Consider the following 112,672-nt stretch of genomic DNA (forward strand, 5'->3'; position numbering starts at 1 on the left):
AAGACCAGATCCAGAACCCCACACCCATAGGGTCTGAGCGCAGCTCGATCGCTCGACACACGAGGTCGCCCCGGGTCATCGACCCGGGGCGACCTTCGTGCGCGGAGTCGCGTGCGCGCGAGCCCATCGAGCATGATCGTCTCCATGCGAATGACGCCCCGCCGACTCGCGATCGGCATGACCCTCTGGATCCCGAACCTCTTCAGCGGCATCCGCGTGAAGCGGTTCTCCCCCGACTGGACGAGCGCGACCGTCGAGCTGCACGTCAACGCCTTCACGCGCAACTACGTGAAGACCGCGTTCGGCGGCTCGATGTCGGCGATGACCGATCCGTACTTCTTCATGCTCGTGCGGCACCAGCTCGGCCGTGATCACATCGTGTGGGACACCCGCGGCGAGATCGCCGGGAGGTGTACGAGCGCGAGAAGCGCCGCGAGGCACCCGCGAACTGACCGTCACGCGGCACGACTCGCGGCATCCGTTCAGCGAACCACGTCGTAGACCTGCTTCGCGACCCCGTTCGAGTAGGTCTCGTGCTCGGCGAGCTGCAGCTTGCCGGCTTCGCGCCCGTTGAAGAGGCGCTTGCCCTCGCCGAGTGCGACGGGGAAGACGAGCAGGTGATACCGGTCGACGAGACCGGCCTCGGCCAGCCCCTGCGCCAGCGTGGCGCTGCCGTGCACGAGGATGGTGCCGTCGCCGTCACGATGCTTGAGCTCCGCGACCTCGTCGAGCGACCGCAGCACCGACGTGTTGTTCCACTCGGGATCGCTCAGGGTGCTCGAGACGACGTACTTCGGCATGGCGTTGTACTCGGCGAACTCCTCCATCTTCGGCCACACCGGCGCGAACTCGTCGTAGCTGACGCGACCCATGAGCATCGCGCCGGCCTCGGACTGCTCGGTGCCCTTGATCTCGTAGGCCTCCTCCACGAAGGGGACCTCCTTGAAGGTCCAACCCGCGCGCGGGTGGTCGCCGCCGCCGGGCGAGTCGATGATGCCGTCGAGTGTGATGAACTCGGTGACGATGAGGGTGCGCATGACGTTCCTTTCGTGCTCGTGCGAGGCGGGGTATCCGTCTCATTCTGACGTCGAACGGCGGCGACGCGAGATCGACATCGCGCCGGAAGCTCATTCGAGGAAGGCGCGGATCGCCGCGATCACCGCTGCGGGCCGCTCCTCCAGCAGGGCATGGCCGGAGTCCGCGACCTCCGTCGCCCGCGAGCGCGGCAGCTCCCGTGCGTACTCGTCGGCGATGCCCGCATCGAGGTAGTCGCACTCCGGGCGCAGGATGAGCACCGGATGCCCCGCCAGCCGTTCGAGGCTCGATTCCGTCACGCCCGTGGGGTGTCCGGGTTCGACGCCCGGGCCGTGGTTCGCGTAGTGGCCGAGCCGCTCCGGGGCATCCGGAACCTCGTGACCGTCGCAGACGAGGCCCGCGGCGGAGGCGAGGTAGAGCTCGCGGTAGCGGGCGTCGGCCTCGGCGTCGGGCATGAATCGGTGCGCGACTCCGGGGTCGATGACCGTGAGCGCGTAGGCGAAGAGATTGCGCGGCTCGAGGGCGCGCGCGTACAGGGCGGCCAGCGCGCCCGGCGAGAGGCGGCGCTGCGGGGCACCCGGCGGCTGGGCGACCCCGTCCCACGGCACCGCGCCCGGTGTCAGGAACACGAGCCGCTCGACGCGGTCGGGGTGCCGCACCGCGAAGCCCAAGGCCACCGGCGCACCCCAGGAATGCCCGAGCAGGGTGACCCGGTCGGCGCCCGTGGCGTCGACGACGGCCTCGAGGTCGCGCACCGCGCGCTCGAAGGTGTAGTCGGCGGGGTCGTCGAGCCGGGCCGAGGCGCCCGCGCCGATCTGGTCGTAGACGACGAGGTCGCGGTCGGTCGCGAGCCGCGCGAGCACCTCCTCCTCTCGCACGGTCCACGGCACGCCGGGGCCGCCGTGCACGGCCACGATGGGAGCGGCGTCGGATGGGGCATCCGCCTCGACCGTGCGCACGGCGAGGAATGTGCCGTCGGCCAGCCGCAGCGCGCCGGGCGGCGCGGCCGAGGGGGCGGGCGCCGACGGCAGCACCACCAGCAGCGTCATGAGCGAGGCGACCGTGAGCGCGGCGCCGGCGAGCGCGGAGCGGTGCCGGAGGTCGCGGCGCCTGCACGCGCGCAGCCAGGTCCAGGCCGCCGCGACGACGACGGAGGTCGCGAGCGCGATGGCGATGGCGGCCGCGGGCGGCACGACGAGCACGGCCGCGACGAGCACGAGCGCGATCTGCACCGCGGTGATGAGCAGCACGACGAGGATGCGCCGGACCCACCGCCATGCCACGGCGGCCGGCCGGGCGCCGGATCCGACGACCATGTGGTCCATGCTGCCCTGCACCGGTGACCTGCACATCATCCCGTCGGGTGACGCAGCCGGCCTCGGGCCTGTCAACCCCGTGCGGTCGGCCGCCGCGATCGGGGAGGGTGGAACGGAAACGCACGGGAGCCATGAGAGGAGCGGCCATGGGCAGGGCGGACGACCGCCGACCCTCCGGCGACGGCGGGACGATCCCGACCGACACCGGTGCCGGGGCAGGCATCGGCAGCGTCGACGGCGTCTCGGGCGTCGGTCCGGAGGCGCGCCCGCCGAGTTGAGACGGCGGATGTCGCGCCGCCGGGTCGGCCGTCTACCGACGTTGCTCGGCCGACGCCTCCTCCGGCCCCGCCGGTGCGATCGCCTCGACCTGCTCGGGCGCCCGCCGCCGGGTGACGAGGAAGGAGCCGAGGAGCACCAGCACGAATCCGACGACGGTCCAGATGGTGAGCCGCTCGCCGAGCACGACGACGCCCGCGATCACCGCGACGGCGGGATTGACGTAGGTGATCGTGGTGGCCTTCACGGGGCCGATCTCGGCGATGAGGCCCACCATGAACAGGAACGCGAGCGCGCTGCAGACCACGGCGAGCACGATGATCGACCAGATGACCGCCGCCGACGGCATCGTGGTGGGCCATGCGCCCGTCAGCAGCACGAACGGCACGTAGATGACGGCGGTGGCCGCCAGGGACACCGCGACGACGCCGACGCCCGGGAGGTCGGACATCCAGCGGGAGAGGATCGCCGGACCGAGCGCGTACCCCACCACCACGATCGCGATCTCGCCGACCGCCACGAGATCGGACCCCGCGACATCCAGTCCCACGAGCGCGGCGACGCCGAGCATGCCGGCCGCGATGCCGATCCAGTTGACGCGGGAGAGCCGCTCGGGCCGGCCCATCGCGAACGCGATGGCCACGCCCGCGAGCGGCACGGTGGCCAGCAGCAGGCCCGCGGTCGAGCTGGGCAGGCGTTGCTCCGCCGAGCTCAGGAAGTACCACGGGATCACGATCTCGACGAGCGTGTAGGCCAGCATCGGCCGCCACCGGCGCACGACCTGCACCACCTCGCGTCGGAAGAACGCCAGCGGCAGCAGCAGGATCGCCGCGAGTGCCGAGCGGCCGAGCACCACCATGGCGGGCTCCAGCTCGCTCACGGCCACCTTGATGAACAGGTACGGGATGCCCCACGAGATGCCCAGCGCGATGAAGAGGAACAGCCCACGACGAGTCACCGACCCATTCTCGTCGGTCCCGCCGACATCGGCGCGACACGGGCCTGCCGACGCCCGGCGAATTCCTGCCGACGGACCGACCCGGGACCACGTCCGCGACCCACGGGACCCCGGGCGATCAGCGGCGGCGACTCAGCCCTTCGCGAGGAGCTCGAGCGTGTCGATGACGCGGTTCGAGAAGCCCCACTCGTTGTCGTACCAGGCGACGACCTTGACGTGCTTGCCGTCGACCCGGGTGAGCGCGGCGTCGAAGATCGACGAGTGCGGGTTGCCCGTGATGTCGCTCGAGACGAGCGGGTCCTCGGAGTACTCGAGCACGCCGGCGAGCGGGCCGGCGGCGGCCGCGCGATAGGCGGCGAGCACCTCGTCGCGCGTCACCTCGCGCGAGACGGTGGTGTTGAGCTCGACGATCGAGCCGACGGGCACGGGCACGCGGATCGAGTCGCCCGAGAGCCTGCCGTCGAGCTGCGGCAGCACCAGGCCGATCGCCTTGGCGGCGCCGGTCGTGGTCGGCACGATGTTCACGGCGGCGGCGCGGGCGCGACGCGGGTCGCGGTGCGGGCCGTCCTGCAGGTTCTGCTCCTGCGTGTACGCGTGCACCGTGGTCATGAAGCCGTGCTCGATGCCGGCGAGGTCGTCGAGCACCTTGGCGAGCGGTGCGAGCGCGTTCGTCGTGCACGACGCGTTCGAGATGATCGTGTGGTTCGCGGCATCGTACGCGTCGGTGTTCACGCCGTAGGCGAGGGTCACGTCGGCGCCGTCGGAGGGTGCGCTCACGAGCACCTTCCTCGCGCCGGCGGCGAGGTGGGCCTTCGCGGCCTCCGCGGAGGTGAAGCGACCCGTCGACTCGAGCACGACGTCGACGCCGAGCTCCTTCCACGGGAGGTTGGCGGGGTCGCGCTCGGCGAGCACCCTGATGCGGCGTCCGTCGACGACGAGCACGTCGCCGTCGACCTCGACCGGGCGGCCGAGTCGGCCGAGCGAGCTGTCGTAGCGGAGGAGCTGGGCGAGCGCCTTCGGCTCGGTGAGGTCGTTGACCGCGACGACCTCGAGGTCGGAGTCGCGCTCGAGGAGGGCGCGGAGCGTGTTGCGGCCGATACGTCCGAAGCCGTTCACGGCGATGCGGGTCATGCGAGCAGGTTCCTTTCGTTCCCGAATACCCGCCCACTCTGGTCGCGAGCTTCGGTACGTGGAAGTGGCCGGACAGACATGTGTCGAAAGGATCGCGCCAGTCTCGCGGCATCCATCGCCTCGCCCTCGGCGGCGGGCCGGCTGCCGTCAGCGGGACACCGGCACGAGCTCCACGTCGCGCAGCGACCCGGCATCCGCGACCGCCGTCATCATCGTGCACACGGGCTGACGGCGGCGATCGGTGGGCGAGCCGGGGTTCAGCAGCCGGATGCCGCGGGGTGTCACGGTGTCCCACGGAATGTGGCTGTGCCCGAACACGAGCACGTCGACGCCCTCGTGCACGGCGTCCATCCGGGCCTCGCGGCCCGCCTTCGGTCCGGTCTCATGCACGACGCCGAACCGGACGCCGTCGAGTTCGACGCGGGCGACCTCGGGCAGGCGCGCCCGCAACGCCGCGCCGTCGTTGTTGCCCCACACGCCGACGAGCCGGGCGGCGCGCGCCTCGAGGGCGTCGAGGGTCGCCACGTCGATCCAGTCCCCCGCGTGGACGACGACGTCGGCGCCGTCGACGGCGCGCCACACCTGATCGGGCAGGCGCTTCGCCCGCGCGGGGATGTGCGTGTCGGAGAGGAGGAGGAGGCGGGTGGCCATGTTCCATCCTGTCGCGACACGGCAGAATCGGTGGATGATCCCGTTCGAGCACACCCGCGGCGTCGGCTGGGCGCGGTTCTTCGCGTGGACGTCGGTGGGCCTCGGACTCACGGCCCTCGTCGTGTCGGTGACCGTGCCGCTCGCCCTGCAGTTGGGCCGCGTCGTGTGGATCGTGCTCTTCGCGACGTTCTCGATCTGGGCGGCGTTCATGGCGGCGCCGCGGTATCGCGAAGCCCGCGGTCGGGTGTCGTGGGTGGTCGTCGTCGGCGCGGCGCTCGGCATCGCGACGTTCGGGCTCATGGTGTACGCGGCGGTCGCGTTCATCCTCGCGGGGTACTACGACACGGTGATCCCCATGCTGCCGAACTGGACCGCGGGCGGCGGCACCCGGATCGTGCCCGGCGTCGTCGCCGCACCCGCTGGCTGAGGTGCTCAGCCCGCGGCCGCGGCGGGTGCGAACGTGTGCCGGTACTCGGTCGGGGACGTGCCGAGGATGCGGTGGAAGTGCAGCCGCAGGTTCGCCCCCGTGCCGAGTCCGACCCGATCGGCGACCTGCTCGACGCCGAGATCGGTGCGCTCGAGCAGTTCGCGGGCGAGGTCGATGCGCGCCCGCAGGATCCACTGCATGGGCGTGTAGCCCGTGTCCTCGACGAAGCGGCGCGAGAAGGTGCGCGGCGAGACGTTCGCGTGCCGCGCCAGGTCGGCCAGCGTCAGCGGCTCCTCGAGCCGGCCGAGCGCCCACTGCCTGGTCGCCGCGAAGACCTCGCCGAGCGGCTCGGGCACGCTCCGCGGCACGTACTGCGCCTGTCCGCCGCTCCGGTACGGCGCCGCCACGAGTCGCCGGGCGACGTGGTTCGACAGTCCGACGCCGTGGTCGCGGCGCACGAGGTGCAGGCACAGGTCGATGCCCGATGCCGCCCCCGCCGAGGTGAGCACGCTGCCCTCGTCGACGAACAGCACGTTCTCGTCGACCCTGACGAGCGGATGCTTCCGCGCGAGCGCGTGCGAGTAGTGCCAGTGCGTGGTGGCCCGCCGGCCGTCGAGCAGACCCGTCGCGGCGAGCGCGAACGCCCCCGTCGAGATCGCCGCGAGGCGCGCCCCGCGCGCGTGCGCCGCGAGCAGCGCCTCGACCACCGCGGACGGCGCCTCCTCGGTGTCGGGGTGGCGGTAGCCGGGGACGAACACGGTGTCGGCCCACGCGAGCGCCTCGAGCCCATCGGCCACGTGGTACGAGAGTCCGTCGCCGCCCGTGACCAGACCGGGCGCGGCGCCGCACACCCGCACCTCGTAGGGCATGCTCCGGCGGTTCGTGAACACCTGCGCCGGGATCCCGACATCGAGGGGCTTCGCTCCCTCGAGCACGAGCACGGCGATGCGGTGGTTGCGCTGGCGGGACATCCGAAGCTCCTTCGAGGCGCCTGACGGGGTTGGCTCGATGCCCACGATACGCAATGATCCGGCCATCCCATCTCGTCAACCCCATGGGGACGCCGAGCACCGCCGAGTAGCATCCGTCACGGGAGGCACTCGTGAGCGCTGAACTGGTCGTCGTCACCGGCGGCACGGGCTTCGTGGGGTCGCACTGCATCGTGCGGCTGCTCGATGCCGGGTACCGGGTGCGCACGACGCTGCGCTCGCTCGCGCGGGCCGACGAGGTGCGCGCCCTCGTGCGAGCCGGCGGCGCCGACCCGGCCGGTCTCGAGTACGCCCAGACCGACCTGCTGCACGACGACGGTTGGCGCGACGCCGTCGCGGGCGCGACCTTCGTGCTGCACGTGGCCTCCCCGTTCCCGGTACGCCAGCCGAAGGACCCCGACGAGCTCATCGCGCCCGCCCGCGACGGCTCGCTGCGGGTCCTGCGCGCGGCGCGCGACGCCCACGTGCGACGCGTCGTGCTGACCTCGTCGTTCGCGGCCGTCGGCTACTCCAGCCGACCGGATCGGCCCTTCACGGAGGATGACTGGACCGACCCCGACGACCCGGGCCTCTCGCCGTACGTGCGGTCGAAGGCGGTCGCCGAGCGTGCCGCCTGGGACTTCGTCGACCGAGAGGGAGGGGACCTCGAGCTCTCGGTCGTGAACCCGGTCGGCATCTTCGGCCCCGCCCTGGGCACCGACCTCTCGAGTTCGGTCGAACTGCTGCTCGCCCTGCTCAAGGGGAGCGTGCCGGCCGTTCCGCGCGGCCAGACCTCGGGCGTCGACGTGCGCGACGTCGCCGACCTGCACGTGCGCGCGATGACGCATCCGGATGCCGCCGGCGAGCGCTTCCTCGCGGTGTCGGGTGAGCCCATCACCTATCCCGACCTCGCGAGGCTCCTGCGGGACCGACTCGGCGAGGACGCCAGACGGGTGCCGAGGCTCGTGATCCCCGACTGGCTCGTGCGCGTCGGAGCGAGCGTCAACGCCGAGCTCCGCGCGGTGCTTCCCGAGCTGAGTCGATCGCGGCGCGCGTCGAGCGAGAAGGCCCGGCGAATGCTCGGCTGGCAGCCTCGGTCGCGCGACGAGGCCATCATCGCCTCGGCCGAGAGCCTCGTCCGGCTCGGACTCGTGTAGAGTAGGGGTACCCCATGGGGGTATCAACAGGATTCACTCGCCACACGAAGGGACGGCCATGACCGGCTTCCAGCGCATCGACCTCGGACTCACCGACGCGAACGCAGCCTGCAGCTGTTGCGCGACGGGCGACTCGCACGGCGCCGACTCCCACGGCTCCTCCTCGAGCATCGCCACGACGCCCACCCGCGCCGAAGGTGCGCTCAGCGCCGAGTTCCTCGTCGAGGGCATGACCTGCTCGCACTGCGTGTCGAGCGTCACCGAGGAGCTCTCCGAGGTCGATGGCGTGCAGCAGGTCGCCGTCGACCTGCGGCCGGGCGCGGCATCCGTCGTCACGGTGACGAGCTCCGGCCCGATCAGCGACGATGCCGTGCGCGCCGCCGTCGAGGAGGCCGGCTACACGCTGGCCGCGCAGGGCGCGTGAGCGCCGAGGCCCCGGCCGGCGGCGGGAGCGTGAGCACCGCCGCGCCCATCGAGCTCGAGATCGAGGGCATGACGTGCGCGTCGTGCGCCACCCGCATCGAGCGCAAGCTCAACAAGCTCCCGGGCGTCGAGGCATCCGTCAACTACGCGACCGAGAAGGCGCACGTGCGCGCGGCGGGGTCCGAGGCCCTCGACCCCGCCGAGCTCATCGCCGCCGTCGAGGCCGCGGGCTACCGCGCGACGCTCCCCCCGCCGCCCGTGCCGGCCGGGGGCCGCGCGCCCGCTCCCGCGCCCGAACGCGACGAGGTTCGGGAGCTCCGTCGCCGCGTGCTCGTCTCGACGGCGCTCACGGTGCCCGTGCTCCTCATGTCGATGATCCCGGCGCTGCAGTTCACGAACTGGCAGTGGCTCGCGCTCACGCTCGCCGCGCCCGTCGCCGTGTGGGGCGCGTACCCGTTCCACCGGGCCGCCGCGATCAACGCCCGGCACGGCGCCGCGACCATGGACACGCTCATCAGCGTGGGCGTCGCCGCGGCATTCGGCTGGTCGCTCTACGCGCTGTTCTTCGGCGACGCCGGCATGCCCGGCATGCGCATGACGCTCACCCTCTTCGGGTCCCCCGAGGCCGGTGCGAGCGAGATCTACCTCGAGGTCGCCGCCGCGGTCACGGTCTTCGTGCTCGCGGGTCGTTACGCCGAGGCGCGCGCCAAGCAGGAGTCGGGCGCCGCGCTGCGCGCCCTCCTGGAGCTCGGAGCGAAGGATGCCTCGCTCCTCCGCGACGGCCGGGAGACGCGCGTGCCCGTCGACTCGCTCGTTCCGGGCGACCACGTGGTCGTGCGGCCGGGCGAGACGATCCCCTCCGACGGGCTCGTCGTCGACGGGGCATCCGCGGTCGATGCGAGCATGCTGACGGGCGAGTCGGTGCCCGTCGAGGTCGCCGCCGGCTCCCGGGTGGTCGGCGCGACCGTGAACGTCGGCGGCCGGCTCGTGGTCGAGATCACCCGTGTCGGCGCCGACACCGAGCTCGCCCGGCTCGGCCGGCTCGTCGAGGAGGCGCAGACCGGAAAGGCCCCCGTGCAGCGGCTCGCCGACCGCGTCTCGGCGGTGTTCGTGCCGGTCGTGATCGGACTGTCGATCGTCGCGTTCGCCGGATGGCTGCTCACGGGCGCCTCGCTCGAGGTCGCGTTCACCGCCGCGGTCGCGACGCTCATCATCGCGTGCCCGTGCGCGCTCGGGCTCGCCACGCCCACGGCGCTGCTCGTCGGCACGGGCCGCGGCTCGCAGCTCGGCATCCTCATCCGTGGGCCGCAGGTGCTCGAGCAGACCCGTCGCATCGACACGGTCGTGCTCGACAAGACCGGCACCGTCACGACGGGCCGCATGCGCGTGGCGCTGGTGCAGGCGGTCGAGGGATGTCCCGAGCCCGAGCTGCTCCGCTACGCCGCCGCCGTCGAGGACGGCTCGGAGCACCCCGTGGCACGGGCGATCGTGGCCGCAGCCACGGAGGGCGGCGCGGGACATCCGGCCGCCGAGCAGTTCGCCGCGCACGCCGGACTCGGCGTGCAGGCCGTCGTCGACGGACGCCTGGTGGTCGCGGGCAAGCCCGGGTGGCTCGCCGCCGAGTGGTCGCTCGAGCTGCCGGCGTCGCTGGTCGCCGCGAGCGACGAGGCCGAGGCGCGCGGCATCACCACCGTCGTGGTCGCGTGGGACGGCGAAGTGCGGGGGCTCATCGGCGTCGCCGACACGGTGAAGCCCACGAGCGCCGAGGCCGTGGCCCGGCTGCGGCGGCTGGGCCTGCGGCCCGTGCTGCTCACGGGCGACCACGAGGGCGCCGCGCGGGCGGTCGCCGCGGACGTCGGCATCGACGACGTCCGGGCCGGCGTCACTCCCGCGGGCAAGCTCGAGGCGATCCGGGAGCTGCAGGCCGGCGGTCACGTCGTCGCGATGGTCGGCGACGGCGTCAACGACTCGGCGGCGCTCGCGGCATCCGATCTCGGCATCGCCATGGGCGGCGGCACCGACGCGGCCATCGCGGCGAGCGACCTGACGGTCGTCTCGGGCGACCTGCGGCTCGTGCCCGACGCGATCCGACTGGCGCGGCGCACCCTCGGCACGATCAAGGGCAACCTGTTCTGGGCATTCGCCTACAACGTGGCGGCGATCCCCGTCGCGATGCTGGGCCTGCTGAACCCGCTCGTCGCGGGCGCGGCCATGGCGTTCTCGTCGGTGTTCGTGGTGACGAACAGCCTGCGGCTGCGGGGGTTCCGGCCCGAGGCCTGACCCCCTCCGGTCGAGTGTGCACTCCCCGCCCCGCGGCGGGCGGGGAGTGCACGCTCGGCGTCTGGAGGCCCGAAACAGGTCTCCCGAGCCTCGGCGCGCACTCCGCATCCTCGGACGGCAGCACGTGCGCGAACCGTTCGGCCCGGCTGTCGACAACGAGTTTGAGACGCTGCCACACTGTCGGGACATCCCTCTGTACGGCGCGACTGCGCGCGCCGATCCGCGACCCGACGACTGGAGCACCGTGCCTTCCCGACCATCCGCTCGAACCCTCGCCCTCACGCTCGCGATCACCGCGACCGTCACCCTCGCCGCATGCAGCGACGGCGGCACGGGCGGCGGTGAGCTCACCTACGAGGACAGTCCGCTCTCGAAGTACCTCGATGCCGTGAACGGCGGGGCGTGGGACGAAGAGCGCTTCGCGAAGCAGCAGCAGGAGATCGAGGAGCTGGTCGCCGCCTGCATGGCGGACGAGGGCTTCGAGTACACGCCGGTCGACTCGTCGCAGACCATGTCGTTCGGCGCCGACCCGGAGGAACGCAACACCGAGGCCTGGATCGCGGCGAACGGCTGGGGCATGGTGCAGACCGAGGAGGAGATGGAGGCGCAGCAGGCGGAGGCCGAGGCGTACGTCGACCCCAACCAGCCCTATGTCGAATCCCTCTCGCCGAGCGAGCAGGAGGCGTACTACGCCACGCTCTACGGCACCCCGCCGACCGAGGAGGAACTGAACGACGACGGTTCCTACGAGTACAGCTGGGAGAACGGCGGCTGCAACGGCTTCGCCAGCCATGAGGTGCAGGGCGAGTCGTTCTGGGAGGACGAGCGGTTCGCGGGACTCATGGAGGAGATGGGCACGCTCTGGGAGGAACTGCCGAAGCAGCCCGAGATCGTCGAGCTCAATCGGAACTGGTCGGAGTGCATGGCCGACGCCGGGTATCCCGACCTCGAGCTCCGCTGGGACGCCCAGACGGTGATCTCCGATCAGATGAACGCATTCTGGGAGGGGCAGGAGAACCCCGAGGGTCCGAGCGCCGAGGAGCTCAGGGAACTGAAGGAGCAGGAGATCGAGATGGCGCTCGCGGATTTCCGCTGCGCGAAGAAGCTCGACTACGACACCACGCAGTTCACGGCGCAGTTCGCGCTCGAGCAGCAGTTCATCGACGACCACAAGGCCGAGCTCGACGAGCTCGTCGCCGCCTACGCCACGGGCGAATAGCGGTGGGGGCCGAATCGCCCGCTGAGCGGGCCGACCCCGCCGTCGCGGGCTGGCGGCGCGTGCTGCACGGCAACCGAGTGCTGTGGGTGCTCGCCGGCGTCGCCGTGCTGTCGCTTGTCGCGGGCGTCGGGCTCAGCTTCTTCGTGATCTCGCCGAGCCAGGCGGCGGCGAACGCCGCACCGCCGGAACCCGGGCTCATCACCGTGCCCGTCGAGCGACGCGTGCTCTCGAACGACGTCACGATCCGCGGCGACGCGGCGTTCGCCGACTCCGTCGAGGTGAAGCTCGAAACGGGCGACCTCGGCGGGCCGGCGGTCGTGACGGGTCGGGTTCCCGAGGTCGGCACGACGCTCGACGCGGCATCCGTCGCCCTCGAGATCGTCGGCCGACCGGTCATCGTGCTTCCCGGAGAGCTGCCCGCGTACCGAACCCTGCGCGTGGGGCTCGCCGGACCCGACGTGACCCAACTGAAGCAGTCGCTCGCGGCGATCGGCATCGACCCCGGCGACCGCTCGTCCGACGTGTTCGACGCGGCGACCGCCGATGCGGTCGCCGCGCTCTACGACCGCATCGGCTACCCGCTGCCCGACTCGCCCGACGGCACCGAGGAGGCCGTGCGTTCGGCGCGTGACGGCGTGCGCGCCGCCGAGGATGCGGTCGCCGCGGCCGAGCGCGACGTGAGCGCCGCCGCGACCGGACCGTCGTCGGTGGAACGGATCCAGGCCGACAACGCCGTCCGTGCCGCCGAGCGGGCCCTCGCCGACCTTCGGAACGGCGGCGGCTCCCCCTCGGAGATCGCGGCCGCCGAGGACGCGCTCGCCCTGGCGCGAGCCGAGCGCGATGCGCTGCTCGCGCCCCGCGACACGAGCGCCCAGCAGGTGGCGCTCGAGCAGGCCCGCCGGCAGCTCGCCGACGCCCAGGAGATCCTCGCCGACGCGCTCGACGGCACCGAGGCCTTCCTGCCCGTGAGCGAGGTGCTCTACCTCGAGGACCTCCCGCGGCGCGTCGACGAGGTCATGGTGCAGCGCGGCACGATCGTCACATCGGCGGCGATGCTGGTCTCGGGGGCGACGCTCGCCATCAACGCGTCGGCCGTCGAGAGCGACGCGAAGCTCCTGAAGCCCGGCGATGCGGCGACCCTCGCGATGCCCGACGGCAGCGAGCTCGCGGCCGAGATCACCTCGGTCGCGCCGCGCAAGGCCGAGGGCGGTGCATCCGCCGAGGGAGGTCCGCGCTACGACGTCGTGCTCGCCCCGGTGTCGCCCACCGACGAGCAGGTGCAGGCTCTCCGCGGGCAGAACGTGCGCGTGCAGATCTCGATCGGGGCCACCGAGGGCGAGGTGCTCGCGGTGCCGCTCGCGGCTCTCACCGCCGGCCCCGGCGGCGAGTCGCGCGTCGAGGTCGTCGACGGCGACGGCGACTCGACCCGCCTCGTCGAGGTCGAGACCGGTCTCGCGGCCGAGGGGTTCGTCGAGATCACCGGCGACGTCGAGGAGGGCGACCGCGTCGTGGTGGGCCGATGAGCCAGGCCTCCCCGGTCGTGGAACTCGTCGACGTGACCCGTTCGTTCCCAGGCCCCCCCGAGGTCCGGGCGCTCAAGAGCGTGAACCTCGCCATCGCCCGCGGCGACTACCTCTCGATCGTCGGCCCGAGCGGGTCGGGCAAGTCGACGCTGCTCAACGTGCTCGGCCTGCTCGATCGCCCGACCGTCGGCGAGTACCGCCTCGACGGCGTGTCGACCGGCGAGCTGAGCGAGGAGCAGCGGGCCGGACTGCGAGCGCGCACCATCGGCTTCGTCTTCCAGGCCTTCCACCTGCTGCCGCGGCGCACCGTGCTCGACAACGTGCTGCTCGCCACGCTGTACAGCGGTGTGCCCAGGGTCGAGCGGATGTCGCGGGCGACGGCAGCACTCGAACGCGTCGGCCTCGGGCACCGCATGGGGTTCCTGCCGACGACGCTCTCGGGCGGTGAACGCCAGCGGGTCGCCGTGGCACGGGCGGTCATCGCCGCTCCGCAGCTCATCCTCGCCGACGAGCCGACGGGCAACCTCGACCAGCGCACCTCCGGCGAGGTGATGGACCTCTTCGAGGAGCTCAACCACGACGGGCTCACGCTCGTGGTGATCACGCACGACCAGGCCACCGCCGACCGGGCGGCCCGCAGCATCCGCATCGCCGACGGCCGGGTGAGCGAGCTGTGAGGCGACCCCGCCTCCCCCGCCTCCGCGGGCGCACCGCCGCCCCCGAGGAGCCGACCGGCCCGCGCACGCCGCGCGCCGACCGATTCACGGTGCAGGACCTCCTCGTCGAGGTGAGTCACGGCATCGGCGGGCACACCGGCCGGCTCGTCATGACGACGCTCGGCACCGTGCTCGGCATCGGCTCGCTCGTCGTCACGATCGGCTTCGCGCAGACCGCGGCCGGGCAGCTCAGTCGTCAGTTCGACGCCGTCGCCGCCACCCAGGCCGTGATCTCACCCGCGTCGACGCGGTCGATGAACGGCACCGAGACGCCCAACACGCGGCTCCCGTGGGACGCGCCCGACCGGGTCGAACGGCTCGCCGGCGTGGAACGGGCGGGTCTCATCGGCGAGGTGCCGATCGGGGAACTCCAGATCACCGCCGTCCCGATCAACGACCCCTCGGCGCCCGAGGTCCTGAGCCCGACGCTGCTCGCGACATCCGACGGCCTGCTCGATGCCGTGCGCGGCACCGTCGTCACCGGTCGCTACTTCGACGCCGGGCACGAGCTGCGGGCCGACCGGGTCGCGGTGCTCGGCGCGCGGGCCGCCGAGAAGCTCGGGCTCAACCGCGTCGACAGCCAACCGTCGATCTTCGTCGGCGAACGCCCCTACACCGTGATCGGCATCGTCGGCGAGGTGCAGCGGCGCCCCGACCTGCTCGACGCGGTCATCGTGCCGCTCGGCACGGCACGCGCCGATTTCGGGCTCGTCGCGGCCGAGGAGCTGCAACTGCACATCGCGCCGGGCGCCGGGGCCCTCGTCGCCGAGCAGGCGCCGATCGCGCTCGACCCGAACCAGCCCGAGAACTTCGAGGTGCAGGCGCCGCGCTCGGGCTCCGAGCTGCAGGAGAACGTGCAGGCCGACATCAACGTCGTCTTCCTGGTGCTCGGGGTCATCGCACTGCTGGCAGGCGGCCTCGGCATCGCGAACGTGACGCTGCTGTCGGTCTCGGAACGCACCGGCGAGATCGGGCTGCGCCGCGCGCTCGGTGCGACCCGTCGCGACATCGCCGCGCAGTTCATGGTCGAATCGCTCGTGATCGGCCTGCTCGGCGGCCTGATCGGGGCCGCGGTCGGCGTCTTCGCGGTCGTGGCCGTCGCGCTCGTGCAGCAGTGGACGCCGATCATCGACCTGCCGATGGTCTTCGGCGCCGCCCTGCTCGGCGCGCTCGTCGGGCTCGGCGCCGGGGCCTACCCGGCACGCAGGGCCGCGCGGATCGAGCCGATCGCAGCCCTGCGCGGCGGGGTGTGACGAGCGGATGCCCCGCCGGCGTCACTCGTAGCGCAGCGACTCCACCGGGTCGGCCCGGGCCGCCCGCACCGCGGGCAGCGTGCCCGCGAGGAACGCGACGCCCATCACCAGCACGATGATCACGACGATCGACACCGGGTCGAACGCGATGAGCGTCAGCCCCGGCAGGTCGGCGAGGAGCCGTCCGCCGAGCACCGAGCTGATCGCGCTGCCGACGACCATGCCGAGGCCGGCACCGATCGCGCTACCGAGGAATCCGATGAAGACGGCCTCCAGGCTGAACAGGCCGAACACCTTGCCGCTGCCCATGCCCATCGCCTTCATGAGCCCGATCTCGCGGGTGCGCTCCTGCACCGACATGAGCAGCGTGTTCACGATGCCGAAGCTCGCGGCGAGCAGGGCGATGATCGCGAACGCGTTGAGCACGAGCACGATGCCGTCGATGACGCTCTTGAACGCCCCGAGCCGCTCGGCGACGGTCGTCGAGTCGTAGCCGGCATCGTCGAGACGGTCCTGCAGGGCGGTGATCTCATCGGCAGTCGATGCCGGATCGAACCACACGGTCGCCTGGCTGTAGATGTCGCGCTGGCTCGCGTCGAGTCCCGTCGACTGCGCCGCGAAGAGCGCGTCGTTGAGCGCCTCGTTCGGCACCGCGGAGCTCGTCGTGCCGAGACTCGCCTCGGCGACGCCGACGACCGTGGCCTCGAGCTCGTGCCGCGTGCGCTCCGCATCGGTCACGGCGAGCGTGACCGGTTCGTCGATCGCGGCATCCGCATCGTCGAAGCCGAGCACGTCGAGGTAGGCGTCGGGGATGACGACCTCGTAGCCGGATGCCGCGGCGTCGGGTTGCTCGCCGGCGGCGAGCTGCAGCCGCATCCCGCTCACGAAGCCGCCGATGCCGATCTCGTACTCGGTGCCGCCCTCATGGGCGATGGAGTCGACGTCGACGCTCTTCACGGGCTGCACCCGCACGACCCCGTCGATCCCCGCGAGGTCGTCGAGTTCGGCCGGGCCGATCGGCGCGACGACGTTCGTCGTGCCGGGAGGGCCCTCGCGTTCGCTGACGATCGCGTCGGGGTCGTACTCGCGCGGGCCGTCGGAGTCATCCGTCGCGTTCTCGGCGACCTTGGTCACGGTCATGACGTCGTCGGCGCCCATCGCGGCGACCGTGTCGTCGATGTAGCGGTTGATGCCCGTGCCGAGGCCGTTCGTGATCGTCAGGGTGAACGCGCCGACGAAGATCGCGAGGATCGTCAGGATCGTGCGCGTCTTGGAGCGGAACGTGTTGCCGGCCGCGGCGCCGACGAGGTCGGCGGGCCTCATGCCGCACGCTCCGCTGCGGTCGCCGCCGCCTCTGGCTCTGAGGCCGACTCTGCGTCTGCGCTCTTCGTGGCCGTCGGGTTCTCGATGACGTCGACGATGAGTCCGTCGCGGATGTGGACGCGGCGATCGCACCGCTCGGCGAGCTCCTCGTCGTGAGTGACGATGATGAGCGTGATGCCGTGCTCGCGGTTCAGGTCGAAGAGGATGTCCTCGACCACCGCGCCCGTGGCGGTGTCGAGGTTGCCGGTGGGCTCGTCGGCGAAGATCACGCGCGGCCGGTTCACGAGGGCGCGGGCGATGACCGTGCGCTGCTTCTGCCCGCCCGAGAGGTTCACCGCCTTGTTCTTCGCCTTGTCGCCGAGTTCGAGCTGCTCGAGCGACTCGAGGGCGCGACGCCGGCGCTCGGCCCGGCCGACCCCGGCGATCTTCAGCGGCAGCATGACGTTCTCGAGCACGGAGGCGTTCGGCGTGAGGAAGAACTGCTGGAAGACGAACCCGAAGGTCTGGTTGCGAGCGCGGTTCAGCGCCGCACCGCTGAGCGCGCGAGTGTCGGTGCCGGCGAGTTCGACCGTGCCGTCGGTGGGCTGGTCGAGCAGGGCAAGGACGTGCATGAGCGTCGACTTGCCCGAGCCGCTCTTGCCGACGATCGCGATGCTCTCGCCCTCGCGGATGTCGAGGCTCACCGCCTTCAGCGCGTCGAATCGGTTGGCGCCGCGGCCGTACGACTTGCGTACGTCTCGAGCAGAGAGGATCGGGGCGGTCATCGTGTGGTGTGCTCCTGTCGTGGCGAGGTCTGGTTCCAGCCTCGTCGGGAGGCGCGCCCGGCACATCCATCCAACGGATACACCTCGACTACTGCGAGCGGGGTACGGGCGAGCGGGTGGGGCGCCCGGCGCCCCACCCGCATCGCGCCGTGGCTACGCGGCGACCTCCTCGCGAGCCGCGGCGCCGGCGTCCGGAGCCGGGGCCGCCGGACGTCGGAGGAACGCGGCCGTCACGAGCGCACCGACGGCGGCGATCGCGCCGGCACCGAGGAACGCGGCGGGGTAGCCGGATGTCGCGGCCGCGACATCCGTGCCGCCCTGCGAGACTGCGGCGGCGACCGCCGTCATCGCGGCCAGGCCCACGGCCGAGCCGATCTGGTAGCTCGTGTTCACGAGGCCGGATGCCACGCCGGTCTCCTCGGGGCGGGCGGCGCCGATCGCGGTGCCGAGCGAGGGGACGAAGGCGACCGCCATGCCGAGCGCCGCCACGAGCGAGGCGGGCAGCACATCGACGAGGTAGGTGCCGTCGGGACGTGCGACGCCGAGCCAGGTGAGGCCCACCGTGAGCAGCACGAAGCCCGTGACGATGAGCGGCTTCGCGCCGAATCGTGCAAGGAGGCGTGGTGCCGCGAGCGTCATGCCGACCACGATGAGCGCGGTCATCGGCAGCAGCGCCGCGCCCGAGGCGAACGCGCCGGCGCCGAGGACGTTCTGGAGGTAGAGGTTCAGGAAGAACCACATGGGCACCCACGCGGCGCCGAGGAGGAGTTGCGCGAGATTCGCGGCCCCGAGCTGCGATGCGCGGAAGATGCCGAGCCGAAGGAGCGGCTGGCGGCTGCGCGCCTGGATCGCGAAGAACCCGATGAGCAACGCCGCACCGGCGGCGAGGGCGACGAGCGTCTCGACCGAGGCCCAACCGGCTTCGGGGGCGCGCACGACCCCGTAGACGACGGCGGCGAGGCCGAGCGTCGCGGTGACGGCGCCACCGAGGTCCACCCGGCCCCGGCCGGCCCGGACTCGCGGCAGGGCGAGCGGGGTGAGCGCGATGACGACGAGGGCGATCGGCACGGTGACGTAGAACACCCAGGGCCAGCTCGCGTACTCGGTGAGCACGCCGCCGAGGAAGACGCCCGCGGTGCCGCCGATGGGGGCGGCCGCGCCGTACACGGCGAACGCCTTCGGGAGTTCGGGTGTGCCGCCGAACAGGGTCATCAGCAGCGTGAGCGCAGCCGGGGCGATGAGCGCCGCGCCCGCGCCCTGCACGGCCCGGCCGGCGATCTCGACGGCCGCATTGCCGGCCGCGCCCGCGAGGACGGAGCCGAGGAGCAGTGTCACCCAGCCGACGATGAACACGCGCCGGGCGCCGAACACGTCGGACAGGCGGCCGCCCAGGAGCAGGAGCCCGCCGAACGCGACGACGTACGCGTTGAAGACCCACGACAACGACTCGGGGGTGAAGCCGAGGGCCGCCTGAATGTCGGGGAGGGCCACGCCGATGATCGAGGTGTCCATGATCACGACGAACTGGGCGGCGGCGATCAGGGCGAGCCCGAGCCACCGGCGGCGCGCCGGCGGACTGACGGATGAGGTGGACATGTGCAGTGCTCCTTGTCTCGAGTTGTGTGACTCGAGGAGAGCAACCTAATACCCCATAGGGGTATTTCAGCCTGCGTGCGTTCGGCAGGCATTCGTGCTTCGCTGGCAGGAATCCGTCGGTCGGCGCCCGCCGACGAGCCTTCTCATTTCATGAGCCGCTCCACCTCGGCACTCCGGCACCGCGGCATCTCGGCACTCCGGTACTCCGGCACTTCGGTACTCCGGCATCTCGGCACTCCGGTACTCCGGCACCGCGGCACTCCGGCACTTCGGTACTCCGGCACCGCGGCGCCGCGGCACTCCGGCACCTCGGCACTCCGGCACCGCGGCGCCGCGGCACTTCGGCACTCCGACACCGCGGCACTCCGGCACCTCGGCACTCCGGCACCGGGTTCGAGAAGGGGAACATGCTTCGGCGGGGTTGATGGGTCACCGCGTCGCCAGGGCGAGCACGCTGTCAAGCCCATGTCGGCCGCCGACCCCCCGTGTGATCGTGGTCACGATCGAAGAGACGGCAGGAGACGACGATGACCGACGCATCCGACCGCGACAGCGACGACGTCACGAACGGCACCCCGCGAAGCGAGGGCGTCACGGAGGACAGGGGCGGCCTCGGAAACCAGGGCACCATCCCAAGCGAGCCCGGTAGCGTGGGCGTCGGCGCGGGCGAACCGACGACGTTCGAACCGGAGGAGGACCCCGAAGCCGCGGCGAACCGCGATCCCGACGCGCCCGACGCCGACGACGCCTGACCGCAACGCGGCAGCCGACCCGCAACGCGGCCGCCCAGCGCCGGTCGAGCGCGGGCACCGGCCGAGCGCCGATCCCGCCGGACCCCGATGCGACGTCAGGTCCGGGGCGGCGCCGCCCACCACGGGCCCGCCGCGTCGAGCGCGTCGACGTCGGCACGGTCGCCGAGGAGCTCCCAGCGCTGCAGCGAGATCGGCACGTTGCCGTTCCGCCACACGAAGTCGTGGAAGTCGCGCAGCGAGAACTCGGCACCGTCGAGCTGCGCGGCGAGCGCGGCATCCGTCAGCATGCGCTGCACCTCGAGCTTGCCCACGTGGTAGGCCATCGCGAGGCCGGGGGTCGCCACGTAGTATGCCGTCTCCTCGGTGGCGGTCTCGACGTCCATCGGCACCATCCGCACGAAGAAGTCGACGGCGTCGTGCAACGAGAACTCGCCGGTGGCGAGGCTCACGTCCACCACGACGCGCAGCGCCCGCAGCCGAACGAAGTTGTACACGATCGTCTGCGAGTGCGGCGCATCGTCGAAGAGCCCGGCCGTGAGCATGAGCTCCTCGTTGTAGTGGGCGATGCCCTCGTTGGCCACCGAGTCGATGAAGTGGCGGCGCATCGGGTTCGGGTGCGCCCACGACAACGCGAGTTGCTGGGCGTGCGCGCCCTCGTGGATGATGCCGAGCCGCGGGTCGCGCGCGGCGGCCGCGTCGAAGTAGGGCAGGTCGGGCGAGGGATCTGGCAGGTACGACGTCGCGTCCTCGCCGACGCGGCGGATGCTCGTGAGGTCGTCGGTGACGCCGAGGAATTCCACGGGCTCGAGGTACGCCGGCGTCGCGGCGAACCGGTAGCGACGCAGCGAGGCCGGCTGACTCAGCAGACCCGCGCGCTCGTAGAGCGCACGCACCTGCGTCTCGCCGGCCTCCTCGGCGGCGATCTCGGCCTCGACGTCGACCGCGAGCGGCGCCTCGGGCAGGGCGCGGTGGCGGGCGCGCGAGACGGTCTCGGCGACGACGCTGCGCCGGTGGTCCTGCAGCGCGGCGCGCACGAGTTCCTCGGGTTCGGCCGTGACCAGCGCGACGTGCCGCAGGTACCAGACGAAGGCGTCGCGTCCGACGATCACGTCGGGCCCGAGCCGGTCGGCGGATGCCTCGAGCCAGCCGCGATAGCGCTCGAGCGCGTCGCTCGCCGCGGGCCTGGCCTCGGCGAGCGAACGGGCGGTCACCCCGTGCAGCACCGGGGCGAGCGCGGCCACCGATGTGGCCAGCCGGGCGCCGATGTCGCCGAGCTCGGCGGCCGCCACGCGGGCGAGCGTCGCGACGCCCGCGCGTTCGAGGTTCGCGATCGCCTGGTCGACTGCCGCCGGGATCGCCTCGAGCACGCGCACGAGGTCGGACTGCCGCGACGCCGCGAACGGCGGCGGCGCGAGCAGCAGGTCGAACCACGGCCCGAGGATCTGCGACGTGAGGAACACGGCGTCGCGCTCCCAGTTGCGCAGCACGTCGAGCTCCCAGTGCACGCGCGCGAGTGCCGCCCCGAGCAGCCGGTGGTCCACCTGCGCGGCGACGGGCAGGGCATCGAGCCCGGCCCCCTCGAGGGCGCGCCAGCGCTCGGCGAACCCCGAAAGCCCGAGGCGGAACTCGTCGACCGCCGCCGGATCGAAGCGCGGCACCCAGCCTGCGGGGCGCTCGACGCGTGGGATGTCGTCGGACGTGCGGAACGAGGTGGCGTCACGCCACTCCCAGAACTCCGTGCCGAGCCGGGCGAGGTCAGTGGCGAGCGACGTCATGCCCGCAACGCTAGCCCCGCCCACCGTCGACGCGGCCCGGCACACGGAAGATGCCGCGGGCCCCCCAGCCCGCGGCATCCGTTCGCTGCGCCCGGCGTCAGCTCGACGCGGTCGAGCCGGCCGACGCGGTGTCGCCGGCCGTCACCTCCTTCTCGACGTGCGGCGCGCTCTGCACGGCGACCTTGCGCGGCTTGGCCTTCTCGCTCACCGGGATGACCACGCTCAGCACGCCGTTGTCGTAGTGCGCGCTGATCGCCGAGGTGTCGAGGCCGTCGCCCAGGGTGAGCTGGCGCAGGAACGACCCGCTCGGGCGCTCGTGCGCGAGCCACTGCACGTCGGAGTCGGAGCGCAGCGTGCGCTCCGCCCGGATCGTGAGCAGCTGCCCGTCGACATCGACGTCGATCGAACCCGGGTCGACACCCGGCAGGTCGGCCGAGAGCACGTAGTGGTCGCCGTCACGATGCAGGTCGATCGGCATCATGCGCGGTGCCTGACGAGTGTCGAGCAGACCCTGCGCGAGGCGGTCGAGATCGCGGAACGGGTCCCAGTACATGGCCATGGCTTCTCCTCCTTCATGCTGCCGCATTTCGCGGCGTGTCCCAGAGTTGAGTCCATCCGACTCAAGTAACTTCAGATTAGCACTCTCGCACGGAGAGTGCCAAGTCCCTCGAGCGAGATTCCACCCGTCCCCGAGCGAGATTCCACGCGACCCTTGCGCCGACCTTCCGGGCCGCGTTGACTGGAGCGATGCGCGTCGTCATCGCCGGAGGCCACGGCAAGATCGCCCTCATGCTCGAGCGCCTGCTCGCCGAGTCCGGGCACGAGCCCATCGCCATCATCCGCAATCCCGAACACCGCGACGATGTCGACGCCACGGGCGCCGCAGCGGTCGTGCTCGACCTCGAGGGGGCTTCCGTCGACGAGGTCGGCCAGGTACTGAAGAACGCGGATGCCGCGGTGTTCGCGGCCGGGGCCGGCCCCGGGAGCACCCGCGAACGCAAGTTCACGGTCGACCGCGACGCGGCGATCCTCCTCGCCGACGCGGCCGAGGCCGCCGGGGTCCCCCGCCTCGTGGTGATCTCGTCCACGGGCGCCGACCAGTTCGATCCGGCATCCGACGACATCTTCCAGCTCTACCTGCGCGCCAAGAGCGAAGCGGATGCCTCGGTGCGCTCGCGCGACCTCGACTGGACCATCATTCGTCCCGGTCGGCTCACCGACGACCCCGGCACCGGCCTCGTGCGAGCGGGCTCCGCCCTCGAGAGCGGCACGATCCCCCGCGCGGATGTCGCGGCGACGATCGCCTCCGTGCTCGAGACCGGCGCGGCATCCCGCACCCAGTTCGAACTCGTCTCGGGCGACGACCCGATCGCCGAGGCGCTCGCCGCCCTCCGCTGATCGCGGACCCGAGCCCACACCGCACGCGGCGCCCGCACGCGACATCCGCGCGCGGCACGCCGCACGCGTGCACGCGGCTAGCCTGAGCACATGCGCATCACGGCCACGTTCCGCGCGACCAGGCGAGTGCCGCTCCTGCAGGTGCTGAAGTCGGCCGTCGCGACCATCGCCGCGTGGCTCGTGGCGGGCTGGCTCGTGCAGGGCCAGCTGCCGGTGTTCGCCGCGATCGCGGCGCTCCTCGTGGTGCAGCCGAGCGTGAACCAGTCGTTCGGCAAGGCCGTCGAGCGCTCGGTCGGCGTGATCCTCGGCGTGCTCGTGGCCACCGGGCTCTCGCTCGCGTTCGGCCAGAGCACGTGGATCATCCTCATCGCCATCGTCGTCGCGATGCTCGTGGCGTGGGCCCTGAAGATGACGCCGCCCACGTCGAACCAGGTCGCGATCAGCGCCATGCTCGTCCTCGCGCTCGGCGCGTCCTCGCCGGAGTACGCGCTCGACCGGGTGATCGAGACGCTCATCGGCGCGGCGATCGGCATCATCGTGAACGCGCTCATCGTGCCGCCCGTGGCGGTGGCGCCGGCACGGGAGCAGCTCGCCCGGCTCGGCGGCGAGCTCGCGGCATCCGTCGACCGTCTCGCCGACGCGCTCGAGGAGGCGCGATCCCGGGCCGACCTCGAGGCGCTCATGATCGAGGCGCGGTTGCTGCGGCCGATGCGGGATGCCGCGGACGCCGCCATCGTCGCGGGCGAGGAGTCGCTCACGCTGAATCCCCGCCGGTCGGCGCACCGTGACGAGCTGGGGCAGCTGCGCGAGCTCCTCACCAAGCTCAGCCCGATCGTGACGCAGGTCATCGGCATGACGCGCGCGTTCGCCGACCACTACGACGAGACCCTGCACGATGAGATGACCGTGCGCGCCATCGCCGAGCAGCTGCACCGGGTGGCGCACGACGTGCGGCTCGCGGCCCGCGTCGCCGAACCCGAACCCGAACCGCTCACCTCCGAGACGCCGGCGCTCACGTCGGCGCTCGTCATCGCGCCGCCGAAGTCGGGGCACTGGATCCTCGTGGGGTCGCTCATGGAGGACCTGCGGCGCATCCGAGAGGAACTCGGCGCGGAGTGACCGGCGCGGGGCATCCGTTGCCTAGGCTGGCAGCGCGACACGACCGGGAACCACGAGTCGACGGCAGGTGCGATGATGACGACGCAGGCGACAGAGCCCACGGCGAGCGGTGACCTCGCCCGACAGATCACGGTGGCGGTGAGCGCCGTGGCAGCGGTGGTGGGAGCCTTCATCGGTTCGGGTGCGGCGGGCGGCACGCCGATCCAGGATGCCGCGGGCGGCGCGCTCGCGGCCGATGCGACCCTCATCGCGCCCGGCGGGCCGGCGTTCGCCATCTGGTCGGTCATCTACCTCGGGTTGCTCGCCTACGCGGTGTGGCAGTTCCTTCCCGGGCAGCGCGCGGACGAGCGGCACCGGCGGGTCGGATACCCGATCGCCGCGTCGCTCGTGCTCAACGCGGCGTGGATCCTCAGCATCCAGTTCGACCTGCTGTGGTTGAGCGTTCCCGTCATCGTCGTGCTGCTCCTCGTGCTCGTGTACGCCTTCGGGCAGTGCCTCGCGTACCCGCCGAAGAACGTCGTCGACGCGATCGTGACCGACGGCACCGTGGGCCTCTACCTCGGCTGGGTGATCGTCGCGACGGCGGCGAACGTGACGGCCGCGCTCGTCGCGGCGGGATTCGACGGCTGGGGGATCCCACCGGCGACGTGGGCCGTCGGCGTGGTGGCCGTGGCGGGGCTCGTCGGCGGGGCCCTCGCGGTGTGGGACCACGGCCGCATCGCGCCGACGCTGTCGCTCTGCTGGGGTCTCGCGTGGATCGCGATCGCACGGCTGACGGATGCCCCGTCGTCGGCCGTCACGGGCATCGCGGCGATCGTCGCCGTGGTCGCCGTGCTCGTGGCGACGGTCACGGCGCGGGTGGCGGCGGAACTGCGGCGACGACGCACGACGCACCGCCCGCCCGCTGCGCCGGCGGCCTAGTCGACGAGCCTGACCTCCTTCCAGAACGCGACGTTTCGTCGCAGTGCACCCCGGCCCAGGCCATGCCTTCCAGTGTGCGCTGGCACCCGAGTCGAGGTCTGTGTGCTGGATCGCAGACGACTCGCCCGGGCGCGACGTACCTTCGGTGCTCCGGTTCTCTCACCGGTCTCGGCCACCCGGCGGGCACACCGACCGGCCTGGCAAACCAACTGAAAGGTCTCTCCAATGAACGAGTCGAACAAGGTTGCCGTCGTCATCTACGAGCCGCTGCCCGGGAACACCTCCAAGGTGTACCGCGGTCTCAAGACCGCTCTCGAGTTCACGGCTGCGGGCGATGACGTCGTCGTGGTGTTCGACGGTTCGGGCGTCGAGACGCTCGCCGCGATCAGCGACCCCGCCAGCCCGATGCACCCGCTCGCCACCGCTCTCCGTGACAACGTGCACGGCGCATGCTCGTTCTGCGCGTCGAGCCACAAGGTGAAAGACCAACTCGTCGCCGCCGGATGGCCGCTGCTCGCCGAGACGAACGGTGAGGCCAGCATTCGCAACCTGGTCGCAGCCGGCCGCCAGATCCTGTCGTTCTAGGTGTACGCGGGGATCCTGCCGAGGCAGGGTCCCCACTCCTCCGCCACCTCCGCTGCTGCGCCGAGCGACCGTTTCCCCCGCCGACACGGTCGATTCCGCCACCCCGCCACCCCGGCACTTCGGCACTTCGGCACTTCGGCACCGCGGCACTTCGGCACTTCGGCACTTCGGCACTTCGGCACCGCGGCACTTCGGCACTTCGGCACTTCGGCACTTCGGCACCTCGGCACCCCGGCACCCCGGCACTTCGGCACTTCGGCACCTCGGCACCTCGGCACCTCGGCACCTCGGCACCGCGCCATCGCAGCACTTCGGCACTTCGGCACTTCGGCACTGTTGCACCCCGGCACCCCGGCACCGCGGCACGGCGGCACCGACTCCTCGAACGAAACAGTGCCTTCGGCGTGAGGCGTCCTCGGCACGGGCGACGCCGGCGTGACGTGTCCTCGACAGGGCACAGTGGTCGGGACCCCTCCACAGCCGTGATCACCCCGCACCGCCAAACGTCCCGACCGAATACCGTGAGCGCGTCGCCGCACGGCGCGGCCACGTCGGGAACAGGAGTCGCCATGCGCGAGCGCAGCGTGAAGATCGATCCGTCGACCGGCCGACTGATCGCCGACCTCGCGCATTTCCTCGGTCGCACGAAGAAGTCGGTGCTGCACGACGCGGTCCTCGCCTTCACCGAAGTGCACGAGAACACCATCACCCGGGGCGCCGCCGAATCGACCGAGCGCGCGGCGGGGACATCCGGTTCGCTGGAGGGGGCGCGGCTGCTGGCCGCCGCCGCGGGCGACGTCATGACGCTGCCCCTGCGCGATCGCGTCACGGTTCTCCGCCGCCGGCTTCTCGAGGTGCTCCGCCGGCACGACGCACGCAACCCGCGCATGGTCGGCGACCTCGCCAAGGGCATCGACACCGACATCCTCGAACTCCTCGTGGAGCGCGACCTGTTCTCCGACCGATGGAACCTCCTGGAGTGCATCCATGAGGCCCAACTCCTGCTCGGTGCCACCGTGCACCTGCACGATTCGACGGCGTTGGGCCTCATCGCATCCGACCGGCTCGAACGACTCGAGCGCGAAGCCGTTCCCCTCTGACGCGCCGGCGAACCGCCGGTCGATCGTTCGACACGGCGAACGTATCGGCGCCCGCGCCCGGATGGCTATCGTCGAAGCGGAAGGGGGCGCGGATGTCGCACACGAGCGCTCGCAGCGGTGCCGGAGCACACCCAGCGGGATTCGACTTCTTCGGAGCCGGTGAACTGCCCGCGCCGAACCTCTCCGCCGCAGAGGTCGCCGAGATCGTGCGAGAGCGCTGGGGGATCGACGTCGCGCTTCAACCGCTCGGCAGCCAGCAGGACCAGAACTTCCTGGCCCACGACGGCGGCTCACCCGTCGGCGTCGTCAAGATCACCAACCCGGCCTTCACCGCGACCGAGCTGGCGGCACAGGAACAGGCCGCGGACCGCATCGCCGCGAGCGCGCCCGACCTGCGCATCGCCACCACGACGACGGATGCCGCGGGCAGCCCACGCCACATCGTCGCCGACACCAGCGACGGGCCGCGAAGCATCCGCCTCATCCGGTACCTGCCGGGCGGCACCCTCAGCGGCAGCGCCCACCTCGCCCCGCGCGCCGTCGCACGCATGGGAGTACTCGCCGCGCGGACGAGCCTGGCCCTCGCCGGGTTCGAGCACGACGGCCTCGAGCGCGTGCTCCAGTGGGATCCTCGTCACGCCGACCGGGTCGTCGCGTTGCTCGCGCCGCACCATCCCGATCCCGCCAGGCGCAGGCAGGTGACGGATGCCGCAGCCGCCGCTTGGGCACGGCTCGCTGTCGTCGCCCCCGACCTGCCGCTGCAGGCCGTGCACCTCGACCTCACCGACGACAACATCGTCTGCACGACCGACCGCGGGATCCGCACGCCAGACGGCATCATCGACTTCGGCGACGTGACGCGCAGTTGGGCCGTCGCCGAGCTCGCGATCACGATCTCCTCGATACTGCACCACGCGGGCGCCGAGCCCGCCTCGGTGCTGCCCGCCGTGCGCGCCTTCCACGATCGCCGGCCACTGGCGCCGGCCGAGATCGCCGCGATCTGGCCCCTCGTGGTGCTGCGCGGCGCGGTGCTCGTCGTCAGCGGCGAGCACCAGGTTCAGCTCGACGGCGGCGCGAACGCGTACGCGGCGAGCGGCATCGAACGCGAGTGGCGCATCTTCGAGCAGGCCGTCTCGGTGCCGGTCGACGTCATGACGACGCTCATCGCAGCCGAGTTGGGCGGGGATGCCGCGGGGCCGACAGCCGCGTCTCGAAACGCGTCCCTCAGGCAGCTCGCGCCAGACCTCGACCCCGCCGGCGTCGCTCGACTCGACGTGTCGATCACCTCCGACGCGGTCGACGCCGGCGCCTGGCTCGACCCTCGTCTCGACGACGACCTCGCCCGGGCCGCCATCGACGGATGGGCCGACGCCGCCCTGCTGCCCTGGGGCACACCGCGACTCACGGCGAGCCTCCCGCACGCGCCGACGTCGACGGCGACCGTCCCGACCGGCGTCGACGTCTGGTTCACCGACTCGCAGGTGCTTGCGAGCCCCGGCGACGGAGAGATCCTCCACATCGGCGGAGATCGGCTCATGCTCGCCCTCGACGCCGGCCTCCGGCTCGAGCTCGACGGCGAGCTCGGCGACCCGGGCGACCCCGGCGACCCCGGCGACCCGGCCACCCTCGGCGACCCCGGCGACCCCGGCGACCCCGGCGACCCCGGCGACCCGGCCACCCTCGCGCCCGGGGCGCGGGTCGCCGCGGGCGACGTGCTCGGCGTCGCGGCATCCGGTTCCCGCATCCGGATCCGCCTCGTCAACGCGGACGCCCCGCCCGTGCCCCACCTGGTGCGCCCCGAGTACGCCGCCGGCTGGCTGGCGCTCACCGTCGACCCCGCCCCGATGCTCGGCCTCGAGGCCGACGTGCAGCCCGAGGCATCCGGCATCCTCGCCGACCCCGCGCGCGACGCCGCCGCGCTCCTCGCGCGCCGCGAACGCGCGTTCGCCGAGGTGCAGGAGCACTACTACGACGCTCCGCCGCGCATCGAGCGCGGCTGGCGCGAACACCTCATCGGCACCGACGGGCGCGTCTACCTCGACATGGTGAACAACGTCACCCCGCTGGGGCACGGCCACCCGAAGCTCGCCGCCGCCGTGGCGAAGCAGTTGCGCACGCTCAACACCAACTCGCGCTTCAACTACGGCGCCGTCGTCGAGTTCTCCGAGCGGCTCGCCGCGCTCCTTCCCGATCCGCTCGACACGGTGTTCCTCGTCAACTCGGGGTCCGAGGCCACCGATCTCGCGATCCGCATCGCGCTCGCCGCGACCGGCCGCCGCGACGTCGTGTCACTCCTCGAGGCGTACCACGGCTGGACCTACGCGTCCGACGCGGTCAGCACCTCGACCGCCGACAACCCGAACGCGCTCGCCACCCGTCCCGACTGGGTGCACGCGCTCGATGCGCCGAACCCCTTCCGCGGCATCCATCGGGGGTCGGATGCCACGCGCTACGCGCCCGAGGCCGCCGAGCGCATCCGCCGCCTCGCCGCCGACGGCCGGCCTGCCGCGGCCTTCATCGCCGAGACCTTCTTCGGCAACGCCGGCGGCATCCCGCTGCCCGACGGGTACCTCGCCGAGGTCTACGCGGCCGTGCGCGAGGTGGGCGGCCTCGCGATCGCCGACGAGGTGCAGGCCGGATACGGGCGCCTCGGCCACTGGTTCTGGGGCTTCGAGCAGCAGGGCGTCGTGCCCGACATCGTCGCCGTGGCGAAGGCGGTCGGCAACGGGTACCCGCTCGGCGCCGTCATCACGACCCGGGAGATCGCCGCCCGGTACCGCACGCAGGGCTACTTCTTCTCATCGACGGGCGGCAGCCCCGCCTCCAGCGTCGCCGGACTCGCGGTGCTCGACGCCTTCCGAGAGGAGCGGCTGCAGGAGAACGCCGCCGAGACCGGCGCGTACCTCGCGCACCGTCTCGAGGAGCTGGCCACGCGGCATCCGCTCATCGGCGCCGTGCACGGCCTCGGGCTCTACCTCGGCGTCGAGTTCGTGCGCGATCGCGCGACCCTCGAACCCGCCACGGAGGAGACCGCCGCGATCTGCGACCGGTTACTGGAGCTCGGCGTCGTCATGCAGCCGACGGGCGACCACCAGAACGTGCTGAAGACCAAGCCGCCGCTGTGCCTCGCGCGCGAATCGGCCGATTTCTTCGTCGACATGCTCGACCGGGTGCTCGACGAGGGCTGGTAGCCCGTCGCGTCCGGATCGAACCAGATCAAACGAACGATGGAGGCGGGATCGGCATCGGCAGCCTAAGCTGGCGCAACGATCCTGATGGATCCTCGAGGTCTGCGGGTCCGTGAAGGGTGGCCCACAGCCTTCGCGGACCCGCTCCGAACACCCGTCGCACCGGGGGGCGCGATGGGAACCCGTCGCCGGTTCCTCGGTGGCGGATTGCCGCGTGGGGGCGCGGCAATGGGGGCCGGTGCATCTCGGGTGCCCGGCCCCCCTTCTCCCACCGGGCGTCGGCCCCCGTACGCGGAGCGCCGCCCGAACGCCGGCGCTCCTAGACTGGGCCCGTGCTCACCGCCGTCATCCCGGTCGCGATCGTCCCGGCGTTCCTCATCCTCGGACTCGGGATCGTGGCGCGCGCCGTCGCCGCGCAGCACGTGACCGGGCGCATCGCGCAGTACGCACCCGAGCGGGGGTCCACGGTGCTGCGCGACGCGCTGCTCGCGAACGCCGACCGGCGGGCGGCATCCGCGGCCCTCATCGACCTCGCGGTGAAGCGCAAGGTGCGCCTCCTCGCGGGCGGCCGCTCGAAGCGCGAGCCCATCGGCGTCGAGCTCGTGAGCGGCGCCACGCTCAGCCCCGAGGAGATCGACCTGCTCGACGCCCTCTTCGGCCCCGAGCACACGCACGGCCGGGTGCGGCGGTTCTCGGCCGACCGCCGCGCACTCGCGGGGCGACTTCGCAGCGTGGTCTCCGACACCGAGCACGCACTCGCCCGCGACGGCCTCATCGCCGAACGCCGCACGACGTGGCCGGGCATGACCCTCACGGTGCTCGCCTACCTCGGCATGCTCGTCGAGGCGCTCCTCATCGTCATGGCGCTGGTCAACGCCGATGTGCCCGCCCTGAGCGCCACGATCCTCGCCGTCGCCGCGACCATCGCGACGATCATCGTCACGCCGCCGTCGTGGCGCCGATTCCTTCCCGCCGCCCGCCCGCGGCGGGAGCACCTCGACGGACTCCGCCAGTACCTCACGTCGGCCGAGGCCGACCGCCTGCGCGTGCTCCAGTCGCCGAGCGGCGCCGACCTGCACGAGTCGGATGTCGCGGCCGACGGCTCGGGGCCCGAGTTCGCATCGGGGCCGCTCGCCCGGTTCCACCTGCACGAGCGGCTGCTGCCGTACGCGGTGCTGTTCGGGCTCGAACGCGAGTGGATGGCGCGTCTCGAGCTCGAGCACGACGCGCTCGAACGCAGCAACCTCGACACGCTCGCCGACGCCATCGACGTCACGGCCGAGGTCGCGCGGGCCCTCGAGGCCGCGGGCGGCGCGGTCGAACTCGTCGCCGCGGTCGGGGACCTGGTCGACGCGGGCGGTACCGTGCTCGAGGGCGTCGGCAACCTCTTCGAGGCGCTCAACGCATGAACGACGCGGAGCGGGAGGCGCACGGGCGGGCGCGTGCCGACGAGCAGCGCATCGCGATCGACGTCGACGGCGCCCCGGTCTCGGGGGTCTACGCCCGCCCGGCGGATGCCTCGGCCACGATCGTCGTCGCACACGGAGCCGGCGCGGGCATGGAGCATCCGTTCATGTCGGGCTTCACCCGGGCGATGGACGCGCTCGGCTTCGCGACCCTCCGCTTCGACTTCCCGTACCGGGAGGCGGGGCGCCGCTTCCCCGACCGCCCGCCCGTCGCCATCGCGGCCTGGCGTGCGGCGATGGATGCCGCGACCGCGCGTGCGGCGGCGGCGGGCTCGCCCGACGAGCCGATCTGGGCCTCGGGCAAGTCGTTCGGCGGACGCATGGCGTCGATGGCGGTCGCCGAGGGGATGCCGGCGGCGGGTCTCGTATTCCTGGGATACCCCTTGCACCCGCCGGGCAAGCCCGAGAAGGCCCGCGACGAACACCTCGCGGGGATCACGGTGCCGATGCTCTTCCTGCAGGGGCGCAACGATCCGTTCGCGATCCCGAACGAGCAGCTCGACGAGGTCGTGGCGCGCATCGGATCGACGGCGACGCTGCACTGGGTCGAGAACGCGAACCACTCGTTCGAGGTGAAGGGCGCGAAGCGTCCGGCCGCCGAGGTCGGGGCGGGGCTCGCGGAGCCGGTGGCGGCGTTCCTCGCGGCGCACCCGCCCGCCGCGGGTTGAGGGGGCCGCGGCGCCCGAACATTACGGTCCGAGGAACTCCCCGCCGTCGGCCCGGAGACCCGTGAACCCGGCGCGTAGCCTGAGGAGATGACCGCAGCGACCGACCGCGCTCGACGATGGATGCTGCCCGCGACGGCGGGCGTGGCATCCGTCGCCTTCGGGGCCGGTGTCGGCGAACTCGCCGCCGCCATGTTCGCACCCGAGTCGAGCCCGTTCGTCGTCGTCGGGTCGCTGCTCATCGACCTCGCGCCGCCGTGGGCGAAGGATGCCGCGATCGCCCTCTTCGGCACCGCCGACAAGGCCGCGTTGCTCGTGGGCATCGGCATCGTGCTGCTCGCGGTCGCGGGCGCCGCAGGCGTGCTCGAGGCGCGCCGCCCGCCGTTCGGACGGCTGCTCTTCGGGGTCCTCGGCCTCGTCGGAGCGCTCGCCGCCGCCACCCGCGCGAACGCGCCGATGCTCGCCATCGCACCTTCGGCGGTGGCGGCGATCGCCGCCGTGCTGGCCCTGCAGTTCCTGGTGCGTCGATTGCCCGTGACGCCCGCGATGCCCGTGACGCCCGTGACGCGTCGCAGGACGGATGCCGCGACACGCGGGGCGGGCACCGGCGCGTCACCCGAATCGCCCTTCGATTCGGGGAATGCACCCGCGGACGCGGGCGCCGACGCGCCCCACGCCGTCGACCGCCGCCGCTTCCTCGGCTGGGCGGGCGGAGCGGTCGCGGTCGGCGCCGTCGCCGCCCTGGGCGGATACGTGCTGCAGGCGGGATCGCGCGCCGTCACCGCGATTCGCGACACGATCGCCCTTCCCCGGCCGACGGCCACCGCCCCCGTGCCCGCCGCGGCCGAGCTCGGCATCGACGGCCTCGCACCGGTGATCACGCCGAACGCGCAGTTCTACCGCATCGACACGGCGCTGGCCGTGCCCGCGGTCGAACCGTCCGACTGGAGTCTCCGCATCCACGGCATGGTCGAGCGCGACGTCACGATCACCTGGGACGAGCTCCTCGCCCTCCCCCTCGAGGAGAGCGTGACCACCCTCGCGTGCGTGTCGAACGAGGTCGGGGGCGGCCTCATCGGCAACGCGGTCTGGCTCGGATACCCGATCCGCGAGCTGCTGGCCCGCGCGGTGCCGAGCGCCGACGCCGACATGGTGCTGTCGCGGAGCGTCGACGGCTTCACGGCGTCGACGCCGCTCGCCGTGCTCGAGGACGATCGGAACGCCATCCTCGCGGTCGGCATGAACGGCGAGCCGCTGCCCGCCGAGCACGGCTTCCCGGTGCGGATGGTGGTGCCCGGACTGTTCGGGTACGTGTCGGCCACGAAGTGGGTGGTCGACCTCGAGGTCTCCCGCTTCGACCGGGCGACCGCCTTCTGGACCGATCGCGGGTGGAGCGAGCGCGGGCCGATCAAGCTGTCGTCGCGCATCGACGTACCGCGCAGCGGACAGTCGCTCACGGCCGGTCCGGTCACGGTCGCGGGCGTGGCGTGGCACCAGCACGTCGGCATCGAGCGCGTCGAGGTGCAGGTCGACGACGGTCCGTGGCAGCCCGCCACCCTCGCCACGGCGATCTCGATCGACACCTGGGTGCAGTGGCGCTACGAGTGGGACGCGACCTCCGGCACCCACACGCTACGGGTGCGAGCGGTGAACGCCGACGGCGAGGTGCAGACGGCCGAGGTGCAGGGGGTCGTGCCCGACGGCGCCACGGGCCTGCACGAGCGGTCCGTCGAGGTGCGCTGAGGGGATGCCGCGGCGGGACCTTCGACCCACGCCACGCGCTCAGCCGACGGGCACACTGGGCGGGTCGAGGAGGTAACCGTCATGACCGCGTACCCGCCCGCAGACCCAAACCGGCCGCCCGCCGCTCCGGCACCGGCCCAGCAGACCGCTCCGTCGCCGCGATCCTTCATCGCGACGTGGATGTTCGCGTGGCTCCTCGGATGGCTCGGCGTCGACCGCTTCTACCTTGGCAAGATCGGCACCGGCATCCTGAAGCTCATCACGATCGGCGGCTTCGGAATCTGGTGGCTGATCGACCTCATCCTCACGCTCGCCGGCGTGCAGCGCGACAAGGAGGGGCGGCTGCTGCCCGACTACGAGCAGCACAAGATGATCGCCTGGATCATCACCGCGGCCGGCTTCGGACTCTGGCTCATCACCAGCGCGATCTCGAGCGCCTTCACCGGGTTCTGGGAGGGTGTCGGCCCGATGATGCCGTGGTGGCAGTGGCAGGACTGGCAGAACTGGCGGGTCGACTGAGCCGACCGGCAGGCGTCACCGGAGCCGCGGCGTGCGCGGCGGCTCCGAGCGTCGCGCACCGGTCGCCTCGAACGCGGCGGCGAGCGTGAGCAGGGCCGTGTCGTCGTAGGCACGTCCGGCGAACGTGAGGCCCACGGGCATCCCGATGTCCCGCATGGTGCCCATCGGCACCGTCACGGTCGGGATGCCGAGGTGCCGAGGCACGAGGTTGCCGTTCGCGACCCACACGCCGTTGCGCCAGCCGAGGTCGGCGGAGGCGGGGTTCACGTCCATGTCGGCCGGCCCGACGTCGGCGACCGCGGGGAAGACGACCGCGTCGAGGCCGAGCCCGTCCATCCACTCCTCGAGGTCGAGGCGGCGCGTCTCCTCGAGCCCGCGCAGTCCGTCCTCGAGCTCGGGCATGTCGTCCCACGTGGCATCCGGATTGCGCCTCACCCAGGCCGGATACTCCGCGATGTCGTCGTCGAAGCCCGTGTACCGGTCGGGCAGCGCGCCGGCGGGCTGCGGGAAGATGCGCGACCCGTCGACGTCGGCGAGCGTCGACAACGCCGGGTCGCCGTTGGCCTGCAGGAAGTCCTCCCACGCCCAGGCCGAGAGGTCGATGATCTCGCGCCGCAGGTACTCGGGGCTCACGAGTCCGCGTGTCGCGATGGTCGGAGCGCCGGGCCGGTCGCCCTCGTAGTTCGTCACGGCCGGGAAGTCGACCTCGATCACCTCGGCGCCCGCCGCCTCCAGGTCGCGCCGCGCGGCCTCCCAGAGTTCGATGACGGATGCTCGGGTGTCGATGCGCTGCCCGGTGGCTCCCCCGATGCCGGGGGTGCGTCCGGGCTCGGCGGTGCCCGCGTCGGGATCGGCGTTGACGTACATGCGCGGGATGCCAAACCGCCTCCCCGCGAGGGCGGCTCGGGCTGCCCGGGCCGCATCCCCCGGATCCGCGGTACCCCCGGGTTCGCCGCCGCCGGGCAGCAGCGCGACGTACGACGCCGGCCGCACGGCCGATGCGGCCGGGATCTCGACCCATGGCTGCACGCGCCAGAAGTCGCCGCGGGGATCGGGATCGTCGGCGACGATGACGTCGAGCACCTCGAGGAGGTCGCCCACGGTGCGGGTCTGCGGCACGACGACGTCCATCGTCGGCACGAGCGGCCAGTTGCCGCGCACCGAGATGACACCCCTCGAGGGGGTGTACGCACAGAGGGCGTTGTTCGACGCGGGCGCCCGGCCGCTCGACCAGGTCTCCTCGCCGAGGCCGAACGCCGCGAACGACGCCGCGGTCGCCGTGCCCGAGCCGTTCGACGAGCCCGAGCCGAAGGCGGCCGTGAGGTAGTCGGCGTTGTACGGGCTCTCGGCGCGGCCGTAGACGCCGCGCTGCATGCCGCCGTTCGCCATGGGCGGCATGTTCGTGAGGCCGATGAGCACGGCGCCGGCCGCGCGCAGGCGTTCGATCGTGAACGCGTCGCGCTGGGCGACGAGGTGCTCGAACGCGGGGGAGCCGGCCGCCGCGGTGAGGCCCCGGGCGAGGTAACTGTCCTTGGCGGTGTACGGGATCCCGTCGAGCGGGCCGAGGGTCTCGCCCCGCGCGCGGCGCTCGTCGGAGGCCCGCGCGTCGGCGATCGCGTCGGGATTGCGCACGACCACGGCGTTGAGGGCGGTCGGCGTGCCCGGCGCGTCGTACGCGTCGATCCGCGCGAGGTACGCCTCGACGAGCCCGACCGCCGTGGCACGGCCCTCTTCGAGCGCCCGTCGCAGGTCGGCGACGGATGCCTCGACCACGTCGAACGGCCCGCCCCCGCTCATCGCGCCACCTCCGGCTGCTGCTGCGTGATGCAGTGGATGCCGCCGCCGCGCGCCAGGATCGGCCGGGCGTCGACGGTCACGACCTCTCGCCCGGGGTAGGCGGCCGCGAGCAGGTCGCGCGCCGCGGCATCCGCTCGCTCGTCGCCGTAGCCGCACGCGATGACGCCGCCGTTCACGACCATGTGGTTCACGTAGTTCCAGTCGACGAAGCCCTCGTCGTCGCGCAGCTGCGCGGGGGCGGGCAGGTCGATGATCTCGAAGCGGCGGCCCGCGGCATCCGTCGCCTCCGACAGGAACGCGCGCAGTTCGCGCATCACGACGTGATCGGGGTGCTCGGGGTTCGGCTGCTCGTGCAGGAGCAGCGTGCCGGGCGAGGCGATCGTCGCGACCATGTCGACGTGGCCGCGCGTGCCGAGGTCCTCGTAGTCGCGGGTGAGGCCGCGCGGCAGCCAGACCACGTGCGTCGCCCCGATCGTGCGGGCGAGCTCGGCCTCGACGCGGGGTCGGTCGGCGTACGGGTTGCGTCCTGGGTCGAGCTGCACGGTCTCGGTGACCAGCACGGTGCCCTCGCCGTCGACGTGGATCGCTCCGCCCTCGTTCACGAGCATCGACGAGACGAGCTCGGCGCCCGCGGCCTCCGTCACGAACCGGCCGATCTCGCGGTCGTTCGCCCAGGTCGCCCACTTCGGCGCGCCCCAGCCGTTGAAGATCCAGTCGACGCCGCCGAGCGCGCCGGGCCGTGCGTCGTCGAGCACGAACGTCGGCCCCATGTCGCGCATCCAGTAGTCGTCGAGCGGCGCCTCGAGCTGCGCGATGTCGGCCGAGAGCATGCGCCGGGCCCGGTCGCGCTCGATCGGGTCGACGACCATCGTGACGGGCTCGAAGCGGGCGACGGCGTGGGCGACCGCGGCCCAGGCGGCGTACGCCTCCTCGGCCGACGCGGCGTCGTCGCCGAGCGTGAGGCCGGGGCGCGGGAACGCCATCCAGGTGCGCTCGTGCGGCGCGGTCTCTGCGGGCATGCGCCACGACATGCGGCCACCTCCTGTGGGGGTCACGGATGCCGCGGCATCCGCTCGACTAGTATTGATCATACGATCAACAAGAGGTGTCGATGTCAAGAGCCCCCCGCCGATCGTCGGCACGCAAGTCGCCCGCCGAGCGCACCGCCGAGATCGCGGCTGCCGCGCGAGGTCTCGCCCTCGAGCACGGGCTCACCGCCGTGACCCTGCGCGGCGTCGCCGCCCGGGTCGACGTGACGCCGGCGCTCGTCGCGCACTACGAGCCGAGCATGGACGCGCTCGTCGCCGCCGCCTTCACGTCGATCGTCGCCGACGAGATCGACGAGGTCGAGCGGCTCGTGGCCGGGTTGCCGACGCCGACGGCCCGCCTCGGCGCGCTCCTCGACACGCTCCTCGACGGCACCCGCGACGACGTCACCGTCGTGTGGGTCGAGGCGTGGGCGCTCGGCCGGCGCAACGAGCAGCTCGCGGCATCCGTCCGCTCCCAGATGGACGCCTGGCAGGCGGTCGTGCAGGGCATCGTCGAGGCGGGCATCGCGAGCGGAGAGTTCCGGGCGACGGATGCCGCGGGCATCGCGTGGCAGGTCCTCGGCATGATCGACGGGCTCAACGCGCAGGCGCTCGTGCGCTGGGGCGACGCGGGAGCGCGCGGCTCGCTCCTCGGGCACGCGATCGAGGGGATGCTCGGGCTCGCGCGCGGCGCGCTCGGCGCAGCGGGCTGAGCCGCGGCATCCGACGGGGCCTCCCGATGTCGGACGCTCGGGCTACGGTGAAGAACTGAGGCGACGGGAGGAAGCCGAATGTACCTGGTCGACGGCACCGTCGTCACGAGCGCGAGCGACCTGAAGAAGGCCAGCGACTGCGAGTTCGCGTTCCTGCGCGAGCTCGACGTGAAGCTCGGCCGCGACACGCTCTTCGAGCCCGTCGCCGACCCCATGCTCGAGCGGGCGGGGCGCCTCGGCGACGAGCACGAGCTGCGCGTGCTGGCGGCGTACCGCGAGCGCTTCGGCGCGGGCGTGGTCGAGATCGACCGGCCCGACCTGCGCGACGCCGACCAGGTCGCCGCGGCCGTCGCCGCGACGCTCGAGGCGTTCGAGTCGGGCGCGCCGGTCGTGTTCCAGGCGACGTTCGTCGACGACGGCTTCGTGGGCTTCGCCGACTTCATCGTGCGCCAACCCGACGGCCGCTACCTCGTGCAGGACTCGAAGCTCGCCCGCCGGGCCCGCGTCACGGCGCTGCTGCAGCTCGCCGCCTACGCGACGCAGCTCGACCGGCTCGGCATCCCCCGCGCCGACACCGTCGAACTGCTCCTCGGCGACGGCACCACGAGCTCGCACCGGCTCGACGACATCGAGCCCGTCTACCTGCTGCGCCGTGCCCGGCTCGAGCAGATCGTGGCCGACCGCGTCGCCGACGACGGCCCCGTGGCGTGGGGCGACCCGCGCTACACGCTCGACGGCCGATGCCCCACCTGCGACCTCGAGGTGCAGGCGCACCGCGACCCGTTGCTCGTCGCCGGCCTCCGAACCACGCAGCGAGCGCACCTCTTCGAGGCGGGCATCACCACGATCGACGCGTTCGCCGCGTCGCAGGGGCCGATCGACGGCATCCTCGAGGCCACGCTCGACGGGCTGCGGCTGCAGGCCAAGCTCCAGCTCGCGGCCGAGGCGGCCGAGACGGCCGCCGAAGCGGCCGGCCGGCGCACACCCGACGACCCCCCGCTGCCGCCGCCCGTCGTGGTGCGCGAGCCGGGCGCACTCGCGGCCATCCCCGCACCCGACCCCGGTGACCTCTTCTTCGACTTCGAGGGCGACCCCCTGTACACCGAGGGGCCGGCCACCGACTGGGGCCTCGACTACCTGTTCGGCATGATCGACAACGACGAGCAGTTCACCCCCCTCTGGGCGCACAGCTTCGCCGAGGAGCGCGAGGCGCTCGTGCGGTTCCTCGAGTTGGTGAAGCTGCGCCGTGCGGCGCACCCCGACCTGCACATCTACCACTACGCGAGCTACGAGCGCACGCACCTCACGTCCATCGCCGCACGGCACGGTGTGGGCGAGGCCGATGTCGACCAGTTGCTCGCCGATGGCGTGCTCGTCGATCTCTACCCCATCGTGAAGCGCGCGGTGCGGGTGGGCAGCCGCTCCTACTCCATCAAGAAGCTCGAGCCCCTCTACATGGGCGACGAGTTGCGCGAGGCCGACGTGAAGTCGGGCGGCGACTCGATCCTCGAGTACGTGCGCGCCCGCGAGCTCCTCGCGACCGGCGGCGACGACCCCGCCACGGGCCTGTCGGGCGCGGCCGCCGCACAGCACGTGCTCGACGACCTCGCCGAGTACAACCGCTACGACTGCGTCTCCACGCTGCGGCTGCGCGACTGGCTCCTCGACCTCGCCCGACGCGAGCACGTCGAACCGGTGCCCGCGCTGCTCCTCTCGGAACCGACCGGCAAGCACTACGAGGCGAGCCCGCTCGCGGTGCACCTGCAGCGCCTCGCCGGCCCGGCCGACGACCCCGAGCGCGACGCCGACCACACGGCGCTCGCCCTCGCGGCAGCCGCGATCGACTACCACGACCGCGAGCTGAAGACCTTCTGGTGGGGCCACTTCTTCCGCGTCGAGCAGCCACTCGAGGCCTGGGAGGATCACCGCGACGTCCTCGTCGTCGATCCGGCACGCACCGTGGTGCTGCACGACTGGTACCGCGAGGGCCGGCAACAGCACGATCGCCGCGAGCTCCTGCTGCGCGGGCGCGTCGCCCCGGGCTCCCGGTTCAGCCCGGGGGCCGACCTCTACGTGCTGTACGAGTGGCCGGCTCCGTTCCCCTCGACCTCGCGCCGGCCCGGCTCGCGCGCGTGGACCGGCGCGACCGTCATCGAGGCGACCGCCGACGGTGTCCGCATCGAGGAGCGTTCCGTCGCCGGCGAGACCTGGCGGGGCCTGCCGATGGCCCTGGTGCCCGGCAACCCCCCGCCCGCCGGGCGCCAGCGCGACGCCATCGCCGAATGGGCCGCTCCGATCGCCTCCGGCCACCCCGCCTGGCCGCGCGACCCCGCCGTCGACCTCCTTCGCCGCATCCCGCCGCGCACGCGGTCGGGAGCGCTCGCCCCGCTTCCCGACCACGAGTACGTCGGCGCGGTCGTTCGCTCCCTCGGCGACCTCGACGACTCCTACCTCGCGGTGCAGGGGCCTCCCGGCACGGGCAAGACCTTCGTCGCCTCGCGCGTGATCGCGCGCCTCGTCGGCCATCACGGCTGGAAGGTCGGGGTGGTCGCCCAGTCGCACGCCGTGGTCGAGCACCTGCTCGACGCCGTCGTCGAGGCGGGGCTCGATCCCCGCCTCGTCGCGAAGGCGCCGAAAGACCGCGACGACGACGCCGAACGCGGATGGACCGTCATCGAGAAGAACGGGGCATCCGCGTTCATCGCCGCGAACCAGGCGACCGGCTTCGTCTACGGCGGCACCGCCTGGGACTTCGCGAACGCCGACCGCGTCGGCCGACGCGCGCTCGACCTGCTCGTCGTCGACGAGGCCGGCCAGTTCTCGCTCGCCGCGACGATCGCGGCGTCGGTCGCGGCACGACGACTCCTGCTCCTCGGCGACCCGCAGCAGCTTCCGCAGGTGAGCCAGGGCACGCACCCCGAGCCGGTCGACACGTCGGCGCTCGGCTGGATCGCCGACGGGCACGACGTGCTGCCCGCGGAGTACGGGTACTTCCTCGCCGAGAGCCGGCGGATGCATCCGGCCCTCGCCGCCCCCGTCTCCCACCTCTCCTACGAGGGCGAGCTCAAGTCGCACGAGTGCGCCGCGTTGCGCGGCATCGACGGGATCGCGCCCGGCCTCACGCCCGTCGCCGTCGAGCACGACGGCAACACCACTGAGTCGGCCGAGGAGGCCGACGAGGTCGTGCGCATCGTCGGCGACCTGCTCGGCCGCGCGTACACCGGCACCCGTGACGCGGCCGACGGTCCCGAGCGGGCCGACCCGCGTCCCCTGCAGCAGACCGACCTCATCGTGGTGACGCCCTACAACGCGCAGCTCGCCCTCGTGCGCGATCGGCTCGACCGTGCCGGATACACCGAGGTGCCCGTCGGCACGGTCGACAAGTTCCAGGGCCAGGAGGCGGCGGTCGCCATCGTCTCCCTCGCCGCATCGTCGGCCACGGTCGCGCCGCGCGGAGTCGAGTTCCTGCTGCTGAAGAACCGGCTCAACGTCGCCATCTCCCGTGCGAAGGTCGCCGCCTACCTCGTGTATTCGCCGAGGCTGCTCGACGCACTCCCCCGCACGCCGCAGGGCGTGGCGCAGCTCAGCGCGTTCGCCCGGCTCGTGGGCGTCGAGCTCCCGCGGGTCGGCCGAGAATCTGCGTCAACGCACGCCGTGGAGTCGTCGGCCGTCGTTACGCCGTGAGCTTGGCGACGGCCGCAGCGATGCGCCGCTGACGAGTCTCCTCGGTCTTGGCGCCCTCGATGGCCGTCACGTGCGCCTTCCGGTGACTCGGCGCGAGCCGATCCCAAGCTTCCCGGGCGCCGGGCGTCGCGTCCAGCGCGGCCGCGAGATCGCCGGGCACCTCGACGGTGCGTGGCGCCGTGTCGACCTCGAGGTCGACCACGATGTGGTCGCCGCCGCTGATGCCCGTGGCCGCACGCCTGTCGGAACTGAACGGGATCAGATAGCGCCCGCCCATCACGGCGACCGTGCTCCGGTACTCGTAGCCGTTGACCGTGACGATCACCGGCGGCTTCCGGCCGGCGCCGAGACCCTCGATCACCTCGGGAGGCACCTCGATGCCCGTGTTGTTGCCGGACAGGAACATCGTCGTCTCGAACCGCATGCGCCCGAGTCTGCCACTGCCGCACGAAGCTGGGAATACCGCCCAGCCTCGATGCGTAGGTTACGGATGTGACTTCCCCCACGACTGACGCGAACCCTGCCCGCATCACGATGTACGGCGCCGCCTGGTGCGGCGACTGCCGCCGATCGAAGGCGCTGCTCGACCGACGCGGCGTCGACTACGACTACATCGACCTCGAGCGGGTCGTCGACGGCGCCGCACGCGCCCAGGCGATCTCGGGACGCACGAACATCCCCGTCATCGTGTTCCCCGACGGCTCGCACCTCACCGAACCGACGGATGCCGCGCTCGGCGCGAAGCTCGACGAGGCCGTCGCCGCGTAGTCTCCGCCCTCCGGCCCAGCGGCCGCGTGGCCCGCGCGCTTCGGGACCCGAACCCGCCCGCGGGCGAGTGGCGCGCCCTCAGCCCGCGAGGGCCGGCATGACCTCGGACGCGAAGAGTTCGAGCCCCGAGCGGTCGTATGCCGCCTCGGGGAAGTAGTGGATCGCGTAGCCGAGCCCGAGCTCCCGGCGCTCGGCGAGCTTCGCCGCCACCTGCGACGGCGTGCCGACGGCGCCGAGCGGTCCGCGCAGCTCGGCCAGGTAGCCGGCCGTCTTCTCGGGGCCGAGATACGGCGCGAGGCGCGCCTCGATCGCGTCGAGACGGCGCGCGACATCCGCGTCATCGGTGCCGATCACGGTGTTGAAGTTCGACGAGCGCGTGATCGCGTCGAAGTCGGTGCCGAGACGCTCGCAGTGGCCGCGCAGCACCTCGCTCTTGTGCGCGAACACCTCGAGGGTGCCGGTGAAGTTCGTGTACGACGCGTACTTCGCGGCGATCCGCAACGTCACCTTCTCGCCGCCGCCGGCGACCCACATCGGGATTCCGTCCCGCTGCAACGGCAGCGGCCGCACGATCGCGCCGTCGACCTGGTAGTGCTTCCCGTCGAGCGTGGCCGAACCGGTGGTCCAGGCCTGGCGCATGATCTCGACGCCCTCGCGCAGCATCGCGAGCCGGTCGGGCACGGGCGGGAACCCGTACCCGTAGGCCCGCCACTCGTGCTCGTACCACCCGCCGCCGATGCCCATCTCGACCCGCCCGCCCGACACGACGTCGACGGTCGCTGCGACCTTCGCGAGGTACGCCGGGTTGCGGTAGCCCATGCACGTGCACATCTGCCCGAGGCGCACACGCGAGGTCGACGCGGCGAAGGCCGACATGAGGGTCCACGCCTCGTGCGTCGCCTCGGTCTCGCTGGGCACGGGCGTGGTGTGGAAGTGATCGTAGACCCAGACGGATTCCCAGCCGGAGTCGGCGGCGTCGGCGTACTCCGCGAGCCCGCGCATGACCTCCCAGTGCTCGGCCGGCTCGATGCCGACGAGATCGTGACGCCAACCCTGGGGAACGAACATTCCGAATCGCATGGCGTCAAGCCTAGGCCCGAGGCACCAGCTCGAGAAAGCGCTTCCCACCCGCTGTGGAAACTCGCCGATCGGCGAGGAATTCAGCGCCTGCACTGAGGACGCGTGAGCGGCGCCTCCCTAGCGTCGGTTGAATGACGACCCCCATGCACTGCGATTTCTCGCCCTACGATTTCACCGCCATCGCCATCCGGACATCGGACGGCCGGCTCGTGCAGGTCACCGGCTCCGGCCTGTGCCCGACCGCCGGATGGGAGCTCCGACTGGCCGCCGGGGGTCCCGGATTCCGCTCCCAACCCGGTCGCCTGCGGCTCGAGCTGCGCGAGCTGCCGCCGCGCCGCGCACTTCGCGTGCCCACCGAGACGACCGTGGACGTGACCATCGAGGACACGCGTGCCGAGGAGGTCGAGATCCGGTTCGGCTGGCGCGAGGGTTTCGTCATCCCGGTGCGCGAGGCGGCGCTCCGTCACGGGCCGCGAGGCGCCATGCGCCGACGAGCGGATGCCGCAGCCGATCGCGTCGCGGCATCCGCCGTCTGATCAGGCCCGACCACGTCGCAGGCGCTCAGGCGATAGGCGCCCCGGGGTCACGCGAGCGCGAAGCGCAGCTCGGCCATCGCCGGTCCCGACCAGACCGACGCGTCGAGGTCGTCGCCGCGGACGGTGACGACCTTGCCCCCCTTCGCGATGACGAGGAGGGCCAACTGCGGCAGCAGGTCGCCCGCGAGCGTGCCGTCGGCCAGGTGCTCGCCGCTGCCGTTGCCGGTGGCGAACTCGATGGCTCCGGATTCGCGGTCGAGCATGCCGTTCACGCTGGTCGTGAAGTCGAACCACAGCGTCTCGACCGCACCGTCGGCCGCCTCGCGCGCGATGGCGGCGAGGTCGCGTTCGACACGGCCGGCAGCACCGTTCACGAGCCCCCTGAGGTCGCGCTCGGCCTCCGAGATGTTGAGCTTGGCCAGATGCTGGCGCACGGCGTCGTCGATCCCGGATGCGCCGAGCCGGTCGGGTGCACCGGAGACGCCGACGACGCGCCGCGAGTTCTTCGACCGCTCCAGGAAGAGGCTGAGCAGCGGCTCGGCGGCGAACGCGAAGAGCGGCACGCGCTCCTCGGGGTCGCGCTGCAGCAGTTCACGACGCACGACGTCGCCCACGCGCTTCGCGTAGAGGTCGAGCAGGGTCTTGCGCCCCTCGCCGCCCATGAGGCGGCTCGCGCCACCCTGACTCGCCACGCCGCCGATGCCGCGGTTGTACCCGCGCGGCCGCTCCTCTCCCGGCTCGCGATTCGTGGCCTCGTCGAGGTTCGCGGTGCCCGACTGGTCGACGTCGAGCTGCGCGGCGCGGTCGGTGGCGGTCGCGTGCCAGAGCGCCCACTCGTTGGCGGACAGCGTGATCGCGTACGCCTCCTGGTCCTGGCTCGGCGCCCGCAGGAGCTGACCGAGCGTGAAGTGCGAGCCGACGTGCACCGCGTCATCCAGCCGGTTCGGCAGGACGAACACCTCGTTGAAGCCCGGGGCGACGAAGATCGCCAGGGAACGGGAGAGCCTGCCCCACAGCCGCTGCTCGGTGAGGATGCCGTCGCGGGCGCTTCGCAGTTCCTCGACGACGGGCCCCGGGGCATCCGTCGACCTCACCTGCTCGATCGCGTCGTCGAACGCGCTCTTCACGGCGACCTCGGCGCGTTCCCGCTCGCTCACCACGGGTGAGGTCGAGGCGTAGATCGTGATGGCCGGCTGGTGCGGACCCGCCAGCGCCGCGAAGTCGGCGGTCGTGGGCAGTTCGTAGTGGAGCGTCATTCAGTCCTCCCCCAGGCTCAGGCGACAGCGGTGTCGCTCGCCCCCAGCCTATGAAGGCCGGAGCGCGAGCGACACCCCCAGTCAGCGAGCCACGGGATGGTTCGACCGGATGACGCCCGTCGGGTCGTGCCGGCGCTTGACCTCGAGCAGGCGTTCGAGGCGATCGCCGAAGAGCTTCGCGGCCGGCCGGGTCTGCTCGGCGAAGTTCAGGTAGTCGAGCTCCGCCCGCCACGGCTCGACCCGCGACAGCAGCCGGCCGAGCGAGACCACGAGGTCGTCGCCGGTGCCGGGCATCGGGATGCCGACGCCGAACACGACGTACTCCGCGTCGAAGCCGGCGACGACGCCCGGTTCGGGCGTGCCGCGTCCGATCGCCGACATGCGTGCGACCTCGGGGCGGAGTCCGCCGCCGGCGTGTCGGATCTCGGCCGAGAGCAGCGTGCAGCCGGAATCCGGCCCGACGGCGTCGACGAAGGCGCGCACCGCCGCGGGCGGCAGTGCCGCGAGCAGCATGCCGTCGCCGTACCCGGGAGTCGGGGCGGGCGGGTCCATGTGCAGCTGCAGCAGCTCGGCGGTGGACTGCGGATGCACCGAGTCCATCTCGGGGCCGAGCACGCGCAGCGGCGCGAGCAGTTCGTCGGCACGCTCGGGCGTCTCCTGGATCGCCGCTTCGACGACCACGAACGACTTGCCGGCGAGGAACGGCGGGAGCTCGGGCATCGGCGGGAAGCGCAGCACGCGGCCGACGGACGTCACGGTGTCGGGCAGCGTCGCGGTCCACGCGGCCCACGCCTGCAGCACCTCCTCGGCCCGCTCGAGCGGGAAGAAGAGCGTGCCCGCCACGATCTCGGCGATGGGGTGGAGGCGGAACTCGAGCGCGGTGACGACACCGAAGTCGCCGCCGCCGCCGCGCACCGCCCAGAACAGGTCGGCGTCGTGGTCGGCGTCGACGCGACGGCGGACGCCGTCGGCCGTGACGAGTTCGACGGCGAGCACCTGGTTGGCGGCGAGGCCGTGCGAGCGGGCGAGCCAGCTCATGCCGCCGCCGAGCGTGTAGCCGACGACGCCGACGTCGTGCGACGAGCCGGCGAGCGCGGCGAGTCCGTGCGGTGCGACCGCGGCGACGACGTCGCCCCACTGCGCGCCCGGCTCGACGCGGGCGATCCGCTGTTCGGGGTCGACCTCCACGCCACGCAGTTCCGAGGTGCGCAGGAGCAGCGCATCGGCCAGTCCGTCGCCCGCGGCGAGCGGGCCGGCGTTGTGGCCGGTCGCCTGCGGGGCGACGGCGAGGCCCAGGCGCCTCGCGGCCCGGACGGTCTGCTCGATGTCCTCGACGCCTGCGGCGACGACGACGGCCACGGGCTGCTGGTCGACGGCGAGGTTCCACGCGGTGCGGGCCTCGTCCCAGCCGGGCTCGCCCGGAACGTGGACGCGACCGGCGATCCGGTCGTCGAGGAGGGCGAGCGCCTCGCGCAGCGAGCGGGCGTCGGCCTCGTCGTGGACGGCACGGACCTCGGCGAGGTCGGTGACGGGCGCGAGGCTGCGAGCGGACGGATGGGCGGCGCGGGCGGCGTCACGCGCCGCGGCGGCACCGGACACTGGGGTGTTCACGGGTGATTCCTTTCGGGTGTCGCGTCGTGGGTCCGGTCACTCGTATCCGTGGTGGACGGCCGCGGGGGATCCCGGCGGGACACGGACGCGATCTCCATCCAACGGCCGCGCGGACCCGCGGGCGACAGGGTCGGCCCTCCGATTACCTCAGGGTTACCCCGCGGCCTCGTGCCGGGTCCCGGAATACCGTCGCCGCCGCGTCGGTTGCCGTTGGAGATGGCCTCCTCGCTCAGACTCTCCGTGCTCGACCTCGTCCCCGTTCGCACCGGCCAGCCCAGCACGGGCGCCGTCGCGGCATCCGTTCGCCTCGCACAGTCGGCCGACCGGCTCGGGTACACCCGCTACTGGTTCGCCGAGCACCACAACATGCCCGCCGTCGCGTCGACGACCCCGCCGGTGCTGGTCGCCGCGACCGTCTCGCGCACCGAGCGCATCCGGGTCGGCTCGGGCGGCGTCATGCTGCCGAACCATGCGCCCCTCGTGGTCGCCGAGCAGTTCGCGGCGCTCGAGGCGCTCGCGCCGGGACGCATCGACCTCGGCATCGGCCGCGCGCCGGGCAGCGACCCCGTGATCACGCAACTGCTGCGCGTGTCGGGTCCCACCGCCGACGTCGACCGGTTCCCCGACCATGTCGCCGACATCCTGAGCCTGCTCTCGCCCGACGGCGCATCGCTGCGCCTCACGAGCGGACGCGAGTACCCGATCACGGCGACGCCGGCGGCGACGGATGTCCCGACGCTCTGGCTGCTCGGCTCGAGCGACTACTCGGCGAAGCTCGCCGCCGAACTCGGCCTGCCGTACGTCTTCGCGAACCACTTCTCGGGCGAGGGCCTCGAGCGGGCGCTCGAGCTCTACCGCACCGGGTACCGGCCGAGCGAGCGGCATCCGTCGCCCGAGACGTTCCTGACGGTGAACGCGTCGGTCGCGCCCACCGTCGAGGAGGCCCGCGCCCGCGCCCTGCCCCAGCTGCGGTCGATGGCGCGCCTGCGCACCAACACGCCGATGCGCCCGCTCGAGACCGTCGAGGAGGCACAGTCCGCGCCCGCCGACTCGATCGCCGACGAACTCATCGCCGGCATGGAGCGGCGATGGATCATCGCCGACGCCGCCGGTGCCGCGAGCGAGCTGCGCGCCCTCGCCGAGCGCCACGGCATCGACGAGGTCATGGTGTCGCCGATCGCAGGCTCCTTCGAGACGGAGCCGACGGATGCCTCGCCCGGCCGCGAGCAGACGATCGCGCTGCTCGCCGGGGAGCTGCTCGAGGAGTGAGGACACGGCGATGCCCCGGGCATTCAGCCCGGGGCATCCGTCGATCTCTGCGGTCTCCCGCCGTGCGGCTCGCCGATCAGGCGGCGAGGCCGAGCCGGCGCAGGTCCTCGGTCGAGGCGCGGTACTCGTCGCCGTCGGCGACCGTGGTCTCGCGCGGAACGCGAGCGCCGTTCTGCACGCGCGCGTCGGTGCCGATGGTCGCGTAGGGGCCGATGACGGCACTGCGGCCGACCACGGCCTGACGGCCGACGTGCGCGTTCACGCCGATGACGGCGCGCTCCGCGACGATCGCGTCGCGGTCGACCCACGCGCGCGGACCGATCTGGGCCCCGCGCTGCACCTCGGCACCGGGGTCGACGTAGGCCGTCGGGTCGACGAAGGCGGTCGGGTCGACCTTGGCGGTCGTGGCGACGAGGCCTCGACCGTTCACGTGCTTGCGGTAGCGACGCAGGACTCCGGCTTCGTCTTCGAACTCGACGTAACTGATGCCCACGTTCTCCTCCTTCCGACGTGGTGAATCCACGTCCGAACACTGGTACAACATCCGGCGGGACCGGGACATTCCCGGGATGCACCGACGTCGAGAGACTCCGACCGGATGCCTCGTTCGGCGCCAGCCCTGAACGGGGGTCGTGCCAGCACCGAAAGCCCCCGGATACCCTTTTCGACAGAACCTCACGTCGGATACGTTCACTCGTCGTGCGCGGCTTCGGCCCGCACTGCCGACGCGGCATCCCGCGTGGGCCAGGAGCCACGAAAGAGCCGCCCCCATGTCCGACTACCTCCTCTGCGCAACGCCGATCCAGGGCCACGTCGCGCCCTTGGTCGCGATCTCCGAACACCTCGTCTCCCGCGGCCACCGCGTGAGCGTGCTCACCGGTTCGCGCTTCCGCGACGCGGTGACGGCGACCGGCGCGCAGCATCGCACCCTCGGCGGCATCGCCGACTTCGACGACCGCGTCATGCAGGACCACCTGCCCGAGCGCGACCGGCACCGCGGCATCGCGAAGCTCCGCTACGACATCGAGACGATCTTCATCCGCACCGTGCCCGACCAGGCACGCGCGGTCGAGGCCGCCGTGGCCGAACTCGCACCCGACGCGATCCTCGTCGACGCGGCGTTCGCGGGCATCCTCCCGACGCTCCTCGAGGATCCCGCCGGTCGGCCGCCGGTGCTCGCCGCCGGGGTCATCCCGCTCAGCCAGTCGAGCACGGATGCCGCACCGTACGGGCTCGGGCTCGCACCCAGCGCGTCGGCGATGGGCCGCGTGCGCAACCGCGCACTCAACGCCCTCGTGCAGCAGGTGCTGTTCCGCAAGACCCAGCAGCTCGCGAACCGCACGATGGCCGAACTCGGCAGACCCGGGCTCCCGAGCTTCGTGCTCGATCTCTCACGCCTCTTCGATCGGTTCCTGCAGCTCTCGCCGGCCGAGTTCGAATACCCGCGCCGCGACCTCTCGCCGAACCTGCGCTTCGTCGGCACGGTGCTGCCTCCGGCGCCGGTCACCGGAGTGCTTCCCGAGTGGTGGGCGGACCTCGACGGCGACCGTCCGGTCGTGCACGTCACCCAGGGCACGATCGACAACAAGGACTTCGGGCGCGTGGTGCGGCCGACCCTCGACGCGCTCGCCGACCGCGAGGTGCTCGTCGTGGTCGCCACAGGCGGCCGACCGGTCGAGGAGCTCGGCGACCTGCCGCCGAATGCGCGCGCTGCGGAGTTCCTCCCGTACGACCTGCTGCTGCCGAAGACCGACGTGTTCGTCACCAACGCGGGCTACGGCGGCACGCAGTACGCGCTGAGCCACGGCGTTCCGATCGTCGCGGCCGGCGACACCGAGGACAAGCCCGAGGTGTCCATGCGCGCCGCCTGGGCGGGCGTCGGCGTGAACCTCAGGACGGGCACCCCGACCGCGGCCGCCGTGCGACGCGCCGTCGACACCGTGCTCGCCGACCACGGCTACCGCCGCCGAGCGCAGGTGCTCGCGGCGCAGATCCGCCACTACGACACGTTCGGCGACATCGAAGCGGAGCTGGAGGCCGCAGCGGCGACCACCGCCGCGGCGAGCGCCGCCGCGAGCGCCGCCGCAACGCGCGGCGCAGCCGGGCTGCAGGTGGGGTGAACGGGGCGGCGCTCCGCGGTGGCATCCCGCCGCTGCCGGTCGGCGGTGCCGGTTAGGCTGGCCTCAGCCGGCTTCACCGGCCTCGCTCCGCCGCCGGCCTCCTGGCCGGCCCGATCCGGGATCCGCCCATGCCAGCCGCCCCGCTGCTCGAGCTCGATGCCGTGCGCATCCGCCACTCCGGCGCGACGCGACCGACGCCCGACGGCGTGTCGCTCGACGTCCGCGCCGGCGAGGTCGTGCTGCTGCTCGGCCCGTCGGGCTGCGGCAAGTCCACGCTGACGCTCGCGCTCGACGGGCTCGTGCCGCACGCGGTCGCCGCCGAACTGGCGGGCACGGTGCGCGTCGCCGGGCTCGACACTCGCGAGCATCCGGTCGCAGAACTCAGCGAGCACGTGGCGATGGTGTTCCAGGATCCCGACGCGCAGGTCGTCACCGGATCCGTCCTCGACGAGGTCGCCTTCGGTCCCGAGAACCTGCTCCTGCCCGCCGAGACGGTGCTCGAACGCGCCGAACGGGCACTGAAGCTCGTCGGCCTCTGGGATCGGCGCGACGACAATCCCGACGTGCTCTCGGGCGGTGGGCGCCAGCGGCTCGCGATCGCGTGCGCGCTTGCCCTCGCCTCCCCCGTGCTCGTGCTCGACGAGCCGACCGCGAACCTCGATCCGGCGGGCATCGACGAGGTGTACGCCGTGCTGCGCGAACTCGCGAACGAGCGCGACCACGCCATCGTGCTCGTCGAGCACAACCTCGACTCGGCCGTCGACATCGTCGACCGCGTGGTCGTGCTCGACGCCGCGGGCCGCGTGGTGGCCGACGGCCCGGTGGCGGAGGTGCTGCGCGGTCGCGCCGAGGAGCTCGCCTCGCTCGGCGTCTGGCTTCCGGTCTCGACGCTCGCGGGCATGCGGCTGCGCGAGGCGGGCGTGCCGATGGCCACCCTGCCGCTCACCCCGTCGGAACTCGCCGCCGCGCTCGAGGCGGTCGACTCGCTGCCCGCGCCGGTCCCCGAGGTCGCCGAGCGCGTCGAAGGGGCACTCGCCTCGGCGCGCTCGGCGAGCGAGCCCGCGTCCGCCGCTCACCCGCCCGCGATCACCGTGCGCGGCTGCTCGGTGCGGCGCGGCGGACGCCGCGGACCGGTGGTCGTCGACGAGGTCGACCTCGACGTGGCCTCCGGCGACTTCCTCGCCATCGTCGGCACCAACGGTGCCGGCAAGACGACGCTCGTGCAGGCCATCGCCGGCGTGATCCCGGCTCCGCGCGGCACGGTGGACGTGCTCGGCATGGACCCCTCGAGCGCGACCGCCCGTGAGCGTGCGCGCCGCATCGGCTTCGTCTTCCAGAACCCCGAGCACCAGTTCGTCGCGCACACCGTCGCCGACGAGCTCGACCTCGGGTTCCGGCTGCAGGGCGTGCCCGACGACGAGCGCGCCGCGGAGATCGAGCGGGTGCTGCACCGCTTCGGCCTCGGCGAACTTCGCGACCAGCACCCGTTCCTGCTCTCGGGCGGGCAGAAGCGGCGGCTCTCGGTGGGCACGGCCCTCGTCGCCGGCGCCCCGGTGCTCGTGCTCGACGAGCCGACCTTCGGCCAGGACCGCGCCCGCGCCTCGGAGCTCCTCGACATCCTCGGGCGGCTGAACGCCGAGGGCACCACGGTGATCATCGTGACCCACGACCTGCAGCTCGTCGCCGACCACGCGAACCGCGTCGCCGTCATGCAGGGCGGACGCATCATCGGCGTCGGTCCCACCGGCGAGGTGCTCGCGGGCCCGCTCATCGAGGCGGCGGGGCTTCGCCATCCGCCGCTCGCGCGCGCGACCCGCAGCCTCGTGCGTCACCCCGAATGGCAGCAGGTGACGCGGATGTCGCAGCTGCCGCGGCCCGGCCGGGCCGCCGCATGAGGGATGTCGCGTGAGGAGCCTCCGGTGAGCACGGCCGCGTCGACCGTGGCGGCGTCGCGCAATCCCTACGCGGAGCAGGCGCCCGTGCACCCCGCGCGGTTCCTGCATCGGCTCAATCCGCTCGGGAAGCTCGCCGCACCGCTGCCCGCGATGATCCTCATCGTCTTCACGCGCGACCTCGCCACGCCGCTCGCGTTCGCCGTGCTCGCGCTCGTGCTGCTCTTCGTGGGCGCACGGCTTCCGGCGCCGACCGTCGCGGCGCTCGTCGTCGGCACGCCCGTGGGCGTGGCGATCCTCGGCGTGACCTTCGGCGTCTGGGTCGACGCATCGCGTCTCGACGGCGCGTCGGCTGCGGCATCCGTCGTGCTCATCGAGGTCGGCGACTGGCGCTTCACGCTCGCCGCCTACCTCGTCGGCCTGACGACGGCGCTGCGGGTGGCGGCGATCGTGCTGCTCTCGCTCATCGCCGGGCTCACGACGACCGGACCCGAGCTCGTGCGCGCGCTCGTGCAGAACCTGCGCGTGCCGTATCGGCTCGGATACACGGCGCTCGCCGCCCTCCGATTCGTGCCGCGGTTCCGACACGAGCTCGACGTGATCCGCGCCGCGCACCGGGTGCGCGGCATCGACACCGGACGAGGGCCGGTGGCCGCGGTGCGCCGCTCGATCTCGTACGCCGTCCCGCTCCTCGCGAGCGCGATCCGGCACGCCGAGCGCGTCGCGCTCGCCATGGAGGCACGCGCGTTCGGCGCCCACGACACGCGCACCGAACGCATCGCGAGCCGGTGGCGCCCGCGCGACTCGGCGTTCGTGGCGCTGTTCTGGCTCGTCACGGCGGCCATCGTGTGGTGGGGCCTGCTCGTCGTCTGACCCGCCGGGCCGTGCGGCCGGCTACCCGATCGGCGCGGTGTCCTCGATCTCGACGAGGAAGACGAGCGTCTGCCCGCCGAGCGGGTTCTGCTCGCTCTGATCCGTGCCGTACGCGTACTGCGGCGGAATGGTCACGATGAGCTTCGTGCCGACCTTCTGGCCGACGAGCGCCGCGCCGAAGCCCTGGATCACCTGGTCGGTGGCGAACTGGACGGGCTCGCCGCCGTAGCTCTCGTCGAACACCTCGCCGGTGTCCCAGCTCGTCCCCTGGTAGTGCAGCGTGACGTTGTCGCCGGCCTGCACCTCGTCGCCGTCGCCCTCCTCGAGCACCTTCAGCTGGAACTCGGCCGGCGGCGCCGTGTCGGGAAGGGTGACGGTGGGCGCCTCGCCGTCGGCGCCGAACTCCACCTCGGGCACGTTCTCGGTCCACTCGGCGGGCTTCAGCGCCTCCTGCACCTCGACGACGTCGACCACGATGACGACGGTCTCGCCGGGAGCCACGCCGATCGTCTCGTTGCCGGTCTCCCCGTAGAGCGTCGCGGCGGGGGCGACGGTGACGGTGCGCGAACCGGTCGGCACGCAGTCGATGCCGGCCAGGAACGCCTCGAACACCGTGCTGTCGCCGACCGTGATGGTGGCCGGCTGCGAGAAGATCTGCTCGCCGCTCGCGCCCGAGAAGGCGCTGACGATGGCGTTGACGGGGTCGCCGGCGACCGTCTCGTCGCCGTCGCCCTCGATGACGATCGTGCGCTCGAGGTCGTCGGCCTCGAGCGGGGTCGTGAAGGTGGCGGTCGGGACGTCGCTGAACTCGCCCTCGACCGTCACGCCGTCGCTCAGCGACCCGGGGGACAGGTCCATGCAGTCCGCCGCGGCGGTCGTCTCGGGGGCGTCCGGCTCGGATCCGCCGGCGCATCCGGCGAGCACGAGGGCGGTGGCGGCGGCGAGTGCGACGGGCGCGGCACGGCGCAGGGCACGATTCATGAGGGGAGGTCTCGTTTCGATCGGAACGGCGGGACTCCAGTCTGCCCGCTCCGGCTCTCGATTGCCTGAGACTTCGCGTTTCGCCAGATCAGGGCGAGAATGGGCAGATGGGGGACACGACGACGGTACCCGATTTCGCAGCGGAGTTCGGCCGGGGGGCCGCTTCGTTCGCGGAGTTGGACGAGGTGCTCTGGAATCCGATCTCGACCGCTGCGGTCGCGCGTTCGCGCCCGCAGTTCGATGAACGCGTGCTCGACGCCTGCTGCGGCGACGGGGCATCCGCGCTGCCGACCGCGGAGCTCGTCGGGGTCGGCGGTCTCGTCGACGCCGTCGACATCGCCGAACCGCTCACCGCCCTCGTGCGCGAGCGCGCGGGCGAGCGGATGCCGCAGCTGCACCCCCAGGTCGCCGACGTCACGACGTGGGAGCCGACCGGCTACGACCTCGTGCAGTGCGTACTGGGGATCTTCTTCTTCCCCGATGTCGCGGCCGGAACCCGGCACCTCATCGAACGTGCCCGGCCGGGTGGCCGCGTCGCCATCACGGTGTGGGCCCGCGGCGCGCTCGAGCCCCTGCCCGAACTGCTCGTGCGGGCGCTGCCCGAGGGGGCGGCATCCGATCTCGACCTCGAGGAGCTGACGACGCCGACGGTGGAACACGCCGAGACCCCGGGCAGCCTGGCGCACCGGCTCGGCGAGCTCGGACTCGTCGACGTGCGTGCCGAGCAGGTGCAGCGGCACCTCGACCTCACGCCCGAGGTCGCCTGGCTGCTCGTGCGCGGCACGGGGCTGCGCGCGATCGTGTCGGGGCTCGACGACGCGGAGCTCGAGGGCGTGCGGGAGCGCTTCCTCGCCGCACTCGAGGAGGGCGGCGTGCGAACGGCCGACATCTCGACGCTCATCGCGGTGGGGCATCGGCCGCAGGAGTGAGGGGGCGGGTTTCGAGACGCTCGCTGCGCTCGCTCCTCAACCCGCGGTGGGATCGGGGCCGGTCGCCACGGGGCGGCCGGGCTGGTTCGACCACTGGCTCCACGAGCCCGGGTAGAGCGCCGCGTCGATGCCGGCGAGGGCGAGTGCCGCGACCTCGTGCGCGGCGGTGACACCCGACCCGCAATACGCCGCGACGGGCGTGCCGGGCACGGCGCCGTGCGCCGCGAACCGCGCGCGCAGCGCCTCGGCGGGCAGGAACCGCCCCGCCGCGTCGAGGTTCCCGGCGCTCGGCGCGGAGCGCGCACCCGGGATGTGCCCGGCCCTCGGGTCGACGGGCTCGACCTCGCCCCGATAGCGCTCGGCCGCCCGCGCGTCGAGCAGCACGCCGTGGTCGGGGAAGGCGGCGGCACCGTCGGCGTCGATCACGGGCATCGTCCCGTAGTGCGCGGTCGCCGTGCCGGGCTCGGGCTCGGCGTCGCCGGTCTCGAGCGGATGCCCCGCGCCGGTCCATGCGGCGAGCGCGCCGTCGAGCAGGCGCACGTCCTCGACGCCCGCGTGTCGCAGCAGCCACCACGCCCGGGCCGACGACTGGTTGCCGGCGTCGTCGGTCACGACCACGGTGTCGCCGTCGTGGATGCCCCATGAGCGCATGGCTCGGGTGAAGGCCGCCTCCGACGGGAGCGGATGCCGCCCGAGGCCGTCGACCGCGTGATCGGCGAGCTGCCGGTCGAGGTCGACGAACACGGCTCCGGGGATGTGTCCGGCGCGGAATGCGGGGGCGCCGTCGGGGTCCGCGAGCGTCCAGCGCACATCGAGCACGACGGTGCGCGTTCCGGCCCGCCCGAGGCGCTCGTCGTCGAGTCGGCGGGCGAGTTCGTCGGCGGAGATGAGAAGTGGCATGATTCCATCCTCTCGCGCACGGTCTGCGCCAAGATCGTGTGTATCAGTTGCATCACGACGACTTGCAACGCCCGAATACGCAACGTATCGTCGTATCAACCGAAATAGTGACCGAATGGTCGGTCATGAACTCGGGCCCTACTCAGCGACGAGAACCCGATCTCGGGCTCAAAGGAGAGTTCACCCATGCACCGTGCGCAGCGCCGCCTGCTCATTCCCGCCGCGGTCGCGGCATCCATCGCCCTCGCCTTCACCGGTTGCTCGACGTCGAACTTCGGCGGCGGCGACGGCGGCGACGGCGCCTCGGAAGAGGGCCCCATCAAGATCGGCGCCGTGCTCGACATCACGGGCGTCGGCGCCAACCTCGGCGTTCCCGAGCAGAACACGCTCAACATGCTCTCCGAGCAGCTCAACGAAGACGGCGGCATCAACGGCCGCGAGGTCGAGCTCATCATCAAGGACAACCAGTCCACCGAGGACGGCGCCGCCAAGGCGACGACCGAACTCATCGAGAACGAGCAGGTCGACCTGATCATCGGCGCGTCGCGCACCGGCCCCTCGCTGGCCATGCGTCCGCTCGTCGAGGCCGCCCAGCTGCCGACCATCTCGATCGCGGCCAACGCGGCGATCGTCGACGGTTCCGAGTGGGTCTTCAAGACCGCGCAGAACGACGTCGTCGTGCTCGAGCGCATCCTCGACGACGCCGAGTCGAAGGGCTACACGAAGGTCGCCCTCGCCCGCGACGCCACCGGATTCGGTGAGGGCATCGCCGAGATCATCACCGAGCTCGGCGCCGAGCGGGGCATCACGCTCACCGCCACCGAGGCGTTCGAGCCGAGCGCGACCGACTTCACGGCCCAGATGACGAACCTGCGTGCAGCCGACGCCGACTTCGTCATCATCTGGGGCATCACCCCGTCGGCCGGCCTCGCGCAGGCCGCCTACGTGCAGATCGGCGTCGGCAAGCCCGTCTACCAGTCGCACGGCGTGGCGAACGCCGCGTTCTTCGAGGCCGCCGGCGATGCCGCCGAGGGCGTCATCGCGCCGATGGGCCGCCTGCTCGTGGCCGACCAGCTCCCCGCCGACGACCCGCAGAAGGAGGTCATCGACCAGTTCATCGCGGACTACACCGAGGCCTTCGGCAGCGCCCCGTCGAGCTTCGCGGGCCACGCGTACGACGCCTGGAAGATCGGCGTCGCGGCGATCGAAGAGGCCGGAACCGACCCCGAGGACCTGCGCGACGCGATCGAGGCGACGAGCGACTTCGTGGGCATCTCGGGCATCTTCACGATGACCCCCGAGAACCACTCGGGCCTCACCGCCGATGCGCTCATCCTGGCGATCGCCGAGGGCGGCCGCTGGAACCTCTACTCAGAGTGAGCAGCATCCGTTGACTGATTTCCTCCAGCTGACGGCGGCAGGGTTGTCACAGGGTTCTGTGTACGCCCTGCTCGCCGTCGGCCTCATCGCCACCTACACGGTGCGGCACGTCGTGAACATCGCCCAGGGCGATTACGCGATGCTGGCCGGCCTGGGGAGCATCTCGCTCGTCAGCGCCGGCCTGCCGCTGCCGGTCGCCATCCTCATCGCCCTGATCTCGGTCACGCTCGCGTCGGTGCTCATCGAGCGCCTCGTCATCGCGCGCGTGAAGAACCTCACCACGCTCGTCTCGATCATCCTCACGCTCGGCGTCTCGACGCTGCTGCAGGCGATCATGCTGCTGGTGTGGGGCGCCGAGGGCCGGCGCCTGCCCGCCTTCCCCGGCGAGGACCTGCTCATCGGGGGCGTCAGCATCCGCTCGCAGGAGCTCTGGATGCTCGGCGCGCTCGTGGTCGTCGGCGGCGGCGTCCTGCTGTTCTACGAGAAGACCCGCTGGGGCAAGGCGCTTCGCGCGTCGGCCGAGCAGCCGGTCGCGGCGCGCATCGTGGGGATCTCGCCGGCCGTGGCATCCGTCATCGCGTTTGCCATCGCCGGTTTCGTGGGCGCGGTCGCCGGCGTCGTCTCCTCGCCGATCTACCTCTCCATCTGGTCGGGCGGGCTGCTGCTCGGCCTCAAGGGGTTCGTGGCTGCCGTGCTCGGCGGACTCGTCTCGTTCCGAGCCGCGATCGTGGGCGCCCTGCTGCTCGGCGTGCTCGAGTCGTACGTCGCGGGGTACGTGGCCTCCGGCTGGAAGGACGCGGTCGCGTTCTTCATCCTCATCATCGTGCTCATCATCCGACCGGCGGGCCTCGTGCTGCGCCCGAACGCGGTAAGGGTCTGACGTGACACTCCTCCAGAAATCGCCAGGGGCCGTCCGGTCGAAGACCGGGTTCTGGCCGAACAACCGCGCGACCATCATCGGCGTGTCGATCCTCACCCTCGTCGTGCTCGTCCTGCCGTTCACGGCGACCTCGACGATGATGAACATCGCCGTCTTCTCGATGATCTTCGCGCTGCCCGCGATCGGCCTGTCGCTGCTCATGGGCCTCGCCGGCCAGGTGTCGCTCGGGCAGGCCGCGTTCTTCGCGATCGGCGCCTATACGCACGCGATCCTGCTGCAGAAGTTCGAGATGCCCGGCATCGTCGCGGCCGTCGGCGGGGTCGTCGCGGCCATGCTCGCAGCGCTCCTCGTGGGCCTGCCGATGCTGCGCCTGCGCGGCCACTACCTCGCCCTCGCGACGCTCGGCCTCGGCTTCATCGTCATGATCGCGGTGCGCGAGTGGGAGTTCACGGGCCGCACGACGGGCATCTACGGGTTCGGACGACCCGAGGTCTTCGGCATCCCGATCAACAACAACGGACTGTTCTTCTGGTACGTCGCACCGTTCGTGATCATCGGCCTCGTGCTCGCGTTGAACCTCACCCGCTCGCGCGCCGGCCGGGCGCTGTCCTCGGTGAACGACTCCGAGCTCGCGGCGGAGTCGCTCGGCGTGAACACCTACGCCCTGCGCGTCAAGGTGTTCACGCTCTCGGCCGGCTTCGCCGGCCTCGGCGGCGTGTTCTACGCCTACCAGGTGCAGATCGTCTCGCCGCAGATGGCGGAGTTCCATGTGTCGGTCGAACTGCTGCTCATGGTCGTCATCGGCGGCCTCGGCTCGGTGTGGGGCGCCATCGCCGGTGCCTTCATCGTCGAGCTGCTCTCGGAGGGCCTGCGCGACCTGATCCCCGCGATCATCCCGGGCGCCACCGGCGAGGTGCAGCTCATCGGCTACGGTCTGGTCCTCATCCTCGTCATCCTGCTCCTCCCGGGCGGCCTCTACCAGGCGGTGCGCACGGTGTGGGCGGCGATCCGTCGACGTACGGCGGACCGGCGTGCGGTCGCGGCGGCACGTGTTCCCGACGGCACCGCCGACGGGGGCACGGGCGAGGCGCCCACCCGCGCATTCGGCGGCCTTCCCGGCGAGGAGCCGCCGGCACCGCAGTCCGCGGCGGTCGACGAGGAGGGCGTGCCCAACGTGCCGGCCGTCTCGACGCCGCTCGCGGTGGGCGAGCCGATCCTCGAGGTACGCGGGCTCACGAAGCGCTACGGCGGCGTCGTCGCCGTCGACGACGTGAGCTTCACCGTTCCCGCCGGACGGATCATGGGCCTCATCGGTCCGAACGGCGCCGGCAAGACGACGTGCTTCAACATGATCACCGGTGCGATCACGCCCACCTCGGGCACGGTCGCCTTCCTCGGCGAGGAGGTGCAGGGCCGCAAGCCGCATGTCGGCGCCGTGCGCGGACTCACCCGCACCTTCCAGAACCTGCAGGCGTTCACGTCGACCGACGTCGTCGGCAACGTCTACATGGGGCGGTACCGCAAGGGTCGCGCGGGCATCATCCGCGGCATGCTCGGGCTCCAGGGTCGAGAGCAGTACCGCAACGAGGAGATCGCCCGCGACATCCTCGACACCATGCGCCTCGGCGATGTCGCCGACCTCGCCGCCGGCGACCTGCCGTTCGGACGCCAGCGCATGATGGAGGTCTGCCGGGCACTCGCATCCGAGCCCGCGCTGCTGCTGCTCGATGAGCCGATGGCGGGCCTCTCGGGCAAGGAGCGCGATATGCTCGCGACCCTGCTCAGGGCGCTCCGCGACGCCGGCCTCACGATCGTGCTCGTCGAGCACGACGTCGCGCAGGTCATGGCGCTCGCCGACACCGTGGCGGTGCTCGACGACGGCGTGCTCATCGCGCACGGGGATCCCGAGTCGGTGCGCAACGACCCCGCGGTCATCGTCGCCTACCTCGGCACCGACGCCGAAGAGGCGAAGCACGAACTCGAGGAACTGGAGGAGCACGCATGACCCTCGTCGTCAACTCGCTCGATGCGGGCTACGGCAAGCTCGCCATCCTCCACGACGTGAGCCTCGAAGTGTCCGAGGGCGAGATCGTCACGGTCGTCGGCTCGAACGGTGCCGGCAAGACGACCCTGCTGCGCGCGCTCAACGGCATCATCCGGCCGACGTCCGGCACCGTCACCCTCGACGGCACCGACATCACCGGTCGCCCGACGGAGAAGATGGCGGCACTCGGCATCACGCACGTGCCCGAGAACCGGCTCTGCTTCCCGTCGCTCACCGTGCGCGACAACCTCATGCTGGGCGCGTGGAGCCGCGGCGGCAAGGGCGACCTCGACGCCGTCCTCGAGCTCTTCCCGCGGCTGCAGCCGCGGCTCGGGCAGGCGGCCGGCACACTCTCGGGCGGTGAGCAGCAGATGGTGGCCATCGGCCGGGGCCTCATGGCCTCGCCGAAGGCGATCATGCTCGACGAGCCGTCGATCGGGCTGGCACCGAAGGTCGTCGCCGAGATCATGAAGGTGCTCACGCAGCTGCGTGAGCGCGGACTCGCGGTGCTCCTCGTCGAGCAGAACGTGCGTGCCTCGTTCGGCATCGCCGACCGCGCGGTCGTCATGCAGCGCGGTCGCGTCGTGCTCGAGGGCACGCCCGGCGAACTCGTCGAGCTGCCCGAGGTGCGCAACGCCTATCTCGGGGGTGCGGCCGCCTAGGTCCCAGCCACCACGAAGGCGACGGATGCCGCGGGAAAGTCCCGCTCGCGGCATCCGTCGCCTTCGTTGATGCCGTCCTGCGCATACGACTCGCCGGGACCGGCTCCGGCCCGGCCGGTAAACTGACCGGACGGAACGTTGCGAGCGCGGGGAGAGTGGATGATCGCCAGCCTCGCAGTCTTCGCCGCCGTCGCACTCCTGACGCCGCTTCTGACGAGGTGGCTCGGCCGGCGGGTGTTCCCGATCGTCGCGCTCGTGCCCGCCGCCGTCTTCGTGCTGCTGCTCACCCTGCTCCCCGGCGTGCTCGCCGGGGAGCCCGTCGTCGAGGTCGTGCCCTGGATCCCGCAGCTCGACATCGCCCTCTCGTTCCGGCTGGACGCCCTCGCCCTGCTGCTGGCCCTCATCGTCACCGGCATCGGCGCGCTGGTGCTGCTCTACTGCACGCAGTACTTCGATGACGACGAACCCGCACTCGGCCGGTTCGCGGCGCTGCTGCTGGCCTTCGCGGGAGTCATGCTCGGCCTGGTCACCGCCGACGACGTGTTCCTGCTGTTCACGTTCTGGGAGGCCACGAGCGTGCTCTCGTACCTCCTCATCGGCCACTACACGGGCCGGAAGGAGAGCCGCGGTGCGGCACTCCAGGCGCTCACCGTGACGACCTTCGGCGGACTCACGATGCTCGTCGGGCTCGTGGTGCTCGTCGTCGCCGGCGGCACGACGTCGTTGGCGGAGCTCATCGCCGATCCCGTCGGCGGCACCGCCGGCGCGGTGGGCGTCGCGCTGGTGCTCGTCGGCGCCATCTCGAAGAGCGCGCTCGTGCCGTTCCACTTCTGGCTGCCCGCCGCGATGGCCGCGCCCACCCCCGTCTCCGCCTACCTGCACGCCGCCGCGATGGTGAAGGCCGGCGTGTACCTCGTCGCCCGCCTCGCGCCCGGGTACGCCGACCTCTCGGTGTGGCATCCGCTCATCGTCGTGATCGGCGCAGGCACCATGCTCGTCGGCGGCTGGCGGGCACTGCGGCAGACCGACCTCAAGCTGCTGCTCGCGTACGGCACGGTGAGCCAGCTCGGCTTCCTCGTGCTCGTCACGGGCTTCGGCACCCGCGACGCGGCACTCGCCGGCGTCGCGCTGCTGCTCGCGCACGCGCTGTTCAAGGCCACGCTCTTCCTCGTCGTCGGCATCGTCGACCACGCCGCGGGCACGCGGGACGTGCGCCACCTCTCGGCGGTCGGCCGGCGCATGCCCGTCGTCGCGACCATCGCGTTCCTCGCGGCCGCCTCCATGGCGGGAGTGCCGCCGCTCATCGGCTTCGTGGCCAAGGAGGCCGTGTTCACCGCGCTGCTCGAAGCGGCGATCGCCGGCGATGCCTGGGCCTGGACGGCGCTCGTCGGCGCGTTCCTCGGCTCGGTGCTCACCGTGGCGTACACGGCCAGGTTCCTGTGGGGCGCATTCTTCACCAAGCCGGGCGCGGGACCCACGACGTTGCACCGCACGGGCCCGCTCATCGGCGTCGCACCGGGGGTGCTCGCGATCGCGAGCCTCGTCTTCGCGCTCGCCGTGCCGCTCGTCGAGCCGCTGCTCGCCGGCTACGCCGACGAGCTGCCCGGGCCGACGGAGTACCACCTCGCGCTCTGGCACGGGCTCGAACCTGCGCTCGCGCTCTCGGCCGCGGTGTTCGCGCTCGGCGCCGTGCTCGTGTGGGCGCGGCGGCCGGTCGCGCGGCTGCAGGCCGCGATGCCGCACGCCATCGACTCGGGACGCGGGTACCTCGCGATCGTGGGTGCGCTCGACCGGATGGCGGCAGGCCTCACGACGTTCATCCAGGCGCGTGGCGTGGCCGGCTACGTCGCCGTCATCGCCACCGTGTTCGTCGCCGGGCTCGGCGTGGCGGCCCTGCGCAATTCGACCTGGCCCGAGTCGCTGCGCCTCTGGGACCTCCCCGGCCAGCCGATCATCGCAGCACTGATCATGGTGGCGGCCATCGCCGCGGCCATCGTGCGACAGCGCATGACGGCGGTGCTCCTCGCGGGCGCCACCGGCTACGGCCTCGTCCTGCTGTTCGGCACGTCCGGCGCGCCCGATCTCGCACTCACCCAGGCCCTCGTCGAGACCATCACGGTCGTCGTCTTCGTGCTCGTGGTGCGCCGGTTGCCGCGGCAGGTCACCATGCGTGCTCAGGCGGTGCGCGCGCCGTTCCGCATCGCGATCGGCGTGCTCTCGGGCACCGTCATGGCGGTCATCGGGTTCGTCGCGCTCGGGGCGCGCGTGCAGCCGACCATCGCCGAGGGGCTGCCGGCGCTCGCCGTCGAGGCGCACGGCAAGAACATCGTGAACGTCATGCTCGTCGACATCCGGGCCTGGGACACGCTCGGCGAGATCTCGGTGCTCGTCGCCGTGGCGACGGGCGTCGCGAGCCTGATCTTCATCTCGGGTCGCACGGGCGGCGCGCCTCGGCTCGACGCGCCGACCTCCCGCCGCGAGCGGCTCCGCCCCCTGCCCGAGCAGGCCGACACCATGCGCGGTGCGCGGGCGAGCCTCACCGATACGGAGCACGAGACCGACGCCGCGGGAACGGCGGCGGCCACCAGGCAGACCTGGCTGCTCGCGGGGCGGACGCTCTCGCCACGCAACCGTTCCATCCTCGTCGAGGTGCTCGTGCGGCTGTTGTTCCACCCGGCGATCGTCGTCTCGGTGTACCTGCTCTTCGTCGGCCACAACGCGCCGGGCGGCGGGTTCGCCGGCGGGCTCGTGGCCGGCCTCGCCCTCGTCGCACGCTACCTCGCGGGCGGGCGATACGAGCTCGGCGAGGCGGCGCCGATCGATGCCGGCCGCCTCCTCGGCACGGGCCTGCTGGTCGCCGCGGGCACGGCGACGCTCCCCCTGCTCTTCGGTCGCACCGTGTTCGAGTCGTCCTGGCTCGAGACCGACGTGCCCGTGCTCGGCACCATCTCGATCGGCACCTCGACGCTCTTCGACCTCGGCGTGTACCTCGTGGTCGTCGGCCTCGTGCTCGACATCCTCCGCTCGCTCGGCGCCGAGATCGACCGACAGCGGGAGGACTCCGACCGACACGGCCTTCCCGACGCGATCGCCCCGGCCGACGATGCCCTCCACCCCGACACGCCGCACGACGAGCGCCGTGCGGTCGAGGCATCCCGCGCCGCCTCGGCCGACGAGGAGGCCCGCAGATGAGCGCATCCCTCACCCTCGTGCTCGTCATGGGCGTGCTCTTCGGGGCGGGCATCGCGACCATGATGGAGCGCAGCCTCACGCGCGTGCTCATCGGGTTCCTGCTCGTCGGCAACGGGGTCAACCTGCTCATCTATCTCATGAGCGGCACCCCCGGGCTCGCACCCATCCTCGGCGAGGGCGTCGACGGGTCCGAGATCTCCGACCCGCTGCCGCAGGCGTTCATCCTGACGGCGATCGTCATCAACCTCGGCATCACCGCCTTCCTGCTCGCGCTCCTCTACCGCAGCTGGTGGCTCGCTCAGCTGGGCGAACGCGGCGATCTCGTCGACGACGCCGCGGAGCACGTCGAAGACGCCGAGGAGACCGCCGACCTCATCCGCAGTTCCGCCGCCGACGACCAGGCTGTGCAGGAGATCATCGTGGCCAGCGACGAGGAGTTCGAGTCCGGCGACGAGGAGCTCGACCCCTCCGCGGGCGCGGGCGGTCGTGAGGAGTCCGCGAAGCGCGAGCACGATGCATCCGCTCGCCGGCCCGGGAGGAGGCGACCGTGAACCCCACCGCACTCGTCCCGCTCGTCGTGCTGCTGCCCCTCCTCGGCGCGGCGGCCGCGCTCATCCTCGGCCGGCACCGGCGAGCGCAGATCGTCGTGAGCACCACGGTGCTCGCCGCCGTCGCCGCGGCCGCCGCCGTCCTCCTCGCCGAGGTCGACCGCACCGGCAGAGGCGTCTCGGTCACCGTGGGCGCCTGGCCTGCGCCGTACGGCATCGTGCTGGTCGTCGACCGGCTGAGCGCGATCATGATCGTCATCTCCGCGCTCGTGCTGCTCGGCGTCCTCCTCTACGCCGTCGGCCAGGGCGTCGCCGACCGGCACCGCGAGACGCCGGTGTCGATCTTCCACCCCACGTACCTCATCCTGTCGGCCGGCGTCTTCAACGCGTTCATCGCGGGCGACCTGTTCAACCTCTACGTCGGATTCGAGATCCTGCTGTCGGCGAGCTACGTGCTGCTGACCCTCGGCGGCACGGGCGAGCGCATCCGCGCGGGCGTCACGTACATCCTCGTCAGCCTCGTCTCGTCGCTGTTCTTCCTGAGCGCCATCGCGCTCATCTACGGCGCGACCGGCACCGCGAACATCGCGCAACTCTCGGTGCGCCTGGCCGAGCTGCCGCAAGACGTACAGCTCATCCTGCACCTGCTGCTGCTCATCGCGTTCGGCATCAAGGCCGCGGTGTTCCCGCTGTCGTTCTGGCTGCCCGACTCCTACCCCACCGCGCCCGCCCCGGTCACGGCGGTGTTCGCGGGCCTGCTCACCAAGGTCGGCGTCTACGCGATCATCCGCTCCGAGACGGTGATCTTCGCCGAGAACGACCTCACGACGCTGCTCATGGTCGTGGGCGGACTCACGATGCTCGTCGGCATCCTCGGCGCCCTCACCCAGGCCGACATCAAGCGCCTGCTCTCGTTCACGCTCGTGAGCCACATCGGCTACATGATCTTCGGCATCGCCCTCGCGAGCGTCGCCGGGCTCGCCGCCACCGTGTACTACGTCGTGCACCACATCACGGTGCAGACGACGCTCTTCCTCACCACCGGCCTCATCGAACGATTCGGCGGCGCCACGTCGATCAACCGCCTCGCCGGGCTCCTCGCGGCGTCGCCGCTGCTGGCGATCCTGTTCTTCATCCCGGCGCTGAACCTCGGAGGCATCCCGCCGTTCTCGGGCTTCCTCGGCAAGGTCGGCCTGTTCGTCGCCGGTGCGGACGCGGCCGTCGGCGCGGATGCCGCGGGCGAGATCGGCCCCGGCACCTCCGCCCCCGACTGGCTCATCTGGACGGTCATCGCGGTGGGCGCGCTCACCTCGCTCATCACGCTCTACGCGCTCAGCCGGTTCTGGAACATGGCGTTCTGGCGCGGGCGCGACGAGCTCGCCGGCTACGAGTCGGTGCTGCTCTCGTCGGTGCAGGAGGCGCCCGACGGCGGGGTGGTCACCGCCACGCGCACGACGCCGTGGCTCATGGTGGGGGTCACCACCGGCATGGTCGTGCTGACCCTCCTGCTCACCGTGTTCGCGGCTCCCCTGTTCGACCTGGCGGACCGGGCGGCCGAGAACCTGCGGGACCCCTCCGTGTACGTGTCCCTGGTCTTCCCGGGGGGTGTGGAATGAGTGCTGCGGATGCCACGACCACGCCTCCCGAGCCGCGCGACGGGCCGCCCGGGCCCACGGAGCCGCCGACCGATCCGTCGCTCTCGCGCTGGCAGGCGGTCTGGCGCCAACTCCCGCTGCTCCTGATCCTCGTGGTGCTCTGGGTCTTCCTCTGGGACCACGTCGACGTGCTCACCGTCACCACCGGGGTGCTGCTCGCGATCCTCGTGACGCGTTTCCTCTACCTGCCGCCGGTGCTCCTGAGCGGCCGCTTCAACCCGTGGCGCGGACTGCTCCTCGGCGTCCGGATGATCATCGACGTCGTGATCGCGTCGATCCAGGTGGCCGGTCGCGCGATCTGGCCGACGTGGCAGCCGCTGAACGCGATCATCGCCGTGCAGCTGCTCACCCGGTCGGATCTCATCACGACGCTCACGGCCGAGGCCATCACGGTCGTGCCGGGCACGGTCGTGGTCGACATCGACCGGGAGCGCGGGCTGCTCTACGTGCACACCCTCGGCACGCGCACCCAGGCGGACCTCGACAAGGCGCGGGAACACGTGCTCATCGTCGAGGAGCGCATCGTGCTGGCGATGGGAACGCGCGAGCAGGCCGCCGCGGTCCGGCGCGCGCGGCGCGCCCGTCGGGACGCCGAGAAGGGAGGCGAGGCATGACCCCGCTCACGATCATGGGCCTCGCCGCCGGAGTGATGTTCGGCATCGGCGCCATCGCCGCCGTGGCCCGCATCATCCGCGGCCCCTCCATCCTCGACCGCGCGCTCGCGACCGACGTGCTGCTCGCCATCGCGATGTGCGCCCTCGGCACCGAGATGGCGATCAACCGCCACACCGACACCCTCGTGGTGCTGCTCGTGCTCGCGGTGTTCGCGATCGTCGGCTCGATCGCGATCGCCCGGTTCATCGGAAGGCAGGACGAATCATGAACGCGGCCGAGCTCGGGATCGGCGCGCTCATCCTGCTGAGCGGCTTCCTCTCGATGGCGGCCGGCGTCGGCGTGCTCCGCTTCCCCGACGTGCTCACCCGCCTGCACGCCGGCACGAAGCCGCAGGTGCTGGGGCTCGCGGTGGTGCTGCTCGCCATCGTGCTGCGGGTGCCGACGTGGGGGGTGCTGTCGACCGTGGTGCTCATCATGGCGTTCCAACTGCTCACGCAGCCCATGACCGCCCACATGCTCGGCCGATCCGCGTACCGCAGCGACCACGTGCGCTTCGACCTCCTGATCGAGGACGACCTGGGCCGCGACATCGCCGAGCACGATCGGGGTCGCGGTCAGGGCCGGAGCTCTGGCGGCTGACCGCGTCTGCCGCGTCCGGTGACGGTCGGGCGCTTCCCCGGAACGCGGCGAATCCTTCGCGGTAGTCGTCGGTGCCCTCCGTGTCGATCACTCGTCGCCGTCGTGCTGCCATTCCTCGGGCGGAAGCTCCATCCACGGCAGCTCCTCGTCGTCGTATGGTGCCGGCTTCGTCCTCCAGGTGTCGAGCGGACCCGGCGGGCCAGCCCTGAGCTGCATCTGTGGCGGCGGCGGCGTGCCCGTCGACGGCGGAGCGAACAGGGCGTCGAGTTGCGAGATGACCCCGTCGGGGATGGCGCCCTTCAGACCCGCGACGAGCACGACGCGGGGATCGGAACGCACGAGCTCCTCTGCCAGCCCCGGCGTGACGGTGGAGCCCACGAGCAGCAGCGAACCACCCGCCGCCGCAACGACCGGTCCGGCCGCGAGCGCGTCGGGGAAGTCGAGCGCCGTGGCGAGTCCCACCGTGTCCGCCGACGCGGGCGCGCCGAGGTCCCTGGCCACCGCCAGCGCCGTCTCGTACCGGTCGGCGCCGCTCAGCCGCACCGCTTGGGGTGCGAGCTTGTCGAGGGCCGTGACGACGCCGTTGGAAATGACACCGCTGCCACCGACGATGACGATGCGCTGCGGCTTCAGGCGCTCGATCTCCTCCTTGGTCGCCGGCGAGAGCGCTGTGCCCGGCGTGAGCAGCACCGGGCCGCCCAGTTGGGCTCCGGCGGCGCCTGCGGCGAGCGCGTCGGGAAAGTTGGCACCGGTCGCCACGTAGGCCACGGGGACGCCTTCATCGAACGTGTGCTTCGAAAGCTCGGCGGCCGTCTCGTAGCGGTCGTCACCCGCCCGGCGTTCCGCGGTGACCCCAGCGGCGACGGAGGCCGCTTCCATCACGGCGTCCGACACGATCGCCCGGCCGCCCACGATCTCGAGCTTGGCGGGCGCCAGGCGCTCGAGCTCGTCGAGGACCTCCTGGGGGATCGACGGGCCCGGAACGAGCAGCACCGGCCCGGCGCCCTGGGTGGCCGCCGCGGCGGCGAGCGCGTCGGGATAGTTCGCCCCGGTCGCGAGGTATGCCACGGGCACGCCCACGGGTCCATCGCCTGGGAATGCGTACTTCGAGAGTTCCACGGCGGTCTCGTAGCGGTCGGCTCCTCCGATGCGGGTCGTGTCCGCATCCTGCGACAGGCCCTGGAACTTCCCGAACAGGTTCGTCGTCATGGTGCGCACCGTCTGCTGAGCGGCTGGACCGTCGCCGAGCAGCCCACGTGGGTAGCGGAGGGTGCCGGCGCTGAAGACGAGGGCGCCCGATGGCGCCTGGTAGAGGGTGGCCTCCTGAGGCCCGACCCTGTTCCCGTAGATGCGCTCCGCGTAGTACGAACTGGCGAGCACCGCCGTCGTGGTGCCTTCGAGTCGTGCCGGTTCGGGGTAGTACGGCAGACGCCGGTCCACCTCGATGCCGACCAGCATCGGGATCTGGGACCCGTTGTTGAGGCCGGTGCCCCGATAGAACCAATGGTCCGCCTGCGAGACGACCCAGGGCTCGTCGTAGCGGGTCATCCCGATGGCCTCGTCCCACATCTGACCCATGAGCGTCTGCTCGGGGCGCGGGGTGTCGAGGTACCGGAACCGCACCGTGGCGTCGGCGCCCGTCACGGGGTCGATCGCGGGGTCCCGGTAGACGACCATCACTCGGTCTGGTGTCCCTCCCGCCGACGGCTCCATGCGCACCTGCCAGTAGACGTTGTTCGCACCGAAGAACGCGAGGTCGACGCCCGAATCGCGTGCCTTCTCGGCCGCGGTGAACATGTCGCCCGTCCAGTACTCGTCATGGCCTACCGAGACCATGCCGACCTGTTCGCTGAGCAGGTCGGGCCGGTTGTGCAGATCCATGTCGGTCGCGTATGTCATGTCGAAGCCGCGGGACTCGGCGTACCGGATCATCGGGGCGTCGTCAGTCATGACGAAGCCCGCCCCCGACTCCGAGTACGGCCGGTCGAAGCTCGCCTTGACCGCCCCGGTGCCTCCGCTGACCGTGATCGCACCGTACGAGTTGTAGGGATAGAGGCTCTTGCCCGTCAGCCCGTTGTCTGGGAAGTTGTTGTACGCCTGCGTGGTGAGCGTCGACTGCAGGTGCACGATGGCGTTCTTCTTGGCGTCATCCCGCACGACGAACGAGACGTAGTTCTGCATGGTGCCACGAGTCAGCACGACGACGTACACGCCGGTGGTCCAGTCGGCTTCCGTCTGGATGGTGAAGCCGCTCTTGCTCTCGTCCCATGGGCACGTGATCATGCCCGTGTTGGGCGACGTCTGCGTCTCGCATCCGGGCTGCGACCCGGCCTGGAAGGTCCCGCTGGCCATCGCGCGCCCGCCCAGCCCCTGGTACCAGCCGAGGCGGTACACGCCGTAACTCGCCGTGCCGGGCGATGCCACACGCACGCGCACGCCGATGGACTCGCCCTTGTTCACGCTCGCGGCCGTCGCGTACCCCTTGATCGCCATGTTGGTGTCGTTCGCCAGCGTGTACCCGTTCCACGGCAGACGCCACGCCGAAGTACCGCCCTTCCGGTTCTCGAGGACGATCTCGTTCGTCGCGGGCACTGCGGAAGTGGTCTCCACCGCGGTCGACGCCGGCGTGGCAGCCGACTGCGTGAGCGACGACGCGAGCGCCGGACCGGAGCCGAGGAGCAACATGACCGCGGTGAGACAGGCAACGAGGAACGTGATGGGGCGTGGGGTCATGATGCTTCCGAGTAGGGTGTCCCCACCCGTCGACGGGGTGGTGCGGAGATGACTCGAGCCTACGTGCGTCACTCCCGGCTCAGGCGAAATGTCCCCCGAACTGGGCGCAACCGCCGTCAGCCGCGGCCGGTGAAGGTCGGCGTGCGCTTCTCCTGGAACGCGGCGAATCCCTCGCGGTAGTCGTCGGTGTCGCAGAGCGCCGCCTGGGCGCGGTTCTCGTGCGCCATGGATCCCCAGAGGCCGAGGCGCTCGTCCCGCAGCTCGGCGACGAGCCGCTTCGACGCCGCGAAGGCGAGGGTGGGGCCGGATGCCGCGGCACGGGCCGCCGCGCGGGTGGCATCCGTCACCTCATCGGCGGGGAACACCTGCGAGAACATGCCCGCGGCCACGGCCTCGGATCCCGACATCAGGCGTCCGGTCACGATGAGGTCCATGGTGCGGTGCGCGCCGAGCCGCTCGACGAAGAGCGCGTGCCCGCCGGAGTCGAGCGTCGCGCCGAGGTTCTTGAACGGCGAGCCGATCTTCGCGGAGTCGGCGACGTACACGATGTCGCTCGCGATGAGCAGTCCGAGCCCGACGCCGAGGCACGCGCCGTGCGCGACCGCGAAGGTCGGCACCGGGATGCGCGACATCCGCTTGAGCAACGGCTCGACCTTGCCGCCGAGGTAGCGCAGCACGTCGTCGTCGCGCGGGTCGACACCCGAGATGTCGCGGCCGGCGCAGAACGCGCGGCCCTCGCCGCGGAGGACGAGCGCCCGCACGCGTCCCTCGGCTGCCGCGGCCTCGGCCTCTTCGTACGCCTCGTCGAGCTCGGCCAGCGCCGACTCGTCGAGCGCGTTGAGCTTGTCGGGTGCGTTGAGCACCACCTCGGCGACGCCGTCGTGGATCTCGAGCTCGATCATTCAGGTTCCTCTCTCTGCGTGCTCCGCCGAGCGCGTGCGGATGCGACCAGCGCGTTCGCGTACGCGAGCGCGTTGGTCGGAAGTGCACGCGCTCGCGAGACGGGTGAGGTCACACGTCGTAGTCCACCACGACCCGGTCGGACTTCGGGTGCGACTGGCAGGTGAGCACGTACCCGCGCTCGAGCTCCTCGGGCTCCAGCGCGTAGTTCTCGGTCATGTTCACGCTGCCCTCGACCACGCGGGCCCGGCAGGTGCCGCACACGCCGCCGGCGCAGGCGAACGGGACATCCGATCGCACCCGCAGGGCGGCGTTCAGGATCGACTCGTTCGCCGAGACGGGACTCTCGACGCTCGAGGTCACCCCGTCGAGGTTGAACTCGATCGCCACCGTCGGCTCGCCGCGCTGCACGACCACCGGACGCCCGTGCTCGCCCTCGACGCGGTCGGCGGTGTCGGTCGTGAACAGCTCGTAGCGCACGTGCTTGGTGGGCACGGATGCCGCCGCGAGCGTGTCGCGGGCCAGCTGCACGAGCTCGAACGGGCCGCAGAGGAACCACTCGTCGACCGTCTCGGGATGGATGAGCGTCTCGAGCATCTTCTGCAGCTTCTCGGCGTCGATGCGTCCCGAGAGGAGCGGCGCCGTGCGCTGCTCGCGGGAGAGCACGTGGTGCAGTGCGAGTCGCGCCGGGTAGCGGTCCTTGAGCTCGGCGAGCTCCTCGAGGAACATCACGTCGCGCGTCGAGCGGTTCGTGTACACGAGCGTGAAGCGCGCCGTGTCCGACCGGGCGAGCACCGTGTGGGCGAGCGCCATGAGCGGCGTGATGCCCGAGCCGGCGGCGATGCCGACGATGTGCTTGCCGTCGAGGGCCTCGAGCCCCGACGTGAACGTGCCCTCGGGGCTCATCACGTCGAGCACGTCGCCCGCCGCGAGCTGCGAGTTCGCCCACGTCGAGAAGCGACCGCCGAGGTCGCGCTTGATGGCGACCGAGATGCTGGTCCCCGAGCCGGCCGCAGGGGGGGCGGGCGGACGGCAGAGCGAGTAGCTGCGGCGCAGCTCCTTGCCCTCGATCGTCGCCCGGATCGCCACGTACTGGCCGGGCAGGTACGCGTAGTCGGCGGCGAGCTCATCGGGCACGTCGAACGTGACCTCGACGGCGTCGTCGGTGAGCGGGCGCACCTCGGCCACGTTCAGCTTGTGGAACTTCGCCCGCCGGCGCTTGGGCACGTGCTCGCCCCCCACCGCGCTCTGGAGGAAGGCGGACGCCGTCGCGGCATCCGCTTCGGCGCCCTTCGTGCTCGCCGGGGGACGGGCCGTGATCGACCCGAGGTTGCGTGCAGCCATCAGAGCACCTTGAAGTAGTCGAAGGGCTCGAGGCAGTCGCGGCACTCGTAGAGCGCCTTGCACGAGGTCGAGCCGAAGCGGGCGATCTCTTTCGTGTTGAGCGAGTTGCAGCGGGGGCACTTGACCGCCATCTGCACACGCACGGGTCCGCCGCGCACGGCCGCGTGGCCGGTCGGCGCCTGGATGCCGTATTCGCGGAGCTTCTGCTTGCCGTCCTCGCTCATCCAGTCGGTGGTCCAGGCGGGGGCGAGCACCAGCTTCACGTCGACGTCGGCGTAGCCGGCGTGCGTGAGGGCGAGCACCACGTCGTCGCGCATGGCGTCCATGGCGGGGCATCCGCTGTACGTCGGCGTCAGCTCGACGTGGACGGCACCGCCCTCGTCGATGTCGACGTTTCGCAGCACCCCCAGGTCCTCGATCGTGAGCACCGGGATCTCGGGGTCGGTCACGGTCGCGGCGATGTCCCACGCCCGGCGGGCGGCCGGGTCGGCGGGCAGCGGACGTGCGACGGTCTCGGCGCCGTTGGAAGTGGTCACCACGATGCCCCCGGGTGTGCGCGGGCCAGCACCTGCATCTCGGCCAGGAGCGGCCCGAGGTGCTCGGTGTGCTTGCCCTGACGGCCCCCGCCGGCCGCGATGTACGCGTGCCGGCCGGTGGGCAGCTCGAGCTTCGCCTCGGCGAAGACGTCGGCGATGACGTCGTCGAACCGCTCCCGCAGCGAGGACGGCAGCACCGCGACGCCGTCGGCGGCGAGCCGCTCGACGAGTTCGTCGTCGCGGAACAGCTCCTCGACGTAGGGCCAGGTGTCGCCGATCGCCACGATCATGCGGCGGCGCGACTCGTCGGTGCCGCCGGCGAGCCGCAGCGTCCACTGGATCGCGTGGTCGCGGTGGTAGTCGACCTCCTTCGCCGACTTCGCGGCGATCGCGGCGAGCGTCGGGTCGGTCGAGTCGGTGAGCACGGCGTACAGCTCGACGAGGTAGACGGATGCCACGAGCCCGCGTGCGATCGTGTGCGCGAAGTCGCCGTTCGGCTGCTCGAAGAGCCACGCGTTGCGGAAGTCGGGCTCATCGCGGAAGTACGCGAGGTCGTCTTCGCTGCGCTCGGTCGCGGTGCCGGCGTAGTGCAGCAGCGAGCGGGCGTGGCCGATGAGGTCGAGCGCGATGTTGCCGAGCGCGACGTCCTCCTCGAGTTCGGGCGCGCGAGAGACCCAGTCGCCGAGGTGCTGGGCGAGCACGAGGGCGTCGTCGCCGAGCCGCATGGCGTACTCCGCGACATCCGGCGACGCGACGGCACCGTGGCGCTCGCTGTCGCCCGCGTACTCGTCGGCGAGACGCAGCCGGTCGACCGAGACCTCGCCGTGCGGGTCGAGGTCGTGCTGGTCGCTCACAGGTGCTTCACCCCCTCGCTCTTCGTGTAGTACACGGCGTGCCGGTAGTTCTTGCCGGCCGGGCTCTCGAAGAACGCGCCCTTCGCGTCGGGGTCGCTCGTGGTGATCGCGTCGGCGGGCACCACCCAGATCGACACGCCCTCATTGCGGCGCGTGTAGAGGTCGCGGGCGTTTCGCACGGCCATGTCGGCGTCGGGCGCGTGCAGCGAGCCGACGTGCACGTGGCTGAGGCCCCGGTTGGCCCGCACGAAGACCTCCCAGAGGGGCCAGGCCTCGGTACCCGTTTCACCGGGGGTCGACATCATGCCACCACCTTCTGCTTCGCGGCCTGCTTGCGTGCGTAGGCCGCAGCGGCCTCGCGCACCCAGGTGCCGTTCTCGTGGGCCTCGCGACGGCGGCGCATCCGCTCGGCGTTGGCGGGACCGCGACCGGCGATGACCTCGTGGAACTCGTCCCAGTCGATCTCGCTCATGTCGTAGGCCTGCTTCTCCTCGTTCCACTTGAGGTTGGGGTCGGGCAGGGTGACGCCGAGCACCTCGGCCTGCGGCACGAGCATGCCGACGAAGCGCTGGCGCAGCTCGTCGTTCGAGAATCGCTTGATCTTCCACGCCATCGACTGCGCCGAGTTCGGCGACTCGTCGTCGGGCGGGCCGAACATCATGAGCGCCGGCCAGTACCAGCGGTTCACCGACTCCTGCGCCATCCGGCGCTGCTCCTCGGTGCCCTGCATGAGCTCGAGCAGGATCTCGAAGCCCTGGCGCTGGTGGAACGACTCCTCCTTGCAGATGCGCACCATCGCCCGGCCGTAGGGGCCGTAGGAGGCGCGGCACAGCGGCACCTGGTTGGCGATCGCCGCACCGTCGACGAGCCAGCCGATCGAGCCCATGTCCGCCCAGGTCGGGGTCGTGTAGTTGAAGATCGAGGAGTACTTGGCCTTGCCCGACAGCAGCTGGTCCATCATCTCCTCGCGGGAGATGCCGAGCGTCTGGGCGGCCGAGTAGAGGTACAGCCCGTGCCCTGCCTCGTCCTGCACCTTGGCGATCAGGATCGCCTTGCGCTTGAGGCTCGGCGCGCGCGAGATCCAGTTCGACTCGGGCTGCATGCCGATGATCTCGGAGTGCGCGTGCTGCGAGATCTGACGGATCAGCGTCTTGCGGTACGCCTCGGGCATCCAGTCGCGGGGCTCGATGCGCGAGTCCTTCTCGATGAGGTCGTTGAACTGGGCCTCCTCGGGGGAGAGCTCACGCTCGACCAGACTGAGGTCTGCGGGAGAGGTCATCGTCGACTCCTGTTGTGTTCGCGGCATCCGGGCACCTCTGGCACTCGGCATTACTAACCGATCGTTCAGTTAGTATATAGTCGAATGCAGCGCCACTGCAACGGCGCGCGAACTCGATGAGGAGCTTCAAGATGACGGATGCCGCCACCGAGGTGACGACGACGGATGCCGCTGCCGCCGAGCCGGCCCCCAACCGCGCCATGATGGAACGCGACCTGGCGTCGTCGGCGCTCGGCATGGTCGTGGAACGCGACGACCCGGGCCACGCCGTCGTCTCCATGCGCGTGCGCGAGGACATGACCAACGGATTCAAGATCACCCACGGCGGCCTCGTGTTCACGCTGGCCGACACGGCATTCGCGATCGCCTGCAACGAGGACGACAACATCACCGTCGCCGCAGGCGCCGACATCACCTTCCTGAAGTCCACCGTCGCCGGGCAGACGCTCACCGCCACGGCGGTGCGTCGCACCCGCAGCGGCCGCACCGGGCTCTACGACGTCTCCGTCGTCGACGAGCACGGCGACGCGGTCGCCGAGTTCCGCGGCCGCTCGATCACCACCAACCGTTCACTGCAGGCCGAGCAGCGGGGCGCGTAGCGCGCCGCATCCACAGCCACCCCTCAACCCTGGAGCACACCGTGTCGACGTCGACCACCACCAGCACCGTCTCCTCCGCCACCATCTCGGGCATCCAGCCGCCCGCCCTCGACGAACTCGATCCCGAGGAGCGGATGAGCCGGCCGGAGCTCGAGGCCCTGCAGCTCGAACGACTCCAGTGGACGGTGCGCCACGCCTACGAGAACGTGCCGCTCTACCGGAAGAAGTTCGACGAGGCGGGCGTGCACCCCGATGACATCCGCTCGCTCGACGACGTCGTGAAGCTGCCGTTCACGACCAAGGAGGACCTGCGCCAGACCTACCCCTTCGGCATGTTCGCCGTGCCGATGGAGCGGGTCGCGCGCATCCACGCGTCCTCGGGCACCACCGGCCGGCCGACGGTCGTCGGGTACACCAAGGAGGACCTCGAGCACTGGGCGACGCTCATCGCCCGCTCGCTGCGCGCCTCCGGCGTGCGCCCGGGCATGAAGGTGCACAACGCCTACGGCTACGGCCTGTTCACCGGCGGGCTCGGCGCGCACGGCGGCATCGAGAAGCTCGGCGCCACCGTCATCCCGGTCTCCGGCGGGCAGACGGCGCGCCAGGTGCAGCTCATCCGCGACTTCGAGCCCGACGCGATCATGTGCACCCCGAGCTACCTGCTCACCATCGCCGATGCGATGGCCGACGCGGGCGTCGACCCGCACTCGACGAGCCTCAAGACCGCGATCCTCGGCGCCGAGCCGTGGACCAACGAGATGCGCCGCGAGCTCCAGCAGCGCCTCGGCATCGACGCGGTCGACATCTACGGCCTCAGCGAGGTCATGGGACCGGGCGTCGGCAACGAGTGCATCGAGACGAAGGACGGCCCCCACATCTGGGAGGACCACTTCCTTCCCGAGATCGTCGACGACTCGCTCCAGCGGGTGCCCGACGGCACCATGGGCGAGCTCGTGTTCACGACGCTCACCAAGGAGGCGTTCCCGGTCATCCGGTACCGCACCCGCGACCTCACGCGGCTGCTCCCCGGCACCGCCCGCCCGGCCATGCGCCGCATCGAGAAGATCACGGGCCGCAACGACGACATGATCATCCTGCGCGGCGTGAACCTGTTCCCGACGCAGATCGAGGAGATCGTGCTCGGCCTCGAGGAGCTCACCCCGCACTTCATCCTCGAGCTCACCCGCAAGGGCACCATGGACGACCTCACGGTGCGCATCGAACGCCACCCCGACCTGTCGGTCGAGGTGTGCCAGGGCTCCGCGGTCGTGCTCGCCGAGCGCATCAAGGAGTTCGTCGGCTCATCGGTCGCGGTGAAGCTCGAGGAGCCGGGCACGCTCCCCCGCAGCGAGGGCAAGTACAAGCGCGTCTACGACCTGCGCAACCAGTAGGGGCCGCTGGGCGGGCGGCGCTCGTCTCGAACGCCACCCGCGATAGAGGTCGCAGTCGTGCACGGTTTCGGGCGCCGAAGCGCGCACTGCTGCGACCTCTCTCAAGGCGGCGAGGCGGTCGTCGAGGCTGCCGCGCAGACGGATGCCGCGGCCGGCGACGATCGGCCGCGGCATCCGCGTCTCTGGTGGTGGCCCCGCCGGGACCCTAGCCGACCGAGACGGCGTACTTGACGACGCCGTTGGCGGGGTCGGAGAACCGCTCGACGGCGCCGACCAGGTCGTCGAGCGCCACCCGGTCGGTGATCATCGGCGACGGGTCGAGGACGCCCCGGGCGACCTGGTCGAGCAGCATGTCGAGATGCCCGAGGTCGCCGAGGCCCGTCCAGAGCGTCAGGTTCTTGAACAGCATCTGCGGCATGGGCAGCTCGACCGGTCCGGGCGCGATGCCGACCACGGCGATGCGTCCGCCGACGCCGGCGAGGCCGACCGCCTGGGCGATCGTCGCGGGCAGTCCGACCGCCTCGACGACGCCGTCGGCGCCGCGACCCCCGGTGAGCTCCCCGACGATCGCCGCGACATCCTCCGACGAGGCGTCGATCGTGCGGGTGGCGCCGAGCTGCTCGGCGACCCGCAGCCGGCCGGCCACCCGGTCGACGGCGATGATCTCGACGGGTGCGAAGAGCCGCGCGGTGTGCACGGCCGAGAGGCCCACCGGTCCGCAACCGATCACGACGAGCACGCCGCCCGGTCCGGCGAGCGCGTGCTGCACGCCCGTCATGCCGGTGGAGATGACGTCGCCGAGGAGCAGCGCCTGCTCATCGGTGACGCCGTCGGGGATCTTCGACAGCACCGTGTCGGCGTGCGGCACCCGGAGGGACTCCGCCATGGCGCCGCCGAGTCCGCCGAAGGTCGGTCCGCTGCCGAACACGCCGCCGCGCTGGCACAGCTGGATCTGGCCGCGGCGGCACATCGCGCAGGCGCCGCACCATGGCGCCGCCGGGCCGACCACGCGGTCGCCGACCGCGATGCCGTGCACGCCGGCGCCGACCGCGGTGACGACGCCGACGTACTCGTGGCCGAGCACGTACGGAGGCTTGCTCGGCAGGGCGCCGTGGATCAGGTGCAGGTCGGAGCCGCAGATCGAGGTCGTGGTGACCTTGACGACGGCGTCACCGGCATCCGTCACCTCGGGGTCGGGGACCTGCTCGAGGGAGACCGTTCCCCCTTCGTCGAGGACGAGGGCTTTCATTCGAGGTTCCTTTCGGTTGTCGGAGTCCGGTGTCAGAGCATCGCCGGCGCGGGCAGTTCCGCCTCGGCCGGGTTCGGCCAGGCGCCGAAGTAGCGCGTGACCCACGGGTCGGGCCGGCGCTCGTTCCACTCCGCCTCGAATTCGGCGAGGGAGCGGCCGCGCTCGAGCCGGCGACGACGCACGGCGTCGCGGGCCGCCCGGGTCCCGGCCTCATCGGCCTCGAGCGTCTCGGGGTCGAACACCACGTGGTAGAGCTCGCGGGCGGCCCACTGGCTGGTGATGCCCCAGCGCACGTCCTCCATGATCGAGGCCGGTTCCCGTTCGAGCACGTCGCCGTAGCCGGTGCCGCCGCCGGTCGCCACCATGAGCACGTCGCCGGTGGCGCTCGGCTGCATGGGAGCCGACACCGACTGGAACGACACGGTGCCCGTGACATCCTCGCCTCGGATCAGTTCCTCCGCGTTGGTCGGCACCGATGCGCTGCCCGAGGCCATGAGCTCGAGCAGGTTGGTGTTGCTGCGACGCACCGCCGGGATCGACGCCGACGCGTAGCCGCCGAAGAGCCCGAGGGACACCGGATGCTTCGAGCCGAACCCGAAGGCACCGAGCAGCACCCACGGCACCCCGTGCACCATGTACGCCGTGTCCATGCCGGCGCCGCCGCGGTGCCGCCCATGGCCGCACGAGTCGGCGAGGAACTGGCTGCGGAACGGGTACAGCACGGGCGCGCCGTTCTCGATGATCTCCACCTCACCCGAGTCCGACAGCGTCGCGAAGTACGACCCGGCGACGTTCACGCCGTCGCTCGTGGGCCGGCCGCCGCTGCCGCCGCCGTTGATCTCGCTGAAGATGTCGCCGACCGGCTCGCCCCACTGGTTCAGGCCGCCGTAGACCGGCATGTTGAAGCCGTTGAACCAGGGCGCGACCGCACGCTCGGGGATCTGCGAGTAGATGAGCTTCGCGCAGGCCATCGAGAAGGCCAGGTTGAAGGTGGCCATCACGTTCGGGGCGAGCGAGATCGGCGCGTCGGGGCTCGGCGACACGAAGGTGCCCTGCCGGAACGTCCACTCGGTGACGTCGCTCAGTCCGCTGTTGATCGGCAGGTCGGGGAACAGGTAGCTGCAGAGGAAGTTCGCCGACTTGCCGATGATGGTGTGCGCGAAGCTGTTCGCCGGGTGGCCGACGACCTCGGGCGAGCTGTTGCTGAGGTCGCAGTGCAGCGTGTCGCCCTTCTTCGTGAGCACGAGGTCGAGCTTGATGAGCGCGTCCTCGGTGCCGACCGTGTCCATGAACGCGACCTGCCGCACGGTGGCGTCGGGCAGCGCCGCGATACGGTCGCGCGCGGCATCCGTCGCGTCCTGGATCAGGGTGCGCAGGGCGCCGACGACGAAGTCGGCACCACGCTCGGCGGCGACCTCCTTCAGCCGCTCCTCGCCGCGACGACATGCCGCGAGGCGCGCCTTGATGTCGAGCAGGAGCAGGCGCGGGTCGCGCACGCCGTTGGCGAGGAGGTTCAGCACGTCCTCCCGCATCCGGTACTTCGAGGCCACCTTCACGGGCGGGATGTGCAGGCCCTCCTCGTAGCGGCTGCGCGCCTGGAGGGTCACGCCGCCGGGCACGTTCGCGCCGCACTCGCCGGTGTGGATCACCGCACCGGTCCACGCGATGAGCTCGCCGTCGACGAACACCGGCACGAACAGGGTCATGTCGGGTGCGTGCACGCCGCCGTAGAGCGGGTCGTTCGAGAAGAACGCGTCGCCCTCCTCGACGCCGACCGTGAGGTCGTTCGTCCAATGCTTCACCGTGTACTTGATCGGGATCTGCTGCAGGAACGCGTGGAAGTAGATGCCCGTCGAGCACACCGAGATGTCGCCCTGCGCCGTATAGAACGCGAAGCCCGAGTCGCCCCAACGGGCGCCCGTCGACGCGCCGAGCCGGGCGAGGAGCTCCTGGCATTCGACCGTGGTGGTCTCGAGCTTGTGGCTGAAGATCGACAGCTCGAGCCGGTCGAGGTCGACCGCCGCCTGCTGCTCGCGCTCCGTCCATGCCTCGGGCTTGAGCCGGGTGATGACCTCGAGGTCCCTGCCGCTCATCGTTCCGTTCCCTTCCGAGCGTCGCCGTGGAGGCCGCGCTCGATCACGCCGTTGCCGTACTCGTCGATGCGGTAGTGCCAGCCGATCGGCACGACCGTGGTGGTGTCGTCGGACTCGACGATCGCCGGCCCGGCGAACGCGTCGCCCGGCACGAGGCGCGTGCGGTCGAAGACCGACGTCGCGACGGTTCCCGCCGGACCCCAGAACACGGGCCGTTCGCCGGTCTTCGCCGCGGTGCCGTCGCCGGGCACGAGCTCGTGCTTCGCCGCGGGCTCGTGATCGGCGGGCACCCACACCTTGAGGTGGAACTCCTCGATGTCGATGCCGGCCTGCGGGAACGCGGCCTCGGGGCTGTACTGCCTGGCGTACGCCTCGTTGAACACGTCGCAGAGCTCGCGCACGTCGTCGTCGCCGTCGAGGAACGGCTTCGGCACCGTGACGCGCGTCTGGTTGAGCTGCGTCTTGTAGCGCATGTCGAGCTCGAGCGCGTAGTGCAGGCGATCGGCGGCGTAGCCCTCGAGCTCGAAGTCGAGCCTGGCCTCGTCGAGGAGCTGCGCCACGATCGCGTTGAATCCCTCGGTCTCGAGCGCGAAGCCGGGCTGCATGAACTGCGTCACCGTGAGGTGGCGGGAGCGCTCGTAGATGTGCAGCACGTCAGTGGTCGACGCGCCGAACGCGCAGAACACCGAGCTGAACGGGAACGTCATGACCGTGGTCGCCCCGACCGCTTCGGCGTAGCCGGCGGCGTGCGTGGCTCCGGCGCCGCCCGCGGCGAAGATCGTGAAGGTGCGCGGGTCGTGGCCCTTCAGCGCGAGCTCCTTGAAGATCTCCTGGCCCATCGTCGCGTCGACGAGCCGGCGGATCTGCCAGGCAGCCTCCTCGACGGTGATGCCGAGCGGCTCGGCCACGTCGGCCTCGATCGCGTCTCGCGCCGCCTCGACGTCGAGCTGCATGCGGCCGCCGAGGTAGTTGTCGGGGTCGATGAGGCCGAGGACGAGGTCGGCGTCGGTCACGGTCGGACGCTCGCCGCCGAGGCCGTAGCACGCCGGCCCGGGCATCGAGCCCGCACTGGCCGGCCCGACCTTCAGGCGCCCGAGGCTCGGGTCGACGGAGGCGATCGAGCCGCCGCCGGCGCCGATCGAGCGGGTCTCGACGAACGAGCCCTGCACCCGCCACCGGTCGAGCACCGGGCGGAACTCGTAGCTCGACACGCTGCCGTCGGTGACGACGCCCAGGTCGAAGCTCGTGCCGCCGACGTCCGTGAACACCACCCGGTCGAGGCCGTACTGCCTGGCCAGGTACGCGCTGCCGAGCACGCCGGCCACAGGACCGGCGCCGTGCGTGTCGATCGCCCGGGTGCGGGCCACCTTCTTCGAGCCGCCGTTGTTGTGCACCAGGGCGAGCGGCTTCGTGTAGCCGGCGTCGCGCACCATCTCGCCGATCGTCCACAGCTGCGAGGAGATCTGCTGGTGCGTGTAGGCGTCGACGACGGCCGTCATGGTGCGCGTGTACTCGCCGCCGCGCGGCGAGATCTGGTGCGAGCAGACGACCGGCACGTTGCCGAGGTAGGTGTCGGGATACTCCGACCGGATGATGTCGAGGATCTCGAGCTCGTGCTGCGGGTTGAGGAACGACCACAGCAGCGACACCACGAAGCCGCGGGCGCCGCGGTCGACGAGGGCCTGCACCTGCTCGCGCACGTCGTCGGGGTCGAGCGGCATCAGCACGTTGCCGAAGCAGTCGACGCGCTCGCGAACGCCGACGACCATCGACTTGTCGAGCAGCGGCACCGGCTTCTGGATGCGCGACAGGTCGCGCGTCTCCTCGATCGGGATGCCGTCGGCCCACTGCCGGGAGCGCCCGATGAACACCGTGTCCTCGAAGCCCCGGGTCGTGATGAGTCCGAGTGCCGGCCCCGTGCGCTCGATGAGCGAGTTGATGCCGATGGTCGTCGAGTAGCGGATCAGCTCGGTGTCGGAGAGCAGGTCGGCGACGTCGACGCCCGACCTCTCGGCACCGGTCTCGATGGCCTGGCGGAAGCAGACGGACAGGTCGTAGTGGGTCGTCGGCACCTTCGCCGTGACCACCTGCGAACCGCGCCGCATGAAGCAGTCGGTGAACGTTCCGCCGACGTCGATGTCGATTGTGTTGCCCATCGGGCGTCCTTTCCTTCGGTCGTGGGTCGGGCGGCGGATGCCGCCTCGGGTGTGGTCTCGGGCGACGGATGCCGCCGCGGCGTGTTCGGGCGACGGATGCCGCCTCGGGATCAGGCGTCGGTGCGGAGTGCCCCGACGAGGTCGTGCAGGAGTTCGGGCGGGAGGGCGGGATCGAGCTCGCCGGCGCTCGTGTACCAGGCGGCCGGCACCGAGACGGGCGCGCCGGGGGTGACGGGCACGGCGCTCGGCACGCCCGTCACCGGCTCGTCGGCCGGAAGGGCAGCCTGCGCCGGAGCGATGCGCTCGGCGTCCGCGCCGGCGCCGGCCGGCACCGATCGCAGCAGCGGGATGTCGAAGAACCGCGCCGTGTTCGCGAGCACGCGCTCGGCGCGTCGCACGGCCGCCGACTCCGCCGCGGCGAATCCCTCGGCGTCGTCGAGCACGAGCAGGGCGTCGACCCTGGCCTCGCCGTAGCCGCGGGCGGCCTCGATCACGAGGCGGGCGGCGAGTCGCTCCGCGGCATCCGCCCCGCTCTCGGTGGCGACCAGCCGCGCGAGCGTCGCGACGCCGGGCACCACCCCGATCACGTCGGTGACTCCGCCGAGCGTCTGGCCGAGGCGCAGCGCCACGTCGAGCACCGTCGTGGCGCCCGGGTCGAGGCCGCGCTCGGCGTCGGCCGCCGGTACGCCCGACGTCACGACGCCACGCCCGGTCGACCAGTCCACCTCGGCGCCCGCGGACTCGGCGAGCGCCGCCGGGTCGAGGCCGACCGTGATCGCGTCGAGCCCGAAGAGGCGCGCCGTCTCGGCGAGGGCGGCCGCCTGCGCAGGTGCCGAGCGCCAGAACGTCTCGGGCGAGGTCTGCGTGATGGTCGCCGCGAACCCGCCGACGAGCGGCGTGAAGATCGGCACTGGGAGCGCGTCCGACCGCACGACGCTCGCGATGCGGCTCATCGCGCTGCTGCGGCCCGCAGCGAGGTGAGGTCGAACACGAGGTCGCGCGTGATCGGATGCCCCGGCGGGAGGTATTCCACCTCGACGAGCACGGCGCACCCGGGGCAGTAGAACTCGAGCACGCGGCACCACTCGGGGTCGGGTGCGAACGAGTACGCGGAGTCCTCGGGCGCCCGTCGCGGGTGCACCTCCTCGGGGTCGCGCTCGGCGACCAGGAGGCCCTCCTTGTAGCTCTGCTCGGCGTCGCCGACGTCGTGGCCGCAGCGGTTGCAGGTCCAGCGACCGGCGTCGAGGTCGATGTCGAGCGTCTCGGTGACGCGGACCCTCTCGGTCATCGTGCTCCTCCTTCGGAGATGGCTTCGGAGATGGTGAGGATGTCGTCGTTCCACTCGTCGACCGTGAGGCGCTGTCCGGGCGGCACGACGATGGTGGTGTCGGACCCTTGCACGAGCGCCGGGCCCTCGAGCGCGTTGCCCGGGAGCAGGCGGTCGCGGTCGTAGACGGGTGCGATCGCGAGGCCCGTCTCGGGCCCCCAGTACGCCTCGCGTTCGCCCACGATCGCCTCGCCCGAGTCCTCGACGCCGAGCGGGGCGGCGGCGACCTCGTGATGCGGCACGCCGGCCGTAGCTTCGAGCGCGAGGAGTTGCACCTCGGCGCCGGCCTCGGCGAGCGCGCGGTGCACCTGCCCGAGCGACGCCGACACGGCACCGACGTCGAGGGGGACCTTCACGCTGATGGAGCGGCCGTCGCCGCCCTGCCCGAGGGCGTGCAGCCGGTACCGCAGCGAGCCGGCGGCGAATCCCTCGCCGCGCATGTCGCGTTCGGCGCGGGCGATGCGGTCGGGCAGGGTCGCGGCGACCGAGGAGCTCCAGGCCGCGGCATCCGACCCGACGGTCTCGGGCGCGGGCACCGGGTACTGGTGGAGCACGTCCATCGAGGCGCTCGAGAAGGCGCTGAAGACCGAGGCGGTGCGCGTCATCACGGCGCGACGGGCGCCGACGTGCGCGAGGATGCCGCCGCCGTGCACCGGTCCGGCGCCGCCGTAGAGGAGGAGCGTGGCGTCGGATGCCTCGCCCGCGCCGGCCTCGCCCACGTGCGTGCCGATCTCCTCGGCCGTCTGCCGGTCGACCGCGTCCTTGATGCGCCAGGCGGCCTCGACGAGGTCGACGCCGAGCTCATCGGAGATGGTCGCCACCGCCGCCTCGGCGCGAGCGCGGTCGAGGCGCATGCGGCCGCCGAGGAACCCGGCGGGGTCGACGTAGCCGAGCACGAGGTCGGCGTCGGTGACCGTGGGGAGCGTGCCGCCGAGGCCGAAGCACGCGGGGCCGGGCCGGGCGCCGGCGCTGTCGGGACCGACGCGAACCTCCCCGTCGACCACGCGGGCGATCGAGCCGCCGGCGCCGCCGACCGCCTCGACGCGCACGGTGGGCAGTCGCACGGGCAGGCCCGCGAGCTCCCACTCGAGCACCTGCGGGAGCACCGCTCCGGCGATGACGCCGATGTCGACGCTGGTGCCGCCCATGTCGATGGTGACGGCGAGGTCGTCGCCGCGGCGCTCGGCGAGCGCGCGGGCGCCCTGCAGGCCGCTCACCGGGCCGGAGTTGTAGGTGTCGAGCGCGTGCGTCTTGGCCACGCGGGTGACGCCGCCGTCGGCGTGCACCACGAGCAGCGGGCGGTTGAGGCCGGCGGCGCGCAGGCGCTCCTCGGCGCGGAACAGGTAGCGGGCGAGGTGGTGGTGCACGTAGGCGGCGAGGAACGCGGTGTTCACCCGGAGCGCGTCGTCACCGCCCGACACGATCTCGGCCGTCGTGAATACGGGGGCCGCGCCGAGGTAGTGCGCGGGGTACTGGGCCCGGATGGCGCGCTTCGCGGCGCGCTCGGCGGAGTCGTCGCCACCCGAGCCGGCGAATGCGATGAGCACCGTCTGCGCGCCTGCCTCGACGAGGCGCTGGAACGCGCCGACCACGGCGCCCGCGTCGGGCTCGCCGCCGCCGGGAACCGCGACGGTGGCCACGAGCTCAGGACGCAGGAAGCCCTGGTCGACGAGCGGGCGGCGGTCTCCGCCCAGGCCGAGCGCCTGATCGGTGCCCTCGGCGATGAGGAGCCCCACCCGCAGGCCGCGGTGCTCGATGATGGCGTTGGTCGAGATGGTGCTCGAGTACCGCACCACCCCGGCGCCCTGGAGCAGCTCGCGCAACTCGATGCCGAGCTCGGCGGCCGCGAAGGCGGTGCAGTCGAGCAGGCTCTGCGACGGGTCGTGCGTGGTGCTCGGAACCTTCGAGAGCACGACGCGCCCCGTCTGGTGATCGGCGATGAAGCCGTCGGTGAAGGTGCCACCGGTGTCGATGTCGATCGTGTACCGCCCGCGATGCGCGCTCGGCTCGGCCTCGGTGCGTGCCGTCGGCACGGTCACCGACTCCAGGGTCATTGCGGCCACAGCCAACCTCCTTGTCAGCTCGTCAACTCGTTTCACTCGCGATTCGGTTGTCGAGTGAACGATCGTTCGGTGCCAAGGTAGCCCGGCGCGCCAGACGTGTCAAGCGCGGGTCTCGCGGCGAACACTCCCGAGAATTCGCGCCTTCTTTGCCCCACGGGCACGTCGGGCTTGACGAGCGCAGCGACGATCCGTACCGTGATCACCAAACGAACGTTCTAACGGATCGGACCATGACTACAGACACGCCAACGGCGGCGAACCTGGACTCCGGCGCTCTCGTCGAGACGCAGCTCGCCACCCTCCGCACCCAGCTCGCGTACCTCGTCGAGCGAAGCCCTTACTATCGCGACCGCCTGGCGGGCATCGATCCGGAGTCGATCCGCACGCTCGCCGACCTGGCCGTCATCCCGACGTTCGACAAGACGCAGCACCGGATCTCGCAGGAGGCGTCGATGCGCGAGTCGGGGCATCCGTACGGTGTGCACCTCACCGCCGACCTCGACGAGGTTCGCTACGTCAACGCCACCTCGGGCACCAGCGGCCAGCCGACGTTCTACACGTTCACGACGCACGACGCCGAGGTCAACGACGAGGTGCTCGGCCGCGCGTTCGCCGCGATGGGCCTGCGTCGCGGTGACACGGTGCTGCACGCCTACGCGTTGTCGATGTTCGTCGGCGGCGTTCCCTGGCTGCGCGCACTCGACCGCGCCGGCATCCGAGCGCTCCCCGTCGGCGCGGAGGGCGGCACGGCACGCCTGCTCACCATCGCGAAGCTCACCCGCCCGACCGCGCTGTTCTGCACGCCGTCGTTCGCCGAGCACCTCATCGAACGCGCGCCCGAGGTGATCGGCGCCGAGGTCGCCTCGCTCGGCATCCGCATCATCCAGTGCGGCGGCGAGCCCGGCGCCGGCGATCCGGCCGTGCGCGCCCGCATCGCCGAAGCCTACGGTGCCCGGGTCTTCGACGGCATGGGCGGTGCCTGGGGGCACTTCATGCTCTCCTGCGATTACCAGACGGGCATGCACCCGATGGCGCCCGAGCATCACCTCATCGAACTGCTCGACGGCGAGACCGGCACACCGCTCCCCCTCGAAGACGGCGTCGTCGGCCAGATGACGCACACCTCGCTCGACTGGCAGGCCGGGCCGATCCTGCGCTACAACATGGGCGACGACGTGCAGGTGGTGACCGATCCGTGCCCGTGCGGGCGGCCCGGGCCCAGGTACCGCATCCTCGGCCGCGCCGACGACATGCTCATCGTGAACGGCATCAACGTGCACCCGGCGGCCGTGCGCGACGTCGTCGCGCAGTTCGCACCACAGGTCACGGGGGCCATCCGCATCCTCGCCCCGGGCACCGGGCCACGAGTCGCCCCGCCGCTGCAGGTGCGCATCGAGTCGCACGACGAGCCCGACCGCGCGGCGGCGTCGGGCCTCGCCGAGTCCATCGAGAGCCGGATTCGCGATCTGCTGCGATTCCGTGCCACGGTCGAGTTCGTCCCCGCCGGCTCGCTCGGCCGATCGAGCCACAAGACCACGATCCTGGAGCGCACGCCATGACGATCTCCGACCTCAGCCCCGACGAGGCCTCCCGCAGCACGCGCATCCTCGAGAACGCGGCCCGGCTGTTCAGCCAGCAGGGCTTCGGCGAGGCATCCATGCGCGACCTGGCGGCGGTCAACGACATCAGCATCGCCGGGCTCTACCACTACTTCCCCTCGAAGGGCGCGATCCTCGCGGCCATCGTCGACACGGCGGTGAATCACCTCGTCGAGGCGCTCCGCGATGCGGTCGCGTCGACGGATGCCCCTGAGGACCGCGTGCGGGCGATCGTGAAGGCGCTCGTCGCCACCGCCATCGAGCACCGCGAGGCGGTGCACACGCTCTTCGAGAACACCGACAAGCTCACGCCCGAGCATCAGGCCGAAGTGCGCGCCAAGCAGCACGAGGCCACCGTCCTCCTGCAGAGCGAGCTCAACACGCTGAAGCGGCGCGGCATGCTCGCCGACCTCGACGTGCCCGTGGCCGCGTTCGCGCTCATCGGCATGACGAACTGGACCCACTTCTGGTTCCGCGAAGACGGCCCCCGCACCGCCGAGCAGGTCGGCGACGAGATGGCCGAGATCTTCCTGCACGGGGTGCTCAGATGACCGGGCGGCCCGGCGTGGTCTACGCCACGACGACGATCCATGTGGGCCTGCCCGGCCACGAGGCGCCGTACACGCTCGCCTACGTCGACGTCGACGGCGGCCGGGTGCTCGCGCCGGTCGACGGCCGAGCGACGGTCGGCGAACGCGTCGCGCTGGTCGACGACCCGACCTCCGCGTCGGGCCTCGTGGCGACGCATCGGAGGAGCGCATGATCGACGTGGCGATCGCGGGCATCGGCATGACTCCGTTCGGCCGGTTCCCCGACCGGCGCATCGACGTCATGGGCGCCGAGGCCGTCGCCGATGCACTGGCCGACGCCGGGCTCACCACCGGCGACATCGACGCGGTCTGGTGCGGCAACGTGCTGGGCGGCGGCGCGGCCGCGCAACGCTCGCTCGCCGGGACCGACATCGAGGGCGTCCCCGTGCAGAACCTCGAGAACGCCTGCGCGAGCGGATCGCACGCGTTCGCCGAGGCCTTCCACGCCGTGCGCACCGGACGGGTGCGTGCCGCCCTCGTGCTCGGCGTCGAATCGGCGACCACCGCGTTCGACGGCGGCCTCATCACCCTCGACCGCGACGACGAGCCGACTCGTCTCGGGCTCAACCTGCCGGGCATCTACGCCATGAACGCGAGTCGATACCTCGCCGAGTACGACGCAGACCCCCGCGCCCTCGCCGCGGTTTCCGTCAAGAACCACGCGGGCGGGGTGAACAACCCCCGTGCCCGGTTCCGCGAGCCCGTCACGATCGACGAGGTGCTCGCCTCCAGGCCCGTCGCGGAGCCGCTGACGCTGCTGCAGTGCTGCGCCAACGCCGACGGTGCGGCGGCCGTCGTGCTCCTGCCGGCCGACGATGCCCGCCCCGACGCCGTGCGCGTGCTCGGCACGGGCGTCTCCTCGGGATTCCGCATCGACGCGGGCTACGACCTCACGCACTCGCGCATCACGGCGACCGCCGGCGATCGCGCCTTCGCCGACGCGGGCATCGACCGAGCCCGCGTCGACATCGCCGAAGTGCACGACGCGTTCACGATCGGCGAGCTCATCGCGGTCGAGTCGCTCGGCCTCGCCGAGCGGGGCAGTGCCTGGCGCATGACGCTCGACGGCGAGACCTCGCCCGGCGGAACGCTGCCCGTGAACACGAGCGGCGGGCTGCTGAGCCGCGGGCATGCGGTCGGGGCATCCGGTGTCGCACAGGTCGTGGAACTCAGCCGGCAGTTGCTGGGCGAATCCGAGAACCCGACGCCCGGCGCCGGCATCGCACTCGCGCACACCGTCGGCGGCGGCGTGGCCACGCATGACGGGATCGCCGCCGTGGTCAGCCTGCTCGCCCACCCGGACGCCGTGCGATGACGCCCGAGGACGCGCGGGAGCTCATCTCGTCGGACCCCGTCTGCCGATCCGCGGGCATCGCGGTCGTCGAGGTCGGCGAGCAGGCCGCGACCCTGCGCATGCCCGTCACGGCGGACATGGCCACGACCCTCGGCATCGCCCATGCGGGCTTCGTCGTGATGCTCGCCGACACCGCCAGCGGCGCGGTCGCGATCGCGGTCGACGAGTCCGCGATCACGACGGGTGCGGATGTCTCGTTCCTCTCCCCTGCCCGGGTCGGCGACGTCCTGGTCGCGACGGCCCGGCTGCGCTCGCGGTCGGGACGCTCGCTGCTCATCGACGTCGGCGTGAGGACGGACGGCGATGGCGGAGCCGGCCGCGCCGACGGCTCCGGCGCGCGCGACGACCGCCTCGTGGCCGAGTTCCGGGCGCGCGCCCGAACCCGAACGGCTGGGCCGCGCGTCGGGAGCATGCGAGACTGAGAACGATGTCTGAGAACGGAACCCTCCGGCGAGGCCGCCCCGGCTACGACCAGCAGGGGATCCTCGAGGTCGCCGTCGCCGCCTTCAACCAGTACGGCTACGACGCGACGTCCATGGGCGTGCTCGCCGACCGCCTGGGCCTGTCGAAGTCGGCGATCTACCACCACTTCGCCTCGAAGGACGAGATCCTCGAACGCGCGCTCGACGACGCCCTGAGCGCGCTCGAGGGCGTGCTGCAGGAGCCCGAGGCCACCCGCGGCCGGGCGGCCGACCGCCTCGATCACGTGCTCCGCGGCGGCGTGCACGTGCTCATCGCCAAGCTTCCCTATGTGACGCTGCTGCTGCGCGTGCGCGGCAACACCGAAGTCGAGCGCCGGGCGCTGGCCCGGCGCCGCGCGTTCGACCGCGCGGTGACCGCGCTCGTCGAGGAGTCGCAGGCCGAGGGTACGCTGCGCAGCGACATCGACGCGAGCGTCGTGTCGCGTCTCGTGTTCGGCATGATCAACTCGATCGTCGAGTGGTACCGCACCGGCGGGCGCGAGGACGCCGACCGCCTCGCCGACGACGTCATCGCGGTCGCCCTCGACGGCCTGCGCATGCCCACCTCGAACCGCGTCGAGGAACTGCTCGGCTGAGCGACCGGCGGGGAGCCGTGGCGTATGACGACCTGCCTCCCCGCCGGTCGCACGTATTCACGCGGCGCTTGCCTGCGTGCTGCGCGGAGACACGACCGGCCAGTCGTTCTCCACCTGGGCCATCACGTTGAAGTAGTTGGTCAGCACGTTGAGCGCGATGTGTCCGACGATCTCGCCGATCTCAGCGTCGGTCACGCCCGCGGCCCGCGCGGTGGGGATCGCGTCAGCGCTCACCGAGCCTCGACTGCGCAGGATCTCGTCGGACAGGCCGAGCAGGGCGGCGGTGTGCGGGTCGGCCGACGTCGCATCGCGGGCGGCCTCGAGCTCGGACTCGGGGAGCTTCGCCACCGCACCGCCGACGTACGTGTGGGCCGACAGGCAATAGGCGCAGCCGTTGGCCTCGGCGGTCGCGATCGCGAGCTGCTCCCGAACGGGCGCCTTGAGAGTGCCCGTGGCCAGGGCCCCGGACAAGGCGAGGTAGCCGCGGAGCAGCGCCGGGCTGTTCGCCATGACCTTCGTCATGTTCGGCGTCACGCCCAGCGCGCTCTGGACCTGGTCGAGCAGTTCCTTGGGGGCACCGGTGGCGGTGGCCGGGTCGACGGGGGTGAGTGGGATGTTCATCGAGATCTCCTCGGTTCTAATGGTTTGCGGATGTTGCTACCGTTAGAACATAACCGCACCTCTGCGTTGTGTCAACGGTTGAATCGCCAGATATCCGTTAGAAGAGGTAGAATCGCGTCATGGCCGATCCGCAGCTCCCCGACGCTCCGCTCCTGGGCCAGGCGTTACCGGTCGAGCTGATGAACACGTTCTGGTCGGACCGGCATGGCGTTCACGACTCGCTCGGTTCGCTCGGCGACGCGCGGCGCTGGGTCACCGCGGTGAGTCCGCGCCTCGACGCCCCGGTGCGCGGCACCGCCGATGCGCTCGACGACGGCGGCCTCGGTCGCCTGCGCGACCTTCGCGATGCGGTGCGTCGGATCGCCGCGGAACGGACCGGTGATCCTCGGGAGCAGGCCAGGTCGCCGATGGCAGACCTCGGCAGGGCGGTGCAGACGGTCAACGACAGTGCACGGCTGGCGCAGATCCGGCCGATGCTCGAGCTGACCGAAGGCGGTGGCCTCGTCGGGCTGCCGGAAACCACCGGAGCCCCCGACGCGTTGTTCATCAGCGCGATCGCAGGCGAGGCGATCGAACTCTTCGGGCCGTGGGACGACCTCGACCTGCGCGCCTGCCTCGCCCCCGGCTGCGTGCTCTACTTCATCAAGGACCATCCACGTCGTGAATGGTGCTCGAACGGCTGCGGCAACCGCGCCCGCGCAGCTCGGCACTACGCACGCCACGGTCGAGTCGACGAGGCCGAATAGGCCCGCGCGTCAGCGGTCGAGCTGCAGCCGCGCCCACGCGAGCGCGCAGAGCCCGCCGAACACGATCGGCACCGACGGCACGGTGAGCAGCGCCGCGGCCGGCACCGACGCGGGTGCGATCGCCCAGAGCGCGGGCGCGACGATGGGGACCCACGCGCCGGCATCCGCGATGGCGAACACCTGCGCGACCACGACGATGCCGACCGTGGCGGCGATTCCGGGGAGGAGCCCGCGCCCGATGGTCGCCGCCCACGCGGCGGGCACGGCGATGAGCGCGGTCAGCACCACGAGCACCGGGATCCGGAGGAGCGTCGCGACGCCCGCGGCATCCGTCACCCCGTAGCCCATCGCGAACCCGAGCACCGCGACGATGCCCGTGAGCACGACCGCGACGCCGATCGCCCAGGCCAGGTAGACGACGAGCTTCGCCATCGCGATGGCCGGCCGTGAGACGGGCAGCGCGAAGAGCGCGGCCACGGTGCCGTCGGCGAACTCGCGCCCGAACAGCCAGCTGAGGGCGACGCCGAACGCCAGCAGGCCGCCGGCCGCCGTGATCTGCAGCACGACGCCGATGAGCCCGGCCCAGCCGCCGACGCCCGCGAGCGGACCGAGCTTCGCGAGCACCTGCTCGTCACCGGATGCCGCGGCGAGGAGCATCCCGAGCGAGAGCGCGCCGACCCCGAGCACGAGCAGCGCCGTGACCGACGCCATCACCCGCGAGGCCGCCGCCTTCCGCGCCTCGACCGCGATCGCCGCGCGCAGCCCCGCGTTCATGCGACCCTCCCGGCGACGTCGGCGTGGACCTGCGCGAAGAAGGCGCGCTCGAGGTCGATGCCGGCCGGGTCGAGCTCGCCGATCACCCGGCCGTCGTTGATCACCGTGATGCGGTGCGCGATGCGCGCGACCTCGTCGAGATGGTGGCTCGAGACGAGGATCCCGGCGCCCGCGGCCGCGCGCCGCACGAGCGATTCGCGCAGCAGGATGACGCCCGCCGGGTCGAGCGCGTTCGTCGGCTCGTCGAGCACGACGAACGACGGCTCGTGCAGGAGCGCGGCGGCGAGCCCGAGGCGCTGCCGGTTGCCGAGCGAGAGCCGACTCGCCCGCACGTTCGCGTACCTGGCGAGGTCGAATTCGTCGATGACCCGGTCGACGGCGGCGTCGACGTCGTCGCGCGGCACGCCGCGCAGGCGGGCGGCGATGGCGAGGTTGCCGCGCCCCGTGAGCTCGGCGTAGGCGAACGGGTGCTCGACTACGTGGCCGACCCGCCGCCAGGTGTCGGGACCGGCCGAGCGGAGGTCGACGCCGTCGATGCGCGCGTCTCCCCGGTCGGTCCGCAGCATGCCGAGGAGGATGCGCATGAGCGTGGTCTTGCCGGCGCCGTTCAGTCCGACGAGGGCGTGCACCTCGCCCGGCGCGACGTCGAGGTCGATGCCGTGCACACCGGCGCCGCCGGGGAACTCGCGCACGAGCCCGCGCGCTTCGAGGCGCAGAAGGGGTGCCGGCTCAGTCATGGCACACGTCGATCACGTCGAGCGCGTGTTCGATCGCGGCGGCGAGGGTTCCGGTGCCGCTCTCGTCGTCGGCCCACGCGTACAGCCCGGCGACGAGCGCCGCGAGCACGGATGCCGCGGCCACACGAGCGTCGTCGGGTGACGCACCGTCGGCGACGAGCCGCTCGACGATGGCCCGCTCGGTGTTGCCCGTCGACCGCCACATCGCCCCGCGCAGCCCCGGGGTGCGCGCGACGATGCGCACCCGGCGTCGGATGACCGGCGCCTCGGGCTCGGGCAGTGCCCGCCACGCCGACCGCAGGCCGCGCGCCGCTCGCACGAACGGCGGCAGCGTGCGCGGCTGCTCGGCGATCGCAGCGGTGAGCACGGGGTCGTAGGGGTCGTCGAGGAGCAGGTGCTCCTTCGCCGGGAAGTACCGGAAGAACGTCATCTCGGTGACGCCGGCGGCCCGAGCGATCTGCGCGACCGTGGTCTGGTCGTAGCCCTGCCGTTCGAACAGGTCGAGCCCGTGCTCGAGGAGCGCGGCGAGCGTGCGCTCGCGCTTCGTCGGTCGAGGAGTGTCGATGGTCACGCCAGAATGTTAGTCGCTAACATTCTGCGTGTCAACAGGTCGCGAAGCGCGCCGGGCGGGCGGGCCGGGGCGCCGGCGCACCGGAGGATGCCCGCTCTCGCGGACTCCTCCGACCGAGGGGAATGATCGGATGCCTCAGGCTGCTGTATCGGGTGTGAAGAAGCGCATCGGATTCCTGTCCTTCGGCCACTGGCATCCGTCGCCGCAGTCGCAGACGCGCAGCGGCCGTGACGCACTGGTGCAGTCGATCGAGCTCGCCGTGGCCGCCGAGGAGCTCGGGATCGACGGCGCCTTCTTCCGGGTGCACCACTTCGCGCGCCAGCTCGCGAGCCCGTTCCCGCTGCTGGCCGCCATCGGAGCACGCACGAGCCGCATCGAGATCGGCACGGCCGTCATCGACATGCGCTACGAGAACCCGCTGTACATGGCCGAGGAGGCCGCGGCGGCCGACCTCATCAGCGCGCACTCGACCACTGAGGGGCGCCTGCAGCTCGGCGTCAGCCGCGGCTCACCCGAGCCCGCACTCGACGGCGCGCACACCTTCGGATTCGTGCCGCCCGAGGGCCAGGACGACGCCGCACTCGCCCGCGACAAGACCGAGACATTCCGCCGGGCCATCGCGGGCGCCGGTGTCGCACCCGCGAACCCCAAGATGACCGGCACGACGGGCCTCCTGCCCATCCAGCCGCAGTCGCCTGGTCTCGCCGACCGCATCTGGTGGGGCAGCGGCACCCGCGCCACCGCCACGTGGACCGCCGAACAGGGCATGAACCTCATGAGCTCGACGCTGCTCACCGAGGATACGGGCGTGCCGTTCGACGAGCTGCAGGCCGAGCAGCTCCAGCTGTACCGCGACGCGTGGGCCGCGGCCGGCTGGGAGCGCACGCCGCGGGTGTCGGTCTCGCGCAGTGTCATCCCGCTCATCACCGACGAGGACCGCCGGTACTTCGGCGGCCGCCTCGGTCACGACACGCAGGATCAGGTGGGTTTCCTCGACGGCGGCATCGCCAGGTTCGGGAAGAGCTACATCGGCGAGCCTGACGCGATCGCGGCCGAGTTGGCGCAGGACGTCGCGGTGGCCGTGGCCGACACGGTGCTCCTCACCGTGCCGAACCAGCTCGGCGTCGACTACAACAGGCGCCTGCTCGCCGCGATCGCCGAGCACGTCGCACCCGCGATCGGCTGGCACCCCGCCCGACCTTGACTCCCGCAGGAGGACCTCAGCTCCTGCAGGAGAATGGGCCCCATGCCCGCCCCACGGGCGACATCGTGCCCCTTCTCCTGCACAAGCTGGAGGCTGCGGCGCGGAGCCGGGTCAGCGGCGACGGCGGAGGTCGGGGAGCAGCGCCTTCGGCGAGCGGGCGCGGATCGCGCTCCACCACACGCCCGCGCCGTACGACGCGTCGTCGAGGCGCCGTGCGACGGCGAACCGCAGCGGGTCGAGCCGCGGTTTCGTGCGCGCGTACTCGATGACGGTGTCGGCAAGGGCCGCCACCAGCACGGCCCGGCGAACGCGGCGGGAGACGAGGCATCCGATCGCCGCGAGCGGCCACCAGTGCCGCAGGAGCAGCGCGAACCCCTGCGTGACCGCGGCGATCGCGCCGTAGCCGGTGAGCCGACCGGCGAGGCGGTACGGATGCCGCACGCCCACCGCCCGGCGCCCGATGCGCGCGATCGTCACGCCCGCGATGACGCCCGCGACGGGCAGCGACCAGCGTCGCTGCGCCATCAGCGCGACGAGGAGCCCGGCGCCCCACGGTGCGAGCACCACGGGCGCGATGTCGTCGGGATGCCGCATCGCGAGCGGGTGCGCGCCGGTGCCGTAGAACGCCTTGCGCCCCATCCAGGCGCGCAGCGTCGACCGGTGCTCATGGCGCACGGATGCCGCGGGCTCGAAGCGCACCCGCCGGCCCTCGTCGACGAGCCGCCACACGAGGTCGACATCCTCCCCGACGCGCATCGACGCGTCGAAGCCGCTGCCGAGGGCGTCGACGCGCGCGACGAGGCACGTGCTCGACACCCAGGTCACCGGGGATCGCGGCCGCACGATCGACGAGTCGCTGCCGAGGTCGAGCGACGAACGCGCGTCCTCGTAGCGCGTGATCCAGTTCGGCCGGTCGCTCTCGAGGCCGAGTACGCGGGGCGCCACCATCGCGAGCCCGGGGTCGGCGAAATGCCGCAGCATCGTCTCGATCGCGGCCGCCTCGACGACCACGTCGGAGTCGACGAACACGACGAACGGCGTGGCGACCCGGGTGAGCCCGGCGTTCCGCGCGCCCGCCGGACCGACGTTCTCGGCGAGCGGCAACAGCTCGGCGCCGTGTCGCGCGGCGACGGCCGCGACGGCCGCTCGATCGACCGAGTCGTCGTCGACGACGATCACGCGCAGCGCGCCGCCGAGGCCGGCCAGCAGGCGGTCGAGCTGGCGCGACCGGTCGCGCACGGGGATCACCACGGTCGCGAGGGCGAGGTCCGCGGCCGGCAGCGCATCGACCACGGGATCGGCCATGCCCGTGGCGAGGAGGTGGTCGGCGAGTGCGCGGCTCGAGGCATCCGTCACCGTGATCGTGCGGCCCAGGATCGCCCGGCGGGCGAGCGGCTTCAGGCGCGAGATCCGCGTCGGCGAGCCGCCCACGAGCACGGCGCCGTCGTCGATGACGCGGGTGTGCCGGTTCAGGCGCACGACGAACCCGTCGGGCAGCCGCGCGGTCACGAGCGCGTCTCCGAGCGCGTCGGGACGAGGCATCCGCGATCATCGACGACACCACCCGCGAGCCGCGACCACGCCTCGCCGATGATCGCGTCGAACACGCGCGCTCCCTCCTCGACGGTCGAGCCGCGCGGGTCGCCGAGCACGCCGTTCAGCGAGACGCGGCGCACGCCCTCGGTGCGCAGGCGGTGGATGAGCTCGGCGAGCGGCGCGTCGTTGCCCGGCTCGATGCGGTCGCCCCGCACGCGCGTCGGGTCGGTCGCCAGCATGAGCGAGGTCTCGGTGCGCCCGGCATGCGGGTCGGCGGGCCCCGACCCCTGCGGCGCTCCCGCGCAGGGCAACCATGCCGCGGGCCGGCCTTCGGCGACAAGCGTCGGCACGGCGGCGGCGAGCGCATCGACGTTGCCGCCATGCCCGTTCACGAAGACGAGGCGAGCGGCCCACTCGCACGCCGAGCGCCCGTATTCGACGAGCAGCGTCGTGAGCGCCTCGGTGCCGATCGAGATCGTGCCGGGGAAGTCCTGGTGCTCGCCGCTCGCGCCGTAGGCGATCGACGGCGCCACGACCGCGTCGACGCCGCCGCCCGTCAGGCGCTCGGCGAGCGCGTCGCAGACGACGGATGCCACGACCGCGTCGGTGTCGAGCGGCAGGTGCGGCCCGTGCTGCTCGGTCGACCCGAGCGGCACGAGCAGCACCGGCCGACCGACCTCCGGCCACGGCCGATCCACGAGGCGCCGCGCGCCGCGCCCGGTCACGCGCGAGCCTCAGGCGTTGCCGAGGGCCACCGCGTCGTCGGGCCGGGGCTCCGCCGGCTCGGGCTTGGCGCGACGGGTCGCCGGCCTCGTCTTGCGCGCCGAGGGCTTCGTGGCGGGCTGCTCGGCTGCATCGCCGGTGCCGAGGTCGCGCCGGAAGTTCGGCGGCATGTAGAAGTCGGCGGGACTGAGCTCGTCGATCGAGGCGTGCCCGAGGCCGAGCACGGCCGAGTCGAGTCCACCGCGGAGCACGTCGAAGACGTTCTCGACCCCAGCCTGTCCATTCGCCGCCAGCCCCCAGAGGTACGCCCGTCCGATCATCACCGCGCGCGCACCGAGTGCGAGCGCCTTCGCGACATCTCCGCCGCGTCGGATACCGCCGTCGAGGAGCACCTCGACCTGGTCGCCGACCGCGTCCGCGATGCCCGGGAGCATGCGGATCGACGCGGGCGTCGTGTCAAGGTTATTGCCGCCGTGGTTCGACACGGAGATCGCGGTGACGCCAGCGTCGACCGCGCGCCTGGCGTCGTCGAGGCGGGTGATGCCCTTGAGCATGAACGGGCCGCCCCACTCCTCGCGCAACCACGCGACGTCGTCCCAGGTCGCGGGCGGCGTCGACATCCACTCGCCGTAGGCGCCGAAGAACGTCGGCGCCGGACCGCCGTCGGCGGGCGCGAGGTTCGGCGTCGAGAGGTCGGGTACGCTCCCGGTCTTCAGGAAGTCGAGCAACCACGCCGGCCGCGTCACCGCCTGCGGAGCGAAGCGCATCGCCGCCTGCAGGGTGAGCTTCTCGGGGATCCACGGGCTCCCCCAGTCGCGGCCGTTGGAGAACGACCAGTCGAGGGTCAGGATGACGCCCTTGACGCCGGCGGCACGCGCCCGCTCCAGCCGGTGCAGCATCGCGTCGCGCGTGCCGCTCCAATACACCTGGAAGAGCGTGTTGGGGTTGGCCTCCACGACGTCCTCGACGGGCTTCGACGCGTACGACGAGAGGCCCATGATCGTGCCCCGGTTCGCGGCCGCCCGGGACACGGCCACCTCGCCCTCGGGATGCACCGCCTGCACGCCGGTCGGCGAGATGAGCACGGGCAGTGAGATCGGGATGCCCATGACCGTCGTGTCGAGCTTTCGCTCGGACTTGTGGTCGGCCACCATCGGCGCCCACTGCAGCTCGCCATAGGCCTTCATGTTGTCCTGATACGTCAGGCCGCGCTCGGATCCGGCGATCAGGGCGCCGTACACCGACTTGGGCAGGCGCCGCTTGGCGCGCCGCTGTGCCACGGCCACGGTCTCGAACCAGTCGTTGCTCATCGTCTCTCTCCTTCTCGAAGTCGTCTCGTCATCCGCCGAAGATCTGGCTCACGGCGGGCGCCACCCCGCGGTAGTCGTGCACGACGTGCAGGGTGCCGCGCCCGATGCGGGCGAGGTCGCGGCCGAGTTCCACGTCCTTCTCCCCGCTCGCGTCCAGCAGCACATCGAGGCGCGGAAGCCGCCCGGCGAACGGGCGCGGATCGGGTCCGGCATTGTGCACGCAGTCCGACAGCAGGATCACGCGGGCGTCCCGCACCGGGGCACGGGCGAGCTGCTTCGCCGCGAGCTCGAGCGGGAACGCCACGTTCGTGAGCCCCTGCGCCGGGATCCGCATGATGGTGTCGAGCAGGTCCATGGGCTTCACGGGCTCGCCGAGGTTCAGCAGGATCGCGGCATCCGACCAGAACGCGATCACCGCGAGGTCGTCGTGCTGGAGTTCGCCCGCGAGCGCGCCGACGGTCGCTGCGGCCGTCGCCACCCGCTCGCCCTTCATCGAGCCCGACACGTCGACCGCGAGCACCACCGAGCGCTTCGTGCGGATGCGGTCGCGCACGACGATGTCCTCGTCCTCGGGCACCGGCCGCTCGGCGAGCACCTCGATCGTGCGATCCAGGTCGATCTCGTCGGAGCCGCCGCGGTACGGCATGCTGCCGAGGTCGCCGAGTCCGCGTCGGCTGGTCGCGTCACGACGCGGCCGGGGCACCGCGAGACGTGCCGCGATCTTCCGCGCCCGCGCTCGGGCGACCGGGTCGACCGCGGAATCCGTCTCGGGCACGACGACGGATGCCTCCTCGTCGGTGAACCCGGGCGCGGCGCTGCCGGGCATCGGCTTCGCCGCCGCGCGCCCGCCGTCGCCGCTCCGGCGCAGCAGCATGCCGCCGCCGGCGCCGGCCGTGGCCTCGAACACCGTGGGTTCCTCCTCGAGTCGTTTGGGAGTGCGCCTGAGCGGCTTCCCGCTCGCACCGCGCCGGTCGGGCCGCTCGCGCTGCAGCGGGGAATCCGCCGGCACCGCTCTTCATCCGGGCGCCGCAGCGTGCGGCTCGAGGATGAAGCGGTCCTCCCAGATCTCGCGCAGGACCCGCTCGGGCGTCGTCTCGATCGCCTCGTCGAGGTGGATGCGTCCCGAGAGCGACACGATCATCGCGTCGAACACGAGCTCGGGGTACCGCTCGTCGTCGGGTGAGCGGAGGTCGCGGAGCTCCGCGAGCTTGGTCGCCACGAGCACGCAGTCGATCGCGCCGCGAACGCTCGACCCCTGCTTCAGGTCGGGATGCCGGCGGGTCGCCCGCGTCACGGCGACGGCGTCCGCGATGAGCCGCTCGCCGAACTCGCCCTGCGCCGCCGTGCGCAGGGCGACGATGCGCTCCTCGCTCGGGGCGTCCTGGTAGTCGACGGCCAGCCTGTTCAGCCGGTCGTGCACGCTCGTCGACAGCCGCGTGGTGCCGACGTTGTCGTACGGGTTCATCGAGGCGATCACGCGGAACGTCGGCTTCGCCCGGATGCGCCCGACGCGCGGCACCGCGATCGACCGGTCCGCCATCGCGGTGAGCAGCGTGTTGAGCGTGTCCTCGGGCGCGCGGTTGAACTCCTCGATGTAGAGGAACCCGCCCTCCTTCATCGCCTCGACGAGCGGCCCGGCCACGAAGTTCTCGGCGCTGTAGTCCTCCTGCAGCACCCGGGCCGGGTTGTGGTGGCCGACGAGCTTCGCGGGCGTGAGGTCGGCGTTGCCCTCGACGAAGAGCAGCGGGATGCCCCACTCCTCCGTGATCGCCGAGAGCATCGTCGTCTTGCTCGTGCCGGGCGGACCCTCGAGCAGGATGTCGCGCCCGGCCGCCACCGCCGCGAGCGTGAGCTCGAGCTCACGCTCGCGGCCGACGATCCGGGACGCGATGCGCTCGCGGTTGGCGGCGAGGCGGCTCGCGCCGGTGTCCGCTCGTGCGATGTCGGTCACGTGTGCGTCCTCCTACTTGGTGGTCTGCCCGGCATCGACGGGCAGGGTCACGCCGGTGATGTAGCGCGCCTCGTCGGAGGCCAGGAACAGCACGGCGTTCGAGATGTCGACGGCCTCGACCCACGGGATCGGGAGCGCGTTCAGCGTCGTGAATCGCTCGCCGAGCGCCTCGCGCGTGCGCTGCTGGGGCTCGAGGTCGGGTGCGAACAGCTCGTACATCGTCTCGTTCTGGATCATGTCGGTGTCGACTGACGTGGGATGCACGGAGTTGACCCGGATCATGTCGGGCGCGAGTTCGAGCGCGAGCGTGCGCATGAGTCCGACGACCCCGTGCTTCGCCGACACGTAGTGCGCGAAGTTCGGGAAGCCGTTGAGTCCGGCGGTCGAGCTCGTGATGATGATCGACCCGCCACCGGCGGCCCGGAGATGCGGGATGGCGACCTTGCAGGTGCGCCAGACACCCGACAGGTTCACCTCGATCATGTCGCCCCACTGCTCCTCGGTGAGTTCCTCGGCCGCGCCGCTCGAGAAGATGCCCGCGTTCGCCGCGACGATGTCGAGGCGGCCGAGCTCGGCCACGCCCTCGTCGACGGCCGCCCGCAGGGCTTCGCCGTCGCGCACGTCGACCTTGCGGGCCACGATGCGCCGGTCGAGCGCCTCGACCTGGCGCACCGTCTCGTCGAGGTCCTCCTGCGTCGCCATCGCGTAGGGCACCGTCGAGATCTGCTCGGCGATGTCGACCCCGATGATGTCCGCGCCCTCCTGCGCCATGCGCAGGGCGTGGCTTCGCCCCTGTCCTCTCGCCGCACCCGTGATGAACGCGACCTTTCCGTCGAGTCGTCCCATGATGTTTCCCCCTTCTCTCCTTCTCGGTCTCACTTCACGGCGGCGCCGGCGTCGACCGGCAGCGGGACGCCGGTCACGTAGCGCGCCTCATCGGAGGCGAGCCACAGCACGGCGTTCGAGATGTCGACGGCCTCGACCCAGGGAACCGGGAGCGCGTTCATCGCGGTCGCCGCCTCGGCGAAGTCGTCCTTCGTGGGATTGTCCAGGTCTGGCCGGAACAACCGGTAGATCGTGTCGTTCAGCACCATGTCGGTCGACACGGTCGTCGGGTGGATGCTGTTCACGCGGATCATGTCCGGCGCGAGTTCCAGGGCCAGTGTGCGCATCAGCCCCACGAGACCGTGCTTCGCCGACACGTAATGGGCGATGTTCGGATACGCGAACAGTCCCGCGTCAGAGCTGGTGATGATGATCGAGCCGCCGCCGGAGGCTCGGAGGTGGGGGATCGCCGCCTTGCAGCTCTTCCACACGCCCGACAGGTTGATGTCGATCATCTCGGTCCAGTGGTCCTCGGGTATCTCCTCCGCCCGGCTCGGCGTGCCGGCGATGCCGGCGTTGGCCGCGACGATGTCGAGCCGGCCGAGCTGGGCGACGCCCTCGTCCACGGCGGCCTTCACCGCGTCGTAGTCACGGACGTCGGCCTTCGTGGCGATGATGCGGCGATCGAGTGCCTCGACCTGCCGAACGGTCTCCTGCAGGTCCTTCTCGGACGCCGGCGGGATGTTGTTCGTCGGCACCGCCTCGCAGATGTCGATGGCGATGATGTCGGCGCCCTCTTCGGCCAGCCGCAGCGCGTGGCTCCGACCCTGTCCTCGTGCCGCGCCCGTGATGAACGCGACCTTTCCCTCTACACGCCCCATTGCGTGCTCCCTTCTCTCGGTTCGGGATGCCGCGGCCGCATCCGTCTCGGATGTCGCGGCCGCGACATCCGTCGGTCAGTACTGCGTGTTGCCCGCGTCGACGGTGAACTCCATGCTCGTGACGTACCGCGCCTCGTCGGAGGCGAGGAAGAGCACCGCGTTCGACTGGTCACGCGGCTCCGTCATCTCGATCGGGAGCAGGTTCGTCATCATCGCCGCGACGCGCGGGTGCGCCTCGAGGAGCGGCCCATAGGCGGCCATCGTGCTCGGGTCCGCCATGGGGGTGTTCACGCCCGTGGGGTGGAGCGTGTTGACCCGGATGCTGTGCTCGGCGAGTTCGGTCGCGTACGCGCGCATCAGACCGACCACGCCGTGCTTCGCCGCGACGTAGGCGGAGATGAACGGCAGCCCCTTGATACCGGCGGCCGAGCTCGTGAGGATCATCGATCCGCCACCGGCGGCGATCAGGTGCGGCGCGGTCAACTGGATCGTGTTCCACACGCCCGTGAGATTGGTCGAGATCGTCTGGTCCCAGATCTCCACGCTCGTGTCATCCCAGGCCGCGATCACGACGATGCCCGCATTCGCGACGACGACATCGAGCTTTCCGAACTGAGCGACGCCCTCGTCGATCACCGCCTTCATCGCGTCCCGGTCGCGCACATCCGCCTTCCGCGCGACGATGCGGCGGTCGAGTGCCTCCACCTGGCGCACGGTCTCAGCGAGGTCGTCCTCGGTCGCCGACGGGTACCCCACGTTCGGGATGTGGTCGCACAAGTCGACCGCGATGATGTCGGCACCCTCCTCGGCGAGTCGCAGTGCGTGCGACCGGCCCTGGCCTCGTGCCGCACCCGTGACGAATGCGACCTTGCCTTCGACTCTTCCAGCCATGTCGTTCTCCTTGCTTCGGTGTGATGGTGTCGGGTGCTTCGGTGTGTGCCGGGGTCGGCGGGCTACTTCACCGGATCGGCGTTGTAGCCGGGCATGAGCAGGTGCCCCGCATCGACCGGGATGGAGACACCGGTGACCGAAGATGCGAGGTCCGAGTTGAGGTAGAGCGCGGTGTCGGCGATGCGCTGCGGGTCGAGGAAGCCGTTGCCCTTCAGCGCGTGGAAGGAGTACCCCGCCTCGAGCATGTCGGCCTCGGTGCCCTCGCCGGCCGGCTTGCCGCTCATCATGTCCCATGCACCCTGCCAGCTGGTCATGGGCGTGAGGATGGCGCCCGGGTGGATCGCGTTCACGCGGATGCCGTGCCGGGCGTACTCGAGCGCGAGCGTCTTCATGATGCCGACGACGCCGAACTTCGCGGCGCAGTAGTGCACGTAGTTGGCGCCCGGCTCGAGCCCGTTGATCGACGAGGTCATGACGATCGAGCCGCCGCCCTGTTCCATCATGTGGGGAAGCACGGCCTTGGCCGACTTCCAGACGCCAGTGAGGTTCACGGCGATCATGTCGTCCCACATCTCGTCGGTCATCTCGTGCGCCGGCGCGAGCGAGAAGATGCCGGCATTGGCGATGAGGATGTCGATCTTCCCGAGCTCGGCGATGCCCCGCGTCACGGCCTCATCGAGGTCGGCCTGCTTGCGCACATCGCCCACGACGCTGACGATGCGGCGGTCGAGCGCCTCGACCTGCCGGACCGTGTCGTCGAAGTCGGCCTGCTGCGCCATCGGATACGCCACGGTGTCGATCTGGGTGAGCGTGTCGATGATGACGACATCCGCGCCCTCGCGCGCACACGTCACCGCGTGCGCCCGACCCTGGCCACGTGAGCCGCCCGTGATGAGGGCGACCTTTCCGTCGAGCATTCCCATGACTCGTTCCTCCTGTCTCAAGGCACGCCGAACGTCCTCGTGCGAGCGGCACGATCGACCGCGACCGCGTCATCACGGTCGTCGAGGCGAGTCGGGTCTCACGCGAGTCCGGTGCGGATGCCTCCCTGGTGGCGCCGGTCGGCGCCGGGTTCCTTCGTTGCGGAGTCGTCGGTGGTCGCGCCGGCGGCGACCGCGGTGAAGCCGGCGAGCGGGTCCTCGGCGCACGCGCTCACGGGCGGCGCCTGCAGGTCCTCGCGTCGCGAGAGCGTGACGCGGACCGGCCCCATGCCGGTGCGCGGGCGCGGCGGCGAGGTGCGGTGCGAGTGGTCGCCCGCGTGCTTGGGCACGCTGAGCTTGTCGGCCCGCTCGGCGAGCAGCTGCTCGCCGTAGCCCTGCACGCACTCGGGGTCGGGCCCGTCGAGCGGCAGCCCGGTGAAGAACTTGGCGGCCATGCATCCGCCCTTGCAGGTGTCGAAGAACTGGCACGACGTGCACGCGCCGCCCGACTGCGGCTCACGGAGCCTGGTGAACAGCTCGGACCCGCGCCACACCGACTGGAAGCCGCCCTCGCCGCGCACGTTGCCGGCGAGGAACTCGTCGTGGATCGCGAACGGGCACGCGTACACGTCGCCGATCGGGTCGATGAGGCACACCACCCGGCCCGCGCCGCAGAGGTTCAGGCCCGGCAGCGCCTGCCCGTACGCGGAGAGGTGGAAGAACGAGTCGCCCGTGAGCACGTTGTCGCCGTGCGCGACGAGCCAGTCGTAGAGCTCGCGCTGCTGCGCCTGGGTGGGGTGCAGCTCGTCCCAGACATCCGCCCCGCGACCCGACGGCCGCAGCCGGGTGAGCCGCAGCTGCGCCCCGTACCGGTCGGCGATGGCCTTGAACTCGTCGAGCTGCGGGATGTTCTGCCGGGTGCAGACGACCGAGATCTTGAAGTTCTTCATGCCGGCGTCCGACAGGTTCTGCATCGCGCGGAGCGCCGTCTCATACGAACGCGGCCCGCGGATGAAGTCGTTCACCTCGGCGGTGGCGCCGTCGAGCGAGATCTGCACGTCGACGTAGTCGTTGGCGGCGAGCTTCGCCGCGATCTCGGGCGTGATCTTCACGCCGTTCGTCGAGAACTTCACGCCCACGTGGTGGTCGGTCGCGTAGTCGAGCAGCTCCCAGAAGTCGCTGCGCACCGTGGGCTCGCCGCCGCCGATGTTCACGTAGAACACCTGCATGCGCTCGAGCTCGTCGATGACGGCCTTGCACTCCTCGGTCGAGAGCTCGCGAGGATCGCGCCGCCCCGAGCTCGACAGGCAGTGCACGCACGACAGGTTGCACGCGTACGTCAGCTCCCAGGTCAGGCAGATCGGCGCGTCGAGGCCGTGCTCGAAGTGGTCGACCAGGCGCATCGACGATGGCGGCGGCGCCGGTCGGATGTCGCGCACGGACGTATCGATCAGGGTCATGCTGCACGCTCCACGAGCATCTTCGAGTCGGCGAGCGTTCCGAGCGCCCGGAGGTAGGTCGGCACGTGCTCGTCCGCGACACCGGCCGCCTCGCACGCGGCACGCGCGTTCGCGGCATCCGATAGCCCCTCGACCACCGTCAGCAGCGTGCGGTCCTTCAGGAACGACAGCTTGCGGGTGCCGAAGTGGTAGAGCAGCGCCCCGAACGGCTCGGGTCTCACCGAGACCTGCGGGTGCAGCTGCCAGGCGGATTCTGGATCGACGGCGCTCATGGCGATGACGAGTGGGATGGCGTCAGTACACGCCGCACATGCCGTCGATCGAGACCTCTTCGACGAGCGAATCCGTTTCGATCACGTCCTCGATCGCACTCTGCGGTTCGACGAGCTGGTCGGTTCGAGTCATGGGATGCTCCTCATGTGCATGATCGCCGCCCTTGGCGATCTCCGTGATGAGGACGATACTAATGACACTCAGTGCCGTTGGGAAGGGGGTTGCGCCCATGACGGTCGGCCGCGAGGATGGGCCGGTTCGCCCGAGACTCGGTCGCGCGCCGTCGACGACCCACGCCGAGATCAGCCACGTGGCCCTCACGCTGTTCATGGAGCGAGGCTTCGACCAGACCACGATCGACGACATCGCCCGCGAGGCCGGCATCGGCCGACGCACCCTGTTCCGCTACTTCCCGTCGAAGAACGACCTGCCGTGGGGCGACTTCGACACCCTCCTCGGCCGCATGCGCGCGCACCTGTCGGGGATGCCCGACGACGTCCCCATGATGGAGCAGCTGCGCATCGCGATCCTCGAGTTCAACCGGGTGCCCGAGGAGGAGTGGCCCTACCACCGGCGCCGGATGGACCTGCTGCTGCACGTGCCCACGCTCCTCGCCCACTCGACGCTGCGGTACGCATCGTGGCGGCAGGTGGTCGCCGAACACGTCGCGCGCCGGCTCGAACTGCCCGAGCACGATCTCATCCCGCAGACCATGGCCTGGACCTGTCTCGGCGTCTGCCTCGCCGCCTACGAGCAGTGGCTCGACGACGGCAGCGCGCAACTGCTCGACCTGCTCGACGAGGCGTTCCGGCTCATCGACGAGCGCATCGACACCAAGGTGGTGCAGGCGCACCGGGGCGCACAGGGATGACCCGGTGACCGGTGGCGGGGTCGTCCGCACGACCGTCGTGGTCGGCGCCGGTGCCGCCGGTGCGGCGCTCGCGGCCCGGCTGAGCGAAGACCACGACCACCGGGTGATCGTGCTCGAGGCGGGCCCGGTTCCCCGCTCACGGGCGCAGTTCCCGCCCGAGCTGCTCGACGCGTCGACGGTGCAGGGCGCGATGCCGGGTCATCCGGCGAACTGGTCGTACCTCGGCCACCTCACCCCCGACCTGCCGTACACGATCGCCCGCGGCCGCATCATCGGCGGCTCGTCGACCATCAACGGCGGCTACTTCGTGCGCGCCCGCCCCGAGGACTTCGCCAGGTGGGCGGATGCCGCGGGCCCCGACTGGGCCTACGAGCGCGTGCTTCCCGTGCTGCGCCACCTCGAACGCGACCTCGACCTCGGCGCGGGGCCCGTCCACGGCGACGCCGGGCCGATGCCCGTGCGGCGGGCGTCGCAGTCCAATCCGGCCGCGCGCGCCTTCACGGCCGCCGCGTCGGAGCTCGGGTTCCCCGCCGAGCCCGACAAGAACGCGCCCGGACCGCCCGGCGTCGGACCGGTGCCGCAGAACGTCGTCGACGGCGTGCGCATCAACACCGGGCTCGCGTACCTGGAGCCGGTGCGCGACCGACCGAACCTCGAGGTGATCGGCGGATGCCGCGTGCTGCGCGTCGTGTTCGACGGGACGCGCGCGGTCGGGGTCGAGGTGGCGGGCGGCGGTGGCGCCGCGGGAACCGCTCGCGCCGGGGCATCCGCTCGGGTCATCGATGCCGACGAGGTCGTGCTGTGCGCCGGCGGCATCGGCACGCCGCACCTGCTGCTCGTGTCGGGCGTCGGACCGGCCGAGCAGCTGAGCGCCCATGACGTGCCGGTCGTGCGCGACGCGCCGGGTGTCGGCCGCGCGTTCAGCGACCACCCCGACCTCTCCGTGGGGTGGCGCGCCCGGCGGGGGGTGATGGACCCGCGCACGCCCGAGACCTTCACGACCGCGCTGAACTTCTCGTCGCCCGGCGGGGATCCCGCGGGCGACCTCGAGATCATGGTCTCGGTCAAGACCATGAACCACCTGCTCACGGGCTCGCCCGGCATGGTGTCCGGCGGTGCCCGGTCGGCGCTGCGGCATCCGCTCGCCACCGTGCGCGCCCTGCGCGGCGCGTCGCTCTCGCGGATGCGGGAGCAGGCCGTGCACGGTCGCGACCTCGTGCTCCTCGTGGGCCTGCAGGGCGAGGAGGCGCGCGGCTCGATCACGCTCGAGTCCGCCGACCCGACGGTGTTCCCGCGCATCGACTACCGGTACCTGTCGACGGCGCACGACCGGGAGCGGATGCGGCTCGGCATCCGCACCGCCGTGGCCCTGCTGCGCACGCGCGCCTTCGCCGAGCTGTTCGAACGGCTCACCGAACTCGACGACGCGACGCTCGACGACGATGACGCGCTCGACGCGTGGATGCTCGCGCATCTCGGCACCGCGATCCACCTCTGCGGGAGTGCGCCCATGGGGCCGGCCTCCGACCCGGGCGCCGTGGTCGACGGGTTCGGGCGCGTGCACGGGGTCGCGGGGCTGCGCGTGGCCGACACGTCGATGCTGCCGGATGCCCCGTCGCGCGGGCCGGCCGCGACCGCCGTGCTCATCGGGGAGCTCGTCGCCCGCTTCATGCGGCGCGGCGACTGAGGCGCGGATCGCATGGGTTGTCACGACGCGGTACCATTCGGTACCATTTGGTATGGCCCTCAATCTGCGTCTCAGTGACGACCTCGCCGAGGATCTCCGCGAGCGTTCACGTGAGACGGGCGTGAGCCAGCAGGAGATCCTTCGACGCGCGCTCGAACGATTCCTCCACGCCGAGGCGCCCGCACCGCCCGCATCGGGCTATCGAGCGAACCTGCTCCCGGCCCGCCGCCCCTTTCACACCGCAACGGAGCGTCTCACGCTCCCACGCGGCGTGAGTTCGGAGTCGCTGCTCGACCGTGACGACCGGATCTGATGCTCATCTACGTCGATAGCAGTGCGCTGCTCAAGCGCGCCGTCCAGGAGGCGGAGTCGGCTGCCGTCGATGCCGCGCTCGAATCCGCCGTTGCGGCCGGCGACGTGATCGCCTCCTCCACGCTCGCGTGGATCGAGGTCACCCGAGCGCTCCGCACGCGTCTCGATTCGACGGACCCTCGATTGATCGCCCGACTCAGCGATCACGCCCTCTCCGGTCTGCAGGAGGCACCGATCGTGCCCGAGGTCACGGCGGTGGCGCGGCGCATCGGACCGCCGACGCTTCGCTCGCTCGATGCGATACACCTCGCGACGGCGACGCTCCTCGAGGCGGACGAGGTCTGGGCCTATGACCGACGCCTGCTCGACGCGGCCGACGGACTCGGGCTCGTGACGGTCTCGCCGGCCTGACGCAAGGAGGCGACTGTCAGCGGGATCGGCAAGAGTGGGGGCATGACGCTCGCCGGTTCGACCACCGACCTCCGTGCCTCCGCGCTTGCCGCGCTGCGCGACCTCGTCGGCAACGGCGACGCCGACTTCCACGAGGGGCAGTTCGAGGCGATCGAGGCGCTCGTCGACGGACGGCGTCGGGCGCTCGTGGTGCAGCGCACGGGCTGGGGCAAGTCGGCGGTGTACTTCGTGGCGACGCTGCTGCTGCGGCAACAGGGCGCCGGGCCCACCGTGCTCGTGTCGCCGCTCCTCGCCCTCATGCGCGACCAGATCGCGGCCGCCGAGCGCGCCGGGGTGCGCGCCGTCGCCATCAACTCCACGAACCCGCACGAGTGGGCCGACGTGCAGGCGCGGCTCGCGGCCGACGAGGTCGACGTGCTGCTGGTCTCGCCCGAGCGGCTCAACAACCCCGGGTTCCGCGAGCAGCAGTTGCCCGCACTCGTACGCCGCATCGGCATGCTCGTGGTCGACGAGGCGCACTGCATCAGCGACTGGGGCCACGACTTCCGGCCCGACTACCGGCGGCTGCGCGACCTCATCGCCGAGATCCCCTCCGACGTGCCGGTGCTCGCGACCACGGCCACGGCGAACAGCCGGGTGGTGGCGGATGTCGCGGAGCAGCTCGGCTCGTCGGGCGACGTGCTCACCATCCGCGGGCCGCTCGCCCGCACCTCGCTGCGACTGGGCGTCCTGCGGCTGCCCGACGCGCCGACCCGGCTCGCCTGGCTCCTCAGCCACCTCGACGACCTGCCGGGGTCGGGCATCATCTACACGCTGACCGTGTCGGCGGCGAACGACACCGCTCGCCTGCTGCGCGAACGCGGGCACGACGTGCGCGCCTACACGGGCCAGACCGACCCCGACGAGCGCGAGGAGTCCGAAGCGCTCCTGAAGCGCAACGAGGTCAAGGCGCTCGTCGCCACCAGCGCGCTCGGCATGGGGTTCGACAAGCCCGACCTCGGGTTCGTGCTGCACCTCGGCGCGCCCTCGTCGCCGGTCGCGTACTACCAGCAGGTCGGTCGCGCCGGGCGTGCGAGCGAGAGCGCCGACGTGCTGCTGCTGCCCGGCGTCGAGGACCGCGCGATCTGGCACTATTTCGCGACCGCCTCGATGCCCGACGAGGAGCGCGCCCGCCGCGTCATCGACGAACTCTCCGACGTGCCGCTCTCCACGCCCGCCCTCGAGGCACGAGTCGACATCCGGCGCACGCCGCTCGAGCTGCTGCTCAAGGTGCTCGACGTCGACGGCGCCGTGCGGCGCGTGCAGGGCGGGTGGGTCGCCACCGGCGCGCCGTGGACGTACGATGCCGAGCGCTACGCGCGCATCGCCGCCGAGCGCGAGGCCGAGCAGCAGCACATGATCGACTACGAGCAGTCCGGCGGATGTCGCATGGAGTTCCTCCAGCGCTCGCTCGATGACGAGACGGCCGCACCGTGCGGCCGTTGCGACAACTGCACGGGTGCCTGGTACCCGGGCGACCTCGCCGAGGGCGCCGCGGATGCGGCATCCGTCGCCCTCGATCGGGTGGGGGTGCCGATCGAACCCCGCCGGGCGTGGCCGACCGGCGCCGACCGGCTCGGCGTCCTCGTCAAGGGCCGCATCGCTCCGGCCGAGCAGGCGAGTGAGGGTCGGGCTCTCGCCAGGCTCACCGACCTCGGCTGGGGCGGCACGCTGCGCGAGCTCTTCGCCGCCGGATCGCCCGATGCGCCCGTGCCGCCGCAGGTGCTCGCCGCGTGCGTGCGCGTGCTCGCCGAGTGGGGCTGGGCCGAGCGGCCGGTCGCAGTCGCGTCGGTGCCATCGCGCTCGCGACCGCAGCTCGTCGACTCCCTCGCCCGTGGACTCGCCGAGGTAGGGCGACTCCCCTACGTCGGTGCGCTGGGGCTCGTCGACGGCGGACCCACGGGTCGGCCCGGCGGCAACAGTGCCTTCCGCCTGGCCGGGGTGTGGGACCGCTTCTCGGCCGACGGGCTCGACGTGCCGGCCGGCGGCGTGCTGCTCGTCGACGATCAGGCCGACAGCCGGTGGACGCTCACCGTCGCCGCCCGCGCCCTGCGAGCCGCCGGCGCGACCGAGGTGCTGCCGTTCGTGCTGGCGCTGCGCGGCTGACCGCGCCCGGCCCGGCCCGGCCCAACCCAACCCAACCTGACCCAACCCAACCTGCGAGTGTTAACGCCCGTCGCCGAATGATGACGGTTCCGAGCACCCCCGCCGACGGAGCGTTAACACTCGCGAGCAACTTCCGGGCCAGGCCGACACGAGCCGACGGGACGACATGCTCGGTGCAAGCTCCGGTATCAACCCCGGGTCATGCCGGCTGCGGCGCCTGCTCCTTCGCGACGAGCGTGAGCACGTCGTACGTCGCGACGATCTCGTCGTTCTGGTTCTTCAGCACCGCGTCCCAGCGCACCTCGCCGTACTCGTCGGTCTCGCGCGGCGATATCTCCTTCGCGGTGAGCTCCACGCGAATCGAGTCGCCGGGCGACACGGGCGTGATGAAGCGCAGGTTCTCCAGGCCGTAGTTCGCCAGCACCGGCCCGGGCGCGGCATCCACGAACAGGCCGGCCGCCCACGACACGAGCAGGTACCCGTGCGCCACGCGCCCCGGGAAGAACGGGTTGGCGGCGGCGGCCGCCTCGTCCATGTGCGCGTAGAACGTGTCGCCGGTGAAGTTCGCGAAGGTCTCGATGTCCTCGAGCGTGACGGTGCGCGACTTGCTCACCACCTGGTCGCCGATGCGGAGCTCGGCGAGCGACTTGCGGAACGGGTGCTCGCCGCCAGGACGCGACGTGGCGCCCGGGTGCCACACGCCCGTGAGCGCGGTGAGCATCTCGGGCGAGCCCTGCACGGCCGTGCGCTGCATGTGGTGCAGCACGGCACGGATGCCGCCGAGCTCCTCGCCGCCGCCGGCGCGACCGGGTCCACCGTGCACGAGGTTCGGCAGCGGCGAGCCGTGGCCGGTCGACGAACGTGCGTCGTCGCGGTCGAGGAACAGCACGCGGCCGTTGTAGGCCGCGATCCCGCCGGCAAGTGCGACGGCAACTTCGGGGTCGTGCGTCGCGACGCTGGTGACGAGCGAGCCGCCACCGCGAGCCACGAGCCGCACGGCGTCGTCGACGGTGTCGTAGCCGACGATCGAGGCGACCGGCCCGAACGCCTCGACCTCGTGCAGCGCGGGGCTCGAGGCATCCGCGAACCGAAGCAGCATCGGTGCGACGAAGGCGCCGTCGGATGTCGCACCCGACGCGCCGTCGGATTGCATGACGCTCGGGGCATCCTTCGAACCGACGACGATCTCGCCGCCGGCGGCCTCGAGCTTGCCGACCTGCCGCAGCACCTCCTCGCGCTGCGCGACGGACGCGAGCGGACCCATGGTGACGCCCTCGGCGCGCGGGTCGCCGAGCACGACGCGCTCCTGGATGCGGGCGCGCACCGCGTCGATCACGGCGTCGACGGATGCCGCGGGCACGACCGCCCGGCGGATGGCCGTGCACTTCTGCCCCGCCTTGC

The 112,672-nt window shown here is 71.9% G+C and carries 105 protein-coding genes (1 of these 105 cut by a window edge); 55 read left to right on the plus strand and 50 right to left on the minus strand.

From position 1 onward, the window contains the following. The first annotated feature begins 144 nt into the window (after nt 1-144). Nucleotides 145-501 (plus strand): DUF4442 domain-containing protein, encoded by a 357-nt coding sequence (locus EZM51_RS05820; RefSeq protein ID WP_248305494.1) that lies wholly within the window; start codon nt 145-147, stop codon nt 499-501. Here the strand turns inward: EZM51_RS05820 and EZM51_RS05825 are convergent. Further along, nucleotides 483-1,037, minus strand: coding sequence for a dihydrofolate reductase family protein (locus tag EZM51_RS05825; protein WP_136707322.1), 555 nt, complete (start codon nt 1,035-1,037; stop codon nt 483-485). The two genes, EZM51_RS05820 and EZM51_RS05825, sit on opposite strands and share 19 nt — an antisense overlap. Nucleotides 1,038-1,127: 90 nt before the next feature. Then, complete coding sequence (locus EZM51_RS05830; protein ID WP_136707323.1) at nt 1,128-2,351, minus strand: alpha/beta hydrolase; 1,224 nt, start codon at nt 2,349-2,351, stop codon at nt 1,128-1,130. 146 nt (nt 2,352-2,497) lie between these two features. On the opposite strand from EZM51_RS05830, the gene EZM51_RS21195 reads away from it, so the two are divergent. Then, nucleotides 2,498-2,629 (plus strand): hypothetical protein, encoded by a 132-nt coding sequence (locus tag EZM51_RS21195; RefSeq protein ID WP_282568130.1) that lies wholly within the window; start codon nt 2,498-2,500, stop codon nt 2,627-2,629. A gap of 32 nt (nt 2,630-2,661) precedes the next feature. Here the strand turns inward: EZM51_RS21195 and EZM51_RS05835 are convergent, their stop codons facing one another. From EZM51_RS05835 to EZM51_RS05845, 3 genes are all read right to left on the minus strand, one after another. Beyond that, nucleotides 2,662-3,585, minus strand: coding sequence for an EamA family transporter (locus EZM51_RS05835; RefSeq protein ID WP_136707324.1), 924 nt, complete (start codon nt 3,583-3,585; stop codon nt 2,662-2,664). A 132-nt stretch (nt 3,586-3,717) separates the two neighbouring features. Continuing rightward, the gene (gene gap / locus EZM51_RS05840) at nt 3,718-4,716 is read right to left on the minus strand and encodes a type I glyceraldehyde-3-phosphate dehydrogenase (protein ID WP_136707325.1); all 999 of its coding nucleotides are present in this window, start codon (nt 4,714-4,716) and stop codon (nt 3,718-3,720) included. Nucleotides 4,717-4,863: 147 nt separating this feature from the next. Next, nucleotides 4,864-5,367 carry a metallophosphoesterase gene (locus EZM51_RS05845; protein ID WP_136707326.1) on the minus strand — a complete coding sequence of 168 codons (504 nt, stop codon included), beginning with the start codon at nt 5,365-5,367 and terminating at the stop codon, nt 4,864-4,866. A gap of 34 nt (nt 5,368-5,401) precedes the next feature. Between EZM51_RS05845 and EZM51_RS05850 the strand changes: the two genes are divergently transcribed. Beyond that, the gene (locus tag EZM51_RS05850) at nt 5,402-5,794 is read left to right on the plus strand and encodes a hypothetical protein (protein ID WP_136707327.1); all 393 of its coding nucleotides are present in this window, start codon (nt 5,402-5,404) and stop codon (nt 5,792-5,794) included. A 5-nt stretch (nt 5,795-5,799) separates the two neighbouring features. Here the strand turns inward: EZM51_RS05850 and EZM51_RS05855 are convergent, their stop codons facing one another. Then, nucleotides 5,800-6,765 (minus strand): helix-turn-helix domain-containing protein, encoded by a 966-nt coding sequence (locus tag EZM51_RS05855; protein ID WP_136707328.1) that lies wholly within the window; start codon nt 6,763-6,765, stop codon nt 5,800-5,802. A 131-nt stretch (nt 6,766-6,896) separates the two neighbouring features. Between EZM51_RS05855 and EZM51_RS05860 the strand changes: the two genes are divergently transcribed. The 7 genes from EZM51_RS05860 (at nt 6,897) to EZM51_RS05890 (ending at nt 15,333) form a co-directional block, all read left to right on the plus strand. Beyond that, nucleotides 6,897-7,919, plus strand: a complete 1,023-nt coding sequence (locus tag EZM51_RS05860) for an aldehyde reductase (RefSeq protein WP_136707329.1) — start codon at nt 6,897-6,899, stop codon at nt 7,917-7,919. 58 nt (nt 7,920-7,977) lie between these two features. After that, on the plus strand, nt 7,978-8,343 hold the full coding sequence (locus EZM51_RS05865) for a heavy-metal-associated domain-containing protein (RefSeq protein WP_136707330.1): 366 nt from the start codon (nt 7,978-7,980) through the stop codon (nt 8,341-8,343). Between the two features lie 29 nt (nt 8,344-8,372). Beyond that, nucleotides 8,373-10,622 (plus strand): heavy metal translocating P-type ATPase, encoded by a 2,250-nt coding sequence (locus EZM51_RS05870; protein ID WP_282568131.1) that lies wholly within the window; start codon nt 8,373-8,375, stop codon nt 10,620-10,622. A gap of 244 nt (nt 10,623-10,866) precedes the next feature. Next, on the plus strand, nt 10,867-11,841 hold the full coding sequence (locus EZM51_RS05875; RefSeq protein ID WP_136707331.1) for a hypothetical protein: 975 nt from the start codon (nt 10,867-10,869) through the stop codon (nt 11,839-11,841). A 2-nt stretch (nt 11,842-11,843) separates the two neighbouring features. Next, nucleotides 11,844-13,364: a hypothetical protein gene (locus EZM51_RS05880; RefSeq protein WP_136707332.1), complete on the plus strand. Its 1,521-nt coding sequence runs from the start codon at nt 11,844-11,846 to the stop codon at nt 13,362-13,364. After that, nucleotides 13,361-14,041 (plus strand): ABC transporter ATP-binding protein, encoded by a 681-nt coding sequence (locus EZM51_RS05885; protein WP_136707333.1) that lies wholly within the window; start codon nt 13,361-13,363, stop codon nt 14,039-14,041. The genes EZM51_RS05880 and EZM51_RS05885 overlap by 4 nt, the downstream gene beginning before the upstream one ends. An 89-nt stretch (nt 14,042-14,130) precedes the next feature. Next, nucleotides 14,131-15,333 (plus strand): ABC transporter permease, encoded by a 1,203-nt coding sequence (locus EZM51_RS05890; RefSeq protein ID WP_248305524.1) that lies wholly within the window; start codon nt 14,131-14,133, stop codon nt 15,331-15,333. A 21-nt stretch (nt 15,334-15,354) separates the two neighbouring features. On the opposite strand, the gene EZM51_RS05895 is transcribed toward EZM51_RS05890, so the two are convergent. The 3 genes from EZM51_RS05895 to EZM51_RS05905 form a co-directional block, all read right to left on the minus strand. Further along, complete coding sequence (locus EZM51_RS05895; RefSeq protein ID WP_136707334.1) at nt 15,355-16,656, minus strand: ABC transporter permease; 1,302 nt, start codon at nt 16,654-16,656, stop codon at nt 15,355-15,357. Beyond that, nucleotides 16,653-17,420 carry an ABC transporter ATP-binding protein gene (locus tag EZM51_RS05900; RefSeq protein ID WP_136707335.1) on the minus strand — a complete coding sequence of 256 codons (768 nt, stop codon included), beginning with the start codon at nt 17,418-17,420 and terminating at the stop codon, nt 16,653-16,655. The genes EZM51_RS05895 and EZM51_RS05900 overlap by 4 nt, the downstream gene beginning before the upstream one ends. Before the next feature lie 153 nt (nt 17,421-17,573). Then, nucleotides 17,574-19,016, minus strand: a complete 1,443-nt coding sequence (locus tag EZM51_RS05905; RefSeq protein ID WP_136707336.1) for an MFS transporter — start codon at nt 19,014-19,016, stop codon at nt 17,574-17,576. 527 nt (nt 19,017-19,543) lie between these two features. Between EZM51_RS05905 and EZM51_RS05915 the strand changes: the two genes are divergently transcribed. Then, entirely contained in the window at nt 19,544-19,768 is a 225-nt protein-coding gene (locus EZM51_RS05915) for a hypothetical protein (RefSeq protein ID WP_136707338.1), read from the plus strand. 95 nt (nt 19,769-19,863) lie between these two features. On the opposite strand, the gene EZM51_RS05920 is transcribed toward EZM51_RS05915, so the two are convergent. Together EZM51_RS05920 and EZM51_RS05925 are read right to left on the minus strand one after the other, a co-directional pair. After that, on the minus strand, nt 19,864-21,543 hold the full coding sequence (locus tag EZM51_RS05920) for a DUF885 family protein (protein WP_169053803.1): 1,680 nt from the start codon (nt 21,541-21,543) through the stop codon (nt 19,864-19,866). Between the two features lie 97 nt (nt 21,544-21,640). Continuing rightward, nucleotides 21,641-22,102 (minus strand): Hsp20/alpha crystallin family protein, encoded by a 462-nt coding sequence (locus EZM51_RS05925; RefSeq protein WP_136707340.1) that lies wholly within the window; start codon nt 22,100-22,102, stop codon nt 21,641-21,643. Between the two features lie 188 nt (nt 22,103-22,290). On the opposite strand from EZM51_RS05925, the gene EZM51_RS05930 reads away from it, so the two are divergent. The 10 genes from EZM51_RS05930 to EZM51_RS05980 all read left to right on the plus strand — a co-directional run bounded on the left by EZM51_RS05930 (nt 22,291) and on the right by EZM51_RS05980 (nt 34,247). Continuing rightward, nucleotides 22,291-22,941, plus strand: coding sequence for an NAD(P)H-binding protein (locus tag EZM51_RS05930; protein WP_136707341.1), 651 nt, complete (start codon nt 22,291-22,293; stop codon nt 22,939-22,941). Nucleotides 22,942-23,031: 90 nt separating this feature from the next. Further along, entirely contained in the window at nt 23,032-24,060 is a 1,029-nt protein-coding gene (locus EZM51_RS05935; protein ID WP_136707342.1) for an FUSC family protein, read from the plus strand. A 72-nt stretch (nt 24,061-24,132) separates the two neighbouring features. Continuing rightward, the gene (locus EZM51_RS05940; protein ID WP_136707343.1) at nt 24,133-24,981 is read left to right on the plus strand and encodes a tryptophan-rich sensory protein; all 849 of its coding nucleotides are present in this window, start codon (nt 24,133-24,135) and stop codon (nt 24,979-24,981) included. Between the two features lie 225 nt (nt 24,982-25,206). Then, on the plus strand, nt 25,207-25,566 hold the full coding sequence (locus EZM51_RS05945; RefSeq protein ID WP_136707344.1) for a DsrE family protein: 360 nt from the start codon (nt 25,207-25,209) through the stop codon (nt 25,564-25,566). A 569-nt stretch (nt 25,567-26,135) separates the two neighbouring features. Then, nucleotides 26,136-26,666, plus strand: coding sequence for a hypothetical protein (locus EZM51_RS05955; RefSeq protein ID WP_136707345.1), 531 nt, complete (start codon nt 26,136-26,138; stop codon nt 26,664-26,666). Between the two features lie 92 nt (nt 26,667-26,758). Continuing rightward, entirely contained in the window at nt 26,759-29,857 is a 3,099-nt protein-coding gene (locus EZM51_RS05960; RefSeq protein ID WP_136707346.1) for an aminotransferase family protein, read from the plus strand. 329 nt (nt 29,858-30,186) lie between these two features. Next, nucleotides 30,187-31,263 carry a DUF2207 domain-containing protein gene (locus EZM51_RS05965; protein ID WP_136707347.1) on the plus strand — a complete coding sequence of 359 codons (1,077 nt, stop codon included), beginning with the start codon at nt 30,187-30,189 and terminating at the stop codon, nt 31,261-31,263. Next, on the plus strand, nt 31,260-31,988 hold the full coding sequence (locus EZM51_RS05970) for an alpha/beta family hydrolase (RefSeq protein ID WP_136707348.1): 729 nt from the start codon (nt 31,260-31,262) through the stop codon (nt 31,986-31,988). The genes EZM51_RS05965 and EZM51_RS05970 overlap by 4 nt, the downstream gene beginning before the upstream one ends. 87 nt (nt 31,989-32,075) lie before the next feature. Then, nucleotides 32,076-33,728 carry a molybdopterin-dependent oxidoreductase gene (locus EZM51_RS05975; protein ID WP_248305495.1) on the plus strand — a complete coding sequence of 551 codons (1,653 nt, stop codon included), beginning with the start codon at nt 32,076-32,078 and terminating at the stop codon, nt 33,726-33,728. An 81-nt stretch (nt 33,729-33,809) separates the two neighbouring features. Further along, nucleotides 33,810-34,247, plus strand: coding sequence for a TM2 domain-containing protein (locus EZM51_RS05980; protein ID WP_136707349.1), 438 nt, complete (start codon nt 33,810-33,812; stop codon nt 34,245-34,247). 15 nt (nt 34,248-34,262) lie between these two features. Here EZM51_RS05980 and EZM51_RS05985 read toward each other — a convergent pair whose 3' ends face one another. Both EZM51_RS05985 and EZM51_RS05990 read right to left on the minus strand, forming a co-directional pair. Beyond that, nucleotides 34,263-36,044 (minus strand): amidase, encoded by a 1,782-nt coding sequence (locus EZM51_RS05985; protein ID WP_136707350.1) that lies wholly within the window; start codon nt 36,042-36,044, stop codon nt 34,263-34,265. Next, entirely contained in the window at nt 36,041-37,075 is a 1,035-nt protein-coding gene (locus EZM51_RS05990) for an agmatine deiminase family protein (RefSeq protein WP_136707351.1), read from the minus strand. The genes EZM51_RS05985 and EZM51_RS05990 overlap by 4 nt, the downstream gene beginning before the upstream one ends. 80 nt (nt 37,076-37,155) lie before the next feature. Between EZM51_RS05990 and EZM51_RS05995 the strand changes: the two genes are divergently transcribed. Continuing rightward, a complete protein-coding gene (locus tag EZM51_RS05995) occupies nt 37,156-37,785 on the plus strand; it encodes a TetR family transcriptional regulator C-terminal domain-containing protein (RefSeq protein ID WP_136707352.1) in 630 nt (209 codons plus the stop codon). Nucleotides 37,786-37,863: 78 nt separating this feature from the next. Then, a complete protein-coding gene (locus EZM51_RS06000) occupies nt 37,864-41,469 on the plus strand; it encodes a bifunctional RecB family nuclease/DEAD/DEAH box helicase (protein WP_136707353.1) in 3,606 nt (1,201 codons plus the stop codon). On the opposite strand, the gene EZM51_RS06005 is transcribed toward EZM51_RS06000, so the two are convergent. Next, the gene (locus EZM51_RS06005) at nt 41,459-41,893 is read right to left on the minus strand and encodes a YdeI/OmpD-associated family protein (protein WP_136707354.1); all 435 of its coding nucleotides are present in this window, start codon (nt 41,891-41,893) and stop codon (nt 41,459-41,461) included. The genes EZM51_RS06000 and EZM51_RS06005 overlap by 11 nt on opposite strands. 68 nt (nt 41,894-41,961) lie before the next feature. Here EZM51_RS06005 and EZM51_RS06010 point away from each other — a divergent pair, with 68 nt between their 5' ends. Then, nucleotides 41,962-42,237 carry a glutaredoxin domain-containing protein gene (locus tag EZM51_RS06010; protein WP_136707355.1) on the plus strand — a complete coding sequence of 92 codons (276 nt, stop codon included), beginning with the start codon at nt 41,962-41,964 and terminating at the stop codon, nt 42,235-42,237. 78 nt (nt 42,238-42,315) lie between these two features. On the opposite strand, the gene EZM51_RS06015 is transcribed toward EZM51_RS06010, so the two are convergent. Further along, nucleotides 42,316-43,317, minus strand: a complete 1,002-nt coding sequence (locus tag EZM51_RS06015) for an LLM class F420-dependent oxidoreductase (protein ID WP_136707356.1) — start codon at nt 43,315-43,317, stop codon at nt 42,316-42,318. 131 nt (nt 43,318-43,448) lie between these two features. Between EZM51_RS06015 and EZM51_RS06020 the strand changes: the two genes are divergently transcribed. Beyond that, nucleotides 43,449-43,853: a hypothetical protein gene (locus EZM51_RS06020; protein ID WP_136707357.1), complete on the plus strand. Its 405-nt coding sequence runs from the start codon at nt 43,449-43,451 to the stop codon at nt 43,851-43,853. Nucleotides 43,854-43,900: 47 nt separating this feature from the next. On the opposite strand, the gene EZM51_RS06025 is transcribed toward EZM51_RS06020, so the two are convergent. After that, nucleotides 43,901-45,109 (minus strand): hypothetical protein, encoded by a 1,209-nt coding sequence (locus EZM51_RS06025; RefSeq protein WP_136707358.1) that lies wholly within the window; start codon nt 45,107-45,109, stop codon nt 43,901-43,903. An 81-nt stretch (nt 45,110-45,190) separates the two neighbouring features. Next, the gene (locus tag EZM51_RS06030; protein WP_248305496.1) at nt 45,191-46,720 is read right to left on the minus strand and encodes an FAD-binding oxidoreductase; all 1,530 of its coding nucleotides are present in this window, start codon (nt 46,718-46,720) and stop codon (nt 45,191-45,193) included. A gap of 216 nt (nt 46,721-46,936) precedes the next feature. Between EZM51_RS06030 and EZM51_RS06035 the strand changes: the two genes are divergently transcribed. Then, entirely contained in the window at nt 46,937-47,989 is a 1,053-nt protein-coding gene (locus EZM51_RS06035) for an LLM class flavin-dependent oxidoreductase (RefSeq protein WP_136707359.1), read from the plus strand. 76 nt (nt 47,990-48,065) lie between these two features. Here EZM51_RS06035 and EZM51_RS20490 read toward each other — a convergent pair whose 3' ends face one another. After that, the gene (locus EZM51_RS20490; RefSeq protein WP_169053804.1) at nt 48,066-48,482 is read right to left on the minus strand and encodes a transferase; all 417 of its coding nucleotides are present in this window, start codon (nt 48,480-48,482) and stop codon (nt 48,066-48,068) included. A 277-nt stretch (nt 48,483-48,759) separates the two neighbouring features. On the opposite strand from EZM51_RS20490, the gene EZM51_RS06045 reads away from it, so the two are divergent. The 3 genes from EZM51_RS06045 (at nt 48,760) to EZM51_RS06055 (ending at nt 52,874) form a co-directional block, all read left to right on the plus strand. After that, nucleotides 48,760-50,109, plus strand: coding sequence for a glycosyltransferase (locus tag EZM51_RS06045; protein WP_136707361.1), 1,350 nt, complete (start codon nt 48,760-48,762; stop codon nt 50,107-50,109). A 128-nt stretch (nt 50,110-50,237) separates the two neighbouring features. Next, a complete protein-coding gene (locus tag EZM51_RS06050; protein ID WP_136707362.1) occupies nt 50,238-52,004 on the plus strand; it encodes an ABC transporter ATP-binding protein in 1,767 nt (588 codons plus the stop codon). A gap of 45 nt (nt 52,005-52,049) precedes the next feature. Then, a complete protein-coding gene (locus EZM51_RS06055; protein WP_248305525.1) occupies nt 52,050-52,874 on the plus strand; it encodes an energy-coupling factor transporter transmembrane component T in 825 nt (274 codons plus the stop codon). Between the two features lie 21 nt (nt 52,875-52,895). Here the strand turns inward: EZM51_RS06055 and EZM51_RS06060 are convergent, their stop codons facing one another. After that, nucleotides 52,896-53,855, minus strand: a complete 960-nt coding sequence (locus EZM51_RS06060; protein WP_169053805.1) for an FKBP-type peptidyl-prolyl cis-trans isomerase — start codon at nt 53,853-53,855, stop codon at nt 52,896-52,898. A gap of 107 nt (nt 53,856-53,962) precedes the next feature. Between EZM51_RS06060 and EZM51_RS06065 the strand changes: the two genes are divergently transcribed. Then, nucleotides 53,963-54,784 (plus strand): class I SAM-dependent methyltransferase, encoded by an 822-nt coding sequence (locus tag EZM51_RS06065; protein WP_136707365.1) that lies wholly within the window; start codon nt 53,963-53,965, stop codon nt 54,782-54,784. A 36-nt stretch (nt 54,785-54,820) separates the two neighbouring features. Here the strand turns inward: EZM51_RS06065 and EZM51_RS06070 are convergent, their stop codons facing one another. Further along, nucleotides 54,821-55,684, minus strand: coding sequence for a sulfurtransferase (locus EZM51_RS06070; RefSeq protein ID WP_136707366.1), 864 nt, complete (start codon nt 55,682-55,684; stop codon nt 54,821-54,823). 186 nt (nt 55,685-55,870) lie between these two features. On the opposite strand from EZM51_RS06070, the gene EZM51_RS06075 reads away from it, so the two are divergent. The 10 genes from EZM51_RS06075 to mnhG all read left to right on the plus strand — a co-directional run bounded on the left by EZM51_RS06075 (nt 55,871) and on the right by mnhG (nt 67,299). Then, a complete protein-coding gene (locus EZM51_RS06075) occupies nt 55,871-57,064 on the plus strand; it encodes an ABC transporter substrate-binding protein (protein ID WP_136707367.1) in 1,194 nt (397 codons plus the stop codon). A gap of 43 nt (nt 57,065-57,107) precedes the next feature. Then, nucleotides 57,108-57,944: a branched-chain amino acid ABC transporter permease gene (locus EZM51_RS06080; protein WP_169053806.1), complete on the plus strand. Its 837-nt coding sequence runs from the start codon at nt 57,108-57,110 to the stop codon at nt 57,942-57,944. 1 nt (nt 57,945) lies between these two features. Further along, the gene (locus tag EZM51_RS06085) at nt 57,946-59,949 is read left to right on the plus strand and encodes a branched-chain amino acid ABC transporter ATP-binding protein/permease (RefSeq protein WP_136707369.1); all 2,004 of its coding nucleotides are present in this window, start codon (nt 57,946-57,948) and stop codon (nt 59,947-59,949) included. Further along, nucleotides 59,946-60,650 (plus strand): ABC transporter ATP-binding protein, encoded by a 705-nt coding sequence (locus tag EZM51_RS06090; RefSeq protein ID WP_136707370.1) that lies wholly within the window; start codon nt 59,946-59,948, stop codon nt 60,648-60,650. The genes EZM51_RS06085 and EZM51_RS06090 overlap by 4 nt, the downstream gene beginning before the upstream one ends. Nucleotides 60,651-60,809: 159 nt before the next feature. Continuing rightward, on the plus strand, nt 60,810-63,842 hold the full coding sequence (locus EZM51_RS06095) for a Na+/H+ antiporter subunit A (protein WP_136707371.1): 3,033 nt from the start codon (nt 60,810-60,812) through the stop codon (nt 63,840-63,842). Then, on the plus strand, nt 63,839-64,393 hold the full coding sequence (locus EZM51_RS06100; RefSeq protein WP_136707372.1) for an NADH-quinone oxidoreductase subunit K: 555 nt from the start codon (nt 63,839-63,841) through the stop codon (nt 64,391-64,393). The genes EZM51_RS06095 and EZM51_RS06100 overlap by 4 nt, the downstream gene beginning before the upstream one ends. After that, nucleotides 64,390-66,006 (plus strand): Na+/H+ antiporter subunit D, encoded by a 1,617-nt coding sequence (locus EZM51_RS06105; protein ID WP_136707373.1) that lies wholly within the window; start codon nt 64,390-64,392, stop codon nt 66,004-66,006. The genes EZM51_RS06100 and EZM51_RS06105 overlap by 4 nt, the downstream gene beginning before the upstream one ends. After that, nucleotides 66,003-66,659 carry a Na+/H+ antiporter subunit E gene (locus tag EZM51_RS06110; RefSeq protein WP_136707374.1) on the plus strand — a complete coding sequence of 219 codons (657 nt, stop codon included), beginning with the start codon at nt 66,003-66,005 and terminating at the stop codon, nt 66,657-66,659. The genes EZM51_RS06105 and EZM51_RS06110 overlap by 4 nt, the downstream gene beginning before the upstream one ends. After that, a complete protein-coding gene (locus EZM51_RS06115) occupies nt 66,656-66,928 on the plus strand; it encodes a monovalent cation/H+ antiporter complex subunit F (RefSeq protein ID WP_136707375.1) in 273 nt (90 codons plus the stop codon). Before EZM51_RS06110 ends, EZM51_RS06115 begins: the two co-directional genes overlap by 4 nt. Continuing rightward, nucleotides 66,925-67,299, plus strand: coding sequence for a monovalent cation/H(+) antiporter subunit G (mnhG, locus tag EZM51_RS06120; RefSeq protein WP_136707376.1), 375 nt, complete (start codon nt 66,925-66,927; stop codon nt 67,297-67,299). Before EZM51_RS06115 ends, mnhG begins: the two co-directional genes overlap by 4 nt. A gap of 87 nt (nt 67,300-67,386) precedes the next feature. Here the strand turns inward: mnhG and EZM51_RS06125 are convergent, their stop codons facing one another. From EZM51_RS06125 to paaA, 7 genes are all read right to left on the minus strand, one after another. Next, complete coding sequence (locus EZM51_RS06125; RefSeq protein WP_136707377.1) at nt 67,387-70,032, minus strand: cell wall-binding repeat-containing protein; 2,646 nt, start codon at nt 70,030-70,032, stop codon at nt 67,387-67,389. Between the two features lie 116 nt (nt 70,033-70,148). Then, a complete protein-coding gene (locus EZM51_RS06130; RefSeq protein ID WP_136707378.1) occupies nt 70,149-70,934 on the minus strand; it encodes an enoyl-CoA hydratase-related protein in 786 nt (261 codons plus the stop codon). A gap of 109 nt (nt 70,935-71,043) precedes the next feature. After that, on the minus strand, nt 71,044-72,276 hold the full coding sequence (gene paaE, locus EZM51_RS06135; protein WP_136707379.1) for a 1,2-phenylacetyl-CoA epoxidase subunit PaaE: 1,233 nt from the start codon (nt 72,274-72,276) through the stop codon (nt 71,044-71,046). After that, nucleotides 72,276-72,812 carry a 1,2-phenylacetyl-CoA epoxidase subunit PaaD gene (gene paaD / locus EZM51_RS20805; protein WP_282568132.1) on the minus strand — a complete coding sequence of 179 codons (537 nt, stop codon included), beginning with the start codon at nt 72,810-72,812 and terminating at the stop codon, nt 72,276-72,278. Before paaD ends, paaE begins: the two co-directional genes overlap by 1 nt. Continuing rightward, nucleotides 72,809-73,666: a 1,2-phenylacetyl-CoA epoxidase subunit PaaC gene (gene paaC / locus EZM51_RS20810; RefSeq protein WP_211195830.1), complete on the minus strand. Its 858-nt coding sequence runs from the start codon at nt 73,664-73,666 to the stop codon at nt 72,809-72,811. The genes paaD and paaC overlap by 4 nt, the downstream gene beginning before the upstream one ends. After that, nucleotides 73,663-73,968, minus strand: a complete 306-nt coding sequence (gene paaB / locus EZM51_RS06145) for a 1,2-phenylacetyl-CoA epoxidase subunit PaaB (protein WP_136707718.1) — start codon at nt 73,966-73,968, stop codon at nt 73,663-73,665. Before paaB ends, paaC begins: the two co-directional genes overlap by 4 nt. Continuing rightward, nucleotides 73,968-74,945, minus strand: a complete 978-nt coding sequence (gene paaA / locus EZM51_RS06150) for a 1,2-phenylacetyl-CoA epoxidase subunit PaaA (RefSeq protein ID WP_136707380.1) — start codon at nt 74,943-74,945, stop codon at nt 73,968-73,970. The genes paaB and paaA overlap by 1 nt, the downstream gene beginning before the upstream one ends. A 131-nt stretch (nt 74,946-75,076) precedes the next feature. On the opposite strand from paaA, the gene paaI reads away from it, so the two are divergent. Beyond that, the gene (gene paaI, locus EZM51_RS06155) at nt 75,077-75,544 is read left to right on the plus strand and encodes a hydroxyphenylacetyl-CoA thioesterase PaaI (RefSeq protein WP_136707381.1); all 468 of its coding nucleotides are present in this window, start codon (nt 75,077-75,079) and stop codon (nt 75,542-75,544) included. Between the two features lie 134 nt (nt 75,545-75,678). Then, nucleotides 75,679-76,935, plus strand: a complete 1,257-nt coding sequence (paaK, locus tag EZM51_RS06160) for a phenylacetate--CoA ligase PaaK (RefSeq protein ID WP_136707720.1) — start codon at nt 75,679-75,681, stop codon at nt 76,933-76,935. Nucleotides 76,936-77,140: 205 nt separating this feature from the next. On the opposite strand, the gene EZM51_RS06165 is transcribed toward paaK, so the two are convergent. From EZM51_RS06165 to EZM51_RS06190, 6 genes are all read right to left on the minus strand, one after another. Then, nucleotides 77,141-78,184: an alcohol dehydrogenase catalytic domain-containing protein gene (locus EZM51_RS06165; RefSeq protein ID WP_136707382.1), complete on the minus strand. Its 1,044-nt coding sequence runs from the start codon at nt 78,182-78,184 to the stop codon at nt 77,141-77,143. Nucleotides 78,185-78,216: 32 nt separating this feature from the next. Next, on the minus strand, nt 78,217-80,277 hold the full coding sequence (locus tag EZM51_RS06170; protein ID WP_136707383.1) for a hydantoinase B/oxoprolinase family protein: 2,061 nt from the start codon (nt 80,275-80,277) through the stop codon (nt 78,217-78,219). Next, nucleotides 80,274-82,433: a hydantoinase/oxoprolinase family protein gene (locus tag EZM51_RS06175; protein ID WP_136707384.1), complete on the minus strand. Its 2,160-nt coding sequence runs from the start codon at nt 82,431-82,433 to the stop codon at nt 80,274-80,276. Before EZM51_RS06175 ends, EZM51_RS06170 begins: the two co-directional genes overlap by 4 nt. Before the next feature lie 110 nt (nt 82,434-82,543). Beyond that, on the minus strand, nt 82,544-83,386 hold the full coding sequence (locus tag EZM51_RS06180; protein ID WP_136707385.1) for a hypothetical protein: 843 nt from the start codon (nt 83,384-83,386) through the stop codon (nt 82,544-82,546). After that, nucleotides 83,383-83,721, minus strand: coding sequence for an acetone carboxylase subunit gamma (locus EZM51_RS06185; protein ID WP_136707386.1), 339 nt, complete (start codon nt 83,719-83,721; stop codon nt 83,383-83,385). The genes EZM51_RS06180 and EZM51_RS06185 overlap by 4 nt, the downstream gene beginning before the upstream one ends. Continuing rightward, nucleotides 83,718-85,814, minus strand: coding sequence for a hydantoinase/oxoprolinase family protein (locus EZM51_RS06190; RefSeq protein WP_248305526.1), 2,097 nt, complete (start codon nt 85,812-85,814; stop codon nt 83,718-83,720). The genes EZM51_RS06185 and EZM51_RS06190 overlap by 4 nt, the downstream gene beginning before the upstream one ends. Nucleotides 85,815-86,053: 239 nt before the next feature. Here EZM51_RS06190 and EZM51_RS06195 point away from each other — a divergent pair, with 239 nt between their 5' ends. The 6 genes from EZM51_RS06195 to EZM51_RS06220 are packed head-to-tail and all read left to right on the plus strand — an operon-like array spanning nt 86,054 to nt 90,422. Beyond that, complete coding sequence (locus tag EZM51_RS06195) at nt 86,054-87,382, plus strand: AMP-binding protein (protein ID WP_136707388.1); 1,329 nt, start codon at nt 86,054-86,056, stop codon at nt 87,380-87,382. Further along, the gene (locus EZM51_RS06200) at nt 87,379-87,972 is read left to right on the plus strand and encodes a TetR/AcrR family transcriptional regulator (protein ID WP_136707389.1); all 594 of its coding nucleotides are present in this window, start codon (nt 87,379-87,381) and stop codon (nt 87,970-87,972) included. The genes EZM51_RS06195 and EZM51_RS06200 overlap by 4 nt, the downstream gene beginning before the upstream one ends. Further along, nucleotides 87,969-88,184 (plus strand): OB-fold domain-containing protein, encoded by a 216-nt coding sequence (locus tag EZM51_RS06205; protein ID WP_136707390.1) that lies wholly within the window; start codon nt 87,969-87,971, stop codon nt 88,182-88,184. Before EZM51_RS06200 ends, EZM51_RS06205 begins: the two co-directional genes overlap by 4 nt. Beyond that, nucleotides 88,181-89,326 (plus strand): thiolase family protein, encoded by a 1,146-nt coding sequence (locus EZM51_RS06210; RefSeq protein ID WP_136707391.1) that lies wholly within the window; start codon nt 88,181-88,183, stop codon nt 89,324-89,326. The genes EZM51_RS06205 and EZM51_RS06210 overlap by 4 nt, the downstream gene beginning before the upstream one ends. Continuing rightward, complete coding sequence (locus EZM51_RS06215; RefSeq protein ID WP_136707392.1) at nt 89,323-89,787, plus strand: hotdog fold thioesterase; 465 nt, start codon at nt 89,323-89,325, stop codon at nt 89,785-89,787. Before EZM51_RS06210 ends, EZM51_RS06215 begins: the two co-directional genes overlap by 4 nt. A gap of 5 nt (nt 89,788-89,792) precedes the next feature. Further along, the gene (locus EZM51_RS06220) at nt 89,793-90,422 is read left to right on the plus strand and encodes a TetR/AcrR family transcriptional regulator (protein WP_136707393.1); all 630 of its coding nucleotides are present in this window, start codon (nt 89,793-89,795) and stop codon (nt 90,420-90,422) included. Nucleotides 90,423-90,479: 57 nt separating this feature from the next. Here the strand turns inward: EZM51_RS06220 and EZM51_RS06225 are convergent, their stop codons facing one another. Continuing rightward, nucleotides 90,480-91,043: a carboxymuconolactone decarboxylase family protein gene (locus EZM51_RS06225; protein ID WP_136707394.1), complete on the minus strand. Its 564-nt coding sequence runs from the start codon at nt 91,041-91,043 to the stop codon at nt 90,480-90,482. A 119-nt stretch (nt 91,044-91,162) separates the two neighbouring features. Here EZM51_RS06225 and EZM51_RS06230 point away from each other — a divergent pair, with 119 nt between their 5' ends. Next, the gene (locus EZM51_RS06230; protein WP_136707395.1) at nt 91,163-91,789 is read left to right on the plus strand and encodes an ABATE domain-containing protein; all 627 of its coding nucleotides are present in this window, start codon (nt 91,163-91,165) and stop codon (nt 91,787-91,789) included. Between the two features lie 9 nt (nt 91,790-91,798). Here the strand turns inward: EZM51_RS06230 and EZM51_RS06235 are convergent, their stop codons facing one another. From EZM51_RS06235 to EZM51_RS06245, 3 genes are read right to left on the minus strand one after another with little or no spacing between them, the layout of a single operon-like run. Further along, nucleotides 91,799-92,563 carry an ABC transporter permease gene (locus tag EZM51_RS06235; RefSeq protein WP_136707396.1) on the minus strand — a complete coding sequence of 255 codons (765 nt, stop codon included), beginning with the start codon at nt 92,561-92,563 and terminating at the stop codon, nt 91,799-91,801. After that, entirely contained in the window at nt 92,560-93,300 is a 741-nt protein-coding gene (locus EZM51_RS06240) for an ABC transporter ATP-binding protein (RefSeq protein WP_136707397.1), read from the minus strand. Before EZM51_RS06240 ends, EZM51_RS06235 begins: the two co-directional genes overlap by 4 nt. Further along, nucleotides 93,293-93,871: a TetR/AcrR family transcriptional regulator gene (locus EZM51_RS06245; RefSeq protein ID WP_248305497.1), complete on the minus strand. Its 579-nt coding sequence runs from the start codon at nt 93,869-93,871 to the stop codon at nt 93,293-93,295. Before EZM51_RS06245 ends, EZM51_RS06240 begins: the two co-directional genes overlap by 8 nt. A 130-nt stretch (nt 93,872-94,001) precedes the next feature. On the opposite strand from EZM51_RS06245, the gene EZM51_RS06250 reads away from it, so the two are divergent. Further along, entirely contained in the window at nt 94,002-95,075 is a 1,074-nt protein-coding gene (locus tag EZM51_RS06250; RefSeq protein ID WP_136707398.1) for an LLM class flavin-dependent oxidoreductase, read from the plus strand. Between the two features lie 111 nt (nt 95,076-95,186). On the opposite strand, the gene mftF is transcribed toward EZM51_RS06250, so the two are convergent. The 12 genes from mftF to mftA all read right to left on the minus strand — a co-directional run bounded on the left by mftF (nt 95,187) and on the right by mftA (nt 105,977). Then, complete coding sequence (gene mftF / locus EZM51_RS06255) at nt 95,187-96,617, minus strand: mycofactocin biosynthesis glycosyltransferase MftF (RefSeq protein WP_136707399.1); 1,431 nt, start codon at nt 96,615-96,617, stop codon at nt 95,187-95,189. Further along, nucleotides 96,581-97,336: a mycofactocin biosynthesis peptidyl-dipeptidase MftE gene (gene mftE / locus EZM51_RS06260; protein ID WP_136707400.1), complete on the minus strand. Its 756-nt coding sequence runs from the start codon at nt 97,334-97,336 to the stop codon at nt 96,581-96,583. The genes mftF and mftE overlap by 37 nt, the downstream gene beginning before the upstream one ends. 9 nt (nt 97,337-97,345) lie before the next feature. Beyond that, nucleotides 97,346-98,644: a pre-mycofactocin synthase MftD gene (gene mftD, locus EZM51_RS06265; protein WP_136707401.1), complete on the minus strand. Its 1,299-nt coding sequence runs from the start codon at nt 98,642-98,644 to the stop codon at nt 97,346-97,348. Between the two features lie 28 nt (nt 98,645-98,672). Further along, nucleotides 98,673-99,653, minus strand: a complete 981-nt coding sequence (locus tag EZM51_RS06270) for a VWA domain-containing protein (RefSeq protein ID WP_211195831.1) — start codon at nt 99,651-99,653, stop codon at nt 98,673-98,675. A gap of 6 nt (nt 99,654-99,659) precedes the next feature. Next, on the minus strand, nt 99,660-100,595 hold the full coding sequence (locus tag EZM51_RS06275) for a MoxR family ATPase (protein WP_211195832.1): 936 nt from the start codon (nt 100,593-100,595) through the stop codon (nt 99,660-99,662). Nucleotides 100,596-100,607: 12 nt separating this feature from the next. Continuing rightward, nucleotides 100,608-101,441 carry a mycofactocin-coupled SDR family oxidoreductase gene (locus tag EZM51_RS06280; RefSeq protein ID WP_136707402.1) on the minus strand — a complete coding sequence of 278 codons (834 nt, stop codon included), beginning with the start codon at nt 101,439-101,441 and terminating at the stop codon, nt 100,608-100,610. Between the two features lie 29 nt (nt 101,442-101,470). Continuing rightward, complete coding sequence (locus EZM51_RS06285) at nt 101,471-102,301, minus strand: mycofactocin-coupled SDR family oxidoreductase (protein WP_136707403.1); 831 nt, start codon at nt 102,299-102,301, stop codon at nt 101,471-101,473. 75 nt (nt 102,302-102,376) lie between these two features. Continuing rightward, on the minus strand, nt 102,377-103,192 hold the full coding sequence (locus tag EZM51_RS06290; protein WP_136707404.1) for a mycofactocin-coupled SDR family oxidoreductase: 816 nt from the start codon (nt 103,190-103,192) through the stop codon (nt 102,377-102,379). A 62-nt stretch (nt 103,193-103,254) separates the two neighbouring features. Next, nucleotides 103,255-104,115 (minus strand): mycofactocin-coupled SDR family oxidoreductase, encoded by an 861-nt coding sequence (locus EZM51_RS06295; protein WP_136707405.1) that lies wholly within the window; start codon nt 104,113-104,115, stop codon nt 103,255-103,257. Between the two features lie 98 nt (nt 104,116-104,213). Continuing rightward, complete coding sequence (gene mftC / locus EZM51_RS06300; RefSeq protein WP_169053807.1) at nt 104,214-105,572, minus strand: mycofactocin radical SAM maturase; 1,359 nt, start codon at nt 105,570-105,572, stop codon at nt 104,214-104,216. After that, nucleotides 105,569-105,844 (minus strand): mycofactocin biosynthesis chaperone MftB, encoded by a 276-nt coding sequence (mftB, locus tag EZM51_RS06305; RefSeq protein ID WP_136707406.1) that lies wholly within the window; start codon nt 105,842-105,844, stop codon nt 105,569-105,571. Before mftB ends, mftC begins: the two co-directional genes overlap by 4 nt. Nucleotides 105,845-105,866: 22 nt before the next feature. Next, a complete protein-coding gene (gene mftA, locus EZM51_RS06310; protein ID WP_136707407.1) occupies nt 105,867-105,977 on the minus strand; it encodes a mycofactocin precursor MftA in 111 nt (36 codons plus the stop codon). Between the two features lie 97 nt (nt 105,978-106,074). Here mftA and mftR point away from each other — a divergent pair, with 97 nt between their 5' ends. Genes mftR through EZM51_RS06335 form a run of 5 tightly spaced genes read left to right on the plus strand, consistent with a single transcriptional unit; the run spans nt 106,075 to nt 111,271 of the window. Continuing rightward, nucleotides 106,075-106,716 carry a mycofactocin system transcriptional regulator gene (gene mftR, locus EZM51_RS06315; RefSeq protein WP_136707408.1) on the plus strand — a complete coding sequence of 214 codons (642 nt, stop codon included), beginning with the start codon at nt 106,075-106,077 and terminating at the stop codon, nt 106,714-106,716. A 4-nt stretch (nt 106,717-106,720) separates the two neighbouring features. Continuing rightward, entirely contained in the window at nt 106,721-108,403 is a 1,683-nt protein-coding gene (locus EZM51_RS06320) for a GMC family oxidoreductase N-terminal domain-containing protein (RefSeq protein ID WP_136707409.1), read from the plus strand. Nucleotides 108,404-108,455: 52 nt separating this feature from the next. Beyond that, complete coding sequence (locus EZM51_RS06325) at nt 108,456-108,716, plus strand: CopG family transcriptional regulator (RefSeq protein ID WP_169053808.1); 261 nt, start codon at nt 108,456-108,458, stop codon at nt 108,714-108,716. Continuing rightward, on the plus strand, nt 108,716-109,126 hold the full coding sequence (locus EZM51_RS06330) for a type II toxin-antitoxin system VapC family toxin (protein WP_136707411.1): 411 nt from the start codon (nt 108,716-108,718) through the stop codon (nt 109,124-109,126). The genes EZM51_RS06325 and EZM51_RS06330 overlap by 1 nt, the downstream gene beginning before the upstream one ends. Before the next feature lie 42 nt (nt 109,127-109,168). Further along, nucleotides 109,169-111,271 (plus strand): RecQ family ATP-dependent DNA helicase, encoded by a 2,103-nt coding sequence (locus EZM51_RS06335; RefSeq protein ID WP_136707412.1) that lies wholly within the window; start codon nt 109,169-109,171, stop codon nt 111,269-111,271. Nucleotides 111,272-111,470: 199 nt separating this feature from the next. Here the strand turns inward: EZM51_RS06335 and paaZ are convergent, their stop codons facing one another. Next, on the minus strand, nt 111,471-112,672 hold the 3' portion of the coding sequence (gene paaZ / locus EZM51_RS06340; RefSeq protein WP_136707413.1) for a phenylacetic acid degradation bifunctional protein PaaZ. Its footprint extends 880 nt past the window's final position; only the last 1,202 of its 2,082 coding nucleotides appear in the window; the start codon falls outside the window, past its right edge; the stop codon is at nt 111,471-111,473.

The organism is Agromyces sp. H66 (assembly GCF_004959775.1).
In the GTDB taxonomy this organism is placed as follows: domain Bacteria; phylum Actinomycetota; class Actinomycetes; order Actinomycetales; family Microbacteriaceae; genus Agromyces.

What these genes read in the sequence shown, in the direction of transcription:
- EZM51_RS05820 (WP_248305494.1), top strand. Translation starts at nt 145, where the DNA reads ATGCGAATGACGCCCCGCCGACTCGCGATCGGCATGACCCTCTGGATC.
- EZM51_RS05825 (WP_136707322.1), bottom strand. Translation starts at nt 1,037, where the DNA reads ATGCGCACCCTCATCGTCACCGAGTTCATCACACTCGACGGCATCATC.
- EZM51_RS05830 (WP_136707323.1), bottom strand. Translation starts at nt 2,351, where the DNA reads ATGGTCGTCGGATCCGGCGCCCGGCCGGCCGCCGTGGCATGGCGGTGG.
- EZM51_RS21195 (WP_282568130.1), top strand. Translation starts at nt 2,498, where the DNA reads ATGGGCAGGGCGGACGACCGCCGACCCTCCGGCGACGGCGGGACGATC.
- gap (WP_136707325.1), bottom strand. Translation starts at nt 4,716, where the DNA reads ATGACCCGCATCGCCGTGAACGGCTTCGGACGTATCGGCCGCAACACG.
- EZM51_RS05845 (WP_136707326.1), bottom strand. Translation starts at nt 5,367, where the DNA reads ATGGCCACCCGCCTCCTCCTCCTCTCCGACACGCACATCCCCGCGCGG.
- EZM51_RS05850 (WP_136707327.1), top strand. Translation starts at nt 5,402, where the DNA reads ATGATCCCGTTCGAGCACACCCGCGGCGTCGGCTGGGCGCGGTTCTTC.
- EZM51_RS05855 (WP_136707328.1), bottom strand. Translation starts at nt 6,765, where the DNA reads ATGTCCCGCCAGCGCAACCACCGCATCGCCGTGCTCGTGCTCGAGGGA.
- EZM51_RS05865 (WP_136707330.1), top strand. Translation starts at nt 7,978, where the DNA reads ATGACCGGCTTCCAGCGCATCGACCTCGGACTCACCGACGCGAACGCA.
- EZM51_RS05885 (WP_136707333.1), top strand. Translation starts at nt 13,361, where the DNA reads ATGAGCCAGGCCTCCCCGGTCGTGGAACTCGTCGACGTGACCCGTTCG.
- EZM51_RS05895 (WP_136707334.1), bottom strand. Translation starts at nt 16,656, where the DNA reads ATGAGGCCCGCCGACCTCGTCGGCGCCGCGGCCGGCAACACGTTCCGC.
- EZM51_RS05900 (WP_136707335.1), bottom strand. Translation starts at nt 17,420, where the DNA reads ATGACCGCCCCGATCCTCTCTGCTCGAGACGTACGCAAGTCGTACGGC.
- EZM51_RS05905 (WP_136707336.1), bottom strand. Translation starts at nt 19,016, where the DNA reads ATGTCCACCTCATCCGTCAGTCCGCCGGCGCGCCGCCGGTGGCTCGGG.
- EZM51_RS05915 (WP_136707338.1), top strand. Translation starts at nt 19,544, where the DNA reads ATGACCGACGCATCCGACCGCGACAGCGACGACGTCACGAACGGCACC.
- EZM51_RS05920 (WP_169053803.1), bottom strand. Translation starts at nt 21,543, where the DNA reads ATGACGTCGCTCGCCACTGACCTCGCCCGGCTCGGCACGGAGTTCTGG.
- EZM51_RS05925 (WP_136707340.1), bottom strand. Translation starts at nt 22,102, where the DNA reads ATGGCCATGTACTGGGACCCGTTCCGCGATCTCGACCGCCTCGCGCAG.
- EZM51_RS05930 (WP_136707341.1), top strand. Translation starts at nt 22,291, where the DNA reads ATGCGCGTCGTCATCGCCGGAGGCCACGGCAAGATCGCCCTCATGCTC.
- EZM51_RS05935 (WP_136707342.1), top strand. Translation starts at nt 23,032, where the DNA reads ATGCGCATCACGGCCACGTTCCGCGCGACCAGGCGAGTGCCGCTCCTG.
- EZM51_RS05940 (WP_136707343.1), top strand. Translation starts at nt 24,133, where the DNA reads ATGATGACGACGCAGGCGACAGAGCCCACGGCGAGCGGTGACCTCGCC.
- EZM51_RS05945 (WP_136707344.1), top strand. Translation starts at nt 25,207, where the DNA reads ATGAACGAGTCGAACAAGGTTGCCGTCGTCATCTACGAGCCGCTGCCC.
- EZM51_RS05955 (WP_136707345.1), top strand. Translation starts at nt 26,136, where the DNA reads ATGCGCGAGCGCAGCGTGAAGATCGATCCGTCGACCGGCCGACTGATC.
- EZM51_RS05960 (WP_136707346.1), top strand. Translation starts at nt 26,759, where the DNA reads ATGTCGCACACGAGCGCTCGCAGCGGTGCCGGAGCACACCCAGCGGGA.
- EZM51_RS05970 (WP_136707348.1), top strand. Translation starts at nt 31,260, where the DNA reads ATGAACGACGCGGAGCGGGAGGCGCACGGGCGGGCGCGTGCCGACGAG.
- EZM51_RS05975 (WP_248305495.1), top strand. Translation starts at nt 32,076, where the DNA reads ATGACCGCAGCGACCGACCGCGCTCGACGATGGATGCTGCCCGCGACG.
- EZM51_RS05980 (WP_136707349.1), top strand. Translation starts at nt 33,810, where the DNA reads ATGACCGCGTACCCGCCCGCAGACCCAAACCGGCCGCCCGCCGCTCCG.
- EZM51_RS05985 (WP_136707350.1), bottom strand. Translation starts at nt 36,044, where the DNA reads ATGAGCGGGGGCGGGCCGTTCGACGTGGTCGAGGCATCCGTCGCCGAC.
- EZM51_RS05990 (WP_136707351.1), bottom strand. Translation starts at nt 37,075, where the DNA reads ATGTCGTGGCGCATGCCCGCAGAGACCGCGCCGCACGAGCGCACCTGG.
- EZM51_RS05995 (WP_136707352.1), top strand. Translation starts at nt 37,156, where the DNA reads ATGTCAAGAGCCCCCCGCCGATCGTCGGCACGCAAGTCGCCCGCCGAG.
- EZM51_RS06000 (WP_136707353.1), top strand. Translation starts at nt 37,864, where the DNA reads ATGTACCTGGTCGACGGCACCGTCGTCACGAGCGCGAGCGACCTGAAG.
- EZM51_RS06005 (WP_136707354.1), bottom strand. Translation starts at nt 41,893, where the DNA reads ATGCGGTTCGAGACGACGATGTTCCTGTCCGGCAACAACACGGGCATC.
- EZM51_RS06015 (WP_136707356.1), bottom strand. Translation starts at nt 43,317, where the DNA reads ATGCGATTCGGAATGTTCGTTCCCCAGGGTTGGCGTCACGATCTCGTC.
- EZM51_RS06020 (WP_136707357.1), top strand. Translation starts at nt 43,449, where the DNA reads ATGACGACCCCCATGCACTGCGATTTCTCGCCCTACGATTTCACCGCC.
- EZM51_RS06025 (WP_136707358.1), bottom strand. Translation starts at nt 45,109, where the DNA reads ATGACGCTCCACTACGAACTGCCCACGACCGCCGACTTCGCGGCGCTG.
- EZM51_RS06035 (WP_136707359.1), top strand. Translation starts at nt 46,937, where the DNA reads ATGGCCTCCTCGCTCAGACTCTCCGTGCTCGACCTCGTCCCCGTTCGC.
- EZM51_RS06045 (WP_136707361.1), top strand. Translation starts at nt 48,760, where the DNA reads ATGTCCGACTACCTCCTCTGCGCAACGCCGATCCAGGGCCACGTCGCG.
- EZM51_RS06050 (WP_136707362.1), top strand. Translation starts at nt 50,238, where the DNA reads ATGCCAGCCGCCCCGCTGCTCGAGCTCGATGCCGTGCGCATCCGCCAC.
- EZM51_RS06060 (WP_169053805.1), bottom strand. Translation starts at nt 53,855, where the DNA reads ATGAATCGTGCCCTGCGCCGTGCCGCGCCCGTCGCACTCGCCGCCGCC.
- EZM51_RS06065 (WP_136707365.1), top strand. Translation starts at nt 53,963, where the DNA reads ATGGGGGACACGACGACGGTACCCGATTTCGCAGCGGAGTTCGGCCGG.
- EZM51_RS06070 (WP_136707366.1), bottom strand. Translation starts at nt 55,684, where the DNA reads ATGCCACTTCTCATCTCCGCCGACGAACTCGCCCGCCGACTCGACGAC.
- EZM51_RS06075 (WP_136707367.1), top strand. Translation starts at nt 55,871, where the DNA reads ATGCACCGTGCGCAGCGCCGCCTGCTCATTCCCGCCGCGGTCGCGGCA.
- EZM51_RS06090 (WP_136707370.1), top strand. Translation starts at nt 59,946, where the DNA reads ATGACCCTCGTCGTCAACTCGCTCGATGCGGGCTACGGCAAGCTCGCC.
- EZM51_RS06095 (WP_136707371.1), top strand. Translation starts at nt 60,810, where the DNA reads ATGATCGCCAGCCTCGCAGTCTTCGCCGCCGTCGCACTCCTGACGCCG.
- EZM51_RS06100 (WP_136707372.1), top strand. Translation starts at nt 63,839, where the DNA reads ATGAGCGCATCCCTCACCCTCGTGCTCGTCATGGGCGTGCTCTTCGGG.
- EZM51_RS06110 (WP_136707374.1), top strand. Translation starts at nt 66,003, where the DNA reads ATGAGTGCTGCGGATGCCACGACCACGCCTCCCGAGCCGCGCGACGGG.
- EZM51_RS06115 (WP_136707375.1), top strand. Translation starts at nt 66,656, where the DNA reads ATGACCCCGCTCACGATCATGGGCCTCGCCGCCGGAGTGATGTTCGGC.
- mnhG (WP_136707376.1), top strand. Translation starts at nt 66,925, where the DNA reads ATGAACGCGGCCGAGCTCGGGATCGGCGCGCTCATCCTGCTGAGCGGC.
- EZM51_RS06125 (WP_136707377.1), bottom strand. Translation starts at nt 70,032, where the DNA reads ATGACCCCACGCCCCATCACGTTCCTCGTTGCCTGTCTCACCGCGGTC.
- EZM51_RS06130 (WP_136707378.1), bottom strand. Translation starts at nt 70,934, where the DNA reads ATGATCGAGCTCGAGATCCACGACGGCGTCGCCGAGGTGGTGCTCAAC.
- paaE (WP_136707379.1), bottom strand. Translation starts at nt 72,276, where the DNA reads ATGGCTGCACGCAACCTCGGGTCGATCACGGCCCGTCCCCCGGCGAGC.
- paaB (WP_136707718.1), bottom strand. Translation starts at nt 73,968, where the DNA reads ATGTCGACCCCCGGTGAAACGGGTACCGAGGCCTGGCCCCTCTGGGAG.
- paaA (WP_136707380.1), bottom strand. Translation starts at nt 74,945, where the DNA reads ATGACCTCTCCCGCAGACCTCAGTCTGGTCGAGCGTGAGCTCTCCCCC.
- paaI (WP_136707381.1), top strand. Translation starts at nt 75,077, where the DNA reads ATGACGGATGCCGCCACCGAGGTGACGACGACGGATGCCGCTGCCGCC.
- paaK (WP_136707720.1), top strand. Translation starts at nt 75,679, where the DNA reads ATGAGCCGGCCGGAGCTCGAGGCCCTGCAGCTCGAACGACTCCAGTGG.
- EZM51_RS06165 (WP_136707382.1), bottom strand. Translation starts at nt 78,184, where the DNA reads ATGAAAGCCCTCGTCCTCGACGAAGGGGGAACGGTCTCCCTCGAGCAG.
- EZM51_RS06170 (WP_136707383.1), bottom strand. Translation starts at nt 80,277, where the DNA reads ATGAGCGGCAGGGACCTCGAGGTCATCACCCGGCTCAAGCCCGAGGCA.
- EZM51_RS06175 (WP_136707384.1), bottom strand. Translation starts at nt 82,433, where the DNA reads ATGGGCAACACAATCGACATCGACGTCGGCGGAACGTTCACCGACTGC.
- EZM51_RS06180 (WP_136707385.1), bottom strand. Translation starts at nt 83,386, where the DNA reads ATGAGCCGCATCGCGAGCGTCGTGCGGTCGGACGCGCTCCCAGTGCCG.
- EZM51_RS06185 (WP_136707386.1), bottom strand. Translation starts at nt 83,721, where the DNA reads ATGACCGAGAGGGTCCGCGTCACCGAGACGCTCGACATCGACCTCGAC.
- EZM51_RS06190 (WP_248305526.1), bottom strand. Translation starts at nt 85,814, where the DNA reads ATGACCCTGGAGTCGGTGACCGTGCCGACGGCACGCACCGAGGCCGAG.
- EZM51_RS06195 (WP_136707388.1), top strand. Translation starts at nt 86,054, where the DNA reads ATGACTACAGACACGCCAACGGCGGCGAACCTGGACTCCGGCGCTCTC.
- EZM51_RS06200 (WP_136707389.1), top strand. Translation starts at nt 87,379, where the DNA reads ATGACGATCTCCGACCTCAGCCCCGACGAGGCCTCCCGCAGCACGCGC.
- EZM51_RS06205 (WP_136707390.1), top strand. Translation starts at nt 87,969, where the DNA reads ATGACCGGGCGGCCCGGCGTGGTCTACGCCACGACGACGATCCATGTG.
- EZM51_RS06210 (WP_136707391.1), top strand. Translation starts at nt 88,181, where the DNA reads ATGATCGACGTGGCGATCGCGGGCATCGGCATGACTCCGTTCGGCCGG.
- EZM51_RS06215 (WP_136707392.1), top strand. Translation starts at nt 89,323, where the DNA reads ATGACGCCCGAGGACGCGCGGGAGCTCATCTCGTCGGACCCCGTCTGC.
- EZM51_RS06220 (WP_136707393.1), top strand. Translation starts at nt 89,793, where the DNA reads ATGTCTGAGAACGGAACCCTCCGGCGAGGCCGCCCCGGCTACGACCAG.
- EZM51_RS06225 (WP_136707394.1), bottom strand. Translation starts at nt 91,043, where the DNA reads ATGAACATCCCACTCACCCCCGTCGACCCGGCCACCGCCACCGGTGCC.
- EZM51_RS06230 (WP_136707395.1), top strand. Translation starts at nt 91,163, where the DNA reads ATGGCCGATCCGCAGCTCCCCGACGCTCCGCTCCTGGGCCAGGCGTTA.
- EZM51_RS06235 (WP_136707396.1), bottom strand. Translation starts at nt 92,563, where the DNA reads ATGAACGCGGGGCTGCGCGCGGCGATCGCGGTCGAGGCGCGGAAGGCG.
- EZM51_RS06240 (WP_136707397.1), bottom strand. Translation starts at nt 93,300, where the DNA reads ATGACTGAGCCGGCACCCCTTCTGCGCCTCGAAGCGCGCGGGCTCGTG.
- EZM51_RS06250 (WP_136707398.1), top strand. Translation starts at nt 94,002, where the DNA reads ATGCCTCAGGCTGCTGTATCGGGTGTGAAGAAGCGCATCGGATTCCTG.
- mftF (WP_136707399.1), bottom strand. Translation starts at nt 96,617, where the DNA reads ATGCCTCGTCCCGACGCGCTCGGAGACGCGCTCGTGACCGCGCGGCTG.
- mftD (WP_136707401.1), bottom strand. Translation starts at nt 98,644, where the DNA reads ATGAGCAACGACTGGTTCGAGACCGTGGCCGTGGCACAGCGGCGCGCC.
- EZM51_RS06280 (WP_136707402.1), bottom strand. Translation starts at nt 101,441, where the DNA reads ATGGGACGACTCGACGGAAAGGTCGCGTTCATCACGGGTGCGGCGAGA.
- EZM51_RS06285 (WP_136707403.1), bottom strand. Translation starts at nt 102,301, where the DNA reads ATGGGGCGTGTAGAGGGAAAGGTCGCGTTCATCACGGGCGCGGCACGA.
- EZM51_RS06290 (WP_136707404.1), bottom strand. Translation starts at nt 103,192, where the DNA reads ATGGCTGGAAGAGTCGAAGGCAAGGTCGCATTCGTCACGGGTGCGGCA.
- EZM51_RS06295 (WP_136707405.1), bottom strand. Translation starts at nt 104,115, where the DNA reads ATGGGAATGCTCGACGGAAAGGTCGCCCTCATCACGGGCGGCTCACGT.
- mftC (WP_169053807.1), bottom strand. Translation starts at nt 105,572, where the DNA reads ATGACCCTGATCGATACGTCCGTGCGCGACATCCGACCGGCGCCGCCG.
- mftB (WP_136707406.1), bottom strand. Translation starts at nt 105,844, where the DNA reads ATGAGCGCCGTCGATCCAGAATCCGCCTGGCAGCTGCACCCGCAGGTC.
- mftA (WP_136707407.1), bottom strand. Translation starts at nt 105,977, where the DNA reads ATGACTCGAACCGACCAGCTCGTCGAACCGCAGAGTGCGATCGAGGAC.
- mftR (WP_136707408.1), top strand. Translation starts at nt 106,075, where the DNA reads ATGACGGTCGGCCGCGAGGATGGGCCGGTTCGCCCGAGACTCGGTCGC.
- EZM51_RS06325 (WP_169053808.1), top strand. Translation starts at nt 108,456, where the DNA reads ATGGCCCTCAATCTGCGTCTCAGTGACGACCTCGCCGAGGATCTCCGC.
- EZM51_RS06330 (WP_136707411.1), top strand. Translation starts at nt 108,716, where the DNA reads ATGCTCATCTACGTCGATAGCAGTGCGCTGCTCAAGCGCGCCGTCCAG.
- EZM51_RS06335 (WP_136707412.1), top strand. Translation starts at nt 109,169, where the DNA reads ATGACGCTCGCCGGTTCGACCACCGACCTCCGTGCCTCCGCGCTTGCC.